Genomic DNA, 112703 nt, shown 5'->3' on the forward strand with positions numbered 1-112703 from the left:
CTACGAGATCTTCCGGCTGGACGCCGTCCCCGGGACCGAGAAGCTGCCGTACAGCCTCAAGGTGCTGGCGGAGAACCTGCTGCGGACCGAGGACGGCGCGCCTACTGCCGGTCGGTCCCCTGGGCGGCGCGGCGCTCCCGCTCCACGGCCTTCTGGTGCTGACGCGGGTCGTAGTCCGGGGTGCCCTGCTTGTGCAGCTCGGCGGACGCGCGGCGGCTCGCCTCGGCCACGCGACGCGTCGCCTCCGCGGCGGACTCGCGGGCGTCACCCTGGTGCGCTGTCGTCATCGTCGACTCCTTCCGGTCCCGGGGCGCCGTGGGCCGGGCGCCCGCCTCCACGCTAGGCCGCGGGACGGCGGCGCGCGAGAGGTTCCGCACCGGCGGACCTGCGCGTCTCAGCGCTGGAGGACCGCGACCGCCTCGACGTGGTGCGTCATCGGGAACAGGTCGTACCCCGTGACGTCCGCCAGGGCGTAGCCGTCCTCCGCGAAGTACGCGACGTCCCGGGCCAGGGCGGCGGGGTCGCACGCCACGTACACGACGCGGTCCGGCCCGAGCGCCGACACGGCGCGCACGACGTCCCGCCCCGCGCCAACCCGCGGCGGGTCGAGCACGACGGCGTCCGCCCGGCCCCCGAGGCCGCCGAGCACCGCCGCGACGTCGCCCGCGTGCAGCGCGACCTGCGGGCGGTCGTGCGCGTTGCGCCGGGCGTCCTTGACCGCGCGCGCGTCGCCCTCGACCGCGACGACGGAGCCCTGCTCGCCCACCGCGTCCGCGAGCGGCAGCGTGAACAGGCCCGCCCCCGAGTACAGGTCCAGGACGGTGGCCCCGCCGACGTCGCCGAGCGCGCCGAGCACCGCGCCGGTGAGCGTGGCCGGCGCCTCGCGGTGCACCTGCCAGAACCCGGCGGCGGCGACGCGGTACGCCCACTCGCGCTCGCCGACCCGGACGCGCTCGCGCACCGCGGACCGGGCGTTCGGGCGGGGGTCGACCTTGCCGCGGCGCAGGTCGAACGGCTGGTCGTCGACGAGCACGACCGGCTGGTCCCCGTCGGCGGGGGCGACGGCGTCGACCCGGACGCCGCCCGTCCACCGCCGGCCGAGCAGGTCCAGCTCGGCGAGCGCGTCGCTCATCAGCGGCATCCGCTCCACGTGCAGCACGTCGTGCGAGCGGAACCGGCGCATGCCGAGGCGGCCCTCGCGGTCGGCGAGGAACGACGCGCGCGTCCGCCACCCGAGGCCGCCGCGCTCGTCGTCGCCGGGCAGCGCGTGCACGGGCACGTCGCGGTCGACCTTCGCGAGCCGGTGCAGCTGCTCGCCGAGCACCGCGGACTTCCAGGCGCGCTGCGCGTCGAGCCGCACGTGGGCCAGCTCGCCGCCGCCGACGCCGCCGGGGCCGGACTCCGGCCACGGCGACTCCACCCGGTCCGGCGACGCGTCCAGCACCTCGACGGCGTCCGCGCGCCAGAACGACGCCGTGCTGCCGGTGTCGGTCAGCCGCGCGAGCACGCGCTCGCCCGGCAGGGTGTGCCGCACGAACACCACCCGCCCGGGGCCGTCGTCGCCCGCGGTCCGCAGCCGCGCGACGCAGTGACCGCCGTGGGCCACCGGTCCGATCTCCAGCTCCACCACGTCGCCCGCGAACGGCTGCCCGGCCGCCGCGGCCCTCCGCTCAGAGCCCACGGGACGTCGTCCTGCGCACGTGCTCTTCCATTCCGGTCTGACCTTCCGTCGACGCGAGCTGCCACGGCACCGACGCCACGACCACCCCGGGGGTGAACAGCAGCCGGCCCTTGAGCCGCAGCGCGCTCTGGTTGTGCAGCAGCTGCTCCCACCAGTGCCCGACGACGTACTCGGGGATGTAGACGACCACCAGGTCCCGCGGGCTGTCCCGCCGGATCGAGCGGACGTAGGTGATGATCGGCCGCGTGATCTCGCGGAACGGCGAGTCCAGGATGCGCAGCGGCACCGGCAGGTCCATCGCCTCCCACTGGTCGCGCAGCGCCTGCGCCTCCGCGGGGTCGACGCCGACGGTCACGGCCTCGAGCACCTGCGGCCGGGACGCGCGGGCGTAGGCGATCGCGCGCATCGTCGGGCGGTGCAGGTGCGAGACCAGCACGATGGCGTGCACCCGGCTGGGCAGCGCCCGCGCGGACGTGAGGTCCTCGCCCAGGGCGAGCTCGTCGCGCACGGTGTCGTAGTGCCTCCGGATGCCCTGCATGCCGATGAACACGACGATCATCGCGAGGATCGCGATCCAGGCGCCGAGCATGAACTTGGTGATCAGCACGATCACCAGCACCGTCGCGGTCATGCCGAACCCGACCGCGTTGATGACGCGCGAGCGCACCATCTGCGTGCGGCGGGCCGGGTCGGGCTGGGTGCGCAGCTCGCGCGTCCAGTGCCGGATCATGCCGAGCTGGGACAGCGTGAACGACACGAACACGCCCACGATGTACAGCTGGATCAGCCGCGTGACCTGGGCGTCGAACGCGACGATGAGCGCGATCGCCCCGGCGGCCAGCGCGACGATGCCGTTGGAGAACGCGAGCCGGTCGCCGCGCGTGTGCAGCTGGCGCGGCAGGTACCCGTCCTTCGCGAGGATCGAGCCGAGCACCGGGAAGCCGTTGAACGCCGTGTTGGCGGCGAGCACGAGGATGAGGCCGGTGACGATGCCGACCGCGTAGAACACGGGCGGGAACGAGTGGAACACGGTCTGCGCGAGCTGCCCGATCACCGGGTCCTGCACGTAGTCCTCGCCGACCGGGACGCCGTCCCGGAGCAGCTGCGTCGCGGGGTCCTCCACGTAGTGCACGCCCGTGAGCCGGGCGAGCGTGAGGATCGACATGATGAGGAACACCGACAGCGTCCCGAGGAGCAGCAGCGTGGTGGCGGCGTTGCGCGACTTCGGCTTCTGGAACGACGGGACGCCGTTGCTGATCGCCTCGACGCCGGTCAGCGCGGCGGAGCCGGAGGCGAACGCCCGCAGGATCAGGAACGCGCCGGCGGCGCCGGACAGCCCGTGCTCGAAGCCGCTCGACGGGACGATCGTGAGGTCGTGCGTGGCCGCCTGCTGCAGGTTCCCGGTCAGGTACTGGACGAACCCGACGACGGCCACGGTGCCGACGGCGATCATGAACAGGTACACGGGGACGGCGAACGCCCGTCCCGACTCCTTCACGCCGCGCAGGTTCGCCAGCGCGAGCAGCACGACCACCGCGACGGCGAACAGCGCCTCGTGGCCGCGCAGGGCCGGCAGCACGGACGCCGCGTACTGCGCGCCCGACGACGCCGACACCGCCACGGTCAGCACGTAGTCCACGAGCAGGGCGCTCGCCACGGTGACGCCCGCGCGCGGGCCGAGGTTGACGGTCGCGACCTCGTAGTCGCCGCCGCCGGACGGGTACGCGTGCACGTTCTGGCGGTACGAGGCGATGACGGTCGCCATCACCACGACGACGGCCAGACCGACCCACGGGGAGATCATCGTGGCCCCGACACCGGCCAGCGCGAGCGTCAGCAGCACCTCGTCCGGCGCGTACGCGACGGACGACAGCGCGTCCGACGCGAAGATCGGCAGCGCGATCCGCTTCGGCAGGAGGGTGTGACCGAGGTTCTCGCTGCGGACCGGTCGGCCCAGCAGCAAACGTTTGGCGGCATCTCCGAGGTCCGGCACGAGTGACCATGCTAGGCCCCACGGGGCCCGGGCGTGACCGGGACCTCCTGGGTCCCCGTGGAGTGCGCGCTAGGTATAGCGTTCCGCGTTGTGCACTTCGTCATCATGGGCTGCGGCCGCGCCGGGGCCACGCTCGCGCAGTCGCTGGAGAGCGCGGGCCACTCCGTCGCGGTGATCGACCAGAACCCCGACTCGTTCCGCCGGCTGGACCCCGAGTTCGCCGGCAGCAAGGTCACCGGGCTCGGGTTCGACCGGGACACGCTGCAGCAGGCCGGCATCGAGGACGCGTTCGGCTTCGCGGCCGTGTCGGACGGCGACAACTCCAACATCCTGGCCGCCCGCGTCGTGCGCGAGACGTTCGGCGTCGAGAACGTCGTCGCCCGCATCTACGACCCCCACCGCGCGGAGATCTACCAGCGCCTCGGCATCCCGACGGTCGCGACCGTGCGGTGGACCGCCGACCAGGTGCTCCGCCGCCTGCTGCCGATGGGCGCCACCGGCGTGTACACCGACGCGTCCGGCCACATCGTGCTGGCCGAGGTGGACGTGCACGAGGGCTGGGTGGGCCGGCCCCTGCGCGCGATCGAGGACGCCACGGGCGCCCGCGTCGCCTTCGTCACCCGCTACGGCGACGGGGTGCTCCCCGACGCCCAGTCCGTCCTGCAGGAGAACGACATCGTGCACCTGCTCATGCGGCGGGACGAGTCCGCCACCGTCGAGCGCATCGTCACCGCGGCACCGGAGGTGAAGGCATGAGGGTCGTCATCGCCGGGGCAGGCTCCGTCGGCCGGTCCATCGCGCGCGAGCTGCTCGCGAACGACCACGAGGTCACGCTCATCGACCGGCAGCCGTCCGCGATGCGGGTGGCGCAGGTCGCCGACGCCGACTGGCTGCTCGCGGACGCCTGCGAGCTGCCCACCCTCACGCAGGCCCGCACCGACGAGTGCGACGTGGTCGTGGCCGCGACGGGCGACGACAAGGCCAACCTGGTCATCTCGCTGCTCGCGAAGACCGAGTACGGCGTGCCGCGCACCGTCGCCCGGGTGAACAACCCGAAGAACGAGTGGATGTTCGACGAGGCCTGGGGCGTCGACGTCGCGGTGTCCACGCCGCGGATCATGACGGCGATGATCGAGGAGGCCGTCTCGGTCGGCGACCTGGTGCGGATCTTCACGTTCCACCAGTCCGGCGCCGACATCCTGGAGCTCACGCTCCCCGAGGACTCCCCGCTCGCGGGTCGGCTGGTCGGTCAGATCGCGTGGCCCGCCGACACGGTGCTGGCGTGCGTCGTGCGCGACGACCGGCCGTTCTCCCCCAGCCCGGACGACACGCTGGAGGGCCGCGACGAGCTGCTGTTCGTCACGGGGCGGGACGCGTCTGAGCAGGATCTGGCCGCGCTGCTGTCGAGCCGCGTACCAGAATCCAGCTCACCCACAGCACGACCGCGGTGAGCGGGACGCCCATCACGAGCTTGGCGGTCCCAAGCCAGGCGACCTCGCCGGCGTAGTACAGCGGGACCTGGACCAGCAGGCGCAGCGCGAACATCCCGGCCCACAGCCAGGTCGCGAGCGCGTACCGCCGGCGCAGGGCCGGCTCCTGGCGCCACGCGACGGCCCCGGCCCACGAGCCGGACGACGACATCGGGCCGTCCGGGCGGAACAGCCCGACCACGACGCCGACGAGCGGCCACCGCACCAGCACGGACACCACGAACGCGGCGAGGTACCCGACGTTGGTCAGCAGCCCCCAGGCGAAGTAGTCCTCCGCCCGCCCGGACCGCCAGGCCCAGATCACGCCGATGCCCACGCCGAGCACGCCCGACAGGGCCTGCGTCAGCGGGCTGCGCTGCACGAGGCGGGCGACCACCGCGACCAGGGCGGTCGCCGCCGCCGCGATCAGGGCGGGCGCGAGACGCTGGCCCCCGGCGACGAACACGACGACGAACACGAGGCCCGGGGCGACGGACTCGACCGCCCCGCGCACCCCGCCGACGGCCTCGGCGAACGAGAACTCCTCGGCGTCGAGCGCCCGCATCCCGCGGGCGGGCACGGCGGCGCCCGGCGCGGGCGTCGGGTCACTCACCGGGGCGCGCGCGCAGCTCGTAGCGGGGGTTGAACATGGACCGCCGGCCCTCGCGGGAGCAGACGAGGCCCTCGACCTTCAGGCGACGGCCCGGCTCGATGCCGGCGATCTCCCGGCGGCCCAGCCAGACGAGCTGGACCGTGCCGCTGCCGTCGTACAGCTCGGCCTCCAGCGCGGGCACGCCCTGCCGGGGGCGCAGCACGACGGACCGGATGACGCCCGACACCTTCACGCGGTGCCGGTCCGTGGTGGCGGCGACGGGCGTGCAGCCCGTCGCACGGACCGCGTCCTCCCGCTCCTCGTCGGCCTCGATCTCCTCCTGGGAGGCGACGGCCTTGCGCAGGCTCTCTCGCAGCGACACGGGGGGTGTCATGTCAGCGGATCTCCGTGATCTCGGGCCCGCGCTTCAGCGGGTCGAAGTCGGCGACGGCGGGCGCCGCGGCGGGCGCCGTCTGGGGGGTGACGCCGTCGGCCTGCCCGGGCAGGCGCAGCGCCAGCAGGTCGCGCGGGGCGCGGGCCTCGGTGCCCCGGACCACGACCGTGCGGCGGAACAGGTCCTCGATCTTCACGGCGGCCTCCTCGTCGACCGCCGCGCGGCCGGTGATGACGCCGCGCAGGAACCAGCGGGGACCGTCGACGCCGACGAACCGCGCGGGGCGGTGGCCAGTGCGGCCCTCGGGGGTGCGGACGGGCAGCCGGGCGAGCAGCTCGCGGCCGAACGGCCCGGGCACGTCGTCCACGGAGCCGCCCTGCTTGCGGACCGACTCGCCGATCTCCTCGCGGATCTCGTCCCAGATGCCGTCGGTCCGCGGGGCGGCGAACGCCTGCATCTGCAGCGTCGAGCCGTCCAGCGTGACGCCGACGGCCGTGACGACCTGCGACTTCTTGTCGATCTCCATCCGGAGCTCCATGCCGTTGACCCCCGGGAGCCGCAGGGCGCCCAGGTCGACACGCGGGCCCGCGGGGACGTCCTCGGTGGAGTCCCAGGGGCCGCCGGAGCGGTCCGGGACCGGCGCGGCGACCGCGTCGGGCGACGACACCCCCGGCTCGGCCGTGAGGTCGGCGGCCGGCTCGGCCGGCTCTGCCGTCGCGCCGGGGGCCACGTCCACGCCGCCCTCGGTCTCGTCCTGGGCGGTGCGAGCCTTCGCACCGCGCCGGAATAGCGCCACCCTCAGTCCCTTCCCCGGGTCGCCCGCCGCGCGGGCACGTACACGTCCACAGTAGACCGCACGGTGCGGTGCACCTAGCGGGGTTCGCCGGGGGCGGAGGCCCAGCCGCCGCTGGACCCGAAGCCCCCCGCGCCGCGCACCGACTCCGGGAGCTCGTCGGCCTCGACGAACCGCGCACGCTCGACGCGCTGCACCACGAGCTGCGCCACCCGGTCGCCGCGGCGCAGCACCACCGGCTCGGAGCGGTCCGTGTTGAGCAGCGTGACCGCGATCTCGCCGCGGTAGCCCGCGTCGACCGTCCCCGGCGCGTTCACGATGGTCAGGCCGTGCTTCGCCGCCAGCCCGGAGCGCGGGTGCACGAACGCCGCGTACCCCTCGGGCAGCGCGATCGCGATGCCGGTGGGCAGGGTCTGCCGCTCCCCCGGGGCGATCGTGGCGTCGACCCGGGTCACCAGGTCGGCGCCCGCGTCCCCCGGGTGCGCGTACACCGGGACGGGCACGCCCTCGTCGAGCCGGCGGAGCTGGATGGTCAGGGTCTCGTCCGTCACGGGCCCCGACCCTACCGCCGCGCGGGTGGGATGCTGGGCACGTGCAGACCACCACCCCCGCGTTCGACGAGCGGCTCTGGCCGTCCCCCACCGGCTGGGTCGCCGTGCCCGCGCTCGCCGCCATGCTCGGCATCGCGCTGTGGCCGGTCGGCACCGGCGCGGGGATCGCCGGCGCGGTCGCCGGGCTGGTGCTGGCCGGCGTGGTGGCGGTCCGGTCCGCGACCCGCGTGCGGGTGCAGGACGGCGAGCTGCACGCCGGGTCGGCGCACATCCCCCTGACGCTGCTGCGCGACCCGCAGCCCCTGGACGCCGACGCCACCCGGCACGCGCTGGGCCCGGGCCTCGACGCCCGCGCGCACCTGTGCCTGCGGGGGTGGGTGCGCACGGCGGTGCGCGTCGAGCTCGACGACCCGGCGGACCCGACGCCCTACTGGGTGGTGTCGACGCGGCGCCCCGCGGCCCTGGCGGCCGCGCTGCTCGCGACCGGCGGCACGGACGACGACGCCGGCCGGACCTCGGGGGTCCGGCCGGCGTCGTGACGGCTGGTGCGGGCGCGCACGGCGCGCGCCCGGGTGCGGCTCAGGCAGCGCACTCCGAGCAGACGGGCATGCCGTCCTTCTCGTAGGCGAGCTGGCTGCGGTGATGGACCAGGAAGCACTTGGAGCAGGTGAACTCGTCGGCCTGGCGCGGGAGCACCCGGACCGAGAGCTCCTCGCCGGACAGGTCCGCGCCGGGGAGCTCGAACCCTTCAGCGGCTTCGGTCTCGTCCTCGTCCACCACGCCCGAGTTCTTGTCGGAGCGCCGGGCCTGGAGCTCCTGCAGCGAGTCCTCGCTCAGGTCCTCCTCGGTCTTGCGCGGGGCGTCGTAGTCGGTTGCCATGAGGTGTGGTCACGCTCCGTCTGTTCGGTGGATCGGCGTACGCGGGCTCAAGTCACCGGAGGCGATGTTTGTTCCCGTCAGGCGCCCCGGATTGTGCCCTATTTCGGGGCGGGGCGCCACGCCGCGCTCAGTCGTCGGCGTCGGCACCCAGATCCGCCAGCAGCGCGGCCAGCGCCGCGACCGTCTCCGCCGGCCCGACGACCGTCATGTCGGAGCTGGCAGCACGCCCGCGCAGGCCTGTGACCTGCGCGCCTGCCTCTCTCGCGATGATCTCGCCGGCCGCGACGTCCCACGGGTTCAGGCCCCGCTCGTAGACCACGTCGAGCGTCCCCTCGGCCACCCGGCACAGGTCCAGCGCGGCCGACCCGATGCGCCGGATGTCCCGCACCTGGGGCAGCAGCTCCGCCAGCACCCGGCCCTGCGCCCGCCGCCGCTCCGCCCGGTACCCGAACCCCGTCCCGACGAGCGACGTGGCGAGCGACCGCGGCGCGTTCACCGCGAGGCGGTCGCCGTCCCGGTAGGCGCCGAGCCCGCGCCCCGCCGTGTAGGTCCGGCCGTCCGGGACCGCGTGCACGCAGCCCGCGACGACCGTCCACCGCTCCGGGTCCGGCTCGCCCGCGACGACGCCGACCGACACGGCGTACGCCGGGACGCCGTAGAGGTAGTTCACGGTGCCGTCGATCGGGTCCAGCACCCAGGTCAGGCCCGTCGTCCCCGGCACCCAGCCGTCCTCCTCCCCGAGGACGCCGTCGTCCGGGCGGTGCTCGGCGAGCAGGGCGCGCAGGTGCGCCTCGGAGGCCAGGTCCATGGCGGTGACCGGGTCGACCTCGCTGGACTTGGTGGCGGCGACGGACACCCGCTCGGGGCGGCCGTCGCGGATCAGGTCGCCGGCGGAGCGCGCGAGGCGCTCGGCCAGGTCCATGAGGGCCCGGACCTGGCCCGGGTCGGGCAGCGCCGTGGTGGCGGGGGCTGCGTCGGAGGCGGTGTCGGTGTCGGGGACGGGCGTGGGCTCAGGGGCGCTGGTCACGCCGACCATCCTGCCCGACCGGCGGCCGCGGCGGCCCCCCGCCCGGCCCGCCCGGCGGGGGCCGAGGGCGGCCCCGCCGCTGCCGCGGCCGCGCCGGAGCCGCGCCACCCACCGCACGAGCGGCCCGGAGCCGTCCGGCCGGACCGGCACGCCCCGCCTGCGCCCGGGACCCCGGCCGGCCCGCTCGACGCGGGTCCCCCGGGACGTGCGCGTCGCCCGTCCCTCCCGGCCGGCCCGCCCGATCCGGGCGCTGCCGGGCTCCCACGGCCCCGGCGCCTGCAGGCGGAACCGCAGCGCCAGCAGCCGCGTGCCGAGCACCACCACGACGGCGAGCACCTCGGTCGGCACCGACAGGGCCCCCTGCTGCCAGAGGACGGCCGTGAGCAGCGCCCCGAGCACGGACGGGATCGCGTACAGCTGGCGGTGGTGCAGGACGACCGGCACCTCCCCGGTGAGCAGGTCGCGCAGCACGCCGCCGCCGACGCCGGTGATCACGCCCGCGCAGACCGCCGCGGTGACGCCGGTCCCGTACTCGAGGGCCTTCACGGTGCCGACGACGGTGAACAGCGCCAGCGCCCCGGCGTCGAGGACCAGCACGAACCGGCGCAGGCGGCCGAGCCCGGGGTGCGCCGCCCAGGTGACGAGCCCGGCGACGCAGGCGGTCACGACGAACTCCCAGTTCGCGATCCCGACGGGCGGCACGGCGCCGATGAGGACGTCGCGCAGGATGCCCCCGCCGAGCCCCGCGACCCAGGCCAGCACCACGATCCCGAAGATGTCGAAGCCCTTGCGGACGGCCGCGAGCCCGCCGGACAGCGCGCCGACGAACACACCGAGCAGCTCGAGCACCGGCTGCAGCGGGAGGTCGACGGACACAGGGGAGATCATGGCAGCCGGGGCAGTTGGACGGCGCACCGCCCAGCCTCCACGGCATCCGGGGCGGGCGGTGGCAGTCTCGTCGCGGGATGATGGGAGACGTGATGGCTGAGCTGGAGCTGATCGGGCTGCACGAGGACGGGGAGCACCTCGTCCTCGCGGCGGCCGACGGGCAGCGGTACCGGCTGCACATCGACGAGCCGCTCCGTGCCGCCGTGCGCCGGGACAGGCCGCAGCTCGAGCAGATCCGGGCCGAGCAGTCCGGCGTGCCGAGCCCGCGGGAGATCCAGGCGCGCGTGCGCGCCGGGCAGTCGGCGCAGCAGATCGCCGACGAGACCGGGGTGACCGTCGAGCACGTCCGGCGCTTCGAGGGCCCGGTCCTGGCCGAGCGCGAGTTCGTGGCCGAGCAGGCCCGAGGGACCCGGGTGGGCCGCGACGTCGGCGCCCCGGTGCTGGGCGAGCTGGTCGTGGACCGGCTCGCCGCCCGCGGCGTGGACACCGACGCGCTCGAGTGGGACGCGTTCCGCGAGGCGGGCGGCGGCTGGACCGTGGTCGCGCGGTTCCCCGTCGAGGACGACGTCAGGGAGGCGCGCTGGACCTACGACGCGTCCGCCCGCGCGGTGCACGCCGAGGAGGACGAGGCGCGCTGGCTGTCCGAGACCGAGATCGCCGACGGCCCGGTTCCCCGCCGGCACCTGTCCGCGGTGCGGGACGTGGTCTTCGACGTGGACGCCGACGTGCGCCCCGTGCTCGCGGCCGTCGACTCGCCCGGGTCCCACGGGGAGCACGCCGAGCCCGACGAGGACCCGGCCGACGAGCTGCGCGCGACGCACGAGCTGCTCGACGACCTGCGGGCCCGGCGCGGCGTGCGGCAGTCCCTCGACCTCGAGGACGACGCGGACGACGACGCGTTCCCCGGCTTCGGGCCGCAGCACGCGTTCGACTTCGGCCAGCTCGACGAGCCGCCGGCGCCCGGGGCCCACCCCGTGGACGCCGACGCCGCCGCCGAGGCGCGGATCTACCGGGCACCGGTCCGCCCCGCGGCGGAGGAGCCGGAGAAGCCGGTCGCGCTCGAGCCGGGGCAGGAGCCGCCGGCCGCGGACACCGACGAGCCGGCTGCCGCCGCGCGCCCGGACGAGGCCGCGACGCGGTCCCGCGGCGGGCGCCGCAGCCGCCCGAAGGTGCCGAGCTGGGACGAGATCGTGTTCGGGGCGAAGCCGGAGTAGCGCCCGCAGCCCGACCGGCGGGCGGGGCCGTGCCCTCGCGGGGTCAGCCCTCGCGGGGTCAGCCCTCGCCGAGCAGGTCCAGGTCCAGGGTCTGCGGCGAGATCGCCGCGGCGCCCGAGGTCCGGGCGGTCATCCGCAGCCGGTGGTGGCGGCGGCACAGCACCTCGTACCCCACGGAGTCATCGTCGGCGTCGAGCACGTCGACGTCCCCGACGACGACCTGCGCGCCCTCCACCACCATGACCCCGTGCAGGGTCCGGGCGTTGTGGGTCGCGCGGGCGCCGCACCAGCACAGGGCCTGCACCTGGAGCGTCTCGACGCGGTCGGCCAGGGCCAGCAGGCGCGCGGAGCCGGCGAACAGCTGCGCGCGGAAGTCGGTGGTGATGCCGAACGCGAAGACGTCGACGTCGAGGTCGTCGGCCACGCGACCGAGCTGCTCGACCTGCTCCTCGGAGTAGAACTGGGCCTCGTCGCAGATGAGGAAGTCCACGGGGCGCCCCGCGCTGCGCCGCGCCACGACCTCCGCCCAGAAGTCCGTCGTGTCGGTGACCTCGTGGGCGGGCACGGACAGGCCGAGCCGGGAGGACAGCCGGTGCTCGCCGGCCCGGTCGTTGCGGGTGAACAGCACGCCCCCGCGCCCGCGGGCGCTGTGGTTGTGGTGCATCTGCAGCGCGAGCGTGGACTTGCCGCAGTCCATCGTGCCGCAGAAGAAGACCAGCTCAGCCACGCTCTCCTCGTTCCGTGTCGCGTCGTGCGTCGAAGGGTGCCCGGTCCGCCGGGTGCCGGTGCCCGCTGGCTCAGGTGTGGACCGCGAGCAGCGGCACGCGCAGCTCCGCGGGGGTGAGCGAGCCGTGCACGCCGACGAGGGTCAGGGACGCCGGCGTCTGGGTGCGGGAGTCGACCACCGTCGCCCGCCCCGTCGTCGCCACGACCAGGTCGCCGATCAGCGGCCGCACGTGCTCCGCCACCGTGCCGAACAGCCCGGCCGCCACGGCCTCGTCGCCGGTCAGCACCACGGCCCCGTCGCCGAGGACGTCGGACCAGCGGGCCGCCGCCGCGTCGACGTCGGCGCCGGGCGTCAGGTGCACGTGCAGCGCGCGGGGCTCCCCCGCGACGAGCGCCACGTCCGCGGCCAGCGCCGGGGTCGTGCCGACGTCCCACCGCCGCGCGCGGTCCACGTCGACCATGCCGTGGTCGGCGGTCACGACCACCGACGCGCCGCGCGGGAGCGAGCGCACCAGCCGGCGCAGCTCGAAGTCCAGCGCGCTGAGCTGGTCGCCCCACTGCCAGGACCCGACGCCCTCGTGGTGCCCCGTCTTGTCGACGTCGCCCCAGTACAGGTAGACCAGGCCCGGTTCGCGGAGCAGCCGGAGCGCCGCGTCGACGCGGTCGGCCAGCGACTCCGCCGCCCGGTACCCGCCGCCCCGCAGCGCGGCCTCGGTGAGGCCCGAGCCCTTGAACTTCGCCGGCCCGACGGTCGTGACGGTGACGCCGTGCGCGTCGAGCTCCTCGAAGACGGTCCGCTCGCGCTGCCAGTCGCGCGCGGGCCCGAGACCGTCCCACGAGACCATGTTGGCCAGCCGTCCGTCGCGCGGGTTGCGGACCGTGTAGCCGACCAGGCCCGTGCGGCCGGGGCTGGTGCCCGTGCCGAACGAGCCCATCGACGCGGCCGTCGTGGACGGGTACCCGGCCGACAGCGGCTCCGACCCGTCGAGCAGCGAGCGCAGGAACGGCGCGTGCCCCGCGCGCTCGGCGAGGTTCTCGTAGCCCAGGCCGTCGACGAGGACCACGCAGACGCGGTGCGTCGCGGGCAGGCCGAGGTCGGTGCGGCGGGCGGCACCGTCCCCCACCGGCACGCCGAGCGCCTCGGCCACGGCTGGCAGCAGCCCGGACAGCGACCGGCCGTCGTAGTCGGGCAGCACGAGGCCGGCGTCCGCCAGCCGGCCCGGCACGGTCGAGGACGGGGCGGTGGGCGCCATCGTCAGCGCGCGCTCGCGGCGGACAGGCGGCGCGCGAACGCCACGGCGTCCCGGACGGCGGTGGCGCCCTCGGCGACGGCGCTGACCCGCACGACGACGTCGTCCGGGGTGAGCGTGCCCGTCAGGCCGTGGTCCGCGTCGCAGCCCGGGTCGCCGCAGGTCGCCGGCTCCAGGTCGACGCGGGAGACGGCGCCCCAGCCGATCGCGAGGGTCAGCTCGGTCGCGGGCTCCCCCGCGCGGTGCTGCTCCGGGGACCCGATCACGTGCGTGAGGGCGACGGACCGCAGCTCCGAGAGCGGCACGGCCTCGGTGGTGGCAGCGGCGCTGGCGGACGGGTGCTCGCTGTCGGCCGGGTGGTCGTCGACGTGCGCGACCACCAGGCGGGTCGGCGTCAGGGCGAGCACCGTGACGTGGCGCCGCACCTCGGCGGCGTCGAACGTGGTCTCCGGGTGCACGAGGTGGGCCTCGACGGGCTCGTCCGCCAGGGCGACGTCGAGGACGTCGGCCACCAGGTCCGGGTAGTACCCGGCGCGGTGCAGGTCGCGGAGCAGGTCGGTGGAGGGCGCAGGCACCCGGCCATCCTCCCACCGACCGGGCCGGGCCGTCACACCCGGCGGCTCACACCCCGGCAGAGCGCCGAGTCACCCGGGCAGAGCGCCCCGTCACCCGGGCAGCGCGCCCCGTCACCCGGGCAGTGCCCGGCGCGGCCCGTCCGCGCGCGAGGCCGTCCCGACGCGGGCGGTGGCCCCGAGCACGTAGGCGCCGTGCTCGGCGACGACCACGGGGTTGAGCTCGAGCGCCAGCATCTCGGGGAGCTGGTCGGCCAGCACGGACACCCGCGCCAGCACGTCCTCGAGCGCGGCGACGTCGAGCGGCGGCACCCCCCGGTACCCGAACAGCCGCGGGGACGACCGGGGCGCCCGCACGACGTCCGCCACGTCGACGTCCGTGAGCGGCGGGACCGCGTACGCCACGTCGCCGAGCAGGTCGGTGGTGTCGCCCCCCAGGCCGAAGCCGATGACCGGCCCGAACAGCGGGTCCTCCGAGGACCGGATGAGGCACGCCACCCCGTGGGGGGCCATCGCCTGGACCTCCAGCGGCGCGCGGCCCGGGTCGGGCGTGTGGTCGGCCGCGAGCGCCAGCACCTGGGCGACGTCCGCGCGCAGCTCGGCGGCGTCGTGCACGTCCAGGCGCACGCCGCCGAGGTCGGAGCGGTGCCGCAGGGCGGGCACCGTGGACTTGAGCGCGACCGGCCAGCCCAGCTGCTCGGCGGCGGCGACGGCCTCGTCCGCGTCGTGCACGCCCACCGACGGGAACACCTCCACGCCCGCGAGCGCCAGCAGCTCCGCCACGCGCCCGGGCGTGAGGTCGAGGGCGTCGGGCCGCCCGGCCTCGTCGAGCCAGGACTCGATGAGCCGGCGGGCGGTGCGGGCGTGGATCCCCGGCGGGTGCACGAGCTCCCCGCGGTCGGCCGCCCGCCAGGCGGCGTACCGGACGGCCTGGCCGAGCGCGAGCACGGCGTCCTCCGGCGTCGTGTACGCCGGGATGGTCCGCAGCCGGCCCTCGTCGTCGGCCGCCGTGAGCTGGGGGGTGGCGCCGTGCAGGCCGAGCAGCACGGCCACCGACGTGCGGCCGGAGCCGGCGGCGTGCCGGGCGAGGGCCTGGGCGACCCGCTCGTCGCGGGGCCCGACGGTCGGCACGTGCATCGTGACGACCACGTCCACGTCGGGGTCGGCGTACACGTCGGCGAACGTGCGCTCGACGCGGGCGAGGTCCGCGTCCTCCGGGAGGATCGCCGGCGCCTTGGACACGGTGAGGCCCGCGGAGACGGCGGCCTCCGACACGAGGGCGGCCGCCGCCGACGAGGACGCCACGACGGCGGCCCGCCCGCCGGGGGGCAGCGGCTGGAGCGCGAAGAGCTGGGCGACCTCCAGCATCTGGTGCGTGTTGTCCACCAGGAGGACGCCGGAGCGCCGCATCACCTCCTCCAGCGTGCGCCGGGAGGTCTGGGTGGGCCGCACCGCGTGGCCGGGCGGCACGACGTGCCCGGAGCGTCCGGCCGTGACCACGACGACCGGCTTGGCCGTCGCGAGCCGCCGCGCGACGCGGGAGAACTTGCGGGGGTTGCCGATCGACTCCAGGTACAGGGCGACCACGTCCGTGGTGTCGTCGTCCTGCCAGAACTGCATGAGGTCGTTGCCGGACACGTCCGCGCGGTTGCCGGCCGAGACCAGGTGCGCGAGCCCGAGGTGCCGGCGGCGCACCGAGCCGAGGATCGACACCGCGGTGGACGCCGACTGGCAGAACAGCCCGATCCTGCCCGGCGGCGGCGGGTCCTCGGTGAGCGAGGCGTTCAGCAGGCCGCCGGCGGCGTGCGCGACCATCCCGTACGAGCGGGGCCCGACCACCCGCAGGCCCGCCGCGTGGGCGGAGCGCAGCAGCGCCCGCTGCAGGGCGAGCCCCGTCGGCCCCTGCTCGGCGAAGCCGCCGGAGAGCACCACCACCCCCCGCACGCCGATGCGCCCGAGGCCCCGCACCGCGAGCACGGCCTCCGCGGCGGGCAGCGCCAGCACGGCGAGGTCGACGGGTCCGGGGACCTCCTCCAGGCGGTCCCACACGTGCACGCGGTCCGCGGCGTCCTCCGGGACGTCCGCCGGCGCCACCCGGCCGACGACGTGCACCTCGACGGGCCGCTCGTCGCCGCCCGCGGGCGTCACCGCGCCCGTGCGGTCCGCCGGGTCGTCGCCCCGGCCCCCGCCGGCGAGCAGGTCCGCGAGCACGCGCGCCGCCCGGCGGCCGTCGAGCGTCCCGGGGTCGGCGGTCGAGGAGCTGAGGACGACCACGGACCGCGCGGTCAGCAGGCCCTGCACGCTGCGCGCCTCGGCCGAGTGCTCGCGCGCCATCTTCACCGCGAGCGACCGGTCGGTCGGGTGGATGTCGAAGCTCACCGAGACCACGCCGTCGTCGAGGTGCTGCTGCAGGGAGTAGCCGGCCTCGCGGAACACGGCGATCATCCGGCCGTTCTGCGGCAGGACCTCCGCGGTGAACCGCCGCACCCCGCGCTCGCGCGCCGCGGCCGCCAGGTGCTCCAGCAGCACCGAGCCCAGCCCCCGGCCGTGGTGGGCGTCGGCGATGTTGAACGCGACCTCCGCCTCGTCCGGCGCGATCTTGTCGTACCGGGCCACGCCGATGATCGCGTCGTCGCCCGTGACCGCCACGAGCGCGACCCGGTCCCGGTGGTCGACGGTCGTGAACCGCGCGAGGTCGCGGTCGGGCAGGCGCTCCAGCGGCGCGAAGAACCGCAGATACGTGGAGGCCTCGGACTGCCCGACGTGGAACGCCTGCAGGGCGTCGGCGTCCTCGGGGCGGATCGGGCGGACGTGCGTGGTGCTGCCGTCGCGCAGGACGACGTCGGCCTCCCAGCTCGCCGGGTAGGCGCCGTCGTCGTCCGCCAGCGCCCGGTCCACCGCCGGGCCCGCGCTCGCACCGGCGTCGAGCACCCCGTCGACCGCCTGACGTGCGGCGTCGCGCGCTCCCCCGGTCACCTGGCCCATGTCCACGAGCCTAACGTCGCACCGGCCGCGCGTCGTGGTCGTCCCCAGCCCCGGAGTGCGGGGACAATGGGCGCCGCCCCACTCCGCCGATCCCGGGAGCACCGTCCGCATGGCGCGCCGCAGCAGCACCCCCGACGTCCCGCCCGAGGACGTCGTCGAGCGCATCGTCGACATCGACGTCGCGACGGAGATGGAGGGCTCGTTCCTCGAGTACGCCTACTCCGTCATCTACTCGCGCGCGCTCCCGGACGCCCGTGACGGCCTCAAGCCGGTGCAGCGCCGCATCCTCTTCCAGATGCACGACATGGGCCTGCGCCCGGACCGCGCGCACGTGAAGTCGGCGCGCGTGGTCGGCGAGGTGATGGGCAAGCTGCACCCGCACGGCGACACCGCGATCTACGACGCGATGGTGCGCATGGCGCAGCCGTTCTCCCTGCGGCTGCCGCTGGTCGACGGGCACGGCAACTTCGGGTCGCTGGACGACGGTCCCGCCGCGCCGCGGTACACCGAGGCGCGGATGGCCCCGTCCGCGCTCGCGATGACCGCCGGCCTCGACGAGGACGTCGTCGACTTCGTCCCGAACTACGACAACAAGCTGACGCAGCCGGGCGTGCTGCCCGCCGCCATCCCGAACCTGCTGGTCAACGGCGCGTCGGGCATCGCGGTCGGCATGGCCACGAACATGGCGCCGCACAACCTGGTCGAGGTGATCGCGGCCGCCCGGCACCTGGTGCTGCACCCTCAGGCGACGCTCGACGAGCTCATGCGCTTCGTGCCCGGGCCCGACCTGCCGAGCGGCGGCAAGATCATCGGGCTCGAGGGCGTGCGCGACGCGTACCGCACCGGCCGCGGCGCCTTCAAGACCCGGGCGACCGCCCGCATCGAGAACGTCACGCCGCGCCGCAAGGGCATCGTCATCACCGAGCTGCCGTACACGGTGGGCCCGGAGAAGGTCATCGAGAAGATCAAGGAGGGCGTGCAGTCCAAGAAGCTCTCGGGCATCTCGGACGCGCTCGACCTCACGGACCGCACGCACGGGCTGCGCCTGGTCATCGAGGTCAAGACGGGCTTCAACCCCGACGCCGTCCTGGAGCAGCTGTACCGGTACACGCCGCTCGAGGACTCGTTCTCGATGAACAACGTCGCGCTGGTCGACGGCCAGCCGCGCACCCTGGGCCTGCGGGACCTCCTGCAGGTGTGGGTCGACCACCGCATCGACGTGGTCCGCCGCCGCACGCGGTTCCGCCTGGCCAAGCGGACCGAGCGCCTGCACCTGGTCGAGGGCCTGCTCATCGCGATCGTCGACATCGACGAGGTCATCCAGGTCATCCGGTCCTCGGACGACGCCGACACCGCTCGCACCCGGCTGCGCGACGTGTTCGACCTGTCCGAGCCGCAGGCGGAGTACATCCTCGAGCTGCGCCTGCGCCGTCTCACCCGGTTCTCCCGGATCGAGCTGGAGAAGGAGCGGGACGACCTGGCCGAGCAGATCGCGGCGCTGCAGGCGATCCTCGCGGACGAGGCGCTGCTGCGCTCGACCGTCAGCGACGAGATGGCCGAGGTCGCGGCGACGTACGGCACCCCGCGCCGCACGATCCTGCTGGAGTCGGCGGGCGGCACCGTGACCGCCGCCGAGGGCGCGCCCGCCCCGCGCTCCGGCCGGAACGCCGCCCCGGCGCTGTCCCTCGAGATCGAGGACTCCCCCTGCTACGCCCTGCTCTCGGCGACCGGGCTCGTCGCGCGCACCGGCAGCACCGACGTCCCGCTGCGCCCGTCCCCCGGCGCGCACCGGTCGCGGCACGACGTGCTGGCCGGCGCGGTGCCGACGAGCGTCCGCGGCGAGGTCGGCGTGCTGACGTCGGCCGGCGTCGTGCGGCGCGTGTCCGTGCTGGACCTGCCCGCGCTGCCGCCGACCGACGGCGCCCCGAACCTGTCCGGCGGCCTGCCGTTGTCCGAGCTGCTCGCGCTGGACAAGGGCGAGCGCGTCGTCGGGCTGGTGTCGGTGGCCGCGGACGCGCCGACGCTCGCGCTCGGCACCGCCCAGGGCGTGGTGAAGCGCGTGACGCCCGGCGAGGCGCCCGCCAACCGCGACGCGTGGGACGTCATCTCGCTCAAGCCGGGCGACGAGGTCGTCGGCTGCGCGGCCGTGGGCGAGGACGACGAGCTGGTGCTCATCTCCTCCGACGCGGCGCTGCTGCACTACCCGGCGTCGGCCGTGCGGCCGCAGGGGCGCCCCGCGGGCGGCATGGCCGGCATCAAGCTGGCTCCCGGGCAGCGGGTCGTGCACTTCGGTGCGCTGCCGCCGCAGGGCGACGGGGACGGCGACGGAGCCGACGGCACCGACGGCCTCGTCGTGGTGACGGTCGCCGGCTCGTCGACCGCGCTGCCCGGCACGCAGAACGGCACCGCGAAGGTCACGCCGTTCTCCCGGTACCCGGGCAAGGGCCGCGCGACGGGCGGCGTCCGGGCGCACCGGTTCCTCAAGGGCGAGGACGCGCTGATCCTCGCCTGGGCCGGCCCGGCGCCCGCACGCGCCACCGGCTCCGCCGGCCAGCCGGTCGACCTGCCGGAGCTCGACGACCGGCGGGACGGCTCCGGCCAGCCGCTGTCCGCGCCGCCGCTCGCGATCGGCTGAGGCGGCGCCGGCCGGTCAGCGGCCGGTGCCCGCCTCGGCGATCCTCGCGCGGACCAGGGCAGAGATCTCCACCAGGGACCGCACCTGCGCGTCGTCCAGCGGAGCCAGCAGCAGCTCCCGCACCAGCCGGCGCCGTGTCGCCTGGGCGGTCCGGGCGGCCTGCAGGCCCTCGTCGGTCAGCCCCACCACGGTGCCCCGGGCGTCCTGCCGGTCGCGGCTGCGCGTCACCAGGCCGCGGCGCTCCATGCGGCGCAGCTGGTGCGACACCCGGCTGTCCTGCCACTCTGCGGCGGCCGCCAGGTCCTTCGCGCGCAGCCCCGGGTGCCCGGCCGCGAGGAGCGGCTCCAGCAGCTCCAGGTCCGCGACGGACACGTCGGCCTCCGCGCCGAGCCCGCGCTCCAGGGCCGTGAACAGCTCCCGGGACAGGCCGAGGTACATGCGCCAGGTGGCGTCCTCGTCGACCGGCGCCGGTCGTTCGTCCAGAGCTGCCATGGGGCACAGCGTAGGGCCACGTCAGCGCACGGATCGAGGGTTCTCCGTCAGAGCTCGACCGAGTACGTGATCGACCGGTGCGTGAGCTCGTAGCCGAGCCCCGCGTACAGCCCGTGGGCGCCCGACGGGTTGTCCGTGTCGACGTCCAGCTCGGCGTACTCGACGCCCCCCTCCCGGAACGAGCGCATCGCGGCCACCAGCAGCGCGACCGACAAGCCCCGCCCGCGCCACCCCCGGCGCACGCCGAGGAACTCCGTGAAGCCCGACGAGTACCCGACGACCGGCCAGTCCTGCTCGTACCGGCTGGAGATCGTGTAGCCCGCGACCTCGCCCGTCGCCTCGTCCACCGCGACGTGGCTCCACTCCGGGACGAACGCCGCGCGCCCGTGCTGCCAGGCCTCCGGCGTGCGGGGCTCGCTGCCCCAGTGCTCCGCGAACGTCTCGTTGTGCGCGACCCGCACCGGCTCGTCGAGCGCCTCCGACCACGGGACGATCCGCACGCCCTCGGCCTCGCGCGCCTGCGGCAGCGGAACGGACAGGTCGCGGCGCATGTACGCCCAGTACCGGATCGGCCGGAACCCCGCGGTCTCGTACAGGGCACGGGCGTCGGCCCGGTGCTCCTCCAGGTGCGTGGCGATGCGGCCGGGGAGGTCCCGCCCGGACGCCGCGAGCTTCTGCCGGCCCCGCGCGGTCCCCCACGCCACCAGCGCCCGGCCGATCCCGCGCCCCCGGTGGCGGGGGTGGACGCCGCCCGCCAGGTACGCCCGGACCCGGCTCACGTCGCCCGGCGGCTGCTCGACCGTCATCCAGGCCCGCGGCACGCCCTCCGCGTCGAGGCCCACCCGCGTGTCGGCCGGGAGGTCCTTCCAGGAGCCCTCCAGCCACTCGCCGACCTCGGCCACGCCGGTGCGCGACGGCTCGGCGTCCGCGGCCTCGACCTCGGCGACGAGCGCGGCGAGCGCCGGGACGTCGTCGCGGGTGAGCGGCCGCCAGGTCAGACCGGTCGCCCCCGGGTCCGGCTCGGGCAGCACGTCCGGCGCCGCCGCCCGCTCCGCGATGGAGCCGGGCGGGGCCGCCGGGGGTGCGTCGGCGTCGGGCAGCTCGGTCGCGAGGGTCTCGCTCTTCTCGTGCACCCCTCCACGGTGCCGCACCCCGTCGCGCGTGTCGCGCCGGGGCGCGGCTGCCTGCCGGCGACTGCCGGCGCCGCTCAGAGCTCGATCGACGTCATCAGCGACCCGTGCGTCACCTCGTACCCCAGCGCGGCGTACAGGCCGTGGGCGCCCGACGGGTTCTCCGTGTCGACGCCCAGCTCCGCGAACTGCATGCCGTCCGCGCGGTACGAGCGCATCGTCGCCGCGAGCAGCGCCACCGCCACACCCCGCCCGCGCCACGCCCGCCGCACCCCCAGGAGCTCGGTGTAGCCGGAGCGGTAGCCCGCGACCTCCCAGTCCTGCTCGAAGCGGCCGGACAGGGCGTACCCCGCGACCTCGCCGGTCGCCTCGTCGAGCGCCACGTGGCTCCACGCCGGCGCGAACGTCGACCGGCCCACCTGCCACGCCTCCGGGGTGCGCGGCTCGCTGCCCCAGTGGTCGGCGAACGCCTCGTTGTGGGCGAGCCGCACGGCGTCGTCCAGGTCCGCGGACCACGGCACCACCCGCACGCCGGCGGGCTGCCGCTCCTCGGGCAGCGGGGCGGAGAGGTCCCGCCGCATCTCCGTGTAGTACCGGATCGGGGCGTAGCCCGCCGCCGCGTACAGCTCGACCGCCGCCCGGTGGTCCTGCTCGAGGTAGGCGGCGATCCGGCCCGGGACGTCCTTGCCGGACGCGGCGAGCTTCTGCCGGGCGCGCGCGGTCTGCCACGCGACGAGCGCCCGACCGATCCCCCGCCCCCGCCACTGCGGGTCCACGCCACCGTTGACGTGGGCGCGCACGGTGCGGACGTCCCCGGGCGGGGCGTCGACCACCGCCCACGCGCGCGGCACCCCGTCGGCGTCGAACCCGACCCGGGAGTCCGCGGGCAGGTCCTTCCACGCGCCGTCGAACCACTCGTCCACCTCGGGCTCGCTGGTGCGGAACGGGGTGGCGTCGGCCGCCTCGACGCGGGCGACGAGCGCCGCGAGGGCCGGGACGTCCGCCCGCTCGGCGGCCCGCCAGGCGAGCCCCGTCGCGGGGCCCGGCTCGGGCAGGCGGGCGGGGGCTGCGGCGCGCTCGGCGATCGGCACGAGGGTCTGCTCAGTCACGCGCCCCACGGTGCCCGACCGGTGGCGCGGCTGTCACGCGAAAACCCGGACGCCGCCGGCCCGGGCGGGACGGGTCAGGCGTCGATCTGCGAGGCGTCCAGGGTGGAGGCGTTGTCGACGATGAAGTCCTTGCGCGGCGCCACGTCCGAGCCCATGAGCAGCTCGAACGTCTCCTCCGCGCGCCGGACGAGCGCGTCGGCGCTCTCCGCCGCCGGCAGCGTCACCCGGCGCAGCGTGCGGTGCCGCGGGTCCATCGTCGTCTCCGACAGCTGGTCCGCGTCCATCTCGCCGAGGCCCTTGTAGCGCTGGATGTCCTCCTTGTAGCGCTTGCCGGCCCTGTCCAGCTTCTTCAGCGTGGCGGCGAGCTCGGCCTCCGAGTAGGTGTAGACGTACTCGTTCTTCCGGCTGCCCGCGCCGATGACCTCGATGCGGTGCAGCGGCGGGACCGCGGCGAACACCCGGCCGGCCTCGACCAGCGGGCGCATGTAGCGGAAGAACAGGGTCAGCAGCAGCGTCCGGATGTGCGCGCCGTCGACGTCCGCGTCGGTCATGAGGACGACCTTGCCGTACCGGGCGGCGTCCAGGTCGAACGTCCGGCCGGAGCCGGCGCCGATCACCTGGATGATCGCCGCGCACTCCGCGTTGCGGAGCATGTCGGAGATCGAGGCCTTCTGGACGTTGAGGATCTTGCCGCGGATCGGCAGCAGCGCCTGGAAGTCCGAGGACCGCGCGAGCTTCGCGGTGCCCAGCGCGCTGTCGCCCTCGACGATGAACAGCTCGCTGCGGCTGACGTCGTCGCTGCGGCAGTCGGCGAGCTTCGCGGGCAGCGACGAGGTCTCCAGCGCGCTCTTGCGGCGCGAGATCTCCTTCTGCTTGCGCGCCGACACGCGGGCGCGCATCTCCCCCACGACCTTGTCGAGCAGCGCGGCGGAGTGCGCCTTGTGCTCCCGCTTGGTGGACCCGAAGATCGCCGCCAGCTCGGTGTCCACGACCTTCGCGACGATGCCGCGCACCGGCGCGGTGCCCAGCACCTCCTTGGTCTGGCCCTCGAACTGCGGCTCCGCCAGGCGCACCGTCACCACGGCGGTGAGGCCCGCGAGCACGTCGTCCTTCTCGATCCGGTCCCCGCCGTCCTTCGCGGAGATCTTCAGCCGGCGGGCGTTCGCCTCGACCTGCTTGCGCAGCGTGCGCAGCAGCGCCGTCTCGAACCCCGCGAGGTGGGAGCCGCCCTTGGGCGTCGCGATGATGTTGACGAACGTCCGGACCTCGGTCTCGTAGCCCGTGCCCCAGCGGAGCGCCACGTCGACCTCGCAGTCGCGCTGCACCTCCTGCGGGGACATGTGCCCGCGCGCGTCGAGCACCGGGACCGTCTCGGAGAACGAGCCGGAGCCCGTCAGGTGCCAGGTGTCCGTCACCGGGGCGTCAGGGGCGAGGAAGTCCGCGAAGTCGACCGTCCCGCCGTCGTGGCGGAACACCTCCTCGTGGGGGCCGTCGGCGCCCGGGGTCCCCGCCAGGCGGCGCTCGTCGCGCACCGTGATGGTCAGGCCCGGCACCAGGAAGCTGGTCTGCCGCGCGCGCGTCACGAGCTCGTCGTAGGAGAACACCGCCGTCGACGGGAAGATGTTCGGGTCCGCCCAGTACCGGATGCGGGTGCCCGTGCGCCCCCGGGCGACCTTGCCGACGACGTCCAGCCGGGACTCCGCGACGAACGGCTCGAACGGCGAGTCGGGCCCGCGGCCCGCGCTGTCGTCGAACACGCCGGGCTCGCCGCGGTGGAAGGTCATCCGGTACGTCTTGCCGCCGCGGTCCACCTCGACGTCGAGCCGCGAGGACAGGGCGTTCACGACCGACGCGCCCACGCCGTGCAGGCCGCCGGACGCGCCGTACGAGCCGCCGCCGAACTTGCCGCCCGCGTGGAGCTTGGTCAGCACGACCTCGACGCCCGTCAGGCCCGTCTTCGGCTCGACGTCCACCGGGATGCCGCGGCCGGTGTCGCGGACCTCCACCGAGGAGTCGGCGTGCAGCACGATGTCGATCCGCTCGCCGTGGCCAGCCAGCGCCTCGTCGACGGAGTTGTCGATGATCTCCCAGAGGCAGTGCATGAGGCCGCGGGAGTCGGTGGAGCCGATGTACATGCCCGGGCGCTTGCGGACGGCCTCCAGCCCCTCGAGGACGGAGAGGTGGCGGGCGGTGTAGCTGGACTCGGCGGATGCGGTCGACACGAAGCCCGAGGGTAGTCGCTCCCGCCGACAGAGCCGCGGCACCATGCCGCACGCCGGCGCGACGACCCTGCGCCCCCGCGGTCCGTGTGCGCAGCGTGTTGCCGCGGTGTGACGCGCGGGTGACTTCTGCTTCGCGCTGAGCGAACCACCCGCCCCCGACGGGAAGGATCCGCCGAGAAGATGGTTGTATGACAACGTGACCGAGACGATCGAGACCACGAACCCGCTGACCGCAGCCGACCGCTGCGACCGCTGCGGCGCTCAGGCCTACGTCCGCGTGCAGCTGCCCGTGGGCGAGCTCCTGTTCTGCGCGCACCACGCGCGCGAGCACGCGCCGAAGTACTCGCAGCTTGCCACGCACGTGCAGGACGAGACGGACAGGCTCCTCGCCGAGCACGGCGCCGGGGCGACCGCCGCTCGCTGAGAGCTGCGCAGGGGCAGCGCGCCGGGACCGCGTGACGCTGCCGCAGGACATCGGGACGGGCCCGTCCGGCTGAGGCCGGACGGGCCCGTTCGCGTCACCGGGTGGTCACCGGCGGAGCACCACCTTCAGCGCGTCGTTCTGCGCGGCCTTCGCGAAGACGTCGTACGCCTCGTGCATCTGGCCGAGGGCGAACGTGTGCGTCCCCATCGGGCGGATGTCGAGCGAGCCCTCGGCCACCAGGTCGAGCAGCATCGGGGCGGTCACGCCGTCGACCAGGCCCATCGTGATCGTGATGTTCTCGATCCAGAGCCGGTCGATCGGCAGCGTGACCGGGTGCCCGTGCACCCCGATGTTCGCGACGTGCCCGTACGGCACGACGAGGTCGAACGCCGCCTCCAGGGTCTGCGGGATCCCGACCGCCTCCATCACGACGTCCGCGCCGCGCCCGCCGCACAGGTCCCGGACCTCCTCCTGCCAGCCCTCCGCGCGCGAGCTCACCGCGTGCGTGGCGCCGAAGTCGCGCACCGCCCGCTCGAGGCGGAACTCGTCGAGGTCGACCGCGATCACCCGGCGCGCCCCGTGCAGGTGCGCGGTCGCCATCGCCGCCAGGCCCACCGGCCCGGCCCCGATGCAGACGACGGCGTCACCGGGCGACACACCGCCGTTGCGCACACCCATCTCGTAGCCGGTCGGGAAGATGTCCGACAGGAAGATCACCTCCTCGTCCGACAGGCCGGCCGGCACCCGGTGCAGCGAGGTGTCGCCGAACGGGACCCGGACCAGCTCCGCCTGGGTGCCGTCCACCAGGTGCCCCAGCACCCAGCCGATCCCGCCGACCGACTGGCAGTGGCTGGCCCGGCCGACGCGGCAGTACCGGCACGTGCCGCACGAGGTGATCGCCGGGACCACGACGCGGTCCCCGACGGCGAACTTCCCGACCGCCGAGCCGATCTCGACCACCGTGCCGACGGCCTCGTGCCCCAGGACGCGACCGGGGGTGACGGCCGGGACGTCGCCGAGCAGGATGTGCAGGTCGGTGCCGCAGATCGTGGTGGTGTCGACCTGGACGACCACGTCGGTCGCGTCGACGACGTGCGCGTCGGGCACGTCCTCCCACTCCTTGCGCCCCGGACCGTGGTAGACGAGTGCCTTCATCGCGGGACCTCCTCCGGCGGGCGTCGTCACCCGCCTGCCTGGGTCTCCTCGCCGTCGAGGTGACCTTCGTCCCCCATTCACCTCCGGCGCCGCCCCGACGAGGTGGGACCGAGGTCCCGAACCGGACATCTCACCGTCGCCGAGCATGACGAAGGGCCCGCCTCCCTCGCGGGGGGCGGGCCCTTCGGCGGACCGGCTCAGTCCAGGTAGTCGCGCAGGACCTGCGAGCGGCTCGGGTGCCGGAGCTTCGACATGGTCTTCGACTCGATCTGCCGGATGCGCTCGCGCGTCACCCCGTAGACCTTGCCGATCTCGTCCAGCGTCTTCGGCTGGCCGTCGGTGAGGCCGAACCGCATGGACACCACGCCGGCCTCGCGCTCGGACAGGGTGTCGAGCACCTGGTGCAGCTGCTCCTGCAGGAGCGTGAAGCTCACGGCGTCCGCGGGGACGACGGCCTCGGAGTCCTCGATGAGGTCACCGAACTCGCTGTCGCCGTCCTCGCCGAGCGGGGTGTGCAGCGAGATGGGCTCGCGACCGTACTTCTGGACCTCGACGACCTTCTCGGGGGTCATGTCGAGCTCCTTGGCGAGCTCCTCCGGCGTGGGCTCCCGGCCGAGGTCCTGTAGCATCTGCCGCTGGACGCGCGCGAGCTTGTTGATGACCTCGACCATGTGCACCGGGATGCGGATGGTGCGGGCCTGGTCCGCCATGGCGCGGGTGATGGCCTGCCGGATCCACCAGGTGGCGTAGGTCGAGAACTTGTAGCCCTTGGTGTAGTCGAACTTCTCGACCGCACGGATCAGACCGAGGTTGCCCTCCTGGATCAGGTCCAGGAACAGCATGCCGCGGCCGGTGTACCGCTTGGCGAGCGAGACGACCAGGCGGAGGTTGGCCTCGAGCAGGTGGTTCTTCGCCCGGCGGCCGTCCTGCGCGATCCACTGGAGCTCGCGGCGGGCCTTGGGCTCCAGGTCGTCGCCGATCGCGGCGAGGCGCTCCTCGGCGAAGAGGCCGGCCTCGATCCGCTTGGCGAGCTCGACCTCCTGCTCGGCGTTCAGCAGCGCGACCTTGCCGATCTGCTTCAGGTAGTCCTTGACCGGGTCGGCCGTGGCGCCGGCGGTGACGACCTGCTGCGCCGGCGCGTCGTCCTCGTCACGGTCGGACACGACGAACCCGGTGTCCTCGGTCTCCTCCTCCGCCTTGGCGGCGGGGGCGGCAGCGACGGCGGCGGGGGCGCCCTCGGACTCGGTGTCCTCGGTGGCGTCCTCGACGACCTCGTCGACGACCTCGAGCTCGGCGACGTCGATCTCGACGTCCTCGATCTCGACCTCGTCGTCACCGGTCTCGGCGTCGCCCGTGGCCTTGGTGGCCTTGACGGGCTTGGCGGCGGCGGCCTTGCCGGCGGCCGCCTTCTTCGCGGCGGGCTTGGCGGCCGCGGCGCGGGTGGTCTTCTTGGCGGCGGGCTTGGCGGCGACGTCGTCGCCGTCCTCGGCACCGACGACGGCCTTGGCGGACGGGCGCGCCTTCGCGGTGGTCGCGGCGGCGACACGGCGGGGCGCCGCGGTCGGCTCCGACACGGTGATGCCGGCGTTGGCCAGACCGCGCACGACGGCCTTCAGCCGCTTGGCGTCCTCCACCTGGGCGGCCTCGCACGCGGAGCGCAGGGCCGCGGCGTCGACGCTCCCGATGGTGCGCCCGACGCGGACGAGGTCCTGCAGGGCAGGGTGCTCGAACTCACGCGGAAGGGTGGGGGTGGAACTCTGGGGCGTCACGAATGACCTTTCGGCAGCAAGGGACCCGGTTCGGCGCATCGGGTACCTCGATATTGTACCGGCCGCGCCCCTGGCGGGGCGTCCGAGCAGGGCGGCGAGGCCCTGGAGATGACAGCCGGCGAACCTGTCAGATCTGCTCAACGCGCGAGCGGGCCGTCGGATTCCCACGGATGTCGCCCGGGCGTGTCCCCCGCCCCCTGGTGCTGCCCGGCCGGCGGGCCCTCAGCTCGGGTCGGGCTTGACCGCCAGCACGGGGCACGGGGAGTCGAGCAGGATGCGCTGGGCGTTGGCGCCCAGGATCAGCTTGCCGACCGGGCTGCGGCGGCGCAGGCCGATGACGATCAGCGTGGCGCCGGCCTCCTCGGCGGTGCCGATCAGGTCCTCGGCGACGTCGCGCCCGCCGGCGATGACCCGCACGTCGTGCGGCACGCCGCGCGACTCCAGCGAGGTGCGCACCTCGTCGAGGGCGCTCGCCAGCTCGGACTTCTGCTCGTCGGTCTCGTCGCCGCGCTCGCTCACGACCACGACCAGCGGCTCCGACCGGCGGACGGCCTCACCCGTCGCGGCGGTCAGGGCGGCACGCCCCTCGACGGTCGCCAGGTACCCGACCACGATGCTCATGAAGTGCTCCTCGCGAGTGCTCTGCGTCCGCAGCCCGGCACCGGGGCGCCCTTGCGCGGGTGCGGCCGTGGACCGTGCTGGAGACGGTACCGGAACGTCTCCGTGCGCACGACCGCCCCCGACGCGCTCAGCAGCGACGACGCATCCACCCGGGCGGCAGGCCCGCCCCGAGGGCCCGGTCGAGCAGCTCGGCCAGCCGGTGACCCGGGTCGTGGCCCAGGGCGCGCTCGACCAGGACGGCCGCGCGCACCCCGTCGCCCTCCCACCAGGCGAGCAGCGCCAGCAGCGTCAGCGCCGGCGCCTGCCGCTCGCTGCGCCCGTGCGCCACGACCTGCTCCAGCAGGGCCTGCCCCGCCTCGGCGACGTCCTGGTCGGGCTCGCGCGCGCACGCCGGCTCGACCAGCACGTCGAGCGCCGCCCGGACGGCGTCCGAGACGGCCCGCGCGCCGGCCGCCGAGGAGCCGCCGCCCGCCGCGGATCCGCCGGCGGGCTCGTCGCCGGGGCTGCCGGGACTGCCCAGGCGGTCGGGGCGGTCGGCGGTCGGTCCGTCCTCCGCGTCCGGAGCGACGAGCGCGTCGTCGCCGGCCTCCTCGAGCGCGGAACCCGGCGCCTCCGCCTCGTCGGGGTAGCCGGCGTCCGCGTCCGCGTCCGGGTCCTCCTCCCACGCCCCACGGCGTCCGGCGGTGCCGGCGTCCGCGTACCGGACGAGCGCGTCGGGCAGGTCGGTCCCGGGCTGCACGAGCGTGAGCAGGACCGCGTCGCGGAGCGCCGGGTCGTCGAGCGCCGCCTCGATCCGCCCGAGGGCCGCGGCGGGCACCGTGCCGACGTCCTCCGCGTCGACCTCGGACCGCGACTCCTGGACGGCGGTGAGCGCGGCGCGCCACGTGCCGAGCGACCGCTGACGCCACGTCAGGACGTCCACGGGCCGGGTGCTGCGCAGCAGCAGGTCGGTCCAGCGGGACCGCGCGGCAGACGCGGAGCGCCTCGGCCCCGCCGCCGCCGGAGCGATCGCGCCGACGTCGTCCCGCGAGGGCAGCACCGGGTCCCGTCGGCCCACGAGCCGGCCCACGAGGTGCCCGGCGAGCTCCCCGGCAGCCAGGTCCTCCAGCGGCCGGCCGCCGGGCGGGCAGCAGCCGCGGTCCCGGCAGTCGAGGCCGAGGTAGTGCCCCTGCGTGACCAGCCACACGGCGACATCACCCACCCGTACGCAGGCGGCCCGGGTGACCTGGGCGGCCCGGACCGCCCGGGCCGTGCCGTCGCAGCGCATCCCGCGCCCGGGCTCGCGCGGGTCTCCCGCGTCGTCGTAGACCACCACCACGACCTCGGTCGCGCCGTCCGAGGCGAGGTGCCCCGCCACGCCGGCCGCGATCCCCGCACCCGCGGGGCACAGCAGGTCGGCCACGTCCACGCGGGCGACGAGGCCGACCTCGCGCCGAGGGCCGCGCAGGCTCACCGCCACCACGGAGTCCCGCGGCTCGAAGCCCAGCTGGTACGGCACCAGACCCAGCAGCTCGCGGGTGTGGTCGAGCCGGAGCGCACGGCGCGTGGCGGGGGGTCGCGGGTGGTGGGCGTGGTCGGGGGTGTCGTCGGCGGTGCGGTCGGGGGTCAGGTCCGTCGTGGTCATGGCCCCACCTCATCGTGTCCCTGACCTGCGGGAGAGCGCGCCGGCCGCCCGCTGGGGACGACGCGCGCCCCGGAGCGCTGTGGAGGACTCGGTGACCGCGCGGGGAGCGCCGCTAGGGTGAGGCGCGTGCCCGCCCGTCCCGTCACCGTCGCGCTGCTCCTCACGACGGCGCTCGCCACGGCACTGACCGTGGCGGGCTGCACGGAGGACTCCCCCGGCACCGCCGACCCGGCGCCGACCGCCTCCGCGTCGGCCGTACCGGGCGTCACGCCGTCGGCCACCGAGACGCTGCTGCCGAGCCCCACCGCGACCGGCTCGGCCGTGGGCGGGCTCGCCCCCGGGTTCCCCGCGGACCTCGTCGCGCCGCCCGAGGGCAGCGAGATCCTCGTGTCGAGCGCGGAGCCGGACGCGGCCACCGGGCTGACGACGATCAGCCTGAACCTGCGCAGCCCCCTCGCGACGGCCGACCTGCTCGGGCCGCTCAGGGACCAGCTGGTCGCCGCGGGGTTCGTCGAGACGGTCGTGGACCCGGGCACCTCCGGGCTGGCGGCGACCTCAACGTTCGTCCGTGGCGACGGCGGGCAGGAGCTGCTGACGCTCGGGGTGCTCGACCGGGACGGCGTGCGGACGCTGACGCTGGGCGGGACCGTCCGGCTGTGAGGCCCTAGGCTCGCGGCGTGAGCCCCGCCACCGCACTCGTCGACGCCGAGGACCTCCGCAGCCGGGTCGACGCCCTGCTCACACAGCACGTCGAGGAGCTGCTGCCCGAGCTGGTCGCCGCGGGTGCGGGAGCGGCCCCCCTCGCCGAGGCGCTCGGGCTGATGCTCGAGGGCGGCAAGCGCCTCCGGGCGGCGTTCTGCTACTGGTCGTGGCGTGCGCACGGCGGGGACCCCGCGTCCCCGGACGCGGACGCCGTGCTGCGCGTGGGAGCCGCGCTCGAGCTGTTCCAGGCCGCGGCGCTGTTCCACGACGACGTCATGGACGACTCGGACACGCGGCGCGGGCGCCCGGCCGCGCACCGGCGCTTCGCCGGCCTGCACGCCGAGCACGGCTGGTCGGGCGATCCGGGTCGCTACGGCGAGTCGGCGGCGATCCTGCTCGGGGACCTCGCCCTGGTCGCCAGCGAGCGCGAGTTCGTCCGCGCGGTCGCCGGCTCCCCCGCGGACCTGCGGGTGCGGGCCCACGCGGTGTTCCACCGGATGCGGACCGAGGTCACCGTCGGCCAGTACCTCGACCTCCTGGCGCAGGTGCTGCCGTGGGGCGAGGACCCGGTCGCGGACGAGGCGCGCGCCCGGGAGGTCATCGTCGCGAAGTCCGCGCGGTACAGCGTGGAGCACCCGATGCTGCTGGGTGCGGTGCTGGCCGGGGCGGACGACGCCGCGCTGGCGGCCGTCACGGGCTACGGGCTGCCGCTGGGCGAGGCCTTCCAGCTGCGGGACGACCTGCTCGGCGTGTTCGGCGACCCGGCGACCACCGGGAAGCCGGCCGGGGACGACCTGCGGGAGGGCAAGCGCACCGTGCTGGTGGCGCGCGCCATGGGGCACGCGCTGGCGACGGCCGACGCCGGGCTGGCGGACGCGCTGCGCGCGGGCCTCGGCGACCGCGGCCTCGACGACGACGCCTGCGCGGCGCTCGCCGGCCGCATCGAGGCCAGCGGCGCCGTCGCCGACGTCGAGGCCCTGATCACCGAGCTCGGCGACCGGGCGTTCGGCGCGCTGGCCGCCGCCCCGCTCGCCGAGGACGGCCGGGCGATGCTGGTGCGGCTCGGGCACGCGGCCGTCGACCGGCGCGCCTGAGGGCCGGGCCCCCGCGCGACGTCAGAGCTGCGCCTGCGCCCGGCGCCGCACCTCCGTCTTGTGGCCGGAGCGCAGCGCGTCCACCGGCCGGCCGGGCAGGGACTCGTCCTCGGTGAAGAGCCAGGCGATCGCCTCGGCGTCGGAGAAGCCGGCGTCCCCGAGCACACTCACGGTGCCCTGGAGCCACGCCATCACGGCCGCACGCGGCGCGGGGACGTCCCCCTCGTGCGGGTCCGCCGGCGGGTTGGTGGCGTCGACCGGGACCAGGAACGCGGCCGGGATGCTCAGCACGGGCGGGTCGCCGCGGCGGATGCCGATCAGGCGGCGCTCCTTGAGCAGGCGGCGGACCTTGCCGGCGTCGACGCCGAGCTCGTCGGCCACGTCGGGCACGGTGAGCCAGGAGTCGACCAGGTCATCGGGGTGGGGCTGCGCAGTCACCGGGCCAGCGTACTGACCGCCCGACCGGGGCACGCCACCGGGCCGCGTTCCCCCGGGCGGACGAGCGCGCTGGGCCGCACGTGTGGAGGGCGCGGCGCATCACCGCTGGTGAACCGGACATATCGCCCGCCCCGCTTCCCAGGGCTCCGCGGGTGGTCTACCGTCGCACTGGTCACATCAGTCACATCAGCCACACAGGCACCGCAGGTCACTGCACCACGTCGTCTCAGCACAGGGGTCCTCACCATGACGCAGCCCGCCCTCGCCCTCACGGACCAGGCCGACCGCAGCCGCGGGGACGGCGCGACCCCGCGCACCGGCGCACGCCGTGGTCGCCGGCTCGCCACGGGGACCGGCGCGATCGCCATCGCCGCCGTCGCCGTCACGGCCTCGGGCGGCGCCGCCCACGCCGACGACCAGTACACGGTCCGCAGCGGGGACACGGTCAGCCACATCGCCGCGCGCTACGGCACGACCGTCACCGCGGTGCGCAGCGCCAACGGCCTGAGCACCAGCGCCTTCATCCGTGAGGGCCAGCAGCTGACCATCCCCACCGCCGCGGCCCCGGCCGTTCCCGCGGCACCCAGCACGGCCGGCGGCAGCCACACGGTCGCCTCGGGCGAGACCGTGTCGGCCATCGCGAAGCGGTACGGCACGACCGTCGCCGCGATCAGCGCCGCCAACGGCCTCGACTCCCGCGCCTTCATCCGCGTGGGGCAGACGCTCACGGTCCCCGGCGCGTCCGGCGCGGCCGCGGCCCCCGCTGCCGCGGCCCCCGCGGCGACCGGCGGCACCCACACCGTCGCCTCCGGCGAGACGGTGTCGGCCATCGCGAAGCGCTACGGCACCACCGTCTCCGCGGTCGTCGCCGCGAACGGGCTGGACTCCCGCGCGTTCATCCGCGTCGGCCAGACGCTCACCGTGCCCGGGGCGTCCGGCGCGGCCGCGGCCCCCGCTGCCGCGGCCCCCGCGACGACCGGCGGCACGCACACCGTCGCCTCGGGAGAGACGGTCTCGGCGATCGCGTCGCGCTACGGCACGACGGTGTCGGCGATCGTGGCCGCCAACGGGCTGGACTCCCGCGCGTTCATCCGCGTCGGTCAGACGCTCACCGTCCCGGGCGCCCCGGCGGCGGGCGCCCCGGCGTCCTCGGGCGGGACCGCGCTGGTCGGGAACACGTTCCTCGGCCGCACCTACGCGCCGAGCGTGGTGGCGTCGGCCAACGCCAACAAGGCGAGCCTGCTCGCCATGGGTGTGCCGTCCCGCGCCCAGATGCAGGCGAAGGTCGCCGCGACCGCGCGCTCGATGGGGGTCGACCCCGCGCTCGCCCAGGCGATCGCGTTCCAGGAGTCCGGCTTCAACCACACCGCGGTCTCCCCCGCCAACGCGATCGGGACGATGCAGGTCATCCCGAGCTCCGGCGAGTGGGCCTCGCAGCTCGTCGGCCGCCAGCTGAACCTCATCGACCCGGACGACAACGTCGTGGCGGGCGTGGCGATCCTGCGCCAGCTCGTGCGCACCTCGCCGGACCTGTCGACGGCCATCGCCAGCTACTACCAGGGCTCGTCCTCGGTGAAGCGGAACGGCATGTTCAGCGACACCCGCCGCTACGTGGCGAACGTCCAGACCCACATGACGCGCTACTGAGCCGCGGCCTGCCGGGTCTGGCCGGACCGCGCCCGTAGACTTCGGCCCGTGGGAGCAACCGTCACCGATCCGCTCGTCGGCCAGCTGGTCGACGGGCGCTACGAGGTCGTGTCGCGCATCGCGCGCGGCGGCATGGCGACCGTGTACCTGGCGGTGGACCGGCGGCTCGACCGGGACGTCGCTCTCAAGGTCATGCACCCGCACCTCGCGGAGGGCGGCGCCGGCTCGGACTTCGTCGCCCGGTTCCGGCGCGAGGCCCGCGCCGCTGCGCGGCTCACCCACCCGGGACTCGTGGGCGTGTACGACCAGGGCCTGGACGGCGACACCTCCTACCTGACCATGGAGTACGTCGACGGCGTGAACCTGCGCCGCCACCTCGCCGAGCGCGGGTCCCTGACCGTCGGCGAGGCGCTCGACGTCGGCGAGCACGTCCTCGACGCCCTGGCCGCGGCGCACCGCGCCGGCCTGGTGCACCGCGACGTCAAGCCCGAGAACGTGCTGATGGCGACCGACGGGCGGATCAAGGTCGCCGACTTCGGGCTCGCCCGGGCCGTCACCGAGGTCACGTCCACCACGACCGGCACCGTCTTCGGCACGGTCGCGTACCTCGCCCCCGAGCTCGTCGTCCGCGGGGCCAGCGACGCCCGCACCGACGTGTACGCCGCCGGCGTCCTGCTCTACGAGATGCTCACGGGCGCGCAGCCCTTCACCGGCGAGACGCCCATCCAGATCGCGTTCCAGCACGTCAACTCCGACGTGCCGCCGCCCTCGGACACGGCGTCCTGGCTGCCCGTCGAGGTCGACGAGCTCGTCGGGGCGCTCGCCGCGCGCGAGCCCGACGACCGGCCCGCCGACGCCTCCGCGGCCCTGGCGCTGCTCCGGCGGACCCGCGCGGCCCTGGACCCGGCGACCCTCGACCGCCGCGTCGACGTGCCGCCGGCCGTCACCCTGCCGCAGGCGACCGACGCGGACGACGCCGCCCCCGGCGCGTCGGCCGGCGGTGCCGCCACCCGCGTCGACGGCTCCTCGGTCGACGACGCCGACGACGAGTCCCCGGCCGGCGCGACGACCCGGATCGACGCGCCGGGGCGCACCGTCGCCCTGCCGATCGGCATGGTGACGGCCGGCGGCCCCGCCCCGGGCGACACCCCGGCCCGGCGCCGCCGGTGGGGGCGCTGGGTCGCCGTGGGCGTGCTGCTGGTCGCGCTGGTCGGCGGCGGCACGTGGTGGTACCTCGCGGCCGGTCCCGGGGCCTACACGACGGTCCCCGCGGTCACCTCGCTGACCGAGGACCAGGCGGTCGCCCTGCTCGAGGACGCCGGCCTCGGCGCGGACCCGGTCCAGGCGTTCGACGACACCGCCCCGGTGGGCACCGTCTTCGCCGCCGACCCGGGCGACGGCGAGCGGGTCCGCAAGGACGGCACGGTGCAGCTGTCGGTGTCGCGCGGTCCGGACCTCGTGGACCTGCCCGGCGGCCTCCTGCACGCCCAGCAGGCCGTCGCGGAGGAGGCGCTCCTGGCGGCGGACCTGCAGGTCGACTACGTCGAGGGCGACTTCTGGCACGACGCCGTCGGGCTCGGCGGCGTGCTCGCGGTCACCGACGCGGACCAGGCGCCGCTCGCCGACGGGGCGAAGGTCAAGCGCGGCTCCACGGTGTACCTGACCATCTCCGACGGGCCGCAGCCGGTGACCATCGTGTCCGTGACCGGCGCGTCGTTCGACGAGGCCAAGGCGCAGCTCGAGTCCCTCGGGCTCGCGGTCAACCCGCAGGAGGCGTTCAGCGACACCGTCCCCGCCGGAGACGTCATCGCCCAGGACCCGGCGGGCGGCACCCAGGGGCACCGCACGGACACCGTGACGCTCACGGTCTCCAAGGGCCCCGAGACGGTCCCCATGCCGAACCTCACCGGCAAGCAGTACGACGAGGCCGCGACGATCCTCGACGGCCTCGGGCTCAAGGCCGAGCGGCGCAACATCCTCGGCGGCCTCTTCGGCACCGTGCGTGACCAGAGCGTGCCCGCGGAGCAGGCGGTCCCCAAGGGGACGACGATCACCCTCACCGTGGTCTGAGCCGGCCCGCGACGCTCCCGCCCGGACACCCGCGCAGACGACGACGCCCGCACCCGCCCCCTCGGGGCCGGTGCGGGCGTCGTCGCGTCGGGCCTCAGCTCCGGCGCAGCAGCTCCACGACCTGGAACGCGAGCTCCAGCGACTGCTGGTGGTTCAGCCGCGGGTCGACGAGCGTCTCGTACCGGCGGGCCAGCCCGGCGTCGTCGATCTCCTCGGCGCCGCCGAGCACCTCGGTGACGTCGTCGCCGGTGAGCTCGATGTGCAGCCCGCCCGGGACGGTGCCCAGCGCGCGGTGCACCTCGAAGAACCCGGCGACCTCGTCCATCACGTCGGAGAACCGCCGGGTCTTGTACCCGGAGGCCGACGTGATGCCGTTGCCGTGCATCGGGTCGCACACCCAGGTGACCGGGCGGCCGTCCGCCGTGACCTTCTCCACCAGCGAGGGGAGCAGGTCCCGGATCTTGCCGGCGCCCATGCGGGTGATGAACGTGATGCGGCCCGGCTCGGCACTCGGGTTGAGCTTGTCGATCAGGCGCAGCGCGTCGTCCGCGGTGGACGTCGGGCCGAGCTTGATGCCGAGGGGGTTGTGCACGCGGCTGAAGTAGTCGACGTGCGCCCCGTCGAGCTGCCGGGTGCGCTCCCCGATCCACAGGAAGTGCGCCGAGCAGTCGTACGGCAGGCCGGTCCGGGAGTCGATCCGCGTCAGGGGCCGCTCGTAGTCGAGCAGCAGCCCCTCGTGGCTCGAGTAGAAGTCCACGGTCCGCAGGGCGTCGAAGTCCGCCCCGCACGCCGCCATGAACCGGATCGCGCGGTCGATCTCCGCCGCGATCTCCTCGTAGCGCGCGTACGCCGGGTTGGCGGTGAACCCGCGGTTCCACTCGTGCACGCGCAGCAGGGACGCGAAGCCGCCCGTGGTGAACGCGCGGATCAGGTTCAGCGTCGACGCGGACGTGTGGTACGCGTCGAGCAGCCGCTCCGGGTCGGGCGTGCGGGCCTCGGGCGTGAACTCGAAGCCGTTGATGATGTCGCCCCGGAACGCGGGCAGGGTGACGCCGTCGCGGGTCTCCGAGTCGGACGACCGCGGCTTCGCGTACTGCCCCGCCATCCGGCCCATCTTGATGACCGGCAGGCTGGCGCCGTACGTCAGCACGACGGCCATCTGCAGGACGGTCATGATCTTGCCGCGGATGTTGTCGGCCGTCGCCTCCGCGAAGGTCTCCGCGCAGTCACCGCCCTGCAGCAGGAACGCCTCGCCGCGCCCGGCGGCCGCGAGCTGGCCGCGCAGCGCGTCGGACTCCCCCGCGAACACCAGCGGCGGCAGGCCGGCGAGCCGGCCGGTGACGCGCGCGAGGGCGTCCCGGTCCGGCCACGCCGGCTGCTGCGTGACGGGCAGCGACCGCCAGTGCTCGAGGCCCTCGAGCACCCGCGGGTCCGCCTCGACGCTCATCAGTGCGCCGTCGCGGGCACCAGGGACTGCCCGATGCCCTCCAGGAGCGCGCCGAACCAGGGCTGCGAGACGTCGAACGCCTTGCCGCCGGCGATGCGCGGGAACGCGATGGCCTTGAGGCGGTCGCCGTCCTCCTCGTCGTGGCCGATGACGCCGGCCTCGCCGCGCAGGGCGCACTCGACGGCCAGGTCGGTCATCGACTTGATGAGGCGCAGGTCCTCGGCGTTCGCGGCCGCGGCGCGCGAGTAGTACCCGGACTTCTGGACCATGACCTTCTCGGCGCCCAGCTTCTCGGCGAACTGCTTCGCGAACCACTGGCCCGGGTTGATCGTGTCGAGCTTGACGTGGCCGAACGGGTCGCGCGGCACCTCGGCGCCGGAGGCCTCGAGCTGCTCGACGATCTCGTGCATGCCCGCACCCTCGGACAGGAAGATGTTGACGTTGCCCTGCTCGTCCATGATCGCCTTGAGGCGCGCGGCCTCGGCGTCGATGTCGAGGGCCAGCTCGGGCAGGAAGACCGCGTGGATGTCCCAGCGCTCGCGCGTCAGGCCGAGGGCCGGGGCCCACTCCTGGGTGTCGAGCCACTTGCGGTACTCGGCGGCGGCGGCGGCGGTGAGCCAGCCGCAGTGCCGGCCCATGACCTCGTGCACGATGAGCATGCGCGGCCCCGAGCGGTGCTCGCCGATGATGTTCGCGGCGAAGCCCGCGGCCTCCTCGGCGGCGGTCCACGCGCCGAGCGACTGCTTGATCGGCACCACGTCGTTGTCGATGGTCTTCGGCAGGCCGACGACGGTCAGGCCGTAGTCGTTGTCCGCCAGGTACGCGGCGAGGTCGGCCGCGGTGGTGTTCGTGTCGTCGCCGCCGATCGTGTGCAGCACGTCGACGCCGTCCGCCTTGAGCTGCTCGGCCGCGACCTGCAGCGGGTCCTGGCCCTCGGCGACCAGCCCGCGCTTGACGCAGTCCGCGGCGTTCGTGAGCTTCACGCGCGAGTTGCCGATCGGCGAGCCGCCGAACCGGTGCAGCAGCGGCGCCTGGGCGCGGCCCTCGGCGTCGATGACGATCTTGTCGCCGCGCAGGAGCCCGTGGTAGCCGTGCTGGTAGGCGATGATCTCGATCTCGGGGGCGATCTCGGTGTACCGCTCGATCAGACCACCGACGGCCGAGGACAGGCACGGAGCGAAGCCACCCGCGGTCAGGAGCGCGACGCGACGAACCGACATGAGACACACCTCTCGTTGAACAGCACAGAACAGCACAGCCGCATTCGGCGGCCCGCAGATCACCCAAGGCGACGGACGCGGACCGGACCCGGGACCGAGGTCCGGGGTGCCGCCGCGGTCACCGCGGCAGCAGGCTCATCCTACTGAGCCGGGGACTCGTCCTCCGGCGGGACCGGAACCTGGACATCGGGCACCGCGCGGCCGCCGGGGGCGGTGCGCTCCGGGGCGGCCGGACCGGTCGCGGCGGGGTGCCCCGTGGCGATGCGGGCCTTCTGCGTCGCCGCGTAGATGTCCACGTACTCCTGGCCGGACAGCGCCATGAGCGCGTACATGATCTCGTCGGTCACCGAGCGCAGGATGAACCGGTCGTTCTCCATGCCGCGGTACCGGCTGAAGTCGAGCGGCTCGCCGATCACGACGCCGATGCGGCGCGGGCGCGGGAAGCGCTGGCCGAGCGGCTGCGCCTTGTCGGTGTCGATCATCGCGACGGGGATGACCGGGGCGCCGGACTCCAGCGCCATCCGGGCCACGCCGGTCTTGCCGCGGTACAGGCGGCCGTCGAGGCTGCGGGTGCCCTCGGGGTAGATGCCGAAGAGCTTGCCCTCGGCGAGCCGGTTCAGGCCGGTGCGCAGCGCCGCCTCCGAGGCCTTGCCACCGCTGCGGTCCACGGGGATCGTGCCGACCCCGCGCATGAACCCCGCGGTGAGGCGACCCTTGAGGCCACGCCCCGTGAAGTACTCGTTCTTGCCGATGAACACGATCTCGCGGTCCAGGACCAGCGGCAGGAAGAACGAGTCGATGACGGCGAGGTGGTTGCTGGCGAGGATCGCCGCACCGTCGGTGGGCACGTGCTCGGCGCCCCGCACCCAGGGGCGGAACAGCAGGTGCAGCAGCGGGCCCACCAGGACCCGCTTCATGAACCAGTAGAACAACCTGCCACCTCTCGCCCTCGTCGCCGCGGGCCGGCTGTGCGTCGTCCCCGTGCCCTGTGCTCGGAGCCGACTCTAGAGTGCTGCCATGGCCCCGCGTCCCGACCGCCCCGACCCGTCACCCGACGGCGACGACCGCGACGACGCGCCCGAGGGGCGTCCGGACCCCCTCCACGTCTCCGACGAGCAGTGGGCCGCGATCGTGGCCGACCTGCGCGGCGACGGGGACCCGACCGCCACGGTGACGCCGCCGGACGCCGCTCCCGCAGGCCAGGACGACCCGCGGACGTCGTCCGGTCCCGCCGTAACCTACCCCGTCGCGCCCTGGGTGACCGACCGGCGCGTCGTGCGCCCGGCCCGGCCCGACGGCGACGAGGGACCCGCGGGACCCGTCGGGCCCGCACCGGCCACCGGCAGGGACTGGGACGCGACCGGCCAGATGGACGACGCGGAGCGGCGCGTCGACGAGGCCGAGCACTTCCGGCCGCCCGATCCCGGGCCGGTCCTGGGCGGCGACCCGCTGCTGACGATGGCCTGGCTGGCGGTCACGGGCATGCCGCTGCTGTGGCTCGTCGTGGTCGTCGCGTGGCGCGGCGCGCCCTCCGCGGTGCTGCAGGCCTCCGCGGCGGTGTTCGTGCTCGGCGTGGCGCTGCTGGTCTGGCGGATGCCCCAGCGGCGCGACGACGACCACGACGACTCGGACGGCGCCGTCGTCTGACGTCGCCGCCCGGGCCGGGTGACGTCAGCGGCGGGCGAGGTCCGCCGCGCCGACGATCCCCGCGTCGTTGCCCATCGACGCCAGCGCGAACGTCGCCTCGGGCCGGTGACCGCGGGCCGACAGCTGGTCGAGGAACGCGCGACGGGCGGGGGCCAGCAGGAGGTCGCCCGCGGCGCTCACGCCGCCGCCGATCACGACGATCGCGGGGTCGAGCAGCGCCGCGACGGACGCGGAGCCCTCCCCGATCCAGCGGCCGAGCTCCGCGAGCAGCTCGACGGCGAGCGCGTCGCCCTCCTGGGCCGCCTGCGTGACGTGGGGGCCGGTGAGCTCGTCGGCGTCACCGCCCGCGAGCTCGAGCAGCCGGCCACCGCGCTCGGGCTGGGTGATGAGGGCGGACTGCGCGTCCCGCACCAGGGCGCTGCCGGAGGCGTACTGCTCCCAGCAGCCCTCGTGGCCGCAGCCGCAGTAGTGCCCGCCGGGGACGACGCGCATGTGCCCGACCTCGGCCGCGACGCCCCACGCGCCCCGGACCAGGTTCCCGCCGACGACGAGCGCGCCGCCGAGGCCCGTGCCGATGGTCAGCAGGAGCATGTCCTGGACGTCGCGCGCCGCGCCGAACCGGAACTCGGCCCAGCCGGCGGCGTTCGCGTCGTTCTCGACGACGATCTTCACGTCGCCGCCCAGCTCCTTGGCGACGATGTCCCGCAGCGGGTGCTCGCGCCACGGCAGGTTCGGGGTGAAGAGCACCGTCGACTGGTCCGCGGCGATGAAGCCCGGGGCGGCGAGGCCGATCGCGCCGACCTCGTGCTGCTCGGCGAGCTCCTGGCAGGCCTCGATGACGCCCCGGTCGACGCTGGCGGAGTCGCGCGGGTCGGTGTCACGACGCGTCTTCGCGATGATCCGGCCGTCCTCGTCGACCACACCGGCGGCGATCTTCGTCCCGCCGATGTCCACACCGATGGCGTGCATGCTTCCCTGCTTCCGCGTGAGAGGTTCCCCAGCCGCACGGCGCGGGCCACCGGCCCCGGGCGCGGTGCGCTCCGGTGCGGCGGCGGCAGCACTGCGCGCGTGCGCCCCCACGCTAGCGTGCGAACCCGACATCGCTGCACACGCTCCCACCGCCGCGGGCCCTCGCGCTCCCTCGCGCGGGTGAGGCGACGCGCCGGACATCGGCGATCGGGACCTTGGTCCCTTATGCTGCGCCCAACCTTCGACTTTCTGACAATGGAGCCAGACATGGAGGAGTTCAGCACCCCCCTGCTCGTCGAGACGGGCCCGCGGGAGAACCTGCTCGACCTGCTCGACGCGCGCGTCGCCGCCACGGGCGACGGGCCGATCATCGAGTACAAGACGCCCCGCACCGGGACCTCGTGGCACACCGTCAGCGCCCGGGAGTTCGACCGCCGCGTCCGTGCCGTCGCGCGCGGGTTCGCCGCGCACGGCGTCGAGCCCGGCGACCGCGTCGGGATCATGTCCCGCACCCGGTACGAGTGGACCCTGCTCGACTGGGCGCTGTGGACCGCCGGTGCGGTGCCCGTGCCCGTCTACGAGACCTCGTCCGCCGAGCAGGTGCACTGGATCCTGACGGACGCGGCCGTCACGCTCGTCGTCGTCGAGTCCGCGGAGCACGCCGCGACGGTCGCCGAGGTGCGGCCCGAGGCGCCGCTGCTGCGGGACGTCCTGGTCATCGACGACGGCGCGGTCGAGCAGCTGGAGGCCGACGGCACGGGGGTGCCCGACGCCGAGCTCGAGCGCCGGCGCCGGTACGCCGGTCGCGACGACCTCGCCACGCTGATCTACACCTCCGGCACCACCGGGCGGCCCAAGGGCGTCGAGCTCACGCACGGGAACTTCGCGGTGCTGGCGCGCAACGCCGTCGAGGGGCTGCACGAGGTCGTCGCCACGCCCGGGTCGCGCACGCTGCTGTTCATGCCGCTGGCGCACGTCTTCGCCCGGTTCGTCGAGGTCCTGTGCGTGCCGGCCGGCGCGGTGCTCGGGCACACGCCCGACACCAAGCAGCTGCTCGCGGACCTCGTGGAGTTCCGGCCGACGTTCATCCTGTCGGTGCCGCGCGTGTTCGAGAAGGTCTACAACTCGGCGGAGCAGAAGGCCGCGGCCGGCGGGAGGCTGAAGATCTTCCAGTGGGCCGCGCGCACCGCGATCGCGTACTCCCGCGCGCTCGACGACGGCCGGCCCGGGCTGGCGCTGACCGTGCAGCACAAGGTCGCCGACCGCCTGGTGTTCCACAAGCTCCGCGACGCCATGGGCGGCCGGGTCGAGTGGGCGATCTCGGGCGGGGCGCCGCTGGGCGAGCGGCTCGGTCACTTCTTCCGGGGCATCGGCCTGAAGGTCCTCGAGGGCTACGGCCTCACCGAGACCACCGCGCCCGCCACGGTGAACATGCCCGGCAGGACGCGGATCGGCACCGTCGGGCCTCCCCTGCCCGGCACCTCGGTCCGGATCGCCGCCGACGGGGAGGTCGAGGTCCGCGGGCACCAGGTGTTCCGGGAGTACCACGGCAACCCCACCGCGACGGCCGAGGTGTTCCACGACGGCTGGTTCCGCACCGGCGACCTGGGGTCGCTGGACGACGACGGCTACCTGCGGATCACCGGCCGGAAGAAGGAGATCATCGTCACCGCGGGCGGCAAGAACGTCGCCCCCGCTGTGCTCGAGGACCGGCTGCGCGCCCACCCGCTGATCAGCCAGGTCGTCGTCGTCGGCGACGGCCGGCCCTTCATCGGGGCGCTCGTGACGCTCGACGCGGAGGGGCTCCCCGGCTGGTGCGCCGCGCACGGCCGCCCGCCGCTCACGGCCGCCGAGGCCGCCACGGACCCCGAGGTGCTGGCCTCCATCGACCAGGGCGTCGAGCGGGCGAACCGCGCGGTCTCCCGCGCCGAGTCGATCCGCAAGTACCGCATCCTCGACCGCGACCTGACGATCGCGAGCGGGCACCTGACGCCGAAGCTCAGCGTCCGGCGCACGCACGTCCTCAAGGACTTCGCGGGAGACGTCGAGGCGATCTACCGCGAGGAGCACGCGGGCTGACGTCGGTGCCGGCGCGGGATTCCCGCACCGGCACCCGTCGCGCGGCGACTGCGGCGGTCAGACCCGGCCGAGGCGGGCCAGCAGGGTGGCAGACGGCAGCACCCGCGCGCCCGCGGCCTCGACGTCCGCACCCAGCGCGCGGTCGCTCGTCACCACGACCACCACGCGCCCGGTCGGCTCCGCGCGGACCAGCCGCCGGATCAGGTCATCGGCGATCTCCCCCGCGGAGAACAGGACGCGCACGCCGCGGGGACCTGGGGCCGCCCGCTCCTGGCCCTTCTCCTGGCCGTCGAAGCAGCAGGTGACCTCCGCGCCCGTGCGGCCGGCGAGGGTGGCCAGCCGCTCGGTCAGGCGCCGGCGCTGCTCGGCGAGCGGCTGCTCCGGCCACGCGCGCTTGGAGACGTTGTAGCCGTCGACCACCAGGTGCGCGCGCGGCATCGCGAGCAGGTCGTCCAGCAGGGCGGGGTCGTCGGCGCCGCGGCCGCGGGACGTCGCGCGCGGCGCGGCACCGGTCCCCGGCGCGGGGGCGACCAGGTCCGCCGGCATCCGGCCCGCCGGCGGCAGCGCGAGCTCCGTGCGGAGCGCCGCGCCCGCCTCGACGACCGTGTCGAGCAGCAGCCGCACCCGGACCTCCGCCAGGTCCCGCAGCACGGCGGCGTCCTCGCGCGCCGCCCGGGCCAGAGCGTCGGCGCGGGCGCGGTCCTCGTCGGCGGCGGCGCGGACGCGGGCGGCCTCGGCGTGCACCCGCTCCGCCGCCGCGGCCACCTCGGCGGCGTGCTCGGCGGCGCGGCGGGACTCGGACCGGGCACGGTCGGCGTCGGACCGGAGCCGGCGCAGCTCCTTGCGCAGCGCCGCCAGCTCGGCCTCGGCGGCGTCGGCGCGGGCGGACTCCGCGTCGAGGCGGGCGGCGAGCCGGGCGGCCACGCGGTCCGCCTCGGCGGGGTGGGACGCGGTGGGCGCGTCGGCCTCGGAGGCCGGCGCGGGCCCGGCGTCCGCCGGCGGAAGCAGGTCCGGCCAGCCCTCGGGGCGCAGGAGCACGGCGCCCACCGCGCGGGCGAGCCGGTCGGCGGCGCTCCCGTCGGCGGGGACGGCCGGCCCGTCGGTCGCGACGGCGGGCGCGTCGGTCGCGACGGCGGGCGCGTCGGTCGCGACGGCCGCCGCGTCGGCGAGCAGCTCCGCGGCCTGCGCCGGGTGCGCGTGCGACCAGGCGCGGGCGACCCTGGCCCGGAAGGCGTCGTCCTGCTCGAGCGCCGCCCACAGCGGCCCGGCCCCGGAGGTGGCCCGCCGGCGCGGCGCGAACCGGCGCACCGCGGCGAGCGACGCGGGGACCGCCGCGGGCTCGAGCGCCCCCAGCACCTCTGCCGCCAGCGCCGACGCGGCCGCGCGCACGGCGGCGGGGACGGGGACGGACATGCGCGTCACCCTACGGGCACGCAGGTCGCACGGGCAGGGGCGGTCGGCGGCGGCAGCCGTGTCGGACCCGGCCGTTAGCGTGCCGGGCATGGTCCACCGGTCCCCCGTCCCGCCTCGCCTCGACCTCATGCAGCAGCCCGTCGGCAGGCCGGTGCAGGTGACCCTGGACGACATCGGGACCCCGCTGTCGGACGTGACGTTCGTGGTGGTCGACCTCGAGACGACGGGCGCGGCGCCGGGGGCGTCGGCGATCACCGAGGTCGGCGCGGTGAAGGTGCGCGGCGGCGAGGTGCTGGGCGAGTTCCAGACCCTGGTCGACCCGGGCGGCCCGGTGCCCGCGCAGATCCAGGTCCTCACCGGCATCACGACCGCGATGGTGATCGGCGCGCCGCGGATCGAGGAGGTGCTGCCGTCGTTCCTCGAGTTCGCGCGCGGGTCGGTGCTGGTCGCGCACAACGCGCCCTTCGACGTCGGGTTCCTCAAGGCCGCCGCCGCCGCGACCGGCCACGCCTGGCCGGGGTTCCCGGTGGTGGACACCGTGCGGCTCGCGCGCCGGGTGGTCACGCGCGACGAGGCGCCGAACCACAAGCTGAGCACCCTCGCCGCGCTGTTCCACGCGACCACCGTCCCGGAGCACCGCGCCCTGGCCGACGCCCGCGCGACCGTGGACGTGCTGCACGCCCTGCTGAGCCGGCTCGCGCCCCTGGGGATCACGCACCTCGAGGACCTGGCGACCGCCGCCGACCCCGTGCCCGCGGACGTGCGGCGCAAGCGCACCCTCGCGGACGGGCTCCCGGACGCCCCCGGCGTCTACCTGTTCCGCGGCCCGAAGGACGAGGTGCTGTACGTCGGGACGTCCACCTCGCTGCGCAAGCGCGTGCGCTCCTACTTCACCGCCGCCGAGAAGCGGTCCCGGATGCGGGAGATGGTGCGGATCGCCCAGGCGGTGACGCCGGTCGTGTGCGCCACGCCGCTGGAGGCGCAGGTGCGCGAGCTCCGGCTCATCGCGGAGCACACCCCCCGGTACAACCGGCGGTCCCGCTCCCCCGAGCGCATGCCGTGGGTGCGGCTGACGGCCGAGGCGTTCCCGCGGCTCTCCGTCGTCCGCGAGGTCCGCGACGACGCCACCCACATCGGGCCGTTCGCGTCCCGGGCCGCCGCGCAGTCCGCGGTCGAGGCGCTGCACGACGCCTTCGCGATCCGCCGGTGCACCGCCCGCCTGCCCCTCGTGCCCGCCCCCGGCGCGAGCGCCTGCCACCTCGCGGAGATCGGGCGCTGCCCGGCGCCGTGCGTGCGCCCCGAGGCCGCCGCCGAGTACGCCGCGACGGTCGACCGCGTCCGCGAGTCCATGACCGGCGACCCCGCCGACGTGGTCGACGCGCACGGCGACCGGATCGGGGCCCTCGCCCGCCAGGAGCGGTACGAGGAGGCGGCGACCGTCCGCGACCGGCTCGCGGCGTTCCTGCGGGGCGCGGCCCGTGCGCAGCGGCTGGCCCCACTCGCGGCGTGCGCCGAGCTCGTCGCCGCCCGGCGGACCGACGCCGGCGGCTGGGAAGTGGTGCTCGTGCGGCACGGCCGGCTCGCCGGGACGGCGCTCGTGCCACCGCGCACCGACCCGTCGCCGTCCATCGAGTCCCTGCGCGTGACCGGCGAGCACGTGCCTGCCCCGGTGCCGCCCGCACCCGCGGGTCACCCCGAGGAGGCCGACCTCGTGCTCGCCTGGCTCGGGCGGCCGGGGGTGCGGATCGTCAGCGTCAGCACGCCCTGGTCGTACCCGGTGCGGTCGGCCCAGGCGCGCACCGACCCCGCGGAGGCCGTGGCAGCCGGGCGACCCGCTGGGTGGGCCGGCGCGGACGAGGGCGACGACACCCAGGACGGCGAGGACGCCCGGGACACCCACACCACCCCGGGAGCCACGTACGCCGGGACAGCCGTGGACGACGCCGACGGTCCCCTCCCCGACTCCCGGGCCGAGCGCGACGGGCGGTTCGAGCGCGCGCAGGCGGCTCTCCACCGGGCGCTGCAGGGTCGAGGGCGGCAGGACGGCTCCGCGGGGTCCGCCGGCGCGGCATGATGGCGTCATGCTGACCGCCATCGTGCACATCGACACCGACGCCGCCCGCATCCCCGAGGCCGCCGCCGCGATCGCCGAGATCCCCGGCGTGAGCGAGGTCTACTCCGTCACCGGCGGCGTGGACCTCATCGCGATGGTCCGCGTCCGGGAGCACGAGGAGCTCGCGGACATCATCGCGGACCGGGTGAGCAAGGTGGAGGGCGTCGTCAGCACCCAGACGTTCATCGCGTTCCGCACCTACTCGCAGCACGACCTCGAGCAGGCGTTCGCCCTCGGCATCGACTGACCCCGCACCGCCCCGCGCGCCGAGACTCCAGCACCCGGGGGGTCGTCGGCACCCGAACCGCCCGGGTACTGCGGTCTCGACGCGGTGCAGCGTGCGGCGGGGGTCAGGCCGCCGCGCGCCAGCGGGCGAGGACCTCCGACGCCGCGCCGTCGTCGACCGAGCGGCGGGCGTGCTCCAGCGCCGCCCGCAGCCGCTCCACCAGGTCGCCGCCGTCCGCGCCGGTCCCCGGCAGGCTGCCGTCGGCGACGAGGGCCGCGGCCGCGTTCAGCAGCACGGTCTCGCGGGACGCGACGTCCTCGCCGGCGAGCACGGCGCGCGCGACCCCGGCGTTGAACTCCGCGTCGGCGCCGCGCAGGTCCGCGACGGTCAGCCGCGTCAGCCCGAGGTCGGCGACGGGGTCGAGCACGTGCTCCGCGACCTGGCCCCCGGTGACGTGCCAGACGTGCGACGTCCCGGTGGGCGCGAGCTCATCGAGGCCGTCGTCCCCGCGGAACACCAGCGCCTCGGTGCCGCGGCGCGCGAGCACCCCGGCGACCAGCCCGGCCATGCGGGCGTCGGCGACGCCGATCGCGGCGGCGGCGGGCTGGGCGGGGTTGGTGAGCGGCCCGAGGAAGTTGAAGACCGTCCCGATGCCGAGGTCGCGCCGGGCGACGGCCACGTGGCGCATCGCGGGGTGGAACGTCAGGGCGAAGCAGAACGTGATGCCGACCTCGTGCGCCAGCTGCGCGACGCGCTCGGGCGTGCGGTCGAGCCGGATGCCGAGGGCCTCGAGCACGTCGGCGGACCCCGAGGACGACGACGCGGCCCGGTTGCCGTGCTTGACGACGCGCACCCCGGTGCCCGCGACCACCAGGGACGCCATGGTGGAGACGTTGACGGTGTGCGCGCGGTCGCCGCCGGTGCCGACGATGTCGACGGCGCGGCCGGGGACCTCGAACCGGACGGCGTGCGCGAGCATCGTGTCGGCGAGGGCGGTCAGCTCCGTGACCGTCTCCCCCTTCGCGCGCAGCCCGACCAGGAACCCGGCGATCCGCGCGGGCGACGCCTCGCCGGACATGATCTGGTCCATCGCCCAGGCGGTCTGCGCCTCGCTCAGGTCCTCGCGCGCGACGAGCGCGGCCAGGAGGTCGGACCAGGTGACCGCCTCGGTCATGCCGCGGGGGCCCGGGACAGCAGCCCGGCGACGGCGTCGTGCAGCTCGACCGGGTCGAGCGGCTGGGAGACGACCGCGTCGGCGTCGGACCAGGCGGCGAGCCAGGCGTCCTGCGGGCGGCCCGTCAGCACGAGCACGGGCGGGCACCGGAAGACCTCGTCCTTGACCTGCCGCGCGAGCGCCATGCCGCCGACCTTGCCGGCCTCGCCGTCCAGGACGAGCAGGTCGTACTCACCCGTCTCCGCCTGCTGCAGGGCGGCCTGCGGCGTGGCGACCTCGCTCCACCGGATGTCCGGCGCCCCGCGACCCAGGCGGCGGCCGACGCCGAGGCGCACCTGCGCGCGCGTGCCGGAGTCGTCGCTGTACAGGAGGATGCGCGGTCCCGGCACGACGGCGTCGTGCTCGGCGTCGAGGCGGTCAGCGGCCATGGTGGTCCTCCACTCGTGCGGACGGGACGCGAGCGGTGGCGCGTCCCTCCCCGCATCTTGGCACGCCGATCTGCCACCCGGCCGCGGACGCCCCGGCGGGCCGCTGAACACCGGGAACGAGGTGACGGTGTGACAGAAACCTCCCCGACGCTCTGGGACTTGTGACCCATGTGCGGAGGTTTTCGGCCATACTGACGTGCGTGACGACCGCAACGGCTGCCCCCGCCTCCGCTCCCCATGTGAGCGTCAACCGACCGAACCCCGTGTCGGTCGGGACGATCGTGTGGCTGGCCTCGGAGCTCATGTTCTTCGCGGGCCTCTTCGCCATGTACTTCACGCTCCGCGCCACGGTCACCGAGGAGTGGGCGGTCCAGACGGACAAGCTCAACATCACCTTCGCGGCGATCAACACCACGGTGCTGGTGCTGTCGTCGGTGACGTGCCAGATGGGCGTGTGGGCGGCGGAGCGGTTCCAGCCGGTGCGCTCCGGCGGCCTGCTGAACGTCAAGGGCTGGGGCATGAACGAGTGGATGACCCTGACCTACGTCATGGGTGCCTTCTTCATCGGCGGGCAGATCTTCGAGTACGCCGAGCTGGTGCACGAGGGCCTGACGATCTCGTCCAGCCCGTACGGCTCGGTGTTCTACCTCACGACGGGCTTCCACGGCCTGCACGTGGTCGGCGGCCTGCTCGCGTTCCTGTTCCTGATGGGCCGCTCGTTCACCTCCCGGCGGTTCGGCCACCACGAGGCCACGACCGCCATCGTCACGTCCTACTACTGGCACTTCGTCGACGTGGTCTGGATCGCGCTGTTCGCGACGATCTACCTGATCAAGTGACGACGCGCACCCCCCGCACCGACGCCCCCCGCACGCCCGAGACGAGGATCCATCCGTGAAGGCACTCGCCGCCCGCAGGCACCACCGGTTCGCCCCGGTGGTGCTGCTCCTGCTGGCGCTGCTGCTGACCGGTGCCGTGTACGCCATCGCCCAGCCCGCCAGCGCCGACGCGGCGCAGGCAGCGGCCGGCGAGGACGACATCGCCGCCGGCCAGAAGCTGTTCCAGGCCAACTGCGCCACCTGCCACGGCCCGTCCGCGGAGGGCCGTGTGGCCACCGACGGCGGCGCCGGCGGCCCCTCCCTCATCGGGGTGGGCGCCGCGGCCGTCGACTTCCAGGTCGGCACCGGCCGCATGCCCGCGCAGATGAACGGCGCGCAGATCCAGGCCAAGCCGGTCCAGTTCGACCAGGACCAGATCGACCAGCTCGCGGCCTACGTCGCCTCCCTCGGCGCGGGCCCCTCGGTTCCCACCGCGGAGCAGGTCGACCCCGAGCTCGGCGACGCCGCGAACGGCATGGCCCTGTTCCGCACGAACTGCGCCATGTGCCACAACGCGGTCGGCGCCGGCGGCGCCCTGTCCCAGGGCAAGTGGGCCCCGGCGCTGGACGACACCACCCCCACGCACATCTACGAGGCGATGCTCACCGGCCCGCAGTCGATGCCGGTGTTCAACGACGCGAACATCACCCCCGACGAGAAGCGCGACATCATCGCGTACCTCGACGACCAGCGGGAGGGCTCGCCCGGCGGCCTCACGCTCGGCTCGCTCGGCCCCGTCAGCGAGGGCCTGTGGGCCTGGGTGGTCGGCATCGGTCTGCTGATCGGCGCCTCGGTCTGGATCGGAGCCAAGTCCTCGTGAACTCGTCCCACGACCCCTCGACCGACCTCACGGCCCGGTCCGGCACCCCCGCGGTGCCGGAGCGGTTCGAGGACCCGGGCCTCGAGGGCCACCGCGCCCGCGTGGGCGACTCCGACCCGAAGGCGAACAAGCGCGCCGAGCGGCAGGTCGTCGCCCTGTTCACCCTGTCGATCCTCGGCGCGATCGGCGCCGTCGTGGCCTACGCCCTGGTCCCCCCGGGCGAGACCGTCGGCAGCATGCGGCTGTCCAACCTGCTGCTGGGCCTCGGGCTGTTCCTGTCGCTCGCCGGCATCGGCGCGGCGGCCGTGCACTGGGCCAAGGCGCTCATGAGCGACCACGAGCGCTCCGAGGACCGGCACCCGACCCGGACGTCCGACGCCACGCGCGTGAAGGCCGTCGAGGCCCTGCGCGAGGGCGTCAAGGACTCGTCGATCGGCCGCCGCGGCGTGCTCAAGGGCGCGATGGTCACCTCGCTGGCCCTGTTCCCGCTGGGCATCGCCGTGCCGCTGGTCGGCAACCTCGGCGGCGACTGGGACGTCTCCCGGTCCAAGCGCACCATGTGGAAGAAGGGCACCAAGCTCACGATCGACCCGAGCGGCCGGCCCATCAAGGCCGCCGACGTGACGATCGGCTCGGTGTTCCACGTCATCCCCGAGGGCCTCGAGGAGACGCCGCACCCGCTGGACGAGAAGGCCAAGGCCGTCGTCCTGCTGGTCCGGATGGACCCGCGTGACCTCAAGTCCGAGCAGGGCGAGGGCTGGTCGTACGACGGCATCATCGCCTTCTCGAAGATCTGCACGCACGTCGGCTGCCCCGTGGCGCTGTACGAGCAGCAGACCCACCACATCCTCTGCCCGTGCCACCAGTCGACCTTCGACGCCGCCGACGGCGCCAAGGTCGTCTTCGGCCCGGCGAAGCGGCCGCTGCCCCAGCTGCCCATCACCGTCGACGACGAGGGCTACCTCGTCGCCCAGGACGGCTTCAACCAGCCGATCGGCCCGTCCTTCTGGGAGCGCCTCACGTGAGCACCGTCGACTCCCCCAGCGCACCCCCCACGGGTGTCGCGCGCGCGGCGGCAGGGACCGCCGACTACCTGGACCAGCGCACCGGCATCGGTGGCGCGGTCAAGGAGTTCGCCCGCAAGATCTTCCCCGACCACTGGTCGTTCCTCCTGGGTGAGATCGCGCTGTACTCCTTCGTCGTGCTGCTGATCTCGGGCACGTTCCTCACCATGTTCTTCGTGCCCTCCATGACCGAGGTGCACTACGAGGGCCCCTGGGCCGCGATGAACGGCGTGCAGATGTCCGAGGCGTTCGCCTCGACGCTGCGCCTGTCGTTCGAGGTCCGCGGCGGTCTGCTCATGCGGCAGATCCACCACTGGGCGGCCCTGATCTTCATGGCGTCGATCGTCACGCACATGATGCGCGTGTTCTTCACCGGGGCGTTCCGCAAGCCGCGCGAGCTGAACTGGCTCGTCGGCTTCACGCTGATGATCCTGGGCCTGCTGGCCGGCTTCTCCGGCTACTCGCTCCCCGACGACGTGCTGTCCGGCAACGGCCTGCGCATCGCCGACGGCGTGGCCCGCGCGATCCCGATCGCCGGCTCGTACATCTCGCTCGGCCTGTTCGGCGGCGAGTTCCCGGGCACGGAGCTGATCCCCCGCCTGTTCACGGTGCACATCCTGCTGATCCCCGCGATCATCCTCGCGCTGATCGCCCTGCACCTGCTGTTCGTCGTGCTGCACAAGCACACGCAGTACCCGGGCTCGGGCCGGACCGACAAGAACGTCGTCGGCTACCCGCTGTTCCCGGTGTACGTGGCCAAGGCCGGCGGCTTCTTCTTCGTGGTGTTCGCCGTCATCGCCCTGATGGCCGCGACCATGACGATCAACCCCGTGTGGAACTACGGGCCCTTCGACCCGGGTGTCGTGTCCGCGGGCGCCCAGCCCGACTGGTACATGCTGTTCCTCGAGGGCGGCCTGCGGCTCATGCCGGGCTGGGAGTTCGTGATCGGCGAGTACACGGTCTCGATGAACATCCTGGTGCCGGGCGTGATCATCCCCGGGATCCTGTTCACGACGCTGGCGCTCTGGCCGTTCATCGAGGCGTTCGCCACGGGTGACGACCGCGAGCACCACGTGCTGGACCGCCCGCGCAACGCGCCGTTCCGCACCGCGTTCGGCGTCGCGTTCCTCACGGCGTTCATGGTCCTGGTGCTGGCGGGGTCGAACGACCTCATCGCCACGCACTTCCACCTGTCGATCAACGACATCACCTGGACGTTCCGGGTCCTGCTGTTCGTCGGCCCCGCGATCGCGTTCTGGCTCACGAAGCGCATCTGCTTCGCGCTGCAGCGCAAGGACCGCGAGCTGGTGCTCCACGGCCACGAGACCGGGCGCATCGTCCGGTTCGCGTCCGGCGAGTACATCGAGGTGCACAAGCCCCTCGACGCGCACGAGCGCTGGCTCCGCGTGCAGCACGAGCCGCGCCGCCCGCTCGAGATCGAGCCGGCGGAGGACGCCCGCGGCGTGCGTCGCAAGGGGTACCGCAAGGACGCCCTGCGCCAGCGCCTGTCCCGCGTGTTCTACGAGGACCGGGTCGAGCCCGTCACCCCCGCGGAGCTCGTCGCGGCGCAGTCGCACGGCGGGCACGACGCCCTCCCGGCCGCGCACGAGGAGCGCCACGAGGCGATCGGCGCCGGCGCGGGCAGCGCCCGCCACCTCGCCCCCGAGCAGGAGGACACCGAGGGCACGTCACGTCCCTGATCTGCGGAATCATCCGATCCACCCGGTCGTTGCACCGGGTGGGCGCGGACCGGAGAGCACCGACCACGCCCGGGTCACCGGCGGCCACGGCCGTCGGAGGCCCGGGCGTCGTCGTCCCTGCTCCCCCCGCGCCCGACCGCACCACGTCCCGCAGCAACCGGGCCTGCCGGCAGACCGGCACCCGCGCGGCGGACGTGGTACGACAGGAGCAGGCACGCACCGCCCCCGCGGGGCGTGCCTGTGAGCGAAGACGCCGTCGCGGCGCAAGAGCCGCGGCACGAAGCACCGAGAGGTACTGATGGCTGACTACACCCTGCCGGACCTGCCCTACGACTACGCCGCGCTCGAGCCGCACATCTCCGGCCGCATCATGGAGCTGCACCACGACAAGCACCACGCGACCTACGTCGCCGGCGCGAACACCGCGCTGGAGAAGCTCGCGGCCGCCCGGGAGTCCGGGGACTTCGGCGCCGTGGCCGGCCTGGAGAAGACGCTGGCGTTCAACCTCGGCGGCCACGTGAACCACTCGGTGTTCTGGGCGAACCTCTCCCCCGAGGGCGGCGACAAGCCCGTGGGCGAGCTCGCCGCGGCGATCGACGAGTTCTTCGGCTCGTTCGACAAGTTCCAGGCGCACTTCACGGCCAACGCGACGACCATCATGGGCTCCGGCTGGTCCGTCCTCGCGTGGGACTCCCTCGGCCAGAAGCTCGTCATCGTGCAGCTGTACGACCAGCAGGGCAACATCCCGCTGGGCCTCGTGCCGGTCGTCATGCTCGACATGTGGGAGCACGCGTTCTACCTCGACTACGTCAACGTCAAGGCGGACTACGTCAAGGCGTGGTGGAACGTCGTCAACTGGGCCGACGCGGCCGAGCGGTTCGCCCGCGCCCGCACGCAGACCGCCGGGCTGATCGTCCCGACCGTCTGACACCCGTCTGACGGCCTCTGCAGACGCACGAAGGGCCGGGCACCGTGTCGGTGCCCGGCCCTTCGCCGTCGGTCCCGTACGAGGCCGCGTGCGTGCTCAGTGCGCGTGCTGGCCGCGGGAGAACTCGAAGACCCAGCCCACCAGGCCGATGACGCCGAGCGCCACGCCGAGGTACAGCAGCCACCAGCCGATGGCCATGCCGAGGAAGGCCAGCGCCGCGGCGAACGCGATCGTGATCGGCCACCAGCTCCACGGGCTGAACACGCCCTGGTCGCCGGCGCCCTCCGCGATCAGCGCCTCCGGGTCGTCCTCCGGGCGCGGGTCGATGCGGCGGGCCACCAGCGCGAGGTAGCCGCCGATCATGCCGACCAGACCGCCCACCAGGGGGATGCCGACGGTGCCCACGGGCTCGCCGTCGCTCCACCAGGCGTAGAGCAGGCCGATCGGGATGAAGAACAGGACGCCGCCCAGGAACAGGTACGGCTCCACCTTCATCGCGTGCCGCGGGCGGGTGCTCGCGTCCCCCGTCACCGAGGGGCGGGCACCGGGCTCGTTGAGGCTGCTCATCGGGTGCGGCCCTCCTGGTCGTCACCATCGGTCGGACGGTCGTCGACGATCGTCGCCGCGGACTGCTCCGGCTCGCCGCCGCCGTTCTCCATGCGGTCGCGCGCCAGGCCCTGCTCGCCGGTGCGCTCGGACTCCCAGTCGAAGAACCCGGGCTCGGGCTCGACGTGGTCCATGGCGGCGACCTCGGGGTGGTGCAGGTCGAACGCCGGGCGCTCCGAGCGGATGCGCGGCAGCGACGTGAAGTTGTGCCGCGGCGGCGGGCAGGACGTCGCCCACTCCAGCGACTGGCCGAAGCCCCACGGGTCGTCCACCGTGACCTTGGGCGCGCGGCGCCAGGTGATGTAGACGTTCCACAGGAACGGCAGCGTGGAGATCGCGAGGATCATCGAGCCGATGGTCGACACCTGGTTCATCCAGGTGAAGCCGTCCTCCGGCGAGTAGTCGGCGTAGCGGCGGGGCATGCCCAGCGCGCCGAGCCAGTGCTGGATGAGGAACGTCATGTGGAAGCCGACGAACAGCAGCCAGAAGTGGATCTTGCCGAGGCGCTCGTTGAGCATCCGGCCGGTGAACTTGGGCCACCAGTAGTACATGCCGCCGAACATCATGAACACGACCGTGCCGAACACCACGTAGTGGAAGTGCGCCACCACGAAGTAGGTGTCCGTGACGTGCCAGTCGAGCGCCGGGCTCGACAGGATGATGCCCGTCAGACCGCCGAACAGGAACGTGGTGAGGAAGCCGATCGTCCAGAGCATCGGCGTCTCGAACGTGAGCTTGCCGCGCCACATCGTGCCGATCCAGTTGAAGAACTTCACACCGGTCGGGACGGCGATCAGCATCGTCATCAGCGAGAAGAACGGCAGCAGGACCGCGCCGGTCGCGTACATGTGGTGCGCCCACACCGTCACGGACAGCGCGGCGATCGCCACGGTCGCGTAGACGAGGCCCTTGTAGCCGAACACCGGCTTGCGGCTGAACACCGGCAGGATCTCCGTCGCGATGCCGAAGAACGGCAGGGCGATGATGTACACCTCGGGGTGCCCGAAGAACCAGAACAGGTGCTGCCAGAGGATGGCGCCCCCGTTCTCGGGGTTGAACACCTGGGCACCGAGCCGCCGGTCGGCACCGAGCGCGAACAGCGCGGCGGCCAGCGGCGGGAACGCCATCAGCACGAGCAGGCTCGTGATCAGGGTGTTCCAGGTGAAGATCGGCATCCGGAACATGGTCATGCCGGGCGCACGCATCGTGACGATCGTGGTGATGAAGTTGACCGCACCGAGGATCGTGCCGAAACCGGTCAGCGCGAGGCCGAAGACCCACAGGTCACCGCCGGCGCCCGGCGAGTAGACGGAGTTCGACAGCGGCGCGTACGCGAACCAGCCGAACGACGCCGCGCCCTGCGGGGTCAGGAAGCCGCCCGCGGCGATCAGGCCGCCGAACAGGTAGAGCCAGAACGAGAACGCGTTCAGCCGCGGGAACGCGACGTCGGGCGCGCCGATCTGCAGCGGCATGATGATGTTCGCGAACGCGCTGAACAGCGGCGTCGCGAACAGCAGCAGCATGATCGTGCCGTGCATCGTGAAGAGCTGGTTGTACTGCTCCTTGCTCTGCACGATCTGGATGCCGGGCTCGAAGAGCTCCGCGCGGATCAGCAGCGCCATGATGCCGCCGACGGCGAACCACGTGAACGCGGCGATCAGGTACATGTAGCCGATCGTCTTGTGGTCGGTCGACGTGACCCACTTGACGACGGTGCGGCCCAGGGTCTGCCGTCGCGGGGCGAGCCCCGGGACGAGCTCGACGGTGGCGGCCATCAGTTGCCTCCCTCTTCGCCCTCGGCGTCCGAGCCACCCTCACCGGTGACCCGCACGTCCTGCAGGCGGTTGTACTCGAGGCCCAGCTGACCTTCCTGGCCGGCGTCCCGGAGCTCCTCGATGTGCGCGTCGTACTCCTCGCGCGACACCACCTTCACGTTGAACAGCATCGACGAGTGCTCCTCGCCGCACAGCTCGGCGCACTTGCCGACGTACTCGCCCTCGACCTGCGGGATCACCTGGAACGTGTTCGTCCGCCCCGGGATCATGTCCTGCTTGTACAGGAACGCGGGCACCCAGAACGAGTGGATGACGTCACGGGCGTCGAGGCGGAACTCGACGCGCTCGTTGACGGGCAGGTACAGGGTCGGCTGCTCCGCGAGCACGCCGGTCTCCCCGACGGCCTGCGCGTGCTGGCCGGTGTCGTAGACGTCGTCGTCGACGTAGTTGAAGTCCCAGCTCCACTGCTTGCCGATCACCTGGACGGTGAGCTCGGGCTCCTCGGTGTGGTCCTGGATCGCCGTCATGTCGCGCGCCGTGTAGTAGAACAGCACGCCGACCATGATGATCGGCAGGATCACGTACATGATCTCGAGCGGCACGTGGTACCGGAGCTGCACGGGGAGCTGGTCGTCGTCCTTGCGCTTCCGGTACACCGCGACGCACCAGATGATCAGGCCCCACACCAGGATGCCGACCAGCAGGGCGGCCACCCAGGAGCCCACCCACAGGTTCGTGATGCGACCGGTCTGGTTCGTGATCTCGTTCTCGGAGTCGCCCGGGAGCCAGCCGCGCTGGACGTCGGGCGAGCATCCGGCGAGCGCGAGCGCGACGACGGTCGCGAGTCCCGCGACGGCCAGTCGGGTCCGCCTCGGGCGGCGGGGGGTCTGCGAGCGCACCGGGGGCCTTCCACTTCGGTCCCCGTCGCCCGCGACGCCTCCGGGCGTGCGTCGTCCGACAGGGAAGTCACCTAGGACCTATGTCCTCGATCGCGAGCAGCCTAGCGCGCTGGCCGCCTCGTCGTGGTCCGAGAACCGCGTTTCGGGCCCGTGAGATGACGGAGTGTCATCTGGATCACTGTCCTGGCAGGGACCGCCGTCTTCCGACGGCCCGGCGGGCAGCACGGGCGCGCGAGGCTTTCCTCGCCGCCCTGGACGAGGGCTGGGCCGACCCGCGCCGCCTGCACACCGAGGGCCGGCGCGCGCGGGCGCTGCTCGACGGTGCGCGCGAGGCGGTCGCCGCCCTGGTGGGCGCGCGGACCGAGGAGGTCGACTGGGCGCCCTCGCACACCGCCGCGCTGCACACCGCGGTGCTGACGGTCGCCCGGGGGCGGCGCCGCGTCGGCGGCTCGGTGGTCGTCCCGGAGGTCGAGCGGATGGCCGTGCTGGACGCGGCGGCCGCCGCCGGAGCCGTCGCCGGAGCCGTCGCGGGCGTGCCGGACGGCGGGCGCGTCACCGTGCCCGTGGGCACCGACGGCCGCGTCGACCTCGCGGCCCTCGAGGAGGCCGTGCGCCGGCCCGGGGTCGCCCTCGCCGCCGTCCAGCACGCCAACGGTGAGGTCGGGAGCCTCCAGCCGGTCGCCGAGGCGCACGCGGCCGCGCGGGCCGCCGGGGTGCCGCTGCTCGTGGACGCCGGCTCGTCGTTCGGGCACGTGCCCGTCGGCCCCGAGTGGGACGTGCTGGCGATCGACCCGGGGGACGTCGGGGCGCTGCCCGGGGCCACGGTGCTCGTCACCCGCGCCGGGGTGCGCCGCTCCCCCGTCCTGGCCGCCGGCGCCCTCGACGACGACCGCTGGTTCCCCGGCGGCGTCTCGGTCCCCGCCGCGCTGGCCGCCGCCGTCGCGCTGCAGGCTGCCGCCGCCCGGCTGCGCACCGGGCCCGACCCGCGCGCCGCGCTCGTCGACCGCGTCCGCGCGCGGGTCGCCGCCGAGGTGCCCGAGGTCGACGTCGTCGGTCCGCCCACCGGCCGGCTGCCGCACGTGCTGACGTTCTCCTGCCTGTACGTGGACGGCGAGGCCGTGGTCACCGCGCTGGACCGGGCCGGGTTCGCCGTCGCGTCCGGTTCCGCGTGCACGTCCGCCACCGAGCAGCCGAGCCACGTGCTGGCCGCGATGGGTGCGCTCACCGGGGGGAGCGTGCGCCTGTCGCTGCCGGTGGGGACGAGCGCAGCCGACGTCGAGCGGTTCTGCGACGTGCTGCCCGGGGTGGTCGTCGCGCTCCGGCGGGAGGCGGGGCTGGCGGACCTGTGACCGGGGCGAGCCCCGGACGCACGGGCCCGGACGCGCGAGAGCCCCGGACCGCGTGGTCCGGGGCTCTCGTCGGCCAGGCCGCGGGGCGGGTCAGCTGAACGAGCCGCCGCACGCGCAGCTGCTGCCGGCGTTCGGGTTGTCGATCGTGAAGCCCTGCTTCTCGATGGTGTCGGCGAAGTCGATCGTGGCGCCCTCGAGGTAGGGGACGCTCATCCGGTCGACGACGACCTCGACACCGTCGAAGTCACGCAGCGCGTCGCCGTCGAGGACGCGCTCGTCGAAGTAGAGCTGGTAGATCAGGCCCGAGCACCCGCCGGGCTGCACCGCGATGCGCAGGCGCAGGTCGTCGCGCCCCTCCTGCTCGAGCAGGGTGCGCACCTTGTCGGCCGCGACGTCGGTGAGCTGGACGCCGTGCGTCGCGGTCTCGGTGGTCTCGCTCATGGTGTCTCCTGACGGTGTCTCACATCGGTCGCCGGCGCGCGCTCGCGCGAGTGCCGGGGCGCGGTCACGTCGGGCACAACCGCGCTCCTCCGTGATCTGTTCCCAATGTACGCCCGCGGGCCCGGTGCACCACGGGACGCGCACGGGACCCGCACACCCCGCCCGTGCCGGGTCGTGGACGTCAGCGGGACCAGGTGCGGGCGATGCGCGGAAGCCGTTCGCGGAGGGCCACGGCGGGGTCGGTGCGCCAGCGGTCCTCGTCGCCGGGCCGCTCGACGACGCCGAACGCTCCCGCGAGCCCGGCCGCGCCCCAGTCGCGGCGCCCGGTCCGCAGCTGCGCGGCGACCGCGACGGCCGGCACGCCGAGCGGCAGGGCGGCCGCGGCGACGGCGGCGACCACGCCGTGCTCCAGCGCGGAGCCGTCGAGCACGCCCGTCCCGGTCACGACCAGGTCCGCCCCGGCGACCCGCGCGGCGAGGTCCACCGCGTCCGCGACCCACGCCGCCCCGTCGACCAGGCGGGCGCCGAGCAGCCCGAGCGCGAACGCCGCTCCCCGCCCGCCCCGGACCCCGGCACGAGGGCGGCGCGCGACCCGCGCCCGGGCCGGACCCGCGCCGGTCCCGCCGAGCAGGTCACGGCGCCGGGCGCCCGCCGCGGGTCGTCCGCTGCGGCGCCGCGGCGCGGACGAACGCCGCCACGGCGCGCTCGGCCTCCTGCGCCGCCGCGGCGTCGACCCGCCGGGACTCGGCGAGGTCGGCGGACACGCCGCCCAGCCCGAGCAGCGGCAGCTCGTGCGCGTGCAGCGCGACGAGGTCACGGCCGGCCAGGGCCTCCCGCAGACCGGCGACCGCGGCGAGGTCCCCCGGCGAGAGCGCGCCGGCCCGGCCGATCCCGCCGGCGGCGGACGCCGGGGCGGCCCCGAGCGCGGCGAGCAGACCGGCACCCGCGTCGTGCGCCACCGTGCGCCGCCCGCCGAGCCCGACGACCACCCGTCCGGCCCCGGTGTCGAGCGCCGCGGCCAGCAGCGTGCCGAGCCCCGCGGACGTCGTCGCCGTGACCGGCGCGGCCGCGGGGTCCGCGGCGCCCAGGGCCAGCGCCCCGTCGACCCACGCCGTGCGGGCGCCGGACGCCTCGCTCACCACCAGGACCGCCCCGGGCACGACGTCGCCGTGGGCGTCGGTCGTCGTCACGGAGAGCAGCTCGCCGCCGCGGACGGCGCGGATCGTGTCGAGCAGGCCAGGGCCGCCGTCGGACAGCGGCAGCGTCTCGAGCGTGTCGGCGGGTGCGGCGCCGCGCCAGCCGTCCACGACCGCGGCCACCGCCTCGGCCGCCGTCAGGGCCGGCCAGGGGTCGGCGACGGGCACGTCGCGCGGCGCGCCACGGCCGTCGTCCGGGCGCGCGTCGAACCGTCCGGGGGCCACCAGCACGTGCACGCCGCGATCCTCGCACGCGCCGTCCGCACCGCCGTCCTGGAGGTCCTGGTCAGCGCCCGGGGGCCCTGTGGGATGATGCCGCGCGTGAGTCTGCTCGCCCCCGCGACGTCGTTCGCGGAACCGCTGCCCTCCGCCCTCCTGCTGCTCGGCCAGGGCACCGACCTGGCGTCCGAGCGCGGCGTCGAGTGCGTCGGCGGCCTGCCCGCCGCCAGCGACCCCGACCTGGTGGAACGCGCCCGCGCCGCCCGCGCGGCGCTCGGCGACCGGGCGTTCGTGCTCGGCCACCACTACCAGCGCGACGAGGTCATCGACTTCGCGGACGTCACGGGCGACTCCTTCAAGCTCGCGCGCGAGGCCGCCGCCCGCCCCGACGCGGAGTACATCCTGTTCTGCGGGGTGCACTTCATGGCCGAGTCGGCGGACATCCTCACGTCCGACCGCCAGCAGGTCGTGCTGCCCGACATGGCCGCGGGCTGCTCGATGGCCGACATGGCCGCGATCGACCAGGTCGAGGACGCCTGGGACGTGCTGGTCGAGGCGGGGATCGCCGAGGACACCGTCCCGGTGACGTACATGAACTCCACGGCCGCGATCAAGGCGTTCACCGGCCGGCACGGCGGCACCGTCTGCACCTCCTCCAACGCGCACGTCGCCCTGCGCTGGGCGTTCGACCAGGTGGGCGGCGTCGACGGCCACGGCAAGGTCCTGTTCATGCCGGACCAGCACCTCGGGCGGAACACCGCGGTGCTGGCGCTGGGCATCCCGCTGGAGCAGTGCGTGGTGTTCGACCCGCGCCGCCCGAACGGCGGCCTCACCACCCAGCAGCTGCGCGACGCCCGGATGATCCTGTGGCGCGGGCACTGCTCGGTGCACGGACGGTTCTCCCCGCAGAACCTCGTCGACGTCCGCGCCGCCGTGCCGGACGTGACCGTGCTCGTGCACCCGGAGTGCCGGCACGAGGTCGTCACGGGCGCCGACATGGTCGGGTCGACGGAGTACATCATCCAGGCGCTCGACGCCGCCCCGGCCGGGTCCTCCTGGGCGATCGGCACGGAGCTGAACCTGGTCCGCCGCCTGGCCGCCGCGCACCCGGACAAGCAGATCAGCTACCTCGACTCGACCGTGTGCTTCTGCTCGACCATGAACCGCATCGACCTCCCGCACCTGGTGTGGGCGATGGAGTCGCTGCGGGACGGGCGGGTCGTGAACCGGATCGTCGTCGACGCGGACGACGCGCACTGGGCGCGCGTCGCGCTCGACCAGATGCTGGCGCTGCCGGGGTACTGACGCCCCGGGGCGGGCCGCCGCCGTCGAGGAGGAGACGCAGATGGGCACGGGACACGCGCTGCGGATCGGGATCGTCGTGTTCGACGACGCGGAGGAGCTCGACGTGGTCGGGCCCTACGACGTCCTGACGGCCTGGGCGGGGACGTCGCCGCTCCGGCCCGAGGTGGTGACGTTCTCGGCGGACGGCTCCGGCGTCCGGTGCGCGAAGGGCCTGCGCCTGGTGCCGGACACGTCGCGGGACGAGGTCGGGCCGCTGCACGTCCTCGTGCACCCCGGCGGCCGGGGCACCCGCCCGCTGACCCGGGACGGCGAGCACCTGGCGTGGCTGCGCGCGGTGCGGCAGGAGACGGCGCTGCTGGCGTCCGTGTGCACCGGGTCGCTGGTGTACGCCGCCGCCGGCCTGCTCGCGGGCAGGCCGGCGACGACGCACTGGGCCGCCCTGGACGAGCTCGCCGAGCTGGACCGCAGCGTGCTCATCGACACCGAGGCCCGGTACGTCGACGACGGCGACGTCGTCACCTCCGCGGGGGTGTCCGCCGGCATCGACATGGCCCTGCACCTGGTCGCGCGCCTGGAGTCGCCGGACGCGGCCCGGCGCGTCCGGCGAGAGATCCAGTACGACCCCGCTCCCCCGGTCTGACGCCCCCGAGGCGGCGGGCGGGTCAGGCCAGGCGGGCCAGGAGGAGGGCCTCCGCGAGCACGACCTTCTCCAGCTCCGCGAGGTGCACGGACTCGTTCGGCCCGTGCGCCCGGGAGTCCGGGTCCTCGACGCCCGTGACCAGGATCGCCGCGTCCGGGTAGACCTCGAGCAGGTCCGCGATGAACGGGATGGACCCGCCCACGCCGATGTCGACCGGCTCGGTGCCCCAGGCGTCGGCGAACGCCTGCCGCGCGGCCTGCATCGCGGGCGAGTCGGCGGGCGCCTGGAACGGCTTGCCGAGCTCTCCGTCGCGGACCGTCACGCGGGCGCCGAACGGCGCGTGGCCCTCCAGGTGCGCGCGCAGCGCGGCGAGCGCGGCGGCGGGGTCCTGCCCGGGCGCGATGCGCATCGACAGCTTCGCGGTGGCCTTCGGGGTGATGGTGTTCGACGCGGTCGCCACCCGCGGCGCGTCGAGCCCGATGACGGCGATGGTCGGCCGGGTCCACAGCCGCGCGGTGATCGGCCCGGTGCCGGCGAGCGTCACGCCGTCCAGCACGCTCGCGTCGGCCCGGAACGCCGCCTCCTCGTAGTCGACCGCCGGGTCCGCCGCCGCGACGAGGCCCTGGACCGCGACGTCGCCGGCGTCGTCGTGCAGCGTGGCGATGAGGCGGGACAGCAGCGTGACGGCGTCGAGGACCGGGCCGCCGAACATGCCGGAGTGCACCGCGTGGTCCAGCGCGGCGACCTCGACCTCGAGGTCCACGAGCCCGCGCAGGGACGTGGTGAGGCCGGGGACGCCCACCTTCCAGTTGGAGGAGTCGGCGACGACGATGACGTCCGCCGCGAGCAGGTCCCGGTAGGTGTGCAGGAACGTGGTGAAGGACGGCGAGCCGACCTCCTCCTCGCCCTCGACGAACACCGTCACGCCGACGCCGAGCTCGTCGCCGAGCACCCGCAGCGCGCCGAGGTGCGCCACCACGCCCGCCTTGTCGTCCGCCGCGCCGCGGCCGTACAGCCGGCCGTCGCGCTCGGTCGGCTCGAACGGGTCGGTGTCCCAGTCGGCGTCGGCGCCGGGGGGCTGCACGTCGTGGTGCGCGTACAGGAGCACGGTCGGGGCGCCGGCGGGCGCGGGCCGGCGGGCGACGACGGCGGGCGCGCCGGGGGTGCCGTCGGGACGCGGGGCGGACAGGATCTGCACCTCGGGCATCCCGGCCTCGCCCAGCAGGCGGGCGACGTGCTCGGCGCTGGCGGCGACGTGCGCCTGGTCGAAGTCCGCGTTGGAGACGCTCGGCACCCGGACGAGGGCCTCGAGGTCCGCGCGGATGCCGGCGAAGGCCTCCTCGACGCGGGCCCGCAGGGCGGTGACGGACAAGGGCGGGTTCTGCTGCGTCTGCTCGGTCACGGACCGTCACGCTACTCGACTACCCTGGAGTGGTGTTCGGACGCAGCAAGGACAGCAGCACGGGTGCCACCGCCGCGACGGGGCAGACGCCCCTGACCGAGGAGACCCCGGGTCTCGTCGAGGTGCCCGGGGGCACGAAGGGCCGCCCGACGCCGAAGCGGAAGGTCGCCGAGGCGGCCAACCGGCGCCCGCTGGTCCCCACGGACCGCAAGGCCGCCGCCAAGGAGGCCCGGTCCGCGCAGCGCGCCGAGCGCGACAAGCAGTACGCCGCGATGCAGACCGGCGACGAGCGCTACCTCCCCGCCAAGGACAAGGGCCCCGTCCGCCGGTACGTCCGGCAGTACGTGGACGCCCGCTGGAGCCTCGGCGAGATGTTCCTGCCGATCGCCATCGTCATGCTGCTGCTCAACATGCTGCTCAGCCAGGTCAGCGCGGAGTTCGCGTTCCTCGGCCTGGTGGTCCTGTACGTCTTCATCATCGCGATGGTCGTCGACGTGGCGATCATGTGGCGCAAGCTCCGCAAGAGGCTTGTCGCGAAGTTCGGCGCCGACGCCGTCGTCCGCGGCACGATGATGTACGCCGTCACCCGGGTGTTCCAGATCCGGCGCGCCCGGCTGCCGAAGCCGCAGGTCAAGCACGGCGAGTACCCGGAGTGACGCGCCGCTGACCGCCTCGGCGAGCGCACCCGCGCCGTCGTCCTAGGGTGGTCGCATGGTCAACTACCGCCACCTGGGCCGCTCCGGCCTCAAGATCTCCGAGATCACCTACGGCAACTGGCTCACGCACGGCTCGCAGGTCGAGAACGACGCCGCCGCCGCCTGCGTCCGGGCCGCGCTCGACAACGGCATCACGTCCTTCGACACCGCGGACGTCTACGCGAACACGGTCGCCGAGGAGGTGCTCGGCGAGGCCCTCAAGGGCGAGCGCCGGCAGTCCCTCGAGATCTTCACGAAGGTCTACTGGCCGACCGGCCCCAAGGGCCCGAACGACTCCGGCCTGTCCCGCAAGCACATCCTCGAGTCCATCGACGGCTCCCTGCGCCGCCTGCAGACCGACTACGTCGACCTGTACCAGGCGCACCGGTACGACCACGAGACGCCGCTCGAGGAGACGATGCAGGCGTTCGCGGACGTCGTCCGCTCCGGCAAGGCGCTGTACATCGGCGTGTCCGAGTGGACCGCCGACCAGATCCGCGCCGGCCAGGAGCTCGCGCAGGACCTCGGCTTCCGCCTCGTGTCGAACCAGCCGCAGTACTCCGCGCTGTGGCGGGTCATCGAGGGCGAGGTCGTCCCGACGTCCGAGGAGCTCGGCCTGTCCCAGATCGTCTGGTCCCCCGTCGCGCAGGGCGTGCTCACCGGCAAGTACAAGCCCGGCCAGCCGCTGCCCGAGGGCTCCCGCGCGACGGACGAGAAGGGCGGCGCCCGGATGGTCAAGTCGTTCCTCGACCGCCCGAACGTCCTGCAGCGCGTCCAGGACCTGACGCCGGTCGCCGACGAGCTCGGGCTGTCGCTCGCGCAGCTCGCCGTCGCGTGGGTGCTGCAGAACCGGAACGTGGCCGCGGCCATCATCGGCGCCTCCCGGCCCGAGCAGGTCGTGGAGAACGTCAAAGCGTCCGGCGTCGAGATCCCGGCCGAGCTGATGGCGCGGATCGACGACGTGCTCGGCGACGCCGTGATCAGCGACCCGGCGGAGACGGCGAAGAGCTCCCCCGCCACGCGCTGACGCGCACCGCACGACGCAGGGCCCGGGTCACGCACGTCGCGACCCGGGCCCTGTGCCGTGCCTGCTCGCGGCCGGCCACGCGTCAGCCGTCGAGCGGCGACGGGCGCTCGTCGTCCTCCCCGGGCAGCGTCTCCCAGAGGTGGCAGCCGGTCCGGACGGACAGGATGGTGTTGACCGCCATGCCGAAGCGGTAGCGGCCGCCGTACCGGTCCTCCCCGACGACCTCCACGTCGTCCGGCCGGTCCAGCACCGTGCGGCGGTCGGTGAAGCCGTGGCGGTCACCGACCTCCTGCACGATCTCGACCGCGCGGTGCCAGTCGGCCGGGTCCAGGGTCCCGGACGCCCAGAGGGTCGCGAGATCGACCTCCTGCCCCTCCAGGTCACCGTCGTTGCAGAGAGACTGCGTCATCCCGATGCCCTCGGTGTCCATCCGCCACACCAGGCCCGGCAGCTCCGCCTCGACGGCGGCGATCATCTCGCGCTCCATCGCCTCGTAGTCGTCCAGCACCTGCTCCATGCGTGGCCGTGCGTCCACCGTCTCCACCTGTTCCTGGCCCCGCGGCCCGTCGTCCGATCCGGCCCCCCCGGCGGTGCACCCCGACAGCACCGCGGCCACGACCAGCACCGTCGACACGAGCAGCGTCCTCACATGTCCTCCACCGTGGGGCGGCGACAGCGCGTCGCCGGCGTTGCCGTGCTCATCAGTACGTCCCCGGGACCGGCCGGCTGAGCAGGTCGCCCGCTCCGCGGCCGTCGTCGAGCACCATCCTGCCCGAGGCCCCCGCGACGACTGCCGCGATGTTGTGCTGGCTCGTCGTGTCATCCGACAGGTAGGCGCTGTGCCCGGTCGACTCCCGGTAGGTGGTCCCGTCGAGCGTCGCGTCCCGCGCGGAGAGCCCGGCGATGCCGTCGACGTGGGTCGGGTCGATGCCGAAGTGGCCCAGATCGGCGACGGCATCCCGTCGTGCCTCGATGCGGAACACCTGCCCGTCAGGGACGTCGAGATCCTCCACGTGCGACGTACCAATGCCAGGAGAACCGAACACCACGGCCGAGTCGACCCCCGTCTCGTGCTGCAGGGCGATACCTGTGGTCGTCGAGCCGTACGAGTGACCGAGCGCGGTCAGGTGCGGGTCGTCGCTGCGGGATGCGTCGATGCCCCGGTAGAAGTCGGCGAGCGAGGCTGCTCCGGCCTGCGCCGAGGAGTCGCTCGTGACGAACCTCCCGCCGGGGTCGTACCACTCGCCCCACTGCGGGGCCTCGTAGCCCAGCCACGACACGGTCGCCACCGAGCCACCGTCCCCGTACTTCAGCGACTCGCTGCGCGCGACCGAGCTGAGCTCGGCCATCGAGGAGTCGTACGTCGCAAGACTGCCTGCCACGGTCGTCCCGAATCCCGGGGTGAACACCGCCACATGATCAGCGGTGTCGACGTCCCCGACGGCGACGGCGGCCAACAGCTGGCGCGATCCGCGGATGTCGAGCACGAGCAGCTGGCGGTCCCGGGTCTCCCGCAACAAACTCTCGATCGCGTCCAGGCCCGCGAGCTTCTCCCGCACCACCGCAAGCGCGGCGTCGTCGTTCGTGAACGTCCCGCCGAACGCCGAGTCTGCGAGCCGCGCCATGAGCCGCGCCGCGTCCGCCTCGAGCTTCGCCCGGTGCACGGGGATCAGCGCTCGGTTCGCCTGGTCCCGGACGCCGGCGGGGATGCCGTCCGTGTTCCCGAGCCAGTCTGGGTGCTCGGCCAGGACCCGCCGCTGCTGCTCCTCCCCGAGCGACTCCCACCACGCACTCGCCCGCGCAGGAGACCCGCCGAGCCCGGGCCGCAGCAGCTGCGCAGCCCCGGTTGCGGCGCCGTGCGCCGCAGCGGCGGCGAGAGAGCCGGGCCGGGCCTCCGTCCCCGCGCCCACGCGTCCGAGGACGGCCGCCAGCTGCTCGTCGGCGGCACCGGCGCTGAGCAGCGTCTGGCGGATGCGGTCGCCCAGCTCGTCACCCGCGAGGCGCCGGTCGGCGAGCTCGTCGCCGGTGGTGCACCGCAGGTCGCGCACGTGGCCGGTCCGCAGGTCCACCGCGAAGCCGTTGCGCCCGGCCCAGGCGAGCGCGCCGTCGAGCTCTGCCTTCGCCGCCCGGATCGATCCCACCGCGTCGTCCACGGCGGCGGTGACCGCGGCTACCTCGGAGACCGTCCCCGTCAGCGTGTCTGCCAGCGTGCGGTGGGCCCTGCGCGCGCGGGCGCTCGCCGGGCCCTGCCACGTCGGCGGCGGTGCGCCCTCATCGAGCTCGTCCTGGAGCCCCAGGAGCCGGGAGCGGTCGTGGGCCAGGGCGTCCGCCGCACGGCCCAGCGCATCCGGGTCCCACGCGAGCACCGTCCGGGGACTGCTCATGACGGGACCGGGCCGAGGCGCTGCACCATCCGGTCCAACGACGTCGCCACCGAGGTGTCCTGCACCTCGGTGGCGCGGGCGGCGGCCGCCATCGCGTCGGACTGCGCCTCGGCGGAGCGCACCCACCGCGACCCGCTGGCCAACCAGATCGCACTCGCCCGACGGGCAGCGGAGGCGCTGAGGCTCCCGGGCAGCGAGGCGGCGACGTCGCCGGCGTGGTCGGCGTGCCGGGAGGACCGGACGGCGTCCCCCGCGTCGGCGAGCCGGGCGGCCGACGCCTGCACCTCGCCAGGTGACATCTGGACCTGGTTCACAGCTCCCCCTCCGCAGCAGCTCGTCACCGTCGAGCGCGACGCTGCCACCGGGGGCGGCACCTACGAGACCACGTGGCCACCTACGCACAGGGCGCCGGGGTGCGGTCAGCGCCCCTCGCCCGGCTCCGCCGGCTCGGCCGCCGCGATCGCCGCCGGGACGGGCACGGTGAGCCGCGGCAGCAGCAGGTGGATCAGCGGGCCGATCCCGAGCGCGTAGGCCAGCGTCGCGAACCCGAGCGTGCCCCCGAGCAGCCAGCCGACCAGGACCACCGTGACCTCGATCGCGATGCGGACCGGGCCCACCGGCCAGCCGGTGCGCGCGACCAGCCCCGTCATCAGGCCGTCGCGGGGGCCGGGGCCGAGGCGCGCGCCGATGTACAGCCCGCTGGCGACCGCGTTCAGGGCGATGCCGGCGACGACGAGGGCGATCCGCGCGGCGAGCGGCAGGGGGTCCGGCAGCCGGTCGAGCAGCGCGAGGAACGGGTCGACCAGCACGCCGATGACCAGCACGTTCGCGACGGTCCCGATGCCCGGGCGCTGCCGGATCGGCCACCAGCACGCGAGCACGAGCACGCTGATCACGACCGTGGCGGTGCCGAGCGACCAGCCGAGCTGACGTGCCGCGCCCTGGCTGAGCACGTCCCAGGGCATGTTGCCGAGGCCGGAGTGCACCAGCATCGCGATGGACAGGGCGTACAGGACGAGGCCGCCCAGGAGCTGGGCGCCCCGGCGGGCGGCGTGCGTGCCGGCGCGGTCGACGGAACCGGGAGCGGCGGTGGAGGCGTGCGTGGTCATGGCCTCATCCTGACCGCCAGGTGGCCTTCCGTTCGATAGCCACTTGCGCAAGAGTGGCCCCATGTCCTCGCTCCTCGTCTCCGACCGCCGGATCGGCGGCACCGGCCTGGCGTCCGTGCTGGGCGGCTGGCGTCGCCCCGGCCCCGCCTACGCGGCGCTGGCCGACGCGGTGCGCCGCGCCGTGCTCGCCGGCGACCTGCCCCTCGCGACCCGCGTCCCCGGGGAGCGGGAGCTCGCGGCCGCGCTCGGCGTCTCCCGGACCACGACCTCGGGAGCGTACGGGCTGCTGCGGGACGAGGGGTACCTGGTGAGCCGTCAGGGGTCCGGCACGGTGACGGCGCTGCCCCCCGCGGACCGCCGCGGGCCCACGACCCGGACGCCGGCGCGACCCGCGGCCCCCGAGGGCGTCGTCGACCTCACGATCGCCGCGTGCGCCGCACCCCGCACGCTGCACGCTGCCGCCCTGCGCGCGGTCGAGGAGCTCCCCCGGCACGCGGGCCACGGCTACGCCCCGCTCGGCCTGGACGTCCTGCGCGAGGCGGTCGCCGACCGGTACACCGCGCGCGGCACCCCCACGTCCCCCGACCAGGTGCTCGTGACGACCGGCGCGCAGCACGCCATCGCCCTGCTCATGGCCACGCACGCCGGCCCCGGCGACCGGGTGGTCGTCGAGCAGCCCACCTACCCGCACGCGATCGAGGCGGCGCGCGCGGCGGGTGCCCGCCCGGTGCCGGTCCCGACGGGCCCCGCCGGGACCGACCTGGACCTGCTGGAGTCGACGGTCCGCCAGGTCGCGCCGCGGCTCGTCTACCTGATCCCGGACCACCACAACCCGACCGGCGCGACGCTGAGCGCCGCCGGCCGCGCCCGGGTGCGGGAGCTGGCCGCGCGCACGGGCACGGTCGTGGCCGGCGACGAGGTGCTGACCGACCTCACGCTGGACGGCCCCGAGCCGGAGCCGTGGGCGGGCGACGGCCGGGCGGCCCGCGTGGTGGCGATCGGCTCGATGTCGAAGAGCCACTGGGGCGGCCTGCGGGTGGGCTGGCTGCGCGGACCGGCGGACCTCGTCACGCGGCTCGCGCTGGCGCGCCGGGCCACGGACCTCGGCACCGCGGTGCTGGACCAGCTCGTGGCCGTCGAGCTGCTGCGGCTGGGCGCCGAGCCGGTCGAGGAGCGGCGCGCGCAGCTCCGCGCGGGCCGGGACCTGCTCGCCGGCCTGCTCGCGGAGCGGCTGCCCGGCTGGCGGTTCACGGTGCCGGCCGGCGGCCAGTCGCTGTGGGTGGACCTGGGCGCGCCGGTGTCGTCGGCGCTCAGCGCGCTCGCCCTCGCGCACGGCGTGCGGGTGGCGCCCGGGCCGGCCTTCGGCGTCGACGGCGGGCTGGAGGACCGGCTCCGCGTGCCCTTCACCGCGCCCGCCGCCGAGCTGCGGCGGGCGGTCGACGGGCTGGCGCTGGCGTGGGCCGCGCTCGGGTCCCCGGGGGCCGACCGGGACGGCGCGTACGCGGCCGCGCGACCGAGCGCGCTCGTCTGAGCGGCGCCGGAGCCCGGGCCCCGTCAGGCCCGCGGGTTGCCGAGCACCTGCTCCGGGACCGCCGCGAGGTCGTAGGCGGGGGGCACCACGGTGCCGTCGTTCCGCAGCCGGGCGGTCCGCACGCCCTGCTCGCGCAGCGCGCGCCACTGCAGCCCGAACCACTCCTCGGCGTCGAACCGGCTCGGGAACACCGGGGACAGCGGCCGGTCCAGCACCTGCCCGTCCGCGCCCGTGTACTCCCACGCCCAGCGGGCCCGCAGCGCGGTCACGGGGCGACCCGCTCGGCGCGGGCGGCGGCGTCGCGCGCGAGCGCCCGGCCGATCCGGGACGCCCAGAACGGGCCCTCGTAGATGAAGCCCGTGTAGCCCTGGACCAGGTCGGCGCCCGCGGCGAGGTAGGCCTGCGCGTCCGCCGCGGTGCTGATCCCGCCGACGCCGATCACGACGGGCCCCGCACCGAGGCGGTGCCGCAGGCGCGCGACCACCACGAGCCCGCGGTCCAGCAGCGGCGGGCCGGACAGGCCGCCCTCGCCGAGGTCGTGCGCGATCGTGGTGTTCACGGCGACCACGCCGTCGAGCCCGAGCTCGGCCACCAGGTCGGCGACCGCGTCGACGTCCGCGTCGGCCAGGTCGGGCGCGATCTTCACCAGCAGCGGCACTCGCGGCCGGGGCACCGCGGCGGCGGCCTCGTCGGCGGCGGTCCGGGCGGCCTGCAGGATCGGCCGCAGCGCGTCCACCGACTGCAGGTCGCGCAGCCCGGGGGTGTTCGGCGACGAGACGTTGACCACCAGGTAGTCCGCGTACGGCGCGAGGTGGCCGGCGCTCGTGGCGTAGTCGTCGGCGGCGTCCTCCGGCGGCGTCACCTTGGTCTTGCCGATGTTGACGCCGACGACCAGGGCGCGGCCCGCGGCGGTCGAGCGCAGCTTCCGCAGCCGCCGGGCGACCGCGACGGCGCCCTCGTTGTTGAACCCCATCCGGTTGCGCAGGGCGCGCCGGTCGACGATCCGCCACAGCCGCGGCGCCTCGTTGCCGGGCTGCGGCCACGCCGTGACGGTGCCGACCTCGACGAACCCGAAGCCGAGCATCGTCAGGCCGGGCACCCCGACGGCGTTCTTGTCGAAGCCCGCCGCGAGCCCGAACGGCGACGGGAACGTCCGGCCGAGCACCTGCACCGCGGCGGACGGCGGCGCCGCCAGGGCGGACCGCAGCACCCCCCGCAGGACGGGGACGCGCGAGGCGACGCGGATCGCGCGGAACGCGAGGTGGTGCGCCCGCTCGGGGTCGAGGCGGGCGAAGACCAGGCGGAAGAGGAGGCCGTACACGTCCACCAACCTACTGGCCGGCCGGGGACGCCGGCCGGGACCCGTCGCCCGCTGCCGGTCCGGCGGCGCGGCCCGGGCGGGTGCGCCAGAGCCACGCGAGCCCGAGGAACGGCAGGACGAGGGGGACGTAGCCGTACCCCTGCCCGTACGCGGACCACACGGTCTCGTCCGGGAAGTCCCCCGCGTCGAGCAGCGACAGGGTGCCCACGGCCAGCACCCCGACGAGCTCGACCGCCACGGCCGCCCACGCCACGGGCCGCCAGTCCCCCGCGAGCGCGAGCGTCGCGACCACGTACACCACCCCGGCCAGTGCGGACAGCAGGTACGCGAGCGGCGCCTCGTCGAACTTCTCCGCGATCTGGAACCCCGCGCGGGCCGTCGCCGCGAGGGCGAACACCCCGTACACGGCGACCAGCACGCGGCCGGGTCCGGCGGCGGTGCTCCTCGCGGGTGCCCCGGCGGCAGGACGGCCGGGTGCGGGCGTGGTCATCAGGACCCCCAGGTCTGGTCGAGACGGAGCTGCAGGAACGCGACCGCGACCGCTGCCACGAGCAGCACGACGGAGGACCACCGGCTGCGCTCGGCGAACGCCCACAGCGCGGCGGCGGGCAGCAGGACGAGCTGCGTGACGACGTAGCCCCAGAACACGGCCGGCTCGGCGGGGACCGTCCCGCTCGCGTGCAGGACGCCGGCGACGACCGCCTGCACCACCATCAGGCCCTCGACCACCGCGGCGCCCCACAGCTGGCGCAGCACGACGGCCCGGTCCCGGACCGCGAACCAGCCCGCCCAGCCGGCGAGCAGCAGCGCCGCCGCGGCGACGGCGTAGAGCAGGGCGGGGGTCACGGGGCCCCACGGTACCGGGCGCACCGCTAGCATCGGCGGGGGCCCCGCGTGACGTTGACCTCCGCGAACCCCACCCGCCAGACCGCCGACGCCCTCGTCGTCGCGGTCGCGAGCAGCCCGTCCGGCCCCCGCGTCGTCGGCGCCGACTGGCTGCCCGCCGACACCGCCGCGCAGGTGACCGGCCTCGCCGGGGTGCTCGGCGTGACGGGCGCCGTCGACGAGGTGCGGCGCGTGCCCGCCGGGACGGGGCTCGCCGCGAAGGTCGTGGTCCTCACCGGTGTCGGCGCGCTCGACGCGGGCGACTCCCCCGAGCCGGAGACCCTGCGGCGCGCGGCCGGCGCGGCGCTGCGCGAGCTGGGCGGCGCCCGGACCGTCGCGCTGGCCCTGCCCGCCGAGGACGTCCCGCAGGTCGCGGCGGTCGCCGAGGGCGCGCTGCTCGGCGCGTACTCCTACACCCGCTACCGCACGGGCGAGCAGACCGGCGCCCCCGCCGAGGACATCACCGTCCTGAGCCCGCGGTCCCGTGACAAGGCGGCGCAGGCGGCCCTGGCCCGCGCCGAGGTGCTGGCCGCGGCCGTGCACGGCGTGCGCGACCTGGTGAACGCCGCGCCCAACGACCTGTTCCCCGCCGCGTTCGCCGACGCCGCGAAGGCGGCCGTGAAGGACGCCGGCACCCGGAACCTCAAGATCACCGTGCTGGACGAGAAGGCCCTCGCGGCCGGCGGCTACGGCGGCATCCTCGGCGTCGGCCAGGGGTCGGCCCGCCCGCCGCGCCTCGTCAAGGTGTCCTACACGCCGTCGCGCCCGGCCGCGAAGGTCGCGCTGGTCGGCAAGGGCATCACGTTCGACTCCGGCGGCATCTCGATCAAGCCCGCCGCCGGCATGGACGCGATGAAGTCCGACATGGCCGGTGCGGCCGCCGTGCTGCACACCGTCGTGGCCGCCGCCCGGCTCGAGCTGCCCGTGGCCGTCACCGGCTGGCTGTGCCTCGCGGAGAACATGCCGTCCGGCACCGCCCAGCGCCCGTCCGACGTGCTGACCATCCGCGGCGGGAAGACCGTCGAGGTGCTCAACACCGACGCCGAGGGCCGCCTGGTCATGGCGGACGGCCTGGTCGCGGCCGTGGAGGAGAAGCCGGACGTCGTCATCGACATCGCCACGCTCACCGGCGCCCAGCTGGTCGCGCTCGGCCCGCGCGTGTCCGCCGTCATGGGCACCGACGACGTCCGCACCGAGGTCGTCGACGCCGCGGAGGCCGCCGGCGAGGCGTTCTGGCCCATGCCGCTGCCCGCGGACCTGCGCGCCGGCCTGAAGTCGAAGGTCGCGGACCTCGCGAACATCGGCGACCGGTTCGGCGGCATGCTGACCGCCGGGATCTTCCTGCAGGAGTTCGTCGGGACGACCCCGTGGGCGCACCTCGACATCGCCGGCCCCGCGTTCAACGAGAAGGCCGCGTTCGGCTACACGCCCGCCGGGGGCACCGGCGTCGGCGTCCGCACCCTGCTCGCGCTGATCGAGGCCCGCGCGGTGCGCTGACCCGCGCTCCCCTGCCGGCCGCGTGCCCGGCACCCCGCCACGGGGTGCCGGGCACGCGTGCGTCCGGGGACGGACGGAGCCGGGGCCTTTAGGTACGGCGGGAGCGGCAGCGGCGCTCAGCGCGGGTCGGACGCGCGGCGCTCGGCCCGCTCCCGGGCGGCGCGCTCCCGCAGGATCCGCTGCCGGCTGTTCCAGTCACGCATGCGCTGCGGGTAACCGGTGCGCTGCACGTCGTAGAGCGGCACGCCGAGGGTGCGGGCGAGCTCGTGGCCCGCGCGCGCGTCGGGCACCCGGCGCCGGGTCCACTCCCCGTCGGTGGCGATGAGCATGAGCGTGGTCTGCGTGACGTTGGTCTGGGGCTCCAGGTACGCCTCGACGCCCACGCGGCTGCGGGTGAACTCGCGCAGGTGCTCCAGCGTCTCCTCCCGGGCGGCCTTCCCGGTGGGCGGGGCGTCCGGGGCCGCGGGGGTGCCGGACCGGCGACGCAGACGTGAGAACAGGCCCATGCGGCGAGCCTAACGGCGCAGTCTGGGCACCGGCTGGGATTCACCCGCACAGGCGCACCCGGCGGTTCGCGCGCCCCCGCCGCGCCAGACATGGGATGACTGTCTCCAGAATCACAGGGCAGCCGCGGTGATCTGGGTCGTCGGGCCTATGCGGAGATGACAAGATGACTCGGAACAACCGCGTTCCACAAGTCTGCGCCGGAGGAGTCTTCACGTGTCCGACACGACCGGATCCGCTTTCGACATCGTCGTCCTGGGCGGAGGGAGTGGCGGCTACGCGGCTGCGCTCCGCGGTGCCCAGCTCGGCCTGAGCGTCGCCCTGATCGAGGGCGACAAGGTCGGCGGAACCTGCCTGCACAACGGGTGCATCCCCACCAAGGCCCTGCTGCACGCCGCGGAGCTCGCCGACAACGCCCGCGAGGGCTCGCACTTCGGCGTGCAGACGCAGCTCACGGGCATCGACATGAACGGCGTCAACGAGTACAAGGACTCGGTGATCGGCCGCCTGTACAAGGGCCTGCAGGGCCTCATCAAGTCCCGCAAGATCACCGTCTTCGAGGGCTACGGCAAGCTCGTGGCGCAGGACACGGTCGAGGTCAACGGCGAGCGCGTCACCGGCCGCCACGTGATCCTCGGCACCGGCTCCTACGCCCGCTCGCTGCCCGGCCTGGAGATCGGCGGTCGCGTGATGACCTCCGACCAGGCGCTGAAGATGGACTTCGTGCCGAAGTCCGCGATCATCCTCGGCGGCGGCGTCATCGGCTCGGAGTTCGCGAGCGTCTGGAAGTCGTTCGGCGCGGACGTCACGATCATCGAGGCGCTCCCCCACCTGGTCCCGAACGAGGACGAGGCGCTGTCCAAGGCCTTCGAGCGCGCCTTCCGCAAGCGCGGCATCGCGTTCAACCTGGGCGTCCGGTTCTCCGGCGTGACCCAGGACGACGCCGGCGTGCACGTCTCCCTCGAGGACGGCAAGACGTTCGACGCGGACATCCTGCTCGTCGCCGTCGGCCGCGGCCCCCGCACCGCCGACCTGGGCTACGAGCAGCAGGGCATCACCCTGGACCGCGGCTTCGTCATCACGAACGAGCGCCTGCACACCGGCGTCGGCAACATCTACGCCGTCGGCGACATCGTCCCGGGCCTGCAGCTCGCGCACCGCGGGTTCGCCCAGGGCATCTTCGTCGCCGAGGAGATCGCGGGCCTGAACCCGCAGCCGATCGTCGAGTCCGGCATCCCGCGCGTCACCTACTCCGACCCCGAGGTCGCGTCCGTCGGCCTGACCGAGGCGAAGGCCAAGGAGGTGCACGGGGCCGACGCGGTCGAGACCCTCGAGTACAACCTGGGCGGCAACGGCAAGAGCCAGATCCTCGCGACGCAGGGCTTCATCAAGCTCGTGCGGCAGAAGGACGGCCCGGTCGTCGGTGTCCACATGATCGGCGCGCGCGTCGGCGAGCTCATCGGGGAGGGGCAGCTCATCGTGAACTGGGAGGCCTACCCCGAGGACGTCGCGTCGCTCGTCCACGCCCACCCCACGCAGAACGAGGCACTCGGCGAGGCGCACCTGGCGCTGGCCGGCAAGCCGCTGCACGCCCACAACTGACCACACGAACTTCGAAGGAGACACGAGCGGTCATGTCCGACAACGTGCAGCTTCCCGCTCTCGGCGAGTCCGTCACCGAGGGCACCGTCACCCGCTGGCTCAAGAACGTGGGCGACCGCGTCGAGGTCGACGAGCCCCTGCTCGAGATCTCGACCGACAAGGTCGACACCGAGGTGCCCTCGCCGTTCGCGGGCGTCCTCGAGCAGATCCTGGTCCAGGAGGACGAGACCGCCGAGGTCGGCGCCGTCCTCGCCGTGATCGGTGACGGCTCCGGCGCGGGCGGCGGCGAGTCCGCCCCGGCCGAGCAGCCGGCGCAGGAGTCCACGCCCGCCCCCGCCGAGCAGGCGACGTCCGGCGAGGGCTACGGCTCCCCGGCGCCCGAGGCCGAGGCCGCCCCGCAGGCCGCACCGGCCGAGCAGCCCGGGCAGGCGGAGCAGCCGGTGTCCGGCGGCGACGTCGACGGCCAGCAGGTCACCCTGCCGGCGCTCGGCGAGTCCGTCACCGAGGGCACCGTCACCCGCTGGCTGAAGGCCGTGGGCGACTCCGTCGAGGTCGACGAGCCCCTGCTGGAGATCTCGACCGACAAGGTCGACACCGAGGTCCCGTCGCCGTTCGCCGGCGTGCTGCAGCAGATCCTGGTCGGCGAGGACGAGACCGCCGAGGTCGGCGCCCCGCTGGCAGTCATCGGCTCGGGCGCGGCCGCCGCCCCGGCGTCGCAGTCCGGCGAGACCGCGACGGCCGCCGCGCCGCCGGTCACCGAGGCCGCCGCGCAGTCCGCCCCGACGCCGCAGGCCGGCGGGTCGTACCTGACCCCGCTGGTCCGCAAGCTCGCCGCGGAGAAGGGCGTCGACGTCTCGACCCTCACGGGCACCGGCGTCGGCGGCCGCATCCGCAAGGAGGACGTCCTGGAGGCCGCCGCGAAGGCGGAGGAGGCCGCCAAGGCCGCCGCCGCGCAGGCCCCCGCGGCGCCCGCCGCCGCTGCCGCCCCGGCCGCCGCTGCCGCGCCGAAGTCGCTGGAGCCGTCGCCGCTGCGCGGCACCACCGAGAAGGCCAGCCGCCTGCGGCAGGTCATCGCGGAGCGCATGGTCGACGCCTTGCACAGCCAGGCGCAGCTGACCACCGTGGTCGAGGTCGACGTCACCAAGGTGGCGCGCCTGCGGGCGAAGGCGAAGGAGGGCTTCAAGGCACGCGAGGGCGTCAACCTCACGTTCCTGCCGTTCTTCGTCCTCGCGGCGGTCGAGGCGCTCAAGGTTCACCCCAAGATCAACGGTGTGCTCGAGGGCAAGGAGATCACCTACCACGGCACGGAGAACGTGGGCATCGCGGTCGACACCGAGCGCGGCCTCGTCGTGCCGGTGATCCGGGACGCCGGCGACCTCAACCTCGCGGGCATCGGCCGGAAGATCGCCGACCTCGCGGGCCGCACCCGCGCCAACAAGGTCACCCCGGACGAGCTGTCCGGCGCGACCTTCACGGTGACCAACACGGGCTCCGGCGGCGCGCTGTTCGACACGCCGATCGTCCCCGGCGGCACCTCCGCGATCCTCGGCACCGGCACGATCGTGAAGCGCCCCGTGGTCACCACGGACGCCGACGGCGCCGAGGTCATCGCGATCCGGTCGATGTGCTACCTGGCCCTGTCGTACGACCACCGCCTGGTGGACGGCGCGGACGCCTCGCGGTACCTCATGACGGTGAAGCAGCGGATCGAGGAGGGCGCGTTCGAGGCCGAGGTCGGCCTCTGACGCGTGCGCCTCGTCGCACCCCCGACGCCCCGGTGACCCTCGCGGTCGCCGGGGCGTCGGCGTTCGCGCACCCGTTGACGGGTACCGACGGCGCGGCTAGCGTGCTCGGGCTCTTTCGACAACGGGTGTCGAAATTTCGGCGCCCCGGACCACGAGGACGTGCCCGATGCGAGAAGCAGCCCACGCCGACGACCGGCGCCATCCCTCCCCCGGCGACCGGGCCCCACGCCGCGGCAGGCGCCGCCGTGCGGTGGCCGCGGCGGGCGTCGCGGTGGTGCTCGCCGCGGCCGGTGCGGCTCTGACGCCGGCAGCCGGCCTCGCCGCCACGCCCGCCCCGGCGGGCAACGGCCACGGGGCTGGTCACGGTGGCGGTCACGGCCAGGTCGACGAGGACCTGCTGCGCGGCTGGCTCACCGACACGTACGGGTCGCTGGAGGCGATGACCGACCCCGGCACCGGCCTGGTCGCCGACAACATCGCGGGCGCGCTGGACCCGGCGACCGCGAGCGCCTACACCTCCCCCACGAACATCGGCGGCTACCTGTGGTCGACCGTCGTCGCGCGGGACGTGGGCGTGCTGGACCCGGCCGAGGCGCGCGACCGGCTCGCCACGACGCCTGGCGACGATGGACCGGCACGACGCGAGCGGGATGTTCTACAACTGGTACGACCCGGCGACGGGTGCCCGCGTGGACACCTGGCCGGGCGACGGCACGGTGGTCGAGCACTTCCTCAGCTCCGTGGACAACGGCTGGCTGGCCGCGGCGCTGCGGGTGGTCGCCGAGGCGGAGCCCTCGCTGGCCGCCGACGCGCGGGCGCTCTACGACGCGATGCACTTCGGCATCTACTACAACCCGGACGGTCGCCCGGACCTCGGCGTCGGCCTGCTGCGCGGGGGCTTCTGGGACTCCGAGCCCGCCGGCTGCTCGGTACCCGGGAACTACACCGGCGGCGAGACCGTCTACTACACCTGCCACCACTACGACACGACGGTGTCGGAGACCCGGATCGCCCTGTACCTGGGCATCACCGACGGCGAGATCCCGCCGGAGGCGTACTACGGCACGTACCGGACGTTCCCGTCGACGTGCGACTGGTCGTGGCAGGAGCAGCGCCCGAGCGGCGTGACGCGCACCTACAGCGGTGTCCCCGTGTACGAGGGCGTGTACCACTTCGGGGACATGGCGCTGGTGCCCGGGTGGGGCGGGTCGATGTTCGAGGCGCTGATGCCGGACATGCTGGTCCCGGAGTCCGAGTGGGCTCCGCGGTCCTGGGGCGTGAACCACCCGCTGGTCGTCGAGGCCCAGAAGCAGCACGGGCTCGAGGAGGCCGGCTACGGCTACTGGGGGTTCTCCCCCGCCAGCAACCCGCACGGCGGCTACGCGGAGTACGGCGTCGACGCGCTGGGCATGCGCTCGGACGGCTACCTGTCCGACGGGACGACCGACGTCGACGCCGGGTTCGCCGGCTGCCGCGAGGGCACCAACCCGGACCCGCAGCTCGGCGACGGCGTCGTGACCCCGCACGCCGCGTTCCTCGGGCTGGAGTACGACCCGCGCGGCGTGGTGGAGAACCTGCAGAACATCGCCGACGACCTCGGCGGCTACGGGCCGGGCGGCTTCTACGACTCCGTCGCGGTGCGGTCGGGGACCGTCGCCGAGCGGTACCTGTCCCTGGACCAGTCGATGATCGTCGCGGCGATCGGCAACTACCTGGACGACGGCGCCCTGCGGGACTACGTCACGGACGACGAGATGGAGCAGCGCCTGCGGCCCGTGCTGGCCGCCGAGGTGTTCTCGTCCGCGGCGGAGCCGGTGGTCCCGGCGGTCACCGACCCCGCACCGCGCCGCCCGGTCGCGCAGATCGACCACCTGGCCGGCACCGGCGAGCCCGGCGCCCACCTGACCGTCACCGGGCGGGACGGGGGCACGTGGTGCACCGCCGAGGTCGACGCCGACGGCGCGTGGTCGTGCACCGTCACGCCGGTCACCCAGCGCGGGGCGCACCGCGTCACTGTGAGCACCACGAACGACGCGGGGATCACCGTGCCGTCGCGGCCGGTCACGCTGGTCGTGGCGCGCGGCGGGCACGGCTGACACCGGCGGGTCAGCGGCTCAGCGGCTGCTCAGCGCGGCGGGCTCGTCGAGTCCCGGACCACCAGCCGGGTCGCGAGCTCCAGGTGCGCCGGGCCGGGGGCACCCTCCCGCGCCCGGTGCACCAGCGTGACGGCGGCGTCGCCCATCCCGGCGAGCGGCTGCCGGACGGTCGTCAACGCCGGGTCCAGCCACGCGGCCACGGGCAGGTCGTCGAAGCCGACCACCGCGAGGTCGTCCGGCACCCGGACCCCGTGCTCGCGGGCGGCGCGCAGCACGCCGATCGCCGTGTCGTCCGAGGTGGCGAACACGGCGGTCGGCGGGTCGTCCAGGCGCAGCAGCACGCTCGCCGCCCGGAACCCGCCGTCCACGCTGTAGTCCCCGTCGCGGACCAGGTCGTCGTCGGCGCCGATGCCCGCCTGGATCAGCGCCGTCCGGTACCCCGCCAGGCGCGCGACGGCGTTGTCCTGCTCCTGGGGCCCGGTGATGATCGCGATGCGCCGGTGGCCCAGGCCCACGAGGTGCGCGGTGGCGTCCAGCCCGCCGCGGAAGTTCGTCGCGCCGACCGCCAGCAGGTCCGGGTCGGGCCGGGTCCGGGGGTCGACGACCACCAGCGGGACCGCCGCCCTCCCCAGATCCGCCCGGGCGGCGTCGTCCGGCACCCCCACCACGCTGACCAACCCGTCCGTCCCCCGCGCGAGCGCGTGCCTGACCCAGGCGCCGCACGACCCGGTGTCGGGGTCGACGGTCACGACCAGGTCGGAGCCCAGCCGGGCCGCGGCGCGCGCCGCGCCCCGCACCACCGCCTCCGCCCAGGTGCTGTCCAGGTCGACCATCCGCAGGTCGACGAAGCCGGTGCGGCGGCTGCCCGAGGGCCGCACCGCGTACCCGTGCCGCGCGAGCACCTCCGTCACCCGCTGCCGGGTGGCCGGCGCCACGTCGGCGCGGGAGTTCAGCACCTTGGAGACCGTCGGCACCGAGACCCCGGCCTCGGCGGCGACCACGGCGAGCGGCGGCGTCGGGCGGTCGGCGTCCATGCCGCCCCACCCTAGGGGCAGGCGCCGGCGGGCCCGGCCCAGGTCAGGGACGTAGGGTCGCGGCATGGTCGTGGTGGTGGCGGGGTCGAGCGGGCTGATCGGGACGGCGCTGGTCGAGCGCCTGCGCGCGGAGGGGCACACGGTGCGGCGGCTGGTCCGCCGGGCCCCGCGCGGCGCCGACGAGGTCCGGTGGGACCCCGACGCCGGCGTGCTGCCCGCCGAGGCGCTCGCCGGGGCCGACGCCGTGGTGAACCTCGCGGGCGCGGGGGTCGGGGACAAGCGCCTGACCGCCGCCCGCAAGCGGGTGGTCGTCGAGTCCCGCACCCGGAGCACCGGGCTGATCGCGTCCGCGATCGCGGACATGGACCGGCCGCCGCGGGTGCTGCTGCAGGGGTCGGCGACCGGCGCCTACGGCGAGCGGGGCGACGACCTCGTGACGGAGGCCGAGCCGTACGGCGAGACCTTTCTCTCCGGCGTCGTGCGGGCCTGGGAGTCCGCCGCCGCCCCCGCGGTCGCACGTGCCGACGTCCGGGTCGCGTTCCTGCGCAGCGGCATCGTCCTCGCGCCCCGCGGCGGCGCGCTGGGCAAGCTGCTGCCGCTGATCCGCCTCGGCGTGGGCGGCCCGCTGGGGACGGGGCGGCAGTACTGGAGCTGGATCAGCCTCGAGGACGAGGTCCGCGCGATCCTGCACCTGCTGGACGCGCCGGTGTCCGGGCCGGTGAACCTGGTGGCGCAGCCGGCGCGGCACGGCGACATCGTCCGGGCGATCGCCGCGGAGCTGCACCGCCCCGCGCTCGTGCGGGTGCCGGGCTGGGCGCTGACGATCGCGATCGGGCAGTTCTCCGAGGAGATCCTGGGCAGCCTGCGCGCGACCCCGACCGCGCTGGCGGCCGCGGGCTTCGTGCACCTGCACCCCACGCCGGAGGCCGCCGCGGCCGCGATGCTCCGCTGACCGCCGGTCGCCGAGACTGCAGCTGCTGGGCGGTTCCCGGCCCGCGAACCGCCCGGGTTCTGCAGTCTCAGCGGAAGGGGCGGCGTGCGGGAGGGGATGGGAGGAAGGGCGCGGGGGCGTCGGTCAGGGGGCGTCGAGCTGGACCACGCGGTGCTCGGCCGACGAGACGAGGGCCGCGTCCAGGACGCGCGCCGTGACCACCGCGTCCGCCGGGTCGACCGGGACCGGCCCCGTGCCGCGGACCCACGCCTCGACCGCGCGGTAGAAGTCGGGGTGCCCGCCCGGCGCGCGGCGGACCGGCTGTTTCTCGGCGCCGCGCACCAGCCAGCCCTCGTGGTCCTCCCCCGCGGCCTCGTCCAGGACGGCGAACGGCGTCGCCTCCCCCTCGAAGCTCGTGACCAGGTAGGCCCCGCGCTCCCCGAGCACCCGCGTGCGCGGGCCGGGCGCGCCCACGAGCCCGCCGGCCTGCAGGTGGCTGATGACCGCTGTCCCGTCCGGGCGTGCCGCGTGGGTGAGCGCGAGGAACACGTCGTCGACCGCCGGCGTGGTGATGTTCCGGAGCTCGGCGTGCACGCTCGCGACCGGGCCGAACAGCTGCACCGCCGAGTCGACCAGGTGCGCGCCGAGGTCCAGCAGCAGGCCGCCCGCGCGGGTGTCGTTCTCCTTCCACCGGTTCTGCGGCACGGGCCGGAACCGCTCCCAGCGCCGCTCGAACCGGTGCACGCGGCCGAGCTCCCCGGCGTCGAGCAGCGCCCGCAGCGTCAGCTGCTCCGGGTCCCACCGGCGGTTCTGGAACACGGTGAGCCTGCCGCCCGCCTCGGCACCGGCCCGGGCGAGCTCGGCGGCCTCGTCGGCGGTCGTGGCCAGCGGCTTGTCGACGACCACGACCACGCCCGCCGCGAGCGCGAGGCGCACGTGCTCGGCGTGCCGGCCCGTGGGGCTGGCGATGACGACGACGTCGAGGTCGCCGGCGTGCGCGAGCATCCCCGCGACCTCGCCGTCGACGGCGACGTCCGGCCAGTCCTCCTCGGCGACGGCGGCCCGCTCGGGGCTCCGGGTGACCACCCGGGCCACCTGCGCGCCGACCTCGCGGAGCAGGCGGGCGTGGATGCCCCGCCCCGCCGACCCGTACCCGACCAGTCCCACCCGCAGCGTGTCCGTCATGGCCGCCACCCTAGGCCGCCCGGTCGACGGCCTCCTGGCGGGCGAGCCGGCTGGGCCACCAGGTCCGGGGCCCGAGGTCGTGCACCAGGGCCGGCACGAGCAGGCTCCGCACGACCAGCGTGTCGAGCAGCACGCCGAACGCCACGATGAACGCGAGCTGGGCCAGGAACAGCAGCGGGATGACGCCGAGCGCCGCGAACGTCGCCGCGAGCACGACCCCGGCCGAGGTGATCACCCCGCCGGTCACCGCGAGGCCGCGCAGCACGCCCACGCGGGTGCCGCTGCGCACGCTCTCCTCCCGGACGCGCGTCATGAGGAAGATCGAGTAGTCGACCCCGAGCGCGACCAGGAACGTGAACGCGTAGAGCGGCACCGCGGGGTCGGCCCCCGGGAAGTCGAGGACGTGCTCGAACACGATCGCGGCCACGCCGAGCGCCGCCGCGAAGGACAGCACGTTCGCCAGCATGAGCAGCACCGCGGCGACCACGGACCGCAGCAGCACCATGAGGATGAGGAGGATGACGACCAGCACGACCGGCACGATCACCCGCAGGTCCCGGGTGCCGGCGTCCTGCGCGTCCAGCGTCTCCGCGGCCGCCCCGCCGACCAGCGCGTCCGGCACCGCCTCGTGCACCGCCTCGCGCAGCCGCTCGACGGTGTCGACGCCCGCCGTGGTGTCGGCGGCGTCCTGGGTCGCGACGTCGACGCGCACGTTCCCGTCGACGACGACCGGCTCGGCGGGCTCGGCGGCCCCGTCCGTCGGCGGGCCGGCCGGCGCGCCGACGGACGCCCCGGTGTACGGGACGGCCGACACGACCCCCTCGACCCCGAGCGCCGCCTCGACCACCGCGTCGGCATCCTCGGCGGCCACGACGACCGTCGCCGGCTGCACCGTCCCGGCCGGGAAGTGGGCGGCAAGCACCTCCTCCCCGGCCACGGCGTCGACGTCGCTGAGGAACACGTCGGCCTGGCTGGTGCCGGACGCCTGGAACGTCGGCAGGAACGCCGCGAACCCGAGCAGCACGACGGTGGTGACGACCCAGACCACCCGGTCCCGGCGGCCCACGCCGCGGGCGAGCCGGCCCCACAGCCCCGCGGCGGGCGCCGGGTCGGCGTCGGACCCGGGCGCGACGTGCGTCCCGTGGTGCGCCGGTCCGGTCCCGCCGGCCACCACGGGCTCCGCGGCGGGGCCGGCGGCGTGCGCGCCGATCTCCGGGCGCGGCACCCGGGGCCAGAACAGCACCCGCGACCGCCGGCCCGCGACGAGCAGCAGCAACGGCAGGAGCGTGAACGCCGCCAGGTAGGCGGACGCGATGCCGATCGCGCCGACCGGCCCGAGGCTGCGGTTCGACGCGAGGTCGGAGAGCAGCAGGCAGAGCAGGCCGGCGACGACGGTCCCGGCGGACGCGGTGATCGGCTCGAGGCTGCGGCGCAGCGCCCGGCGCATGGCCGCGGCCGGGGACTCGACGGCGCGCAGCTCCTCGCGGTAGCGGGCGACGATCAGCAGCGCGTAGTCGACCGACGCACCGACCACGAGGATCGACAGGATGCCCTGGGCCTGCCCGTTGAGGGTGAGCGCCCCGGCGTCGGCGAGGTGGTAGACGGCGAGCGCGGCCGCGCAGAGCGCGAACACCGCGGTGAGGATCACCGCCAGCGGCAGGAACGGCGACCGGTAGACCAGGACGAGGATCACCAGCACGGCGCCGAGCGCGACGAGCAGCAGCACGCCGTCGATGCCGCCGAACGCGTTGGTCAGGTCCGCCACGAAGCCGCCCGGGCCCGTGACCCACGCGAGCAGGCCCGCCTCGCCGGCGGAGTCCGCGGTGGCGCCGAGCTCGTCGGCCAGCGCGTCGCGCACGACCTGCACCGCGACGCCGACCACGCTCTCGTCGTCCGCGAGGCTCTGCTCGGCCGCCTCCGCGTCGAGCGACAGCGGGACGAGGAGCGCCTCGCCGTCCTCCGAGGGCACGACCACCGGGTCGCCCGTCAGGACGTCGCCGAGGGTGGCGGGGTCCCCCGCGGCCGGGTCGGCCCCGGGCAGGGCGAGGTCGGCCAGCCCGTCGACGACCGGCTGCACGGTGGCGGCGGCGTCGGGGTCGAGCGCCCCGCCGTCCTCCGCGGTCAGCACCACCAGCACCGGCAGCGACTCCGACGTGACGAACTCGGCCGACAGCTCGGCCGCGCGGGTCGACTCGGCCGACGAGGGCAGGAACGCCGCCGAGTCGTTGGTCTGGACCTGGGACAGCTGTCCCTGCGCCATCCCGCCGAACGCCCCGACGGCGAGCCACCCCGCGACCACGACCAGGACGGCCAGACCGCCGACGATCCCCCGCAACGATTTCCTCAGCATGCTGAGCACTATGCGCGACGGGCGCGCTTCCGGCAACATGTGCCCGGTACACGCGTCGAGAGAAGGAAGCTTCGTGGAGCGGCTCCAGCAGCACGGCGCCGCCGACCGGCACCCGCGGTGGGCGGCCATGGCCGCGCGCGACCCGAGCGGCTGGCCCGTCGGCCGGCTGCTGTCCGCCGCCGCCCGGCGCGTCGAGCGGGACTGGAACGCCCACCTCGCGTCGTGGGACCTCAACCACGCCAGCCAGCCGGTCCTCGTGATCCTGCTGCGGGGCCCGCGCACCCAGGCCGAGCTCGCGGCGCTGTGCGAGGTGACCGAGCAGACGATGAGCCGCGTGCTGGCCCGCATCGAGCGCACCGGCTACATCACCCGGTCGGCGCACGCCACGGACCGGCGCAAGCAGCAGATCGACATCACCGACGCCGGCCGCGCCGCCGTGCTGTCCGCGTCCGACCCGGCCGCCGCGGAGGCGATGGTGACCGAGGGCCTCACCGACGAGCAGGTGGCCCAGCTGCGCGAGCTCCTGCTGATCGTGGCGCGGCGCGGCCAGGGCGAGGCCGAGGACGACCCGCAGCCCCGCGCCGGCTGAGGACCGGGTCAGCCGGCGCTCGACTCGGCCCCGCTCGACTCAGCCGCGCTCGACCGGGAACGGCCGGGACAGCTCCCGCGCCACCGCGCCCGCCCACTCCTCGACCTCGGCGAAGTCGCGGAAGTCGCCCGCCTCGGCGTCGATCATCGCGGCCAGCGCCCGCTCGGCCAGGCCGAGCTCCTCGCGCCGCAGCCGGCCGCCGAAGCACCGCACCTCGCGCGCGCCGACCCGCCGGGCCACCACGCGGACGTCGTCGGGCTCGGACGCCGGCAGCGGCGGCACCCCGACCGGGCCCGACCAGAACAACCACACCGGCAGCGCCGTGAGCTGCCCGGCGAGCCGGTCGACGAGCTCGCGCAGCGCCGCCGCCAGCCGGCCGGCGTACACGGCCGAGCCGAGCACCACCGCGTCGTAGGCGTCGAGCGCCCGGACCTCGTCCGGGTCCACCTCCGTCACCTCGTGGCCGGCGTCGCGCAGCACGCGCGCGACCGCGGCACCGATCTCCTGCGTCCCGCCGTGCCGCGACGCGACCGTCACCAGGACCCGCATGTCGACCTCCCCCTGCGGCACCCGCCGTCGCCCCGTCGCCACGCCCGCCTGCCGTCCCCCTCAGGCTCAGCCCGGCCGGTGGCGTGCCGCCAGGGACGGAGGTCCCGCCGTGCGCGAACAGCCCCGGGAGGCGCGTCACGACGGCACCCGCCGCCGGTAGACTCGCGCCATGGCCCGTGACAAGACCGCGTCGGCGAGCGCGCCCGCGAAGGTGAAGAAGACCCGGTGGTACCACCAGGTCTGGCAGGCGTACACGATGACCCGCCAGCAGGACCCGGCGGTCACGTGGCTGATCCTCGGGGTGTTCTTCGGCATCGTCGCCGTCGGCCTGCTGCTCGGCCTGGTGTTCTTCACCTGGTGGTACATGCTGCTGCTGAGCATCCCGTTCGCCCTGCTGGGCGCGATGTTCATGCTGACCCGCCGCGCCGAGCGCGCCGCCTACTCGCGCATCGAGGGGCAGCCGGGCGCCGCGTACTCCGCGCTCGGCACGATCCGCCGCGGGTGGACGTTCGCCGAGGAGCCCGTCGCGGTCGCGCCGCGCACCCAGGACCTCGTCTTCCGCGGCGTCGGCCGCCCGGGGATCGTGCTGGTGGGCGAGGGCCCGTCGCACCGCATCGGCAAGCTGCTCGAGTCGGAGCGCAAGCGCACCGCCCGCGTGCTCCAGGGCGTCCCGATCACGCTGATTGAGGTCGGGCGCGAGGAGGGCCAGGTGCCGCTCCCCCAGCTCGCCCGCAAGGTCCAGCGCCTCAAGCCGCAGCTGACCAAGCAGGAGGTCGGCGAGGTCCTCAAGCGCCTGACCGCGCTCGGCGCCGTGAAGATGCCCGTGCCGAAGGGCGTCGACCCGATGCGGGTCCGCCCCGACCGCAAGGGCATGCGCGGCCGCTGACCCGCACGCCCGTCGCACGCAGGACGCGCCCGGCCCCGCGAGGGACCGGGCGCGTCCTGCGTCCCGGGAACAGGTGAGCTCGGGCGCGCCCGGGTCGTCGAGTGGATGGTTCGGACGAACACACCGTCGGCGTGCCGGTCCGGACGTTCCACTCAACGCGATGGTCGAGCGGGTCGAGCGGGTCAGCGGCGGACGATGGCCGTGCCGGCCAGGCGGTCGTGCAGGCCGCGGCCGTCGGCGTCCCACACCACCGCGGGGATCACCAGGCACAGCAGCACGGTGCGGACCAGGGCCTGCAGCGGGCTCGGGGGGACGTCGCGGCCCGGGTCGGGCGCGGGGGCGTCCGGGGCCTCGACGAGCGTCCGGGGCGGGACCACGCGGCGCACCCGGATGCCGAGGACGCGGTGCCCCAGCGTGGTGCCGACCGTCCCGACGAGCAGCAGGTTCTCGACGGCGAAGATCGCCAGCGTGCCGAACGCCTCGGCGTCCGCGGGCAGGAACGCGTACGCGATGAGCTGGCAGACGAACCAGTCGAGGACGAGCGCCAGCACCCGGCGCCCGAGCGGCGCGAGCGCCCCGCGCCCCTCGGCGGGCAGGCCCAGCCGCGTGCCGTGCGCGACCCCCGGCCGCCCGACCGGCGGTCCCTCCAGCCACGACCCGACGTCCTCGCGATCCACCATGCGTCAACGGTAACCGGCGCCCGCGCGGCCGCCCGCCGCCCACGTCACGCGACCGCAACACGACCAGGGGGTCACGTAACACCTCGGAAACAATCGGTACACCGCAGGGAAACTGGGTCCGCCTAGCCTCGCTGGAGGCCCGGCACGGACGGGCACGGCAAACCCGAGGAGCAGCGGATGTTCAGCAAGCCAGAGGAAGTCCTGGCCTTCATCAAGAACGAGGACGTCAAGTTCGTCGACGTCCGGTTCTGCGACCTGCCCGGCGTGATGCAGCACTTCAACGTGCCCGCCGCGACCGTGGACGAGAACTTCTTCGTCGAGGGCCAGATGTTCGACGGGTCCTCGATCCGCGGCTTCCAGGCCATCAACGAGTCCGACATGAAGCTCATCCCGGACGTCACGACGGCCTACCTCGACCCGTTCCGGACCGAGAAGACCCTCTGCCTGAACTTCCACATCGTCGACCCGTACACCGACGAGCCCTACACGCGCGACCCCCGTCAGGTCGCCGCGAAGGCCGAGGCGTACCTGCGCTCGACCGGCATCGCGGACACGGCGTTCTTCGCCCCCGAGGCCGAGTTCTACATCTTCGACGACGTGCGCTTCGAGACGAAGCAGAACAGCTCGTTCTACTCGATCGACTCCATCGAGGCGGCCTGGAACACCGGCCGCGCCGAGGAGGGCGGCAACCTCGGGCACAAGACGCCCTACAAGGGCGGCTACTTCCCCGTCCCGCCGGTCGACCACTTCGCCGACCTGCGCGACAAGATCTCGCTGCAGCTCGACGCCCTGGGCCTGGAGGTCGAGCGCGCGCACCACGAGGTCGGCACCGCCGGCCAGGCGGAGATCAACTACCGCTTCGACTCGCTCGCCAAGTCGGCCGACAAGGTGCAGCTGTTCAAGTACGTCGTGAAGAACGTGGCGCACGCCGAGGGCCGCACCGCGACCTTCATGCCGAAGCCGCTGTTCGGCGACAACGGCTCGGGCATGCACGTCCACCAGTCCCTGTGGAAGGACGGCGAGCCGCTGTTCTTCGACGAGAAGGGCTACGGCGGCCTGTCCGACATGGCCCGCTGGTACATCGGCGGCCTGCTCAAGCACGCGCCGTCGCTGCTGGCCTTCACGAACCCGACGGTGAACTCCTACCACCGCCTGGTCCCCGGCTTCGAGGCCCCGGTCAACCTGGTCTACTCGGCCCGCAACCGGTCCGCGTGCATCCGCGTCCCCGTGACCGGCTCGAACCCGAAGGCCAAGCGCATCGAGTTCCGCGTGCCGGACCCGTCGTCCAACCCGTACCTGGCCTTCGCGGCCATGCTGATGGCGGGCCTCGACGGCATCCAGAACCGCATCGAGCCGCCGGAGCCGGTCGACAAGGACCTGTACGAGCTGCCCCCGGAGGAGCACGCGCTCATCCAGCAGGTCCCCGGCACGCTCGCCGAGGTCCTGGACAACCTGGAGGCGGACCACGACTGGCTGACCGCCGGCAACGTCTTCACGCCGGACCTCATCCAGACCTGGATCGACTACAAGCGGTCCGCGGAGGTCGACCCGATCCGGCTGCGCCCGCACCCGCACGAGTTCGAGCTCTACTACGACGTGTGATCGTCAGGTGTCACGGCTGCTCCCGTAGCGCCTGACCCGCACGACCGGCACCCCCGTCACCCTCGCGGTGGCGGGGGTGCCGCTTTTCGTGCCACGGCTGCGTCGCTCCCCCGCCGTGGGTCTCCGCCCGGCTCAGGCCGACAGGGGCGGGTGGCTGGCGAGGACCTTGCCGAGCAGACCGATGAGCTCCTCGCGCTCCCCGGTCGAGAGGGCGGCCAGCAGCTCGGCCTGGACCGCGTCGGCGTGGCCCTGGATCTCGCCGAGCGTCACCCGGCCCGCCGGCGTGATCGTGACGACGTTCCGCCGCCGGTCCCCGGGGTCGGGCTGCCTGCTCACGGACCCCTGACCCTCGAGCCGGACGACGATGCCGTTGACGTTGTTCCGATCCAGGCCGAGGACGCGCCCGATGTCCGCCTGGCTCAGCGGCCCGTTCTCGTCGAGCGCGGACAGGACCGCGAAGTCCGACCGCACCTCGAGCGGCATCCGCGAGGCGGTCAGGCGCGCCCCGATGGTGGCGAGACGGCCCGCCTGCCAGCTCACGAGGGTCCGCAGTGCCCGGGGCGGTCTCGGCTCGTCGCGCATGCCCCGCAGCATAGCGGTTGGCTAGACCAACGATCTGCGGCTATCGTTGGTCACACCAACATATGCCGAACCGAGGAGCCCCCATGATCCCGAACCGTTCCGTGCACGACCTCTCCGGTCGACGCGTCCTCGTGCCCGGTGGCACCGGCGGCGTCGGGGAGGGCGTCGTCCGCGCCTACCTCGAGGCGGGCGCCGACGTCGTCGTGCCGACCCGTTCCGATGCCCGGGGCGCCGAGCTCCGGACCGCCCTGGGCACCGTCGGGGCGTCCCCGCTGCTGCACCTCCCCACGCACGACTACACGTCCTTCACCGGCGCGGAGGAGCTCGGCCGCGAGATGACCGAGCGGCTCGGCGGCATCGACGACGTCGTCGTCCCCGTCGGCGGGTGGTGGCAGGGCGGCCGGCTGACGGACATCGACGAGGGCGACTGGGCGAGCGCGTTCACGGGGCTCGCCACGGCTCACATGGCGCTGGCGCGGGCGATCGTGCCGCGGCTCAGCGGCGCCGGGGCGTACACCGTGGTCGTCGGGCAGTCCGCGGGGTTCCCCGTGCCCGGCAGCGGGCTGGTCAGCATGGAGCAGGCCGCGGTGCTCATGATGCAGCGGGTCCTCGCCGCGGAGTCGCCGGACCGGCGGATCCACGCCCTCGTGCTCGGCCCCGTCCGGACGCGCTTCGTCGACGGTGACCCGGCCTGGGTGTCGTCCGACCAGGTCGGCGCCACCGCCGTCGCGCTGTCCTTGGCCACCGGCGCGGGCAGCCGCTCCGTCTCCCTGGGGTCGGCCGACGAGGCACGGGCGGCCCTCCACGACCTCGTCCCGGCGGGCTAGCTCCGTAGCACGCAGCGGAACCCGATGTGGCTGGTGCCGGTGTCGACCATCTGCGGCCGCCGCGCGGCGGGCCGGTACCGGCGGCAGTAGCTGTCGGCGCAGAGGAACGACCCGCCCTTGATCACCTTGCGCGGCACGCGGAACTGCGGCTGGCGGGGGTCGTGGCTGTCCTGCTCGTCGGCGCCGCGCGGGTTGTGCGGGATGCAGCACTCGTCGGGCGCGTCGTCGGGGTGGCGGCGGGCGTACCAGTCGGTCGTCCACTCCCAGACGTTGCCGGCCATGTCGTGCAGGCCGTAGCCGTTGGCGGGGAAGCTGCCCACGGGGGCGGTCGTGCCGTAGCCGGGGTCGGCGCGCCAGGGGAAGGCGCCGTGCCAGTAGTTCGCGAACCGCTGGCCGGGCTGCTCGGGCGCGCCGCCCCAGGTGAACGGCTCCCCCGGCAGGCCCCCGCGCGCCGCCGCCTCCCACTCGGCCTCCGTCGGCAGCGACCGGCCCGCCCACGTCGCGTAGGCCTCGGCGTCCTCGTACGCGACGTGCACGACCGGGTGCGCCTGCCTGCGGGCGACGGACGAGCCGGGGCCCTCGGGGCGGCGCCACGACGCGCCGGGGGTCCAGGTCCACCACTGGCTGAGGTGCCGGAGGTCGACGGGGCCGGGCGTGCCGGTGAACACCAGGGAGCCCGGCTGCAGGTTCTCGGGCGGGGCCCCGGGGTAGTCGGCGGGGTCGAGCGGCCGCTCGGCGACCGTGACGTAGCCGGTGTCCCGGACGAACGCCGCGAACCGCGCGGTGGTCACCTGGTGCGTCTCGATCGCGAACGCGTCGAGCCGCACCCGGTGCGCGGGCGCCTCCTCCGGGTAGTGCGCGTCGGAGCCCATGAGGAACGTCTGCGCAGGCACGGCCCGCAGGTCGGACGGCGGGGCGTCCAGCACCAGCTCGCCGGTCACCGCACGCCCTCCGGGAACACGGTCGTCCAGTCGTCCTTCATGCTGACCACCACCCAGCCCCGCTCCGCCGCCACGCCGAGCAGGTCCTCGGCGCCCGCGACGTAGGCGAACTCGCGCTCGTCGTCGTCGTGCAGGACGACCATCCGCAGCGCCGGCCCCGTGCCCGTCCCGGAGAACGTGAGCATCGGCAGGTCGCCGTTGGAGTTCCCGACCGAGAGGATCGGCCGGCGGCCGATGCGGCTCCAGATCCGCACCGGCTTCTCGGGCCCGTCGTCGAAGAAGTCCATCGCGCTCTTGTAGAGCAGCTCGTCCCGCTCGTCGCCCGGCCGGTAGGTCAGGCCGAGCGCGCTGCCGATGACCCGCTCCGGCGGCACCCCGTACAGGTCGCCCGCGACGGGGCGCATGAAGTCCCGGTCCCCGCCGGACGCGATGTAGACGGCGAAGCCGTGCGCCTCCAGGTAGCCGAGCAGCTCGACCATCGGGCCGAACACGCACCCCTGGTACGGCACGCCGAGCGTCGGGTGCTCCGCGGCGGCGAAGAACGCCCGCACCCGCTCGTCGTACTCGTCGACCGTGATGTCCTCGAACGCCTGGGTGACCGCCGCCAGCAGCAGCCCCAGGTCGGCGTCGTCGCCGTGGTAGTGCTTGACCATCGCCGCGCCCAGCCAGTGCAGGTCCTGCGTGGACGCCGCCTGCCACGGCTGCCGCTCGCGCAGCGCCGGGTCGGCCTCCGCCATCTGCGCGAGCCGCCGGACGGTGAAGTCCAGCTGGATCGGCATGGGCTTCTCGCACCACAGCGTGCCGTCGTTGTCGACCACGGCGACGCGGGCGGGCGCCGGCACGTAGTCCGGCCCGCCCTCCCGGGTGACGCGCTCGACGAAGTCGACGACGGCGGACCGCGCCGGCCCGTCCGCCCAGGACCCCAGCTCCCCCGTCGCCTCAGTCCCGGGCGAGGGCGGCATGCAGCTTCTCCACGGCCTGGTCGATCGTGAACGAGGCCGCCGCCTGCCGCGGCGGGAACTCGAGGAACGTCTGCAGGAACGCCGTGGTGATCGCGGTGCCGTAGAGCGCGAAGAAGTCGTGGTCGAGGAACCAGTCCCAGTAGGTGTTCGACGTGACGTCCGCCCGCTCGAACGGGTCCGTGCGCAGGTTGAACAGCTTCGGGACCCGCAGCGGCGTGAACGGCTCGCCCCAGAGCGCCATCGTCCCCGGGGACCGCTGCTCCATGAACACGATCTTCCAGTTGTCGAACCGGATGCCGAGCACGTCGCAGTCGTCGGAGAAGTAGATCAGCCCCCGGCGCGGGCTCTCCTCGACCTCGCCCATCAGGTAGGGCAGCAGGTCCCAGCCGTCGATGTGCGCCCGGAACGTCTTGGCGCCCGCGACGTGGCCCTGCTTGAGCTTCTCGACGATGTCCGGCTCGCCCGCGGCCGACAGGAACGTCGGCAGCCAGTCGTGGTGCTGCACGATCTCGTTCGACACGACGCCCGCCGGGATGCGACCGGGCCAGCGGATCAGCTCCGGGACGCGGAACGCGCCCTCCCAGTTGGTGTTCTTCTCGCTGCGGAACGGCGTGGTCGCGCCGTCCGGCCAGGTGTTGGCGTGCGGGCCGTTGTCGGTGCTGTAGATGACGATCGTGTCCTCGGCGATGCCGAGCTCGTCCACCGCGTCGAGCAGCAGACCGACGTGCCCGTCGTGGTCGATCATCGTGTCGTGGTAGGTCGACTGCCACCGGCCCGCCTGCCCGACGCTCTCCGGCTTCGTGTGCGTCCGCAGATGCATGTGCGTGGTGTTCATCCACACGAAGAACGGGGTGTCGGCCTCGACCTGCCGCCGCATGAAGTCGATCGCCGCGGCCGTCGTGTCGTCGTCGATGGTCTCCATCCGCTTGCGCGTGAGCGGACCGGTGTCCTCGATCCGCTGCTTCCCGACGACGCCGTACTTCGGGTCCTCGGTCGCGTCGTGCTCGTCCGTCGCCCAGGCGTGCAGCACCCCGCGCGGCTCGTAGATCGCGTGCAGCCGCGGGAAGTCCTCCTTCTTCGGGAAGTCCGGCTGCTCCGGGTCCTCCTCGGCGTTCAGGTGGTAGAGGTTCCCGTAGAACTCGTCGAACCCGTGCACCGTCGGCAGGTACCCGTTGAGGTCGCCCAGGTGGTTCTTGCCGAACTGCCCGGTCGCGTACCCCAGCGGCTTCAGCAGCTCCGCGATCGTCGGGTCCTCGGCGGACAGCCCGACGTCGGCGCCCGGCACGCCGACCTTGCTCATGCCCGTCCGGTAGACGCTCTGCCCGGTGATGAACGAGGCGCGCCCGGCGGTGCAGCTCTGCTCGCCGTAGGAGTCGGTGAACCGCATCCCCTCGTCGGCCAGGCGGTCGATGTTCGGCGTGCGGTACCCCATCAGCCCGTCGCTGTAGCAGCTGAGGTTCGTGATCCCGATGTCGTCACCCCAGATCACCAGGATGTTCGGCTTGCCGTCCGGCATGACGCCCTCCTCCGCTGGGTGTGCCGCCAGTCTCACGACGTCCGGCACCCGGTTCCTCACCCGGCGGAGGTGAGATCCCCCCGCGGGCTCACAGGGAGGCGAGCACCCGCTCCTCGTGGCGGTGCCCCACCAGCTCGTACCCGACCACGGTCACCCACGGCGTGAGCGAGACGACCACGAGGCACCACACCAGGGGCGCGCCGGCCACCGCGAGCAGCACCCCGGCCGCCACGACCGCCGCCGACGCCGCGACGAGCACGAGGTGGAACGGGTCGAGGCCGCGGGTGAGCGCGGCGTACAGCGCGTACACGCCCAGCAGGTACACGGAGACCGGGACCGCGACGGTCAGGACGGTGCCGGTGAGCGAGAGCTCGCTGTGCTCCTGGAGGAAGAACGCGGCGGCGTGCAGGCCGCCGCCGACGGCGACGATCGCCCCGAACAGCACGATGTGGCCGTAGCCCCACGAGAACGAGCGCCGGCGCCGCGCGGCCAGCAGCTCGCCGCTCGGCATCACGAAGTACGCCCACCACAGGCCGAACGTCAGCGACGTCCCCGCGAGGCCGAGCAGGGCCGTCTCGGCGGTCCAGCCCTGCTCCTCGATCACGGCGGACAGGGCGAACGTCGTGCCCATCAGCCCCTCGCCCAGCGCGATGATCACGAGCAGCCCGTAGCGCTCGGCGATGTGGTGCGGGTGCCACGGGGTACCGCCGTGCACGCGCTCGGCGACGACCGGCCCCACGAGCTCGAGCAGCACGAGCGGCACCATCAGCGCGAACGTCGTCCCGGTGGGCAGGTCCGTGAGGGCCAGCGCGACCCAGCCGACCTGCGCCGCGAGCAGCGTGGCGATGAACACCGCGACGCTCGGCCGCCGGGCGGGGTCGGCCAGGGCGGCACGGCTCCACTGCAGCACCATCGGCACGCGCATGACGACGTAGCCGAGCACCATCACCCGGTTGTCGATGTGGTCGCCCTCGGCCAGCGACTCGAACATCGGCGTCAGCCCGAGCGCGAGGATCAGGACGCCGACCATCTGCACCATCGTGGTGAGCCGGAACAGCCAGTCGTCGGTGTCGTAGGCGGACGCGAACCAGGTGAAGTTGATCCACGCCCACGACACCGCGAACGTCGCGAAGCAGAACCCGGCGACCGCGGGGCCCACGTGCCCGTCCGCGAGCAGGTGGGCGAGCTCCTCGGCGGTCCGGCCGAACGCGATGACGAACGTGAGGTCGAAGAGCAGCTCGAGCGGCGTGGCGGCCCGGCCGTCCTCGCGCGGGTCCCGGCCGGTCATGCGGGTGCGCAGGGGCGTCACGCTCGGTGGCATGGTCGGAGTGTAGGAGCACGTCACCGCCGCGCGGGACGCCGCGCGGCGGTGACGGGGCTCAGGCGAGCGTCGCGGTGTCGATCACGAAGCGGTAGCGCACGTCGGACGCCAGGACCCGCTCCCAGGCCTCGTTGACCTGGTCCGCGGAGATGACCTCGATCTCGGCGCCGAAGCCGTGCTCCGCGCAGAAGTCGAGCATCTCCTGGGTCTCGGCGATGGACCCGATGGTCGAGCCGGCGAAGGACCGGCGTGCCGGGATCAGGGAGAACGCCTGCACGGGCAGGGGCTGCGGCGGGGCGCCGACCATGACCATCGTGCCGTCGACCGCGAGCAGCGACAGGTACGCGTTGGGGTCGATCTCGGCGCTGACGGTGTTGACGATCAGGTCGAACTCGCCCGCGAGCTGCTCGAAGGTGTCGGGGTCGCTGGTGGCGAAGTAGCGGCGGGCGCCGAGGCGCAGGCCGTCCTCCTGCTTCTTCAGCGACTGCGACAGCACGGTGACGTCCGCGCCCATGGCGTGCGCGATCTTGACGCCCATGTGGCCCAGCCCGCCCATGCCCACGACGGCGACCTTCATCCCGGGGCCGGCGTTCCAGTGGCGCAGCGGGGAGTACGTGGTGATGCCCGCGCACAGCAGCGGCGCGGCCACGTCGAGGTCGAGGGAGTCGGGGATGCGGACGACGAAGCCCTCGGTCACGACGACCTGCTGCGCGTAGCCGCCCTGGGTGACGCTGCCGTCGCGGTCGGTGCTCGCGTAGGTGCCGGTGTTGCCGCGCAGGCAGTACTGCTCCTGGCCCTGCTCGCACTGGACGCACTCGCCGCAGGAGTTGACCATGCAGCCGACGCCGACGCGGTCGCCGACCGCGAACTTCGTGACCTCGGAGCCGACCTCGGCCACGACGCCCGCGATCTCGTGCCCGACGACCAGCGGGTAGGGCACCGGGCCCCACTCGCCGCGGGCGGTGTGGATGTCGGAGTGGCAGATGCCGGCGAACTTGATGTCGATCCGCACGTCGAGCGGGCCGACGTCGCGGCGCTCGATCGTGGTGCGCTCCAGCGGCTGGTCGGCGGCGGTCGCGGCGTAGGCGTTCACGGTGGTGGGCATGCCCCCGATGGTGCCCAGAACGACGGCCCGGGCGCCAGCCGGGTGGGAGGCCCTGGCGGTGCCCCTCAGCCGGACCTGCAGCCGGGCGGCTACCGGTCCAGGTAGCCGAGGTGCTGCTCGCCGTACCGCTCGCCGTGCACGCCCAGGCGCGCGGCCACCGCGTCGAGGTCGGCCACCTCGTCGGCCGACAGCGGCACGGACGTGGCGGCGGCGTTCTCCTCGACGCGCTCGATCCGGCGGGTGCCGGGGATCGGGACGATCCACGGCTGCTGCGCGAGCAGCCACGCGAGCGCCACCTGCGCGGGCGTCGCGCCCTTCGCCCGCGCGAGGCGGGTCACGTGGTCGACGAGCGCCTGGTTGGCGGCCCGGTTCTCGGCGGCGAACCGCGGGATCGTCGCGCGGATGTCACCGGGGGCGAGCTCCGTGGTGGTGCCGACCGTCCCGGTCAGGAACCCCTTGCCGAGCGGGCTGAACGGCACGAACCCGATCCCCAGCTCCGCGAGCGTGGGGAGCACCTCCGCCTCGGGGTCCCGCGTCCACAGGGAGTACTCGCTCTGCACGGCCGTGACGGGGTGCACCGCGTGCGCCCGCCGGATGGTCCCGGCCGACGCCTCCGACAGCCCGAGGTGCCGCACCTTGCCCTCGGCGACGAGCTCGCCGACGGTGCCGGCGACGTCCTCGACCGGCACGTCCGGGTCCACGCGGTGCTGGTAGAAGAGGTCGATGACGTCGGTGCGCAGCCGGCGCAGCGAGGCCTCCGCGACCCGCCGGATCTGCTGCGGGCGGCTGTCGAGCCCGACCGTCCGCCCGTCCTGGATGTCCCAGCCGAACTTGGTGGCGACGACGACCTGGTCGCGGACGGGCTCCAGCGCCTCCCCCACCAGCTCCTCGTTGACGTACGGCCCGTAGACCTCCGCGGTGTCGACGAACGTCACCCCGCGGTCCACCGCGGCGCGCAGCACCCCGATCATGTCCTCGCGGGAGCCGGGGTTGGGGCCGTAGCTCTGCGACATGCCCATCGCGCCGAGGCCGACGGCGGAGACCCGCAGCCCCTGACCGAGCGTCCGTCCGTGCATGGTGCGCCTCTCGTCGCCGGGATGCGGCCACCGTCCCCCGGGCGGGCGCGGCCGTCAAGCCGGCCGGGATTGCCGGGCGACCGGAACCGGTGGAGCGTGACGAGGACCATCCCGAGGAGGGGACATGGCGGGTCCACCACCCCCCGCCCGGCGCGCGGCCGTGCGCCGGCACCCGCGGCTGCTGCTCGCGGGCGTCGTGCTGCTGCTCGCGGCGGTGGGGGTCGCGCTGTGGCTGCGGGCCGCTCCGGACGGTGACCGCCGTGCACCCGACCCGGACCCGCCGCGCCGCGCGGAGGTCTGGACGACGACGGCCGACGGCCGGCTCCGCGTCGAGCGGACCGCCACGGTCGCACCCGCGCCCGCACCCGCCACGGCCGCCGACCCCGGGGCCGCCGCGGACGTCGTCGCGGTCCCGGCCGAGGGGGACGCCACGGGCCAGGAGGTCCGCGGCTTCGGCGCCGCCCTGACGGAGTCCTCCGCCGCCCTGCTCCTGGCGATGGGCGACGACGCCCGCCGCGCGCTGCTCACGGAGCTGTTCGACCCGGCCGGGCCCGTGCGGCTCTCCGTGCTGCGCGTGCCGCTCGGGGGCTCCGACTTCGTGGTGGAGGGCGCGCGCACCTACGACGACCTGCCGGCGGGCGCGACGGACCCGGACCTCGAGCGGTTCAGCACCGCGCCGGACGAGCCCGTGCGGTCGCTGCTCCGCGAGATCCGCGGGCTGGCGCCCGACCTCGTCGTCGTCGCGTCGCCGTGGAGCCCGCCCGCGTGGCTCAAGGACTCCGGCGCCCTGGCCGGCGGCCGGCTGCTCGACGACGACGCCGCGTACCGGACCTACGCCGCCTACCTGGTCCGGGCGCTGGAGGAGTACGCGGCGGCCGGGGTCCCGGTCGACGCCCTGACCGTCCAGAACGAGCCGCAGGCCCGCCACCCCGACGGGTACCCGGGGACGGACATGCCGGTCGAGGACCAGGTGCGGCTGATCCGGGAGCTCGGGCCGGCGCTCGACGCCGCGGGGCTGGACCCCGAGATCCTGGCCTTCGACCACAACTGGGCGCTGCACCCCGCCGACGCCGCGTCGACGCCGGACGGCCGCGACCCCGAGGCCGACTACGCCGTGCAGGTGCTGCGCAGCGACGCCGCGCCCTGGGTCGGCGGGGTCGCGTTCCACTGCTACTCCGGGGACGCGTCCGCGCAGGCCGCGGTCCTCGACGAACGCCCGGACGCCGACATCTGGATCACGGAGTGCTCCGGGTCCCACGCCCCCGGCGCGGCGCCCGAGCAGGTGTTCGCGGACACGCTCGGCTGGCAGGGGCGGCACCTGCTCGTGGAGGGGCTGGGGTACGGCGCGTCCACCGTCCTCACCTGGAACCTGGCCCTCGACCCGGGCGGCGGCCCGCACGTCGGCGGCTGCGGGACGTGCACCGGGGTGGTCACGGTCGACGGCGACGCGGTCACGCGGAACGCCGAGCTCGACGTGCTCGCGCACGCGTCGCGGTTCCTGCCGGCCGGCTCGGTGCGTGCCGGCCCGGCGGGTGCCGGCGCGGAGACCCTCGGCCCGGCCACGGAGGGCGAGGGCTCCGTCGCCCAGGTCGCCTTCCGGACGCCCGACGGCGCGGTCGTCGTGCTGCTCCAGCACGACGGCGACCGCGACCGGGACGTCGTGGTCGCGGACGCCGGGGACCGGTTCGCCGTGACCCTCCTCGCGCGGTCGCTCACCACGGTGGTGCTGGATGACGACCCCGGTGCGACGGCGACCGCACCCGCGGGGGCCCTCCTCGCCGAGGTCGACCTGGCCGGTGTCGCGGCGACGGCGGAGCCCGCGGCACCGCTCGACCCGTGCTGCACCCAAGACGTCGCGGCGCGCGCGACCGACGGCGACCCGGCGACGCGCTGGAGCTCGGGCCGGCCCCAGCGGCCAGGCGACCGGCTGGACGTGGACCTCGGCCGCGCTGTCGCGGTGCGCGCCGTGGTGCTGGACGCGGGAGGCGGCGACTGGCCCCGCGGCTACGCGGTCGAGGTCAGCTCCGACGGCTCCACGTGGTCCGAGGCGGTCGTCCGCAGCGGCGCGGGTGCGGTCGCGGCCGCCTCGCTCGACGGCGCGCCGGTCCGGCACCTGCGCGTGCGCCTGACCGAGGACGCCGCGCCGTGGTGGAGCGTCGCCGAGCTGCGCGTGTACGAGTGAGCGCGCCGCTCGGGCTCGGTGGCGACCCGGGCGCGCCGCTGCGAGACTCGGGCCGTCCACGGGGCGCTGCGCGGGAGGTCGGTCACGTGTCGGACATGCCGGAGCGGGACGAGGCGTACGCCTTCCTCGACGACTACGCCCGCGCGGCCGCCGCACGCGTGGCCGCCCCCACCGAGTGCAGCATCATCGTGCGGGAGACCTCGGTCCTGCGGTACGCGGCGAGCTCCGCGGCCGCCGCCGGGACGTGCGACCGGGTGGAGGTCGCCACGGGTGAGGGCCCGTGCGTCCTGGCGATCGAGCAGCTGCGGGGCGAGCTCGTGCCCGACACCCGCGCCGAGGAGCGCTGGCCCGCGTGGCGCGAGGCGGCGACGCGCCACGGCTTCCTGTCGTCGGCCGCCCTGCCGGCGCTGGTGGACGACACCGTGACGCTCGCGCTGAACCTGTACTCCCCCGACGTCGACCCGTGGGACGGCGCGGTCCTGGTCACGTTGGACGGCTACGCCCAGGAGATCGCCGAGGCCGTCCGGGTGCGCGGGCCGCACCGGGCGCGGTAGCGGTCCGGGCGGGAACAACCGGGCGACGCCGTGCATTGAGGAGGGTGCCGCGCCGGTTCATGACCCCCGGGCTCAACCTCCATCCGCTCCGAGCGGACTCGCGCCGTGAGGCGTCTGCCGGTGGCGGCACCGACGGGCGGCGGGAGCGATCCCGCCGCCCTTCGTCGTGCCTGTCCATGTCCCGGCGCCGGTCACCCCGCACGTCACGGCCCCGCCGAGCCCGCCGCGACGAGCGCGCGCACCGCCTCGCGCGTCAGCTCCCGGTCCGACGGCTCCCGGTCGAGCGCGCGGTGCAGGACGAGGCCCTCGATCAGCGCGTCGACCTGCCGGGCCGTCCGCGCCGGGAGGTGCCGCTCCAGCTCGTGCCGGCTGCGCTCCATCCAGGCCGTCGTCAGGGCCCGGTACCGCGGGTCCCGGGCGGCGAGCACGTACAGCTCGACGGTGAGGACCAGGTCCCGCTGCTGCGACGGGTCCGAGAGCGCGTGCACCAGGTCCACCACGGCCTCGACGGCCCCGTCGGCGTCCCGCGCGGCGCCGAGCCGCGCCTCGAACGTCGCGGCGACCCGCTCCGCGAACCGGGTGAAGGCCTCCTGCAGCAGCTCGTCCATGCTGGCGAAGTGGTACGTCATCGACCCCAGCGGCACGTCGGCCCGCTCGGCGATCCTGCGGTGCGAGATCCCGGCCACACCGACCTCGGCGACCAGGTCGAGCGTGACGTCCACCAGCCGGTCCCGGCGGCCGGGGTCGGTGCGGCGCGCGCGCACCGGTCAGACGCTGCGCACGACGCGGGCCGGGTTGCCCACCGCGACGCTGTTCGGCGGGATGTCCCGGGTGACGACCGCGCCGGCCCCCACCACGCTGTTCTCCCCGATGGTCACGCCCGGGCACACGATGACGCCGCCGCCGAGCCACACGTTGTCCTCGATCACGATCGGCTTCGCGGCCTCGAGCTTGTCGCGCCGGGGCTGCGGCTCGACGGGGTGGGTCGGCGTGAGCAGCTGGACGTGCGGGCCGATCTGGCAGTCCGCGCCGATGCTGATGGGGGCGACGTCGAGCGCCGTCAGCCCCATGTTGACGAACGTCCGGGGGCCGATGGTGATGCGGTCGCCGTAGTCGACGTGCACCGGCGCCCGCACGAACGCCGTCGGGTCCATGCTGCCGAACAGCTCGCGCGCGGCCTGCTGCCCGGCCTCCGGGTCCTCGTCGTAGGCGGCGCGGAACCGCGCGGCGAGCCGCACCGCCCGCTTCTGCGCCTCGGCGATCGCGGGGTCGTCGGAGATGTAGAGGTCTCCGGCGAGCATGCGCTCGCAGCTCGTGCGGGGGTCGCCGGCGAAGTAGTCGGCGGGGGTGGTCACGGGCGTGGTCGCCGGAGCGTCGTCGGTCATGCGGACGAGCGTACACATCGGCCCGTCACGGGCTGATCGAGAACCACACGACCTTGCCGCCCGCCCGGTCCGGCCGCCAGCCCCACGCGTGGCTGAGCGACTCGACGATGCGCATGCCGTGCCCCCCGGGCAGCCCGGCACGACCGGCGCGGACCTCGGGCGGCCGCACGTCGCCGTCGGCGACCTCGACGACCAGGCGGCCGCCGCGCGTGGTCACGCCGACCGTCACGTGCGGCGTGCTCCCGGCGTGCCGCACCGCGTTCGTGACGACCTCGCTGGTCATGAGCTCCAGGTGCTCCAGCGGCTCACCGGTCACGCCGGCGGCCCGCGCCCGGGCGAGCACCCACGCCCGCGCGGGCCCGACCGACGACGGCGCGGCGACGAATCGTCGCGTCAGGCCGCCGCCGCGAGTGGTCACCACCGCACGATAGACGCCGCCCGGGCCGGGCGCCGGAGGGCGGTCAGTCGTCGCCCGTGTCCCGCAGGTCGAGGACGCTGTCGACCCCGGTCAGCCGCAGCACGGACAGCGGCGAGCCGTGCGCACCCCGCACGCGCAGCCGGTCGGGGCGCAGCCGGGGCGCCAGGGCGACCACCAGGGCGAGCACCGAGGAGTCCATGAACGTCGCCTCGCTCATGTCGACCTCCCGCACGCCGGCGGTCGCCAGCGCGCCGCCGAGGGACTCCTCCGCGACGCCGAGCCGGCCCGCGAGCTCCGCGACGGTCACCACGTCGGCGTCGCCGGCGAGCCGGAGCACGTCCGGCTGCGCGGGGTCGATCCACGCGCGTCCCCGCGGGCGGGGCGTCGGCGGGGTGGTGCGGGGGGCACCGCGCCAGTATGTGCCGCCGCGCGCGGTTTGCCCCGTCGGCCCGCCGCACGACGCGGCCCGGTTTCCTCCGGCCGGTCCGCGGACGCCCCGCCGGCCGGAGGTGCCGCGCGTGGCAGGGTGGGCGCGCCCCACCGACGCGCCGCCCCGGAGGACCCGTGACCCGCACCTACTCGCACATCGTGATCGGCGCCGGCGCCGTCGGGTCCGCCGCGGCGCACTGGCTGGCGCGGCGCGGGGCCGCCCGGGCGCTCGTGCTCGAGCAGTTCGACCTGGTGAACGCGCTCGGGTCGTCCGGCGACCACTCCCGGATCATCCGCCGGTCGTACCACCGCGCCGAGTACGCGCGGCTGACGGACGCCATGTTCGAGACCTGGGCGCAGGTCGAGCGCGACTCCGGGCTCCGGGTGTACACCCGCACCGGCGGGCTCGACCTGGCACCGCCGGCGGACGGGGGGTCCGCGCGCCTCGACCCGTTCCGCACGGCGATGGACGCGGCCGGCATCGGGTACGAGGACCTCACGACCGGCGAGCTGCGCGCCCGGTACCCCCAGTGGGTCGTCCCGGACGGCACCGCGGCGCTCTACCAGGAGGACGGCGGCATCATCGACATCCGCCGCTCGGTCTCCGCGCACACGGCGCTCGCGATGGCCGCCGGCGTGGACTTCCTGCCGCACACCCGCGTCACCGGGGTCGACGTCCGGGACGGCTCGGTCGCCGTCCGCACGACCGCCGGGACGTTCGAGGCGGGCGGGCTCGTCGTCGCCGCGGCGTCCTGGCTGGGCGACCTCATGCCGGACCTCGGGCTGACGTACCGGCTCACCCTGTCGCAGGAGCAGGTCGACTACGTCGCCTCCCGCCGGCTCGGGGCGTTCGCGCCGGACCGGTTCCCGATCTGGGTCTGGCACGGCGCGGACGTCATGTACGGCTTCCCCGTGTACGGGGAGGCCGCCGTGAAGGTGGCCCGCGACATGCGCGGCGAGCTCATCACGAGCGACGGCCGCCGCCACGAGCCGGTCGCGGACGAGACCGCGCGCTCCCTGCGGTTCCTCGAGGCGCACCTGCCGGACGCGGCCGGGCCCTCGTTCGTCGCGCGGACGTGCGTGTACGACATGCCGCCGGACCGCGAGTTCGTCCTCGACACGGTGCCCGGCCACCCGCACGTCGCGGTGTTCAACGGCGCCGGCCACGCGGGCAAGTTCGCGAGCCTGGTCGGCTCGGTGCTGGCCGATCTGCTGACGGCCGGGGCCACGCCGCACGACATCGCGGCGTTCGGGCTGGCACGGCCGGCGGTCGTCGACCCGGACCACGTCCCGCAGTTCGACCTGCACGCCTGAGCCGCGGCGGGCGGGGCCGGGGCCGGCCGGGCGGGGCGGTCACACGGGGACCGCGACCACCACGACGTTCTCGGCGTAGCGCCCGGTCGCGGCGTCGAACGCGCCGCCGCAGGTGACGAGCACCAGCCGGGGAGGACCGTCGACGCGGAACAGGTCCGCCGGCAGCCCCTCGGACTTGTCGTACGACCGCCGCTCGGCCACGGCGAACCGCAGGGTCGACCCGTCGGCGGTGATGACCTCGACGACCGTGCCCGGCGGCACGCGGAGCACCCGGGACATCGGCCCGGCCCCGGTGCCGGCGGCGTCGACGTGCGCGGCGAGCACGGTGGAGCCCTGCGTCGCGCCGGGGACCGCGCCGCTCGACCACCACCCGGCCACCCGCGGGTCGGGCGGCACCTCCAGAGCGCCGGACGGCTCGACCCCGACGGGGACGACGTCCGCCGCGACGTCCGCCTCGGGGACGGCGAGGTGGACCGGGGCGGCCACAGCCGTCGCCGGCGGTGGCGCGGGCGGCGCCGGCACGCCGGCGGGCGGCGCGGCAGGCGTGGCGGCGGCAGGCGCGGCGGGGCCAGGCGCGGCAGGGGCCGGCGCGGCCGCGACGCTGCCGTCGGGCGCCGCCGCGGTGCCGCCCACGTCGGCCACGTCCAGCACCGGCGGCTGCTGCAGCAGCACCGCCCCGGCGGTCGCGGCGACCAGCCCCGCGGCGCCGAGCACCGCCGGGACCAGCCGCCGCACGCGCTCCCGTGCGGTCACGCGCGCACGCGCCGCCGCAGCACCACGGCACCGGCCACGGCGACCAGCAGCACGCCGGCACCCACGAGCGCCGCTCCGGCCGCCTGCGAGGACGAGGCCGCCTGCCCGCCGGTGCCCGCGGGGACCGAGGTCGGCACGCCGAGCTCCTGCGCCGTGGCGAGCAGCCCGTCGAGGTGGCCCTGCACGACCGGCGCCGACGCGGCGGCGAGGTCCTTGACCGCCTGCTCGGTGCCCTGCGCGAGCTCCTGCTGGCCGGCGGCGAGCGTCGCCCGGTGGCCGGCGATCTGCGACTGCACCCACGCGCGGTCGAACGCCTCCCCGGACTGCGCCGTGACGGCGGCGAGCGCCTGCTGCTGCTCGGGGCTCGGGGTGGCCGGGAGCGTCACGCCCAGCTGCTGCGCGACGGGGGTCAGGGCGGCGTCCAGGCGGGTGTGGTCGTCGATCAGCATCTGACCGTGCATGCGGACGTCCTCGGTCGTCGCCTGCTGCACGGCGGCCTGCCCGGCGGCGATCTCCGCGAGGTTGCTCTGGTGCGCGGCGACGAGCCACGCCTGGTCCTGCTCGGACGGTGCGGCAGCGGCCGGGCCGGCCGCGAGCGCGAGGGCACCCACGGCGGAGGCGAGCAGCACGGCGGTACGGCGGAGGAAGGTCATGGTGGGGCTCCTCGGGCGACGTCGTCGTCGCGGTCCGTGCGCTCGAGCCGCTCACCCATGATGCGAACCGCGGCGGCGGCGCGCATCCGGGGGCGTCACTGCTCCGTGGCGTCCCAGTCGGTCAGCACCACGGCCGCCGCGAGCGCCGCGGAGGTCGCGAGCCACAGCGCCCGGGCCCGCGGGTCCTTCGCGATGCCCGTGACGAGCGGCAGCGCCAGGTACAGCGGGTCGGAGGCGAGGTCGATGACGCGGTGCGTGCGCCACGGGATCACGCGGCGCACCCCGAGCGGGCTGTCCGTCAGGGCGTTGACGACCGTGGCGACGGCGCCGAAGCCCCCGAAGAACGCCTTCGCACCCCGGCCGAGGCCGAGCAGGTGCGGGGCGGTCAGGAGCGTCGCGCCGATGCCGTAGTCGAGCGCGGAGTGCAGGGTGGGCGAGAGCGGTTTCGTCATGCGTCCAGGCTCACCCCGCGCCCGGGACGCCGCCACCGGCCGGCTGCGGCGCGGCGGCGGTCACTCCGCGGCGCGGCGCACCATCTCGGCGAGGTCCCCCGTGCGGGCGACCTCGGCGCGCTGCCATGTGGCGCCCGTGCCGCGCGCGAGGACACGCTCGAGCCGGCGCTCGACGGGCGCCTCGTCGCCGGACCACGCCAGCGCGGTCGCCACGTGCTCGAGCAGCGTCTCGACGGCCACCGCCGCGGGCACCGGGCGGCCGTCGCGCGGGTGCAGGAGCTCGCCCTCCACGCCCGACCGGCTGGCCCGCCACGCCGCGAGCCGCAGCACGGAGGTGTCGACGTCGGCGGCCGGGATCCCGGCACGCCACTCGCGCGCGGCGGTGTCGACCAGCGCCCGGGTGAGGGCGGCGACCAGCACCGTGTCGGCCGGGTCGAGGCAGACGTCGGCGACCCGCACCTCGATGGTCGGGTACCGGTGCGAGAGCCGCGCGTCGCCGTAGAACATGCCCTCGTCGAGCAGCACCCCGGTGTCGAGGAACCGCCGCAGCCGTGCGCGGTAGCCGTCGACGGACCCGTACAGGTCGGCCGGCCCGGTGGTGGGCCAGCGGCCCCACGCCTGCGTGCGGTAGCCGGCGTACCCGGTGTCCTGCCCGTCGAAGAACGGCGAGTTGACCGCGAGCGCCGACAGCACGGGCAGCCACGGCCGGATGCGGTCGAGCACGGCCACGCCCTCGTCGGGCGACTCCACCGCGACGTGCACGTGGCAGCCGCAGGTCAGCTGCTGCGCGCAGGTGACGCCGAACCGGTCCTGGATCGCGACGTACCGCTCCGTGGGGGTCAGCGACGGGTGCACGGGCAGCGGCGAGGTGGCCAGGGCGGCCACCAGCGCGCCGGCCTGCGCCGCGGCGGAGGCCGCGCGGGCCCGCAGGTCGATCAGGTCCTCCTCGATGTCGGCCATCGCGGTGCGCGGAGGGGTGGCCGTCTCGACCTGCTCCTGCTGCAGCTCGGAGGTGAGCACCGGGATGCCGCCGTCCGACTCCCCCGCCGCGGCGAGCACCGCGCCGGCGACCGGGGCGGCGCGCCCGGTCCGGGGGTCGACGAGCAGGAGCTCCTCCTCCACGCCGACGGTGCGCAGCGCGGGCGGCGGGGCCGTGGCCGCCGGCGACGACGCCGCGCCGGCGGCGGGGGTCGCCGGCAGGGGCAGCACGCCCGGGACACCGTCGAGGCACGGGTCGGCCAGTCGGACGGTGGGCGACGTGATGGGCAGCAGGTCCATGGGTGCTCCTCGCGAGCGGGGACCGCGTCGGCGCGGCCTCCTCCAGCGGCGCCGACACTGCACCGTCGGCGGACAGCGTCACACGATCATGGCACGGTCGCGCGCGGAGCAGCAGGGCCCGCGCCCGGGGTCGTCGCGCCCTGCGCCGGGGCGTGGCACGCTCGGAGCTGCTGACCTGCGGCGGCACCGCCGCGGGACCCTCGCGACGGGAGATGCGCGTGACCTACTCGCTCGTGGCCCGGGACCCCGACGGCCGCACCGTGGGCGTCGCCTCGGCCTCCCGGTACCTCGCCGTCGGCTCGACCGTGCCCGGCGTGGCCGCCGGTGTGGGCGCGCTCGCGACCCAGGCGAGCACGAACGTGATGTACCGCGAGCGCGGGCTGCGGGCCCTGAGGGCCGGGGAGGCGCCCCGGCGCGTGGTCGAGGCCCTCGTCGGCGACGACCTGGACCGCGACCGCCGCCAGCTGGCCGTGGTGTCCCTCGACGGCCCGCCGGCCGCCTGGACCGGGCCCGACTGCGTCCCCTGGGCGGGGCAGGTCGTGCGGGACGACTGCGCGGCGGTGGGCAACCTCCTCGCCGGCCCGCAGGTGCTGCCCGCGGTACTCGACGCCTTCGAGGGCACCACCGGGGACCTGGCCCACCGGCTGCTCGCCGCGCTCGCCGCCGGGGACGCCGCGGGCGGGGACCGGCGGGGACGGCAGAGCGCCGCGCTCGTGGTCGCGTCCGGCCCGGGCACGGTGCACCTGCGCACGCCCGCGCGGGTGGACCTGCGCGTCGACGACCACCCCGACCCCGTCCGGGAGCTGGCGCGGCTGGTCCGCCGGCACGACCTCCTCGTCGCGGAGCCCGACCCGGCCAGCGCGCTGCCGCTGACCGGCGAGACGGCCGCGGAGGTCGCCCGGGCGCTGCGCCTGCTCGACGGGGAGGCGGCGCCGGACCCGGTGCTGGTGCAGGCGGTCCGGGACGCCCGCGGTGTCCCCCGGCCGGTGACCGGGCCCGAGCTGGAGCTGCGCCTGGCGGTGTGGGCCGTGCGACGCAACCTCGGCCACCTCACGCTCCCCGGCGCGGTCGACGCGGCCCTCCTCGCCGAGCTCCGGGACGCCGCTCCGGAGCCCCCCGGCTGAACCTGCGGGGCGGTCGACGTCGTGTCAGGCTCGTCCGCATGTGCGGGATCTGCGGCGAGATCACCTTCGACGGAGCACGCGCCGACCACGCGGCCGTGGACCGGATGCGGGAGGCGCTGGCGCCCCGCGGCCCGGACGGCACCGGCGCGTGGGCCGACGGTCGCGTGGCGCTCGGGCACCGGCGCCTGGCGATCGTCGACCGGAGCGAGGCCGGCGCGCAGCCGTTCGTCGACGACGCCCTGGGCCTCGCCGCCGTCTACAACGGGATGATCTACAACTACCGGGAGCTGCGCGACGAGCTGACCGGCGCCGGCTACCGGTTCCGGTCGACGTCCGACACCGAGGTGGTGCTCGCGGCGTACCACCGCTGGGGCGAGCAGTTCGCGCAGCACCTGCTCGGGATGTTCGCCGTCGTCGTCGTGGAGCGCGCGTCCGGCCGCGTGGTGCTCGCCCGCGACCGGCTCGGGGTGAAGCCCCTGTACCTGTCGCGCACGCCGGGGCGGCTGCGGTTCGCCTCGACCCTGCCGGCGCTGGTCCGGGCCGGCGGCGTGGACACCGCGCTCGACCCGGTGGGCCTGCACCACTTCCTCAGCTGGCGCGCCGTCGGACCGGCCCCGACGACGATCCTCGCGGGCGTCGAGAAGCTGCCGCCGGCCACCGTCCGCGTCGTGGAGCGGGACGGCCGCAGCCGCGACCGCGTGTACTGGTCGCCGGCCTACGAGCGCCGCCCGGAGCACGCGGCGTGGACGTCCGACGACTGGACCGACGCCGTGCAGGAGGCCCTGTCCCGCGCGGTGCGCCGCCGGATGGTCGCGGACGTCGGCGTCGGCGTGCTGCTGTCCGGCGGGCTCGACTCCTCCCTGGTCGTGGCGCTGCTCTCCGCGCAGGGCCAGACGGGGCTGCAGACCTTCTCCGTCGGCTTCGAGGACGTCGGCGGCACGGCGGGCGACGAGTTCGCGTACTCCGACGTCATCGCCGACCGGTTCGGCACCGACCACCACCGCATCCGGGCGACCGCGCAGGACGTCGTCGACGCGCTCCCCCACACCGTCGCTGCCATGTCCGAGCCCATGGTCAGCCACGACGCGGTGGCGTTCGACCTCCTGTCCCGCGCCGTCGCCTCGCACGTGCGCGTGGTCCAGTCCGGGCAGGGCGCGGACGAGGTGTTCGGCGGCTACCGCTGGCACGCGCCGCTGCTCGACGTCGACCGGGCGGACGCCGCCGAGACGTACGTCGAGCACTACCTGGACCGGGACGCCTCCGACCTCAAGGCGCTGCTCGAGCCCGGCTGGCTCCCCGAGGTCGACCCGTCCCGCGCGGTCGTCGCCGCCCACATGGCCCGCCCGGGCGCCGCGACGGCCCTGGACGCGGCGCTGCGGCTGGACACCGAGGTCATGCTCGTCGACGACCCCCTCATGCGGGTCGACAGCATGTCCATGGCGTGGGGGCTGGAGGCGCGGGAGCCGTTCCTCGACCACGAGCTGGTGGAGCTCGCCGCCGCGTGCCCGCCGGAGCTCAAGGCGGGGGGCGGCGGCAAGGGCGTGCTCCGCGCGGTGGCGCGGCGGATGGTGCCGGCGGACGTCATCGACCGGCCCAAGGGCTACTTCCCCGTGCCGGCCGTCACGCACCTGGACGGGCCGGTGCTCGACCTGGTCCGGGACGCCCTGACGTCCCGCGTCGCCCGGGAGCGCGGCCTGCTGCGCGCGGAGGCGGTCGACCGGCTGCTCGCCGACCCCGACGGGTTCCGCACCCGCACGGGCGTCAACCCGTTGTGGCAGGTCGGCGTGCTGGAGCTGTGGCTGCAGGAGCACGGCGTCGGCTGAGCGCCACCTGGAACTCCGCGGTCGCACGGGCCGTTCAGCAGTCGACCGCGTCACCGGCCACGACGGCCGGGTGCGCGGTCGACCTGTGCCCGCACCACCGTGGAGCTCCGCATGTTCCGTCTGACCCGGCTCTCGCTCGCGAACCGTGCCGTGATCGCCCTCGTGACCGCGGCGATCGCCGTGTTCGGGGTGCTGAGCCTCGGCTCGCTGAAGCAGGAGCTCATCCCGTCGCTCCAGATCCCGACGGTCGCGGTGGTCGCCGCGTCGCCGGGGTCGTCGCCGGACCTGGTGGAGCAGCAGGTGACGCAGCCGGTCGAGGACGCGCTGTCCGGGGTGTCGGGCGTCGAGTCCGTCGAGTCGACGGCGTCGTCCGGGCTGTCGAGCACCACGATCATGCTCGAGTACGGCACGGACACCGACGAGGCCGCGCAGGCGGTCCAGCGGGCGCTCGACCGGGCGGCGTCGACGCTGCCCGCCGACGTGGAGCCGACCGTCATCACCGGGTCGCTGGACGACCTGCCGGTGGTCCAGCTCGCGGTCACGGGCGCGTCGGAGGGCGCGTCGGACGGCGCCGCGGTCGACCCCGCGTTCGTCGCCACCCTGAACGACGAGGTGCTCCCGCGCCTGCAGGAGATCGAGGGCGTCCGCGACGTCACGCTCACCGGCACGCAGGACGACCTGGTGACGGTCGACCTGGACCTCGCCGCGAGCACCGCCGCGGGCGTCTCCCCCGCCGACGTGACCGGGCTGCTGCAGGACTACGGGGTGGCGCTGCCGGCCGGCACCGTCGAGGACGGCGACACGACGCTGTCCGTGCAGGTCGGCGCCCCGCTCACCTCCGTGGACGAGCTGCGGGCGCTGCCGCTGGCGACCGCCGCGGGCGGCACGGTCACGCTCGGCGACGTCGCCGAGGTCACGCAGGCGCCGCAGGACCCGACGTCGTTCTCGCGGCTGGACGGCGAGCCGGCCCTCGGCATCGCGATCACCAAGACCCCGGACGGCAACACCGTCGACGTCTCGCACGGCGTCACCGAGGCCCTGGACGACCTGTCCGGCACGCTGGGCGACGGTCAGGTCGTCGTGGTCTTCGACCAGGCGCCGTTCATCGAGGAGTCCATCGAGGGGCTCGCGACCGAGGGCGGGCTCGGGCTGCTGTTCGCCGTCGTCGTGATCCTCGTGTTCCTGGCGTCCGTCTCGGCGACGCTGGTGTCGGCCGTGTCCATCCCGCTGTCGCTGCTGGTGACCTTCATCGGGCTGCAGGTCAGCGGCTACTCGCTCAACATCCTCACGCTCGGCGCGATGACCGTCGCGATCGGCCGGGTGGTCGACGACTCGATCGTCGTCATCGAGAACATCAAGCGGCACCTGTCGTACGGCGAGCGGAAGTCCCAGGCGGTGCTCACCGCCGTCCGGGAGGTCGCCGGGGCCATCACGGCCTCCACCGTCACGACCGTCGCCGTGTTCCTGCCGATCGGGCTCGTGGGCGGCATGGTCGGCGAGCTGTTCCGGCCGTTCGCGTTCACCGTGGCCATCGCGATGACCGCGTCGCTGGTGGTGGCGCTGACGATCGTCCCCGTGCTCGCGACGTGGTTCATCCGGGCGCCGAGGACGACCGCGGAGGGCGGCGCGTCCCGCGAGTGGGCGGAGGAGGCGGAGCGCGGTGGGCGCCTGCAGCGCGGCTACCTGGCCACCCTGCGGACGGCGCTGGCGCACCCGGTCTGG

At 75.0% G+C, this 112703-nt stretch carries 105 protein-coding genes (1 of these 105 running past the window's edge); 40 read left to right on the plus strand and 65 right to left on the minus strand.

Translation table 11 applies throughout. From position 1 onward, the window contains the following. Window positions 1-101: 101 nt before the first annotated feature. The 3 genes from QNH85_RS04515 to QNH85_RS04525 all read right to left on the minus strand — a co-directional run bounded on the left by QNH85_RS04515 (window position 102) and on the right by QNH85_RS04525 (window position 3674). Window positions 102-287 carry a translation initiation factor 2 gene (locus QNH85_RS04515; RefSeq protein ID WP_213283993.1) on the minus strand — a complete coding sequence of 62 codons (186 nt, stop codon included), beginning with the start codon at window positions 285-287 and terminating at the stop codon, window positions 102-104. Between the two features lie 107 nt (window positions 288-394). Continuing rightward, a complete protein-coding gene (locus QNH85_RS04520) occupies window positions 395-1681 on the minus strand; it encodes a class I SAM-dependent RNA methyltransferase (RefSeq protein ID WP_282944986.1) in 1287 nt (428 codons plus the stop codon). After that, window positions 1671-3674 (minus strand): APC family permease, encoded by a 2004-nt coding sequence (locus QNH85_RS04525; protein ID WP_282944988.1) that lies wholly within the window; start codon window positions 3672-3674, stop codon window positions 1671-1673. Before QNH85_RS04525 ends, QNH85_RS04520 begins: the two co-directional genes overlap by 11 nt. Before the next feature lie 105 nt (window positions 3675-3779). Here QNH85_RS04525 and QNH85_RS04530 point away from each other — a divergent pair, with 105 nt between their 5' ends. Next, complete coding sequence (locus tag QNH85_RS04530) at window positions 3780-4430, plus strand: potassium channel family protein (protein ID WP_282945300.1); 651 nt, start codon at window positions 3780-3782, stop codon at window positions 4428-4430. Then, on the plus strand, window positions 4427-5125 hold the full coding sequence (locus QNH85_RS04535) for a potassium channel family protein (protein ID WP_213283996.1): 699 nt from the start codon (window positions 4427-4429) through the stop codon (window positions 5123-5125). Before QNH85_RS04530 ends, QNH85_RS04535 begins: the two co-directional genes overlap by 4 nt. Here the strand turns inward: QNH85_RS04535 and QNH85_RS04540 are convergent. The 4 genes from QNH85_RS04540 to dut all read right to left on the minus strand — a co-directional run bounded on the left by QNH85_RS04540 (window position 5034) and on the right by dut (window position 7473). After that, window positions 5034-5756 (minus strand): DUF3159 domain-containing protein, encoded by a 723-nt coding sequence (locus QNH85_RS04540; RefSeq protein ID WP_282944991.1) that lies wholly within the window; start codon window positions 5754-5756, stop codon window positions 5034-5036. The genes QNH85_RS04535 and QNH85_RS04540 overlap by 92 nt on opposite strands. Beyond that, the gene (locus QNH85_RS04545; RefSeq protein WP_428830355.1) at window positions 5749-6129 is read right to left on the minus strand and encodes an OB-fold nucleic acid binding domain-containing protein; all 381 of its coding nucleotides are present in this window, start codon (window positions 6127-6129) and stop codon (window positions 5749-5751) included. Before QNH85_RS04545 ends, QNH85_RS04540 begins: the two co-directional genes overlap by 8 nt. Window position 6130: 1 nt before the next feature. Then, complete coding sequence (locus QNH85_RS04550; RefSeq protein WP_282944993.1) at window positions 6131-6925, minus strand: DUF3710 domain-containing protein; 795 nt, start codon at window positions 6923-6925, stop codon at window positions 6131-6133. Window positions 6926-6999: 74 nt separating this feature from the next. Further along, on the minus strand, window positions 7000-7473 hold the full coding sequence (gene dut, locus QNH85_RS04555) for a dUTP diphosphatase (protein WP_213283998.1): 474 nt from the start codon (window positions 7471-7473) through the stop codon (window positions 7000-7002). Between the two features lie 41 nt (window positions 7474-7514). Here dut and QNH85_RS04560 point away from each other — a divergent pair, with 41 nt between their 5' ends. Further along, window positions 7515-8012: a DUF3093 domain-containing protein gene (locus QNH85_RS04560; protein ID WP_282944994.1), complete on the plus strand. Its 498-nt coding sequence runs from the start codon at window positions 7515-7517 to the stop codon at window positions 8010-8012. Window positions 8013-8052: 40 nt separating this feature from the next. On the opposite strand, the gene QNH85_RS04565 is transcribed toward QNH85_RS04560, so the two are convergent. Both QNH85_RS04565 and QNH85_RS19925 read right to left on the minus strand, forming a co-directional pair. Continuing rightward, window positions 8053-8352 (minus strand): DUF4193 domain-containing protein, encoded by a 300-nt coding sequence (locus QNH85_RS04565; protein ID WP_146835284.1) that lies wholly within the window; start codon window positions 8350-8352, stop codon window positions 8053-8055. A gap of 127 nt (window positions 8353-8479) precedes the next feature. Next, window positions 8480-10255 carry an inositol monophosphatase family protein gene (locus QNH85_RS19925; protein WP_346016292.1) on the minus strand — a complete coding sequence of 592 codons (1776 nt, stop codon included), beginning with the start codon at window positions 10253-10255 and terminating at the stop codon, window positions 8480-8482. Between the two features lie 104 nt (window positions 10256-10359). Here QNH85_RS19925 and sepH point away from each other — a divergent pair, with 104 nt between their 5' ends. After that, window positions 10360-11481, plus strand: a complete 1122-nt coding sequence (sepH, locus tag QNH85_RS04580) for a septation protein SepH (RefSeq protein ID WP_282944995.1) — start codon at window positions 10360-10362, stop codon at window positions 11479-11481. A 58-nt stretch (window positions 11482-11539) separates the two neighbouring features. Here sepH and QNH85_RS04585 read toward each other — a convergent pair whose 3' ends face one another. The 4 genes from QNH85_RS04585 to QNH85_RS04600 all read right to left on the minus strand — a co-directional run bounded on the left by QNH85_RS04585 (window position 11540) and on the right by QNH85_RS04600 (window position 17014). Beyond that, a complete protein-coding gene (locus QNH85_RS04585; protein WP_282944996.1) occupies window positions 11540-12208 on the minus strand; it encodes a thymidine kinase in 669 nt (222 codons plus the stop codon). A 70-nt stretch (window positions 12209-12278) separates the two neighbouring features. Continuing rightward, window positions 12279-13460 carry an alkaline phosphatase family protein gene (locus tag QNH85_RS04590; RefSeq protein ID WP_282944997.1) on the minus strand — a complete coding sequence of 394 codons (1182 nt, stop codon included), beginning with the start codon at window positions 13458-13460 and terminating at the stop codon, window positions 12279-12281. A 2-nt stretch (window positions 13461-13462) separates the two neighbouring features. Next, entirely contained in the window at window positions 13463-14032 is a 570-nt protein-coding gene (locus tag QNH85_RS04595; RefSeq protein ID WP_282944998.1) for a DUF5998 family protein, read from the minus strand. Window positions 14033-14143: 111 nt separating this feature from the next. Beyond that, window positions 14144-17014, minus strand: coding sequence for a bifunctional acetate--CoA ligase family protein/GNAT family N-acetyltransferase (locus QNH85_RS04600; RefSeq protein ID WP_282944999.1), 2871 nt, complete (start codon window positions 17012-17014; stop codon window positions 14144-14146). A 109-nt stretch (window positions 17015-17123) separates the two neighbouring features. Between QNH85_RS04600 and QNH85_RS04605 the strand changes: the two genes are divergently transcribed. Beyond that, a complete protein-coding gene (locus QNH85_RS04605; protein ID WP_282945000.1) occupies window positions 17124-19649 on the plus strand; it encodes a DNA gyrase/topoisomerase IV subunit A in 2526 nt (841 codons plus the stop codon). Between the two features lie 15 nt (window positions 19650-19664). Here the strand turns inward: QNH85_RS04605 and QNH85_RS04610 are convergent, their stop codons facing one another. From QNH85_RS04610 to QNH85_RS04625, 4 genes are all read right to left on the minus strand, one after another. Beyond that, window positions 19665-20141: a MarR family winged helix-turn-helix transcriptional regulator gene (locus tag QNH85_RS04610; RefSeq protein WP_282945001.1), complete on the minus strand. Its 477-nt coding sequence runs from the start codon at window positions 20139-20141 to the stop codon at window positions 19665-19667. A 47-nt stretch (window positions 20142-20188) separates the two neighbouring features. Further along, window positions 20189-21274 carry a GNAT family N-acetyltransferase gene (locus tag QNH85_RS04615; protein ID WP_282945002.1) on the minus strand — a complete coding sequence of 362 codons (1086 nt, stop codon included), beginning with the start codon at window positions 21272-21274 and terminating at the stop codon, window positions 20189-20191. 74 nt (window positions 21275-21348) lie between these two features. Then, a complete protein-coding gene (locus QNH85_RS04620) occupies window positions 21349-22380 on the minus strand; it encodes a GNAT family N-acetyltransferase (protein ID WP_282945003.1) in 1032 nt (343 codons plus the stop codon). A 74-nt stretch (window positions 22381-22454) separates the two neighbouring features. After that, complete coding sequence (locus QNH85_RS04625) at window positions 22455-24602, minus strand: DNA gyrase/topoisomerase IV subunit B (RefSeq protein WP_282945004.1); 2148 nt, start codon at window positions 24600-24602, stop codon at window positions 22455-22457. 196 nt (window positions 24603-24798) lie between these two features. Here QNH85_RS04625 and QNH85_RS04630 point away from each other — a divergent pair, with 196 nt between their 5' ends. Further along, window positions 24799-25026 carry a DUF7455 domain-containing protein gene (locus QNH85_RS04630; protein WP_282945005.1) on the plus strand — a complete coding sequence of 76 codons (228 nt, stop codon included), beginning with the start codon at window positions 24799-24801 and terminating at the stop codon, window positions 25024-25026. Between the two features lie 105 nt (window positions 25027-25131). On the opposite strand, the gene QNH85_RS04635 is transcribed toward QNH85_RS04630, so the two are convergent. From QNH85_RS04635 to QNH85_RS04650, 4 genes are all read right to left on the minus strand, one after another. Then, window positions 25132-26181: a zinc-binding dehydrogenase gene (locus QNH85_RS04635; protein ID WP_282945006.1), complete on the minus strand. Its 1050-nt coding sequence runs from the start codon at window positions 26179-26181 to the stop codon at window positions 25132-25134. Window positions 26182-26378: 197 nt separating this feature from the next. Further along, window positions 26379-27989, minus strand: a complete 1611-nt coding sequence (locus QNH85_RS04640; protein ID WP_428830357.1) for an RNA polymerase sigma factor — start codon at window positions 27987-27989, stop codon at window positions 26379-26381. 183 nt (window positions 27990-28172) lie between these two features. Further along, window positions 28173-28571: a universal stress protein gene (locus QNH85_RS04645; RefSeq protein WP_282945008.1), complete on the minus strand. Its 399-nt coding sequence runs from the start codon at window positions 28569-28571 to the stop codon at window positions 28173-28175. Window positions 28572-28698: 127 nt separating this feature from the next. Further along, window positions 28699-30195, minus strand: a complete 1497-nt coding sequence (locus QNH85_RS04650) for a DUF4192 family protein (RefSeq protein ID WP_282945009.1) — start codon at window positions 30193-30195, stop codon at window positions 28699-28701. Window positions 30196-30321: 126 nt separating this feature from the next. On the opposite strand from QNH85_RS04650, the gene QNH85_RS04655 reads away from it, so the two are divergent. Both QNH85_RS04655 and QNH85_RS04660 read left to right on the plus strand, forming a co-directional pair. Then, window positions 30322-30855 carry a hypothetical protein gene (locus QNH85_RS04655; protein ID WP_282945010.1) on the plus strand — a complete coding sequence of 178 codons (534 nt, stop codon included), beginning with the start codon at window positions 30322-30324 and terminating at the stop codon, window positions 30853-30855. Between the two features lie 17 nt (window positions 30856-30872). Beyond that, window positions 30873-31991 carry a polyprenyl synthetase family protein gene (locus QNH85_RS04660; protein WP_282945011.1) on the plus strand — a complete coding sequence of 373 codons (1119 nt, stop codon included), beginning with the start codon at window positions 30873-30875 and terminating at the stop codon, window positions 31989-31991. A gap of 21 nt (window positions 31992-32012) precedes the next feature. Here QNH85_RS04660 and QNH85_RS04665 read toward each other — a convergent pair whose 3' ends face one another. Continuing rightward, window positions 32013-32429 (minus strand): Rv2175c family DNA-binding protein, encoded by a 417-nt coding sequence (locus tag QNH85_RS04665; protein ID WP_282945012.1) that lies wholly within the window; start codon window positions 32427-32429, stop codon window positions 32013-32015. Window positions 32430-32675: 246 nt separating this feature from the next. On the opposite strand from QNH85_RS04665, the gene QNH85_RS04670 reads away from it, so the two are divergent. Together QNH85_RS04670 and pknB are read left to right on the plus strand one after the other, a co-directional pair. Continuing rightward, window positions 32676-34076 carry a LysM peptidoglycan-binding domain-containing protein gene (locus QNH85_RS04670; RefSeq protein WP_282945013.1) on the plus strand — a complete coding sequence of 467 codons (1401 nt, stop codon included), beginning with the start codon at window positions 32676-32678 and terminating at the stop codon, window positions 34074-34076. A gap of 48 nt (window positions 34077-34124) precedes the next feature. Then, window positions 34125-36146, plus strand: coding sequence for a Stk1 family PASTA domain-containing Ser/Thr kinase (pknB, locus tag QNH85_RS04675; RefSeq protein ID WP_282945014.1), 2022 nt, complete (start codon window positions 34125-34127; stop codon window positions 36144-36146). A 94-nt stretch (window positions 36147-36240) separates the two neighbouring features. On the opposite strand, the gene QNH85_RS04680 is transcribed toward pknB, so the two are convergent. The 3 genes from QNH85_RS04680 to QNH85_RS04690 form a co-directional block, all read right to left on the minus strand. Continuing rightward, window positions 36241-37593 carry a class II 3-deoxy-7-phosphoheptulonate synthase gene (locus QNH85_RS04680; protein WP_213283282.1) on the minus strand — a complete coding sequence of 451 codons (1353 nt, stop codon included), beginning with the start codon at window positions 37591-37593 and terminating at the stop codon, window positions 36241-36243. After that, window positions 37593-38813, minus strand: coding sequence for a pyrophosphate--fructose-6-phosphate 1-phosphotransferase (locus QNH85_RS04685; protein WP_282945016.1), 1221 nt, complete (start codon window positions 38811-38813; stop codon window positions 37593-37595). The genes QNH85_RS04680 and QNH85_RS04685 overlap by 1 nt, the downstream gene beginning before the upstream one ends. A gap of 140 nt (window positions 38814-38953) precedes the next feature. After that, window positions 38954-39745 carry a lysophospholipid acyltransferase family protein gene (locus QNH85_RS04690; protein WP_282945017.1) on the minus strand — a complete coding sequence of 264 codons (792 nt, stop codon included), beginning with the start codon at window positions 39743-39745 and terminating at the stop codon, window positions 38954-38956. 85 nt (window positions 39746-39830) lie between these two features. Between QNH85_RS04690 and QNH85_RS04695 the strand changes: the two genes are divergently transcribed. After that, window positions 39831-40460 carry a hypothetical protein gene (locus QNH85_RS04695; RefSeq protein ID WP_213283284.1) on the plus strand — a complete coding sequence of 210 codons (630 nt, stop codon included), beginning with the start codon at window positions 39831-39833 and terminating at the stop codon, window positions 40458-40460. A gap of 24 nt (window positions 40461-40484) precedes the next feature. Here the strand turns inward: QNH85_RS04695 and QNH85_RS04700 are convergent, their stop codons facing one another. Continuing rightward, entirely contained in the window at window positions 40485-41429 is a 945-nt protein-coding gene (locus QNH85_RS04700; RefSeq protein WP_213283285.1) for an ROK family glucokinase, read from the minus strand. Between the two features lie 267 nt (window positions 41430-41696). Between QNH85_RS04700 and QNH85_RS04705 the strand changes: the two genes are divergently transcribed. After that, on the plus strand, window positions 41697-43508 hold the full coding sequence (locus tag QNH85_RS04705) for an AMP-dependent synthetase/ligase (protein WP_282945018.1): 1812 nt from the start codon (window positions 41697-41699) through the stop codon (window positions 43506-43508). A gap of 57 nt (window positions 43509-43565) precedes the next feature. On the opposite strand, the gene QNH85_RS04710 is transcribed toward QNH85_RS04705, so the two are convergent. Further along, window positions 43566-44921: an NYN domain-containing protein gene (locus tag QNH85_RS04710; protein ID WP_282945019.1), complete on the minus strand. Its 1356-nt coding sequence runs from the start codon at window positions 44919-44921 to the stop codon at window positions 43566-43568. A gap of 88 nt (window positions 44922-45009) precedes the next feature. Between QNH85_RS04710 and QNH85_RS04715 the strand changes: the two genes are divergently transcribed. Both QNH85_RS04715 and QNH85_RS04720 read left to right on the plus strand, forming a co-directional pair. Beyond that, the gene (locus tag QNH85_RS04715; protein WP_428830358.1) at window positions 45010-46995 is read left to right on the plus strand and encodes a DEDD exonuclease domain-containing protein; all 1986 of its coding nucleotides are present in this window, start codon (window positions 45010-45012) and stop codon (window positions 46993-46995) included. Between the two features lie 7 nt (window positions 46996-47002). Continuing rightward, window positions 47003-47281, plus strand: coding sequence for an Lrp/AsnC family transcriptional regulator (locus QNH85_RS04720; protein WP_213282946.1), 279 nt, complete (start codon window positions 47003-47005; stop codon window positions 47279-47281). Between the two features lie 103 nt (window positions 47282-47384). On the opposite strand, the gene trpD is transcribed toward QNH85_RS04720, so the two are convergent. Continuing rightward, on the minus strand, window positions 47385-48434 hold the full coding sequence (gene trpD / locus QNH85_RS04725; protein ID WP_282945020.1) for an anthranilate phosphoribosyltransferase: 1050 nt from the start codon (window positions 48432-48434) through the stop codon (window positions 47385-47387). After that, the gene (locus QNH85_RS04730) at window positions 48431-48862 is read right to left on the minus strand and encodes a response regulator (protein WP_282945021.1); all 432 of its coding nucleotides are present in this window, start codon (window positions 48860-48862) and stop codon (window positions 48431-48433) included. Before QNH85_RS04730 ends, trpD begins: the two co-directional genes overlap by 4 nt. A 191-nt stretch (window positions 48863-49053) precedes the next feature. Between QNH85_RS04730 and ctaE the strand changes: the two genes are divergently transcribed. The 5 genes from ctaE (at window position 49054) to QNH85_RS04755 (ending at window position 54252) form a co-directional block, all read left to right on the plus strand. Then, window positions 49054-49701, plus strand: a complete 648-nt coding sequence (gene ctaE, locus QNH85_RS04735) for an aa3-type cytochrome oxidase subunit III (RefSeq protein ID WP_428830362.1) — start codon at window positions 49054-49056, stop codon at window positions 49699-49701. A 55-nt stretch (window positions 49702-49756) separates the two neighbouring features. Next, window positions 49757-50560 carry a cytochrome bc1 complex diheme cytochrome c subunit gene (gene qcrC / locus QNH85_RS04740; protein WP_282945023.1) on the plus strand — a complete coding sequence of 268 codons (804 nt, stop codon included), beginning with the start codon at window positions 49757-49759 and terminating at the stop codon, window positions 50558-50560. Next, window positions 50557-51585: a cytochrome bc1 complex Rieske iron-sulfur subunit gene (qcrA, locus tag QNH85_RS04745; protein WP_282945024.1), complete on the plus strand. Its 1029-nt coding sequence runs from the start codon at window positions 50557-50559 to the stop codon at window positions 51583-51585. Before qcrC ends, qcrA begins: the two co-directional genes overlap by 4 nt. Beyond that, window positions 51582-53324 (plus strand): cytochrome bc1 complex cytochrome b subunit, encoded by a 1743-nt coding sequence (gene qcrB, locus QNH85_RS04750; protein WP_282945025.1) that lies wholly within the window; start codon window positions 51582-51584, stop codon window positions 53322-53324. The genes qcrA and qcrB overlap by 4 nt, the downstream gene beginning before the upstream one ends. A gap of 298 nt (window positions 53325-53622) precedes the next feature. Further along, window positions 53623-54252, plus strand: coding sequence for a superoxide dismutase (locus tag QNH85_RS04755; protein WP_282945026.1), 630 nt, complete (start codon window positions 53623-53625; stop codon window positions 54250-54252). Window positions 54253-54348: 96 nt separating this feature from the next. Here QNH85_RS04755 and QNH85_RS04760 read toward each other — a convergent pair whose 3' ends face one another. From QNH85_RS04760 to ctaC, 3 genes are all read right to left on the minus strand, one after another. Continuing rightward, window positions 54349-54747, minus strand: coding sequence for a cytochrome c oxidase subunit 4 (locus tag QNH85_RS04760; RefSeq protein ID WP_213282953.1), 399 nt, complete (start codon window positions 54745-54747; stop codon window positions 54349-54351). Between the two features lie 68 nt (window positions 54748-54815). Next, window positions 54816-56633, minus strand: a complete 1818-nt coding sequence (ctaD, locus tag QNH85_RS04765; RefSeq protein WP_282945027.1) for an aa3-type cytochrome oxidase subunit I — start codon at window positions 56631-56633, stop codon at window positions 54816-54818. Next, complete coding sequence (ctaC, locus tag QNH85_RS04770; RefSeq protein WP_282945028.1) at window positions 56633-57532, minus strand: aa3-type cytochrome oxidase subunit II; 900 nt, start codon at window positions 57530-57532, stop codon at window positions 56633-56635. The genes ctaD and ctaC overlap by 1 nt, the downstream gene beginning before the upstream one ends. A 155-nt stretch (window positions 57533-57687) precedes the next feature. Between ctaC and QNH85_RS04775 the strand changes: the two genes are divergently transcribed. Beyond that, window positions 57688-58881: a cysteine desulfurase family protein gene (locus QNH85_RS04775; protein WP_282945029.1), complete on the plus strand. Its 1194-nt coding sequence runs from the start codon at window positions 57688-57690 to the stop codon at window positions 58879-58881. 90 nt (window positions 58882-58971) lie between these two features. On the opposite strand, the gene erpA is transcribed toward QNH85_RS04775, so the two are convergent. The 3 genes from erpA to QNH85_RS04790 all read right to left on the minus strand — a co-directional run bounded on the left by erpA (window position 58972) and on the right by QNH85_RS04790 (window position 60755). Next, window positions 58972-59322, minus strand: coding sequence for an iron-sulfur cluster insertion protein ErpA (erpA, locus tag QNH85_RS04780; RefSeq protein WP_213282937.1), 351 nt, complete (start codon window positions 59320-59322; stop codon window positions 58972-58974). 181 nt (window positions 59323-59503) lie between these two features. Then, entirely contained in the window at window positions 59504-59953 is a 450-nt protein-coding gene (locus QNH85_RS04785) for a glycerate kinase (RefSeq protein ID WP_282945304.1), read from the minus strand. A gap of 1 nt (window position 59954) precedes the next feature. Further along, window positions 59955-60755, minus strand: a complete 801-nt coding sequence (locus QNH85_RS04790; RefSeq protein WP_282945030.1) for a glycerate kinase — start codon at window positions 60753-60755, stop codon at window positions 59955-59957. 75 nt (window positions 60756-60830) lie between these two features. Here QNH85_RS04790 and nadA point away from each other — a divergent pair, with 75 nt between their 5' ends. Both nadA and QNH85_RS04800 read left to right on the plus strand, forming a co-directional pair. Further along, complete coding sequence (nadA, locus tag QNH85_RS04795) at window positions 60831-62042, plus strand: quinolinate synthase NadA (RefSeq protein ID WP_282945031.1); 1212 nt, start codon at window positions 60831-60833, stop codon at window positions 62040-62042. A 40-nt stretch (window positions 62043-62082) separates the two neighbouring features. Continuing rightward, on the plus strand, window positions 62083-62682 hold the full coding sequence (locus QNH85_RS04800; RefSeq protein ID WP_282945032.1) for a DJ-1/PfpI family protein: 600 nt from the start codon (window positions 62083-62085) through the stop codon (window positions 62680-62682). Between the two features lie 22 nt (window positions 62683-62704). Here QNH85_RS04800 and QNH85_RS04805 read toward each other — a convergent pair whose 3' ends face one another. Then, window positions 62705-64084 carry a dipeptidase gene (locus QNH85_RS04805; protein WP_282945033.1) on the minus strand — a complete coding sequence of 460 codons (1380 nt, stop codon included), beginning with the start codon at window positions 64082-64084 and terminating at the stop codon, window positions 62705-62707. A 32-nt stretch (window positions 64085-64116) separates the two neighbouring features. Here QNH85_RS04805 and QNH85_RS04810 point away from each other — a divergent pair, with 32 nt between their 5' ends. Both QNH85_RS04810 and QNH85_RS04815 read left to right on the plus strand, forming a co-directional pair. After that, a complete protein-coding gene (locus tag QNH85_RS04810; RefSeq protein WP_282945034.1) occupies window positions 64117-64740 on the plus strand; it encodes a DUF3043 domain-containing protein in 624 nt (207 codons plus the stop codon). A gap of 55 nt (window positions 64741-64795) precedes the next feature. Then, window positions 64796-65806 carry an aldo/keto reductase family protein gene (locus QNH85_RS04815; protein ID WP_213282934.1) on the plus strand — a complete coding sequence of 337 codons (1011 nt, stop codon included), beginning with the start codon at window positions 64796-64798 and terminating at the stop codon, window positions 65804-65806. 82 nt (window positions 65807-65888) lie between these two features. On the opposite strand, the gene QNH85_RS04820 is transcribed toward QNH85_RS04815, so the two are convergent. From QNH85_RS04820 to yczE, 4 genes are all read right to left on the minus strand, one after another. Further along, window positions 65889-66455 carry an LppA family lipoprotein gene (locus QNH85_RS04820; RefSeq protein WP_282945035.1) on the minus strand — a complete coding sequence of 189 codons (567 nt, stop codon included), beginning with the start codon at window positions 66453-66455 and terminating at the stop codon, window positions 65889-65891. A gap of 52 nt (window positions 66456-66507) precedes the next feature. Next, on the minus strand, window positions 66508-68190 hold the full coding sequence (locus tag QNH85_RS04825) for an alpha/beta hydrolase (protein WP_282945036.1): 1683 nt from the start codon (window positions 68188-68190) through the stop codon (window positions 66508-66510). Then, window positions 68187-68504, minus strand: a complete 318-nt coding sequence (locus QNH85_RS04830; RefSeq protein WP_282945037.1) for a hypothetical protein — start codon at window positions 68502-68504, stop codon at window positions 68187-68189. The genes QNH85_RS04825 and QNH85_RS04830 overlap by 4 nt, the downstream gene beginning before the upstream one ends. Window positions 68505-68609: 105 nt before the next feature. Then, window positions 68610-69299, minus strand: coding sequence for a membrane protein YczE (gene yczE, locus QNH85_RS04835; protein WP_282945038.1), 690 nt, complete (start codon window positions 69297-69299; stop codon window positions 68610-68612). A 61-nt stretch (window positions 69300-69360) separates the two neighbouring features. On the opposite strand from yczE, the gene yczR reads away from it, so the two are divergent. Continuing rightward, window positions 69361-70830 (plus strand): MocR-like transcription factor YczR, encoded by a 1470-nt coding sequence (gene yczR, locus QNH85_RS04840; RefSeq protein WP_282945039.1) that lies wholly within the window; start codon window positions 69361-69363, stop codon window positions 70828-70830. Window positions 70831-70853: 23 nt separating this feature from the next. On the opposite strand, the gene QNH85_RS04845 is transcribed toward yczR, so the two are convergent. The 4 genes from QNH85_RS04845 to QNH85_RS04860 are packed head-to-tail and all read right to left on the minus strand — an operon-like array spanning window position 70854 to window position 73030. Continuing rightward, window positions 70854-71099, minus strand: a complete 246-nt coding sequence (locus tag QNH85_RS04845) for a hypothetical protein (RefSeq protein WP_282945040.1) — start codon at window positions 71097-71099, stop codon at window positions 70854-70856. Next, window positions 71096-72151, minus strand: a complete 1056-nt coding sequence (locus QNH85_RS04850) for a quinone-dependent dihydroorotate dehydrogenase (RefSeq protein ID WP_282945041.1) — start codon at window positions 72149-72151, stop codon at window positions 71096-71098. The genes QNH85_RS04845 and QNH85_RS04850 overlap by 4 nt, the downstream gene beginning before the upstream one ends. Before the next feature lie 10 nt (window positions 72152-72161). Next, window positions 72162-72641 (minus strand): hypothetical protein, encoded by a 480-nt coding sequence (locus QNH85_RS04855; RefSeq protein ID WP_282945043.1) that lies wholly within the window; start codon window positions 72639-72641, stop codon window positions 72162-72164. Then, on the minus strand, window positions 72641-73030 hold the full coding sequence (locus tag QNH85_RS04860; protein WP_428830359.1) for a hypothetical protein: 390 nt from the start codon (window positions 73028-73030) through the stop codon (window positions 72641-72643). The genes QNH85_RS04855 and QNH85_RS04860 overlap by 1 nt, the downstream gene beginning before the upstream one ends. A gap of 15 nt (window positions 73031-73045) precedes the next feature. Between QNH85_RS04860 and QNH85_RS04865 the strand changes: the two genes are divergently transcribed. Then, complete coding sequence (locus QNH85_RS04865; RefSeq protein WP_282945046.1) at window positions 73046-74533, plus strand: leucyl aminopeptidase; 1488 nt, start codon at window positions 73046-73048, stop codon at window positions 74531-74533. 116 nt (window positions 74534-74649) lie between these two features. Here QNH85_RS04865 and QNH85_RS04870 read toward each other — a convergent pair whose 3' ends face one another. Further along, a complete protein-coding gene (locus QNH85_RS04870; RefSeq protein WP_282945048.1) occupies window positions 74650-75039 on the minus strand; it encodes an oxidoreductase in 390 nt (129 codons plus the stop codon). 214 nt (window positions 75040-75253) lie between these two features. Here QNH85_RS04870 and lpdA point away from each other — a divergent pair, with 214 nt between their 5' ends. From lpdA to QNH85_RS04885, 3 genes are all read left to right on the plus strand, one after another. Further along, a complete protein-coding gene (gene lpdA / locus QNH85_RS04875) occupies window positions 75254-76639 on the plus strand; it encodes a dihydrolipoyl dehydrogenase (protein WP_282945049.1) in 1386 nt (461 codons plus the stop codon). Window positions 76640-76671: 32 nt separating this feature from the next. Continuing rightward, window positions 76672-78384, plus strand: coding sequence for a 2-oxoglutarate dehydrogenase, E2 component, dihydrolipoamide succinyltransferase (gene sucB / locus QNH85_RS04880; RefSeq protein WP_282945050.1), 1713 nt, complete (start codon window positions 76672-76674; stop codon window positions 78382-78384). A gap of 626 nt (window positions 78385-79010) precedes the next feature. Then, window positions 79011-80480, plus strand: coding sequence for a glucoamylase family protein (locus tag QNH85_RS04885; protein WP_346016293.1), 1470 nt, complete (start codon window positions 79011-79013; stop codon window positions 80478-80480). A gap of 29 nt (window positions 80481-80509) precedes the next feature. Here QNH85_RS04885 and QNH85_RS04895 read toward each other — a convergent pair whose 3' ends face one another. After that, window positions 80510-81514 (minus strand): LacI family DNA-binding transcriptional regulator, encoded by a 1005-nt coding sequence (locus QNH85_RS04895; RefSeq protein ID WP_282945052.1) that lies wholly within the window; start codon window positions 81512-81514, stop codon window positions 80510-80512. 64 nt (window positions 81515-81578) lie between these two features. On the opposite strand from QNH85_RS04895, the gene QNH85_RS04900 reads away from it, so the two are divergent. After that, window positions 81579-82466 carry a TIGR01777 family oxidoreductase gene (locus QNH85_RS04900; RefSeq protein ID WP_282945053.1) on the plus strand — a complete coding sequence of 296 codons (888 nt, stop codon included), beginning with the start codon at window positions 81579-81581 and terminating at the stop codon, window positions 82464-82466. A 123-nt stretch (window positions 82467-82589) separates the two neighbouring features. On the opposite strand, the gene QNH85_RS04905 is transcribed toward QNH85_RS04900, so the two are convergent. Beyond that, window positions 82590-83630: a Gfo/Idh/MocA family oxidoreductase gene (locus QNH85_RS04905; protein WP_282945054.1), complete on the minus strand. Its 1041-nt coding sequence runs from the start codon at window positions 83628-83630 to the stop codon at window positions 82590-82592. 10 nt (window positions 83631-83640) lie between these two features. Beyond that, complete coding sequence (locus tag QNH85_RS04910) at window positions 83641-85980, minus strand: MMPL family transporter (protein WP_282945055.1); 2340 nt, start codon at window positions 85978-85980, stop codon at window positions 83641-83643. Window positions 85981-86053: 73 nt separating this feature from the next. Between QNH85_RS04910 and QNH85_RS04915 the strand changes: the two genes are divergently transcribed. Continuing rightward, window positions 86054-86569 carry a MarR family winged helix-turn-helix transcriptional regulator gene (locus QNH85_RS04915; RefSeq protein ID WP_282945056.1) on the plus strand — a complete coding sequence of 172 codons (516 nt, stop codon included), beginning with the start codon at window positions 86054-86056 and terminating at the stop codon, window positions 86567-86569. A 39-nt stretch (window positions 86570-86608) separates the two neighbouring features. On the opposite strand, the gene QNH85_RS04920 is transcribed toward QNH85_RS04915, so the two are convergent. After that, window positions 86609-87118: a flavodoxin domain-containing protein gene (locus QNH85_RS04920; protein WP_282945057.1), complete on the minus strand. Its 510-nt coding sequence runs from the start codon at window positions 87116-87118 to the stop codon at window positions 86609-86611. Window positions 87119-87287: 169 nt separating this feature from the next. On the opposite strand from QNH85_RS04920, the gene QNH85_RS04925 reads away from it, so the two are divergent. Then, window positions 87288-88004, plus strand: coding sequence for a DUF4191 domain-containing protein (locus tag QNH85_RS04925; RefSeq protein WP_282945058.1), 717 nt, complete (start codon window positions 87288-87290; stop codon window positions 88002-88004). Window positions 88005-88186: 182 nt separating this feature from the next. On the opposite strand, the gene QNH85_RS04930 is transcribed toward QNH85_RS04925, so the two are convergent. Then, window positions 88187-88684, minus strand: a complete 498-nt coding sequence (locus QNH85_RS04930) for an RDD family protein (RefSeq protein WP_282945060.1) — start codon at window positions 88682-88684, stop codon at window positions 88187-88189. A 177-nt stretch (window positions 88685-88861) separates the two neighbouring features. On the opposite strand from QNH85_RS04930, the gene glnA reads away from it, so the two are divergent. After that, window positions 88862-90286, plus strand: a complete 1425-nt coding sequence (gene glnA, locus QNH85_RS04935) for a type I glutamate--ammonia ligase (RefSeq protein ID WP_282945061.1) — start codon at window positions 88862-88864, stop codon at window positions 90284-90286. Window positions 90287-90418: 132 nt separating this feature from the next. On the opposite strand, the gene QNH85_RS04940 is transcribed toward glnA, so the two are convergent. Next, window positions 90419-90868: a MarR family winged helix-turn-helix transcriptional regulator gene (locus QNH85_RS04940; protein ID WP_282945062.1), complete on the minus strand. Its 450-nt coding sequence runs from the start codon at window positions 90866-90868 to the stop codon at window positions 90419-90421. Window positions 90869-90951: 83 nt separating this feature from the next. On the opposite strand from QNH85_RS04940, the gene QNH85_RS04945 reads away from it, so the two are divergent. After that, window positions 90952-91695: an SDR family oxidoreductase gene (locus QNH85_RS04945; RefSeq protein WP_282945063.1), complete on the plus strand. Its 744-nt coding sequence runs from the start codon at window positions 90952-90954 to the stop codon at window positions 91693-91695. On the opposite strand, the gene QNH85_RS04950 is transcribed toward QNH85_RS04945, so the two are convergent. The 6 genes from QNH85_RS04950 to QNH85_RS04975 all read right to left on the minus strand — a co-directional run bounded on the left by QNH85_RS04950 (window position 91692) and on the right by QNH85_RS04975 (window position 98616). Continuing rightward, window positions 91692-92636, minus strand: coding sequence for a formylglycine-generating enzyme family protein (locus tag QNH85_RS04950; RefSeq protein ID WP_428830360.1), 945 nt, complete (start codon window positions 92634-92636; stop codon window positions 91692-91694). The two genes, QNH85_RS04945 and QNH85_RS04950, sit on opposite strands and share 4 nt — an antisense overlap. Beyond that, window positions 92633-93598 (minus strand): HAD family hydrolase, encoded by a 966-nt coding sequence (locus QNH85_RS04955; RefSeq protein ID WP_282945065.1) that lies wholly within the window; start codon window positions 93596-93598, stop codon window positions 92633-92635. The genes QNH85_RS04950 and QNH85_RS04955 overlap by 4 nt, the downstream gene beginning before the upstream one ends. Continuing rightward, the gene (locus QNH85_RS04960; RefSeq protein ID WP_282945067.1) at window positions 93576-95114 is read right to left on the minus strand and encodes an arylsulfatase; all 1539 of its coding nucleotides are present in this window, start codon (window positions 95112-95114) and stop codon (window positions 93576-93578) included. Before QNH85_RS04960 ends, QNH85_RS04955 begins: the two co-directional genes overlap by 23 nt. 88 nt (window positions 95115-95202) lie before the next feature. Continuing rightward, a complete protein-coding gene (locus QNH85_RS04965) occupies window positions 95203-96435 on the minus strand; it encodes a low temperature requirement protein A (protein WP_282945068.1) in 1233 nt (410 codons plus the stop codon). Between the two features lie 58 nt (window positions 96436-96493). Next, window positions 96494-97540, minus strand: coding sequence for an NAD(P)-dependent alcohol dehydrogenase (locus tag QNH85_RS04970; RefSeq protein ID WP_282945070.1), 1047 nt, complete (start codon window positions 97538-97540; stop codon window positions 96494-96496). An 89-nt stretch (window positions 97541-97629) separates the two neighbouring features. Continuing rightward, complete coding sequence (locus QNH85_RS04975) at window positions 97630-98616, minus strand: aldo/keto reductase (RefSeq protein WP_282945072.1); 987 nt, start codon at window positions 98614-98616, stop codon at window positions 97630-97632. 124 nt (window positions 98617-98740) lie between these two features. On the opposite strand from QNH85_RS04975, the gene QNH85_RS04980 reads away from it, so the two are divergent. Together QNH85_RS04980 and QNH85_RS04985 are read left to right on the plus strand one after the other, a co-directional pair. Continuing rightward, window positions 98741-100798, plus strand: coding sequence for a discoidin domain-containing protein (locus tag QNH85_RS04980; protein ID WP_282945073.1), 2058 nt, complete (start codon window positions 98741-98743; stop codon window positions 100796-100798). 95 nt (window positions 100799-100893) lie between these two features. After that, complete coding sequence (locus QNH85_RS04985) at window positions 100894-101352, plus strand: GAF domain-containing protein (RefSeq protein ID WP_282945307.1); 459 nt, start codon at window positions 100894-100896, stop codon at window positions 101350-101352. Between the two features lie 203 nt (window positions 101353-101555). Here QNH85_RS04985 and QNH85_RS04990 read toward each other — a convergent pair whose 3' ends face one another. From QNH85_RS04990 to QNH85_RS05005, 4 genes are read right to left on the minus strand one after another with little or no spacing between them, the layout of a single operon-like run. After that, the gene (locus tag QNH85_RS04990) at window positions 101556-102116 is read right to left on the minus strand and encodes a TetR/AcrR family transcriptional regulator (protein ID WP_282945074.1); all 561 of its coding nucleotides are present in this window, start codon (window positions 102114-102116) and stop codon (window positions 101556-101558) included. A gap of 3 nt (window positions 102117-102119) precedes the next feature. Further along, on the minus strand, window positions 102120-102737 hold the full coding sequence (locus tag QNH85_RS04995) for a sugar O-acetyltransferase (RefSeq protein WP_282945075.1): 618 nt from the start codon (window positions 102735-102737) through the stop codon (window positions 102120-102122). Window positions 102738-102762: 25 nt separating this feature from the next. Then, window positions 102763-103155: an ATP-binding protein gene (locus tag QNH85_RS05000; protein WP_282945076.1), complete on the minus strand. Its 393-nt coding sequence runs from the start codon at window positions 103153-103155 to the stop codon at window positions 102763-102765. A 43-nt stretch (window positions 103156-103198) separates the two neighbouring features. After that, on the minus strand, window positions 103199-103492 hold the full coding sequence (locus QNH85_RS05005) for an STAS domain-containing protein (protein ID WP_282945078.1): 294 nt from the start codon (window positions 103490-103492) through the stop codon (window positions 103199-103201). Window positions 103493-103719: 227 nt separating this feature from the next. Here QNH85_RS05005 and solA point away from each other — a divergent pair, with 227 nt between their 5' ends. After that, window positions 103720-104898 (plus strand): N-methyl-L-tryptophan oxidase, encoded by a 1179-nt coding sequence (gene solA / locus QNH85_RS05010; RefSeq protein ID WP_282945080.1) that lies wholly within the window; start codon window positions 103720-103722, stop codon window positions 104896-104898. Window positions 104899-104937: 39 nt separating this feature from the next. Here solA and QNH85_RS05015 read toward each other — a convergent pair whose 3' ends face one another. The 4 genes from QNH85_RS05015 to QNH85_RS05030 form a co-directional block, all read right to left on the minus strand. Next, window positions 104938-105651, minus strand: coding sequence for a class F sortase (locus tag QNH85_RS05015; RefSeq protein WP_282945081.1), 714 nt, complete (start codon window positions 105649-105651; stop codon window positions 104938-104940). Then, window positions 105648-106304 carry a DUF4142 domain-containing protein gene (locus QNH85_RS05020; protein WP_282945083.1) on the minus strand — a complete coding sequence of 219 codons (657 nt, stop codon included), beginning with the start codon at window positions 106302-106304 and terminating at the stop codon, window positions 105648-105650. The genes QNH85_RS05015 and QNH85_RS05020 overlap by 4 nt, the downstream gene beginning before the upstream one ends. A gap of 95 nt (window positions 106305-106399) precedes the next feature. Continuing rightward, complete coding sequence (locus tag QNH85_RS05025) at window positions 106400-106756, minus strand: hypothetical protein (RefSeq protein WP_282945085.1); 357 nt, start codon at window positions 106754-106756, stop codon at window positions 106400-106402. A gap of 60 nt (window positions 106757-106816) precedes the next feature. After that, window positions 106817-108034 carry a glutamate--cysteine ligase gene (locus QNH85_RS05030; protein WP_282945087.1) on the minus strand — a complete coding sequence of 406 codons (1218 nt, stop codon included), beginning with the start codon at window positions 108032-108034 and terminating at the stop codon, window positions 106817-106819. Between the two features lie 218 nt (window positions 108035-108252). On the opposite strand from QNH85_RS05030, the gene QNH85_RS05035 reads away from it, so the two are divergent. The 3 genes from QNH85_RS05035 to QNH85_RS05045 all read left to right on the plus strand — a co-directional run. Beyond that, a complete protein-coding gene (locus QNH85_RS05035) occupies window positions 108253-109158 on the plus strand; it encodes a DUF1028 domain-containing protein (RefSeq protein ID WP_282945089.1) in 906 nt (301 codons plus the stop codon). A 38-nt stretch (window positions 109159-109196) separates the two neighbouring features. Continuing rightward, window positions 109197-110981, plus strand: a complete 1785-nt coding sequence (locus QNH85_RS05040) for an N-acetylglutaminylglutamine amidotransferase (protein WP_282945090.1) — start codon at window positions 109197-109199, stop codon at window positions 110979-110981. Between the two features lie 111 nt (window positions 110982-111092). Beyond that, window positions 111093-112703, plus strand: the 5' end (the start) of a protein-coding gene (locus QNH85_RS05045) for an efflux RND transporter permease subunit (RefSeq protein ID WP_282945092.1). The gene runs 1614 nt beyond the window's last position; 1611 of the gene's 3225 nt are visible here — the first part of the coding sequence; the start codon lies at window positions 111093-111095; the stop codon falls past the right edge of the window.

This window comes from Cellulomonas endometrii (assembly GCF_949769265.1).
GTDB classification, from domain to species: domain Bacteria; phylum Actinomycetota; class Actinomycetes; order Actinomycetales; family Cellulomonadaceae; genus Cellulomonas; species Cellulomonas endometrii.

Bases quoted from the DNA above. Each gene is read 5' to 3' on its own strand.
- QNH85_RS04545 (WP_428830355.1), bottom strand. From the start codon at position 6,129: ATGACACCCCCCGTGTCGCTGCGAGAGAGCCTGCGCAAGGCCGTCGCC.
- QNH85_RS04965 (WP_282945068.1), bottom strand. From the start codon at position 96,435: ATGCCACCGAGCGTGACGCCCCTGCGCACCCGCATGACCGGCCGGGAC.
- glnA (WP_282945061.1), top strand. From the start codon at position 88,862: ATGTTCAGCAAGCCAGAGGAAGTCCTGGCCTTCATCAAGAACGAGGAC.
- QNH85_RS04590 (WP_282944997.1), bottom strand. From the start codon at position 13,460: ATGGCGCCCACCGCCCCGTCCTCGACCGTGCCGGGCCGGCTGGCGGAC.
- QNH85_RS04800 (WP_282945032.1), top strand. From the start codon at position 62,083: ATGGGCACGGGACACGCGCTGCGGATCGGGATCGTCGTGTTCGACGAC.
- QNH85_RS04775 (WP_282945029.1), top strand. From the start codon at position 57,688: ATGACGGAGTGTCATCTGGATCACTGTCCTGGCAGGGACCGCCGTCTT.
- QNH85_RS04995 (WP_282945075.1), bottom strand. From the start codon at position 102,737: ATGACCGACGACGCTCCGGCGACCACGCCCGTGACCACCCCCGCCGAC.
- QNH85_RS04945 (WP_282945063.1), top strand. From the start codon at position 90,952: ATGATCCCGAACCGTTCCGTGCACGACCTCTCCGGTCGACGCGTCCTC.
- QNH85_RS04635 (WP_282945006.1), bottom strand. From the start codon at position 26,181: ATGAAGGCACTCGTCTACCACGGTCCGGGGCGCAAGGAGTGGGAGGAC.
- QNH85_RS04670 (WP_282945013.1), top strand. From the start codon at position 32,676: ATGACGCAGCCCGCCCTCGCCCTCACGGACCAGGCCGACCGCAGCCGC.
- trpD (WP_282945020.1), bottom strand. From the start codon at position 48,434: ATGACCGAGGCGGTCACCTGGTCCGACCTCCTGGCCGCGCTCGTCGCG.
- QNH85_RS04605 (WP_282945000.1), top strand. From the start codon at position 17,124: ATGGCGCGCCGCAGCAGCACCCCCGACGTCCCGCCCGAGGACGTCGTC.
- QNH85_RS04600 (WP_282944999.1), bottom strand. From the start codon at position 17,014: ATGGGCCAGGTGACCGGGGGAGCGCGCGACGCCGCACGTCAGGCGGTC.
- QNH85_RS04905 (WP_282945054.1), bottom strand. From the start codon at position 83,630: ATGACGGACACGCTGCGGGTGGGACTGGTCGGGTACGGGTCGGCGGGG.
- QNH85_RS04825 (WP_282945036.1), bottom strand. From the start codon at position 68,190: ATGAGCAGTCCCCGGACGGTGCTCGCGTGGGACCCGGATGCGCTGGGC.
- yczR (WP_282945039.1), top strand. From the start codon at position 69,361: ATGTCCTCGCTCCTCGTCTCCGACCGCCGGATCGGCGGCACCGGCCTG.
- QNH85_RS04640 (WP_428830357.1), bottom strand. From the start codon at position 27,989: ATGCGCCGAACCGGGTCCCTTGCTGCCGAAAGGTCATTCGTGACGCCC.
- QNH85_RS04860 (WP_428830359.1), bottom strand. From the start codon at position 73,030: ATGCTAGCGGTGCGCCCGGTACCGTGGGGCCCCGTGACCCCCGCCCTG.
- QNH85_RS04760 (WP_213282953.1), bottom strand. From the start codon at position 54,747: ATGAAGGTGGAGCCGTACCTGTTCCTGGGCGGCGTCCTGTTCTTCATC.
- QNH85_RS04650 (WP_282945009.1), bottom strand. From the start codon at position 30,195: ATGACCACGACGGACCTGACCCCCGACCGCACCGCCGACGACACCCCC.
- QNH85_RS04610 (WP_282945001.1), bottom strand. From the start codon at position 20,141: ATGGCAGCTCTGGACGAACGACCGGCGCCGGTCGACGAGGACGCCACC.
- QNH85_RS04710 (WP_282945019.1), bottom strand. From the start codon at position 44,921: ATGTCCGTCCCCGTCCCCGCCGCCGTGCGCGCGGCCGCGTCGGCGCTG.
- QNH85_RS04695 (WP_213283284.1), top strand. From the start codon at position 39,831: ATGGCCCCGCGTCCCGACCGCCCCGACCCGTCACCCGACGGCGACGAC.
- sepH (WP_282944995.1), top strand. From the start codon at position 10,360: ATGGCTGAGCTGGAGCTGATCGGGCTGCACGAGGACGGGGAGCACCTC.
- QNH85_RS04730 (WP_282945021.1), bottom strand. From the start codon at position 48,862: ATGGCCGCTGACCGCCTCGACGCCGAGCACGACGCCGTCGTGCCGGGA.
- QNH85_RS04980 (WP_282945073.1), top strand. From the start codon at position 98,741: ATGGCGGGTCCACCACCCCCCGCCCGGCGCGCGGCCGTGCGCCGGCAC.
- QNH85_RS04900 (WP_282945053.1), top strand. From the start codon at position 81,579: ATGGTCGTGGTGGTGGCGGGGTCGAGCGGGCTGATCGGGACGGCGCTG.
- QNH85_RS04930 (WP_282945060.1), bottom strand. From the start codon at position 88,684: ATGGTGGATCGCGAGGACGTCGGGTCGTGGCTGGAGGGACCGCCGGTC.
- QNH85_RS05030 (WP_282945087.1), bottom strand. From the start codon at position 108,034: ATGGACCTGCTGCCCATCACGTCGCCCACCGTCCGACTGGCCGACCCG.
- QNH85_RS04960 (WP_282945067.1), bottom strand. From the start codon at position 95,114: ATGCCGGACGGCAAGCCGAACATCCTGGTGATCTGGGGTGACGACATC.
- QNH85_RS04705 (WP_282945018.1), top strand. From the start codon at position 41,697: ATGGAGGAGTTCAGCACCCCCCTGCTCGTCGAGACGGGCCCGCGGGAG.
- QNH85_RS04920 (WP_282945057.1), bottom strand. From the start codon at position 87,118: ATGCGGGTCCTGGTGACGGTCGCGTCGCGGCACGGCGGGACGCAGGAG.
- QNH85_RS04870 (WP_282945048.1), bottom strand. From the start codon at position 75,039: ATGGGCCTGTTCTCACGTCTGCGTCGCCGGTCCGGCACCCCCGCGGCC.
- QNH85_RS04940 (WP_282945062.1), bottom strand. From the start codon at position 90,868: ATGCGCGACGAGCCGAGACCGCCCCGGGCACTGCGGACCCTCGTGAGC.
- QNH85_RS04895 (WP_282945052.1), bottom strand. From the start codon at position 81,514: ATGGACGCCGACCGCCCGACGCCGCCGCTCGCCGTGGTCGCCGCCGAG.
- QNH85_RS04535 (WP_213283996.1), top strand. From the start codon at position 4,427: ATGAGGGTCGTCATCGCCGGGGCAGGCTCCGTCGGCCGGTCCATCGCG.
- yczE (WP_282945038.1), bottom strand. From the start codon at position 69,299: ATGACCACGCACGCCTCCACCGCCGCTCCCGGTTCCGTCGACCGCGCC.
- QNH85_RS04885 (WP_346016293.1), top strand. From the start codon at position 79,011: ATGGACCGGCACGACGCGAGCGGGATGTTCTACAACTGGTACGACCCG.
- QNH85_RS04755 (WP_282945026.1), top strand. From the start codon at position 53,623: ATGGCTGACTACACCCTGCCGGACCTGCCCTACGACTACGCCGCGCTC.
- QNH85_RS04720 (WP_213282946.1), top strand. From the start codon at position 47,003: ATGCTGACCGCCATCGTGCACATCGACACCGACGCCGCCCGCATCCCC.
- QNH85_RS04645 (WP_282945008.1), bottom strand. From the start codon at position 28,571: ATGAGCATCGTGGTCGGGTACCTGGCGACCGTCGAGGGGCGTGCCGCC.
- QNH85_RS04985 (WP_282945307.1), top strand. From the start codon at position 100,894: ATGCCGGAGCGGGACGAGGCGTACGCCTTCCTCGACGACTACGCCCGC.
- QNH85_RS04700 (WP_213283285.1), bottom strand. From the start codon at position 41,429: ATGCACGCCATCGGTGTGGACATCGGCGGGACGAAGATCGCCGCCGGT.
- erpA (WP_213282937.1), bottom strand. From the start codon at position 59,322: ATGAGCGAGACCACCGAGACCGCGACGCACGGCGTCCAGCTCACCGAC.
- QNH85_RS04680 (WP_213283282.1), bottom strand. From the start codon at position 37,593: ATGAGCGTCGAGGCGGACCCGCGGGTGCTCGAGGGCCTCGAGCACTGG.
- ctaD (WP_282945027.1), bottom strand. From the start codon at position 56,633: ATGGCCGCCACCGTCGAGCTCGTCCCGGGGCTCGCCCCGCGACGGCAG.
- QNH85_RS05040 (WP_282945090.1), top strand. From the start codon at position 109,197: ATGTGCGGGATCTGCGGCGAGATCACCTTCGACGGAGCACGCGCCGAC.
- QNH85_RS04565 (WP_146835284.1), bottom strand. From the start codon at position 8,352: ATGGCAACCGACTACGACGCCCCGCGCAAGACCGAGGAGGACCTGAGC.
- QNH85_RS04910 (WP_282945055.1), bottom strand. From the start codon at position 85,980: ATGCTGAGGAAATCGTTGCGGGGGATCGTCGGCGGTCTGGCCGTCCTG.
- QNH85_RS04955 (WP_282945065.1), bottom strand. From the start codon at position 93,598: ATGCCGCCCTCGCCCGGGACTGAGGCGACGGGGGAGCTGGGGTCCTGG.
- QNH85_RS04530 (WP_282945300.1), top strand. From the start codon at position 3,780: ATGGGCTGCGGCCGCGCCGGGGCCACGCTCGCGCAGTCGCTGGAGAGC.
- QNH85_RS05025 (WP_282945085.1), bottom strand. From the start codon at position 106,756: ATGACGAAACCGCTCTCGCCCACCCTGCACTCCGCGCTCGACTACGGC.
- sucB (WP_282945050.1), top strand. From the start codon at position 76,672: ATGTCCGACAACGTGCAGCTTCCCGCTCTCGGCGAGTCCGTCACCGAG.
- QNH85_RS04515 (WP_213283993.1), bottom strand. From the start codon at position 287: ATGACGACAGCGCACCAGGGTGACGCCCGCGAGTCCGCCGCGGAGGCG.
- QNH85_RS04855 (WP_282945043.1), bottom strand. From the start codon at position 72,641: ATGACCACGCCCGCACCCGGCCGTCCTGCCGCCGGGGCACCCGCGAGG.
- QNH85_RS04925 (WP_282945058.1), top strand. From the start codon at position 87,288: ATGGCCCGTGACAAGACCGCGTCGGCGAGCGCGCCCGCGAAGGTGAAG.
- QNH85_RS04685 (WP_282945016.1), bottom strand. From the start codon at position 38,813: ATGTCGGTTCGTCGCGTCGCGCTCCTGACCGCGGGTGGCTTCGCTCCG.
- QNH85_RS04815 (WP_213282934.1), top strand. From the start codon at position 64,796: ATGGTCAACTACCGCCACCTGGGCCGCTCCGGCCTCAAGATCTCCGAG.
- nadA (WP_282945031.1), top strand. From the start codon at position 60,831: ATGCCGCGCGTGAGTCTGCTCGCCCCCGCGACGTCGTTCGCGGAACCG.
- QNH85_RS05020 (WP_282945083.1), bottom strand. From the start codon at position 106,304: ATGACCTTCCTCCGCCGTACCGCCGTGCTGCTCGCCTCCGCCGTGGGT.
- QNH85_RS04715 (WP_428830358.1), top strand. From the start codon at position 45,010: ATGGTCCACCGGTCCCCCGTCCCGCCTCGCCTCGACCTCATGCAGCAG.
- QNH85_RS04975 (WP_282945072.1), bottom strand. From the start codon at position 98,616: ATGCACGGACGGACGCTCGGTCAGGGGCTGCGGGTCTCCGCCGTCGGC.
- QNH85_RS04970 (WP_282945070.1), bottom strand. From the start codon at position 97,540: ATGCCCACCACCGTGAACGCCTACGCCGCGACCGCCGCCGACCAGCCG.